Below are 115,343 nucleotides of genomic sequence, written 5' to 3'. Positions count from 1 at the left end.
TTATTTATATATATAATGTACGAAAAACCCAGCCAGTAATATTCAAGGAACAAATATAGCATACCTCCAATACCGCCAAAGCCAGATCAGGCATCTTAAAGATACCAAATAAGCTTAATACATTCAAAAATCAGAAAATTAATCATCCCGATGATTTAAAAAAAAGATCGGGATGATTTTATTATTTCATCGGGATGATTGGAATAAACAGCTTATTGCATTAACTCCGTAACAGCCGAAAGCATTTCAATCCTCTTTCTGCGACATAAACTCCACTTAAAATAAATACAGATCCAAATAAACCGACTATCGTAATTATCTCGTCTATCACAATAGCAGATGTTATCAATGTAACCAAAGGTACTATATAAATATAATTCGTCGTACGGACTACTCCTAATTGCTTGACTGCCGTATTCCACATAATATAACAAAGCATAGATGCTACCAAGCCTAAAAACAACAAATTCAAACCAACCACAGGTTTCACTAAAACGTGCCAATCCGTCTGAATAGGTCTAAACAAAAACATCGGAAACAGGGTAATAATTCCATAAAAGAAAACTTTACGCGTAATAAACAACACAGGATACCGGGCTCCCATTCTCTTCAGGATCAAGCCATAGAAAGCCCACATCAGTGCAGCAATCAAGGTCAGAACATCTCCTACAGGATTGATTTTAAGAATAAAACTTCCATTAAAGACCACCAAGGCTACCCCCACAAAGGCGATCAGTGATCCCCATATCAATTTACGATCCAGCTTCTCTCCTTTCGTAAAAAGAAAAGTAAGAAATGCCGTAAGAATGGGAGCTGTACATAATATTAATGAAACATTCGAGGCCAACGTAATCCCCAATGCCGTATTTTCTGATACGAAATATAAAGAACCGCCACACAATCCAGCCATCACAAATAACAATTCATCCTTATAGTTTCTTGCCAAAATTTTACGCGGAGCAACAAACCACATAGCCACATAGGCCAATGCAAAACGATATAACAATATTTCCATTGGTGATAATCCATAAGAAAGCAATATTTTAGTAGAAACGAAAGTGGTTCCCCAAACAATTACCGTAACAATAGCTATCAAATGATAGAACCACATTCCTCTGACCTCTCCCATAATAATTCATTTTTTCGTCGCAAAGATATAACTTAAACATTCCCGGACAGGAGATAAGCCCGGAAATTAAAACAGAAAAAAGAAACTTATTTTCCCCGGTTATTGTTTTATAAATAAAATATCCAGAATATGAGTTTCAACATCCCTCAAACAGATAAAAAACGTATTGTAATTATTGGCGGAGGATTTGGCGGATTGCAACTAGCAAATAAATTAAAAAATACGAATTTCCAGATTGTACTTATCGATAAAAACAACTATCACCAATTTCCTCCTCTATTATATCAGGTAGCGTCATCCGGATTAGAATACAACTCGATCTCTTTTCCTTTCCGGAAAATCTTTTATAACAGAAAAAATTTCTATTTCCGCCTGGCTGAAGTAAATAGTGTTATTGCGGAAAAAATCTGATTATAACCTCTATAGGAGAACTCACATACGACCGGTCTATGCGCTTCATCCTGTTTATAGGCAAACGAAAACAGGATGAATAGCATAAACTATCAGTAAATCTATAAATTATAAGTCAAGGTAAGCCATGCAACCCGGGCATCGCGGTTACGCTTTTGCGTCATCTGCAGATTTTCTGTATCAATAACCATAATCTCTTCCAACGTATCAAAAATATTGTTGATACTTAAGTTTGCACGTAATTTACGATGTATAAAATAATGCGACAACCCTGCATTTACACTATAATGGCTTTTAATTTTACCTTGCGGAGTAAGCTGGTCTGATATAAAAAAGCCATCAACCTGAAATTCCGTATTCCGCGTAATATTTACATTTACATTCCCTTTTATATCCCAACAAGTAAGAGACTTCTTTACATTGTCATACCCTATCATCCGGCCATCTATTTCATCGCGATAAACATCACCGGACAGGCCTACAGATACATTTTTAAACGGGCTCCAATTCATCGAAATATCAAACCCAACAGTCTGGCTGTTACCGGCATTATCTTTCATCCAGATAGTCTCGTCGTTTACCTGAGAGGCAACCTCCATTATACGGTTCGTCCTGTTTCGATAATAAAGAGCCGGTGACAGACGAAAATTTAACACAGTCAACTGATAACCCAGCTCCAGTGTATGAATAAACTCATCCTTCAAATCAGGATTTCCTTGTGATATATGTGTCACATCACTATTATCCAGGAATGAACTTAAATCCGATCCATCAGGACGAATCACACGTTGCTGATAACTAAAAATCAATTGATTGTTCTTTCCCATCTGATAAGAAAAACGAGCGCGCGGATATAAATGAAAATAAGTATTGTCCGTTTTCAGACCTACATTCACAGAATTTGAGGAATTTACCCAAAACGGGCTAAACTGTTCCATAGTTTGTTTATTTACTTCGACATGCAATCCAACCTCAGCTTCAAAATCATTCCACTTTCTCTCCAGAGAGGCATATAGCAGATTTAAGGAACGGTGAAACCGGTAATTATATATTTTCTGATCGTTTGAAACCCAATTACCATTGATTTTATTATTTGCATCCGTATCATAATTTTCCACTTTAGACCGGCCTATATATCCAACGTTGAATATCCAGTTTTCAGAAAACGGAAGGCTATATCCGGCACTCCAGTAATAGTTATGCTTCTTCCGGTTAAAAAACTGATTATCTTCGGCTACTATTTTCCCGCTTTCGGGGTTTTCATTCTTGAAATCATTATCTTCATTATATATAAAGTTATTATAATTGAATACAGTATAAAGATTACTGTTATTAGAAAAGCGATGGTTCCAGTAAGCCTCGACAGCATAAGCTTCCTGTTTTTGATCATTATAACGATTACGTATTACATATTTCAATTGCTCTCCCTGTGGATTGAATACGCGATTATTAATACGTCCGTAACGGCTATAATCCATTAAATAATATAAACCGTGAATAGTGATTTGGTCTTTGGATGAAAGATCATAACCAACTTTTAAATCAGCTAAATGAACATCCGGACGTGCAACTGCATTGTTATTCATTTCCGTACGATTCTTTAAAGTTGCTGTAGATTTACTAAATGTACGTTCGCGATACTCCTTGCGGTAATTATATTTCGCCGTTATATGAAATTTGGCCGGATGGAGATTTAATATGGCTCCGGCATTATATCTTTCATTCCAACCTGCGCCCAATGTCACAATCAAAGGAGAATCGTTCTTTCCAAACATGGCAGATGACAAATTCAGGACTCCCGCATCACCATCAGGTACCAAATTTACAAGAGGAAACTGACCCAGCGATATCTTGTTAAAAAACAGAGCCGGTAATTGAATTAAGACATCACCGCTATATTCTTCCAACATTCCATAAGGTATACCATCTATTAACATTCCCGGTTTATCCGCCCCACGAAAGGTTACTCCTCCTTCCATATCCGTTATTAATGAGGGTATTTGTCGAAATGCTTCAGCAGTAGTGCCCGTCATGCTAGTCAAATTATCCTCAACCTGCAACTTTTTTATTTCTCCACCACTAATACCGGCAAAACGTTTGCCTTGTACGTCAATGTTTTGTATAAACAACGTTGTATCTATGAGTGTCTGGGAAAACAATTGTTGGCCTAATAAGATCATAGCCGGAAGTAGTAATTCTTTTTTCATATTCTTTATTCCGATAGGTATATAAACAAAAAAAGTCTGTATGCAAAACATACAGACTGTCCTTTCTTAAACTGATACTGAAATTATTCAGCAGGAGCAGCTTCAACAGCAGCAGTAGAATCTGCAGGAGCAACTTCTTCAGCTACAACTGATTCTTCTACAACAGGAGCAGCTTCAACTGTTTCAGTTTCTGCCACAGTTTCTTCTGTAGTTTCTGCAGATTTGTTACCACAAGATGTGAATGATACAGCTGCAATAACAGCAGCAAATGCAACTAACTTTTTCATTTTGTCTTTAATTTAAACGGTCTATAATATCTCTTTGTTGTAAAACGATGCAAATGTATGTATTAATCATATATGTTGTACAACATAAGTCACTTTTTTTCAAAATATTTTAAGCCACACTTATAAACTATTGACAATCAATATTAGCTAATTTATTAATAGTTACTATACAGATATCTTTTAATACTTTTCTTCGGAGTTTTTTCAAATTCCATAGGATAAAGTTGTAGCTCGGATACCGCTTCATAAGGGGCTAGCAGCTTGTTTAACTCTATCCTGTTTTGTTCCATAATAACAGGCAGGTCTTCATGTGAAATACCAGTACTGTCAACCGTATCATAATCAGGATAAACCAAGCCCACCAATTTTCCGTTTTTCTCGATCACAATACTTTCCATTACAAACGGAAGGTTATTCAATTTAGACTCTATCTCTTCCGGATATATATTCTGACCACTGGAACCTAGAATCATCGTTTTGCAACGCCCACGTATATATATACGGTTATCATGGTCGATTGTTCCCAAGTCTCCGGTTTTCAACCAACCGTCTTCGGTAAATATCTGATCTGTTGCCTCCTCGTTTTTATAATATCCTTTCATCACATTTTCACCACGCACCTGTATCTCTCCTACCTTATTATAGGGATCATCTGAGTCAATACGCACTTCCATAATTCCCTTCAGTACCTGCCCACATGAACCCGGCACATACTCGTTATTATGATCATAGCTGATAAGCGGAGCGCATTCGGTCATCCCATAGCCAATCGTAAACGGAAATTTGATTTTATATAAAAATTCCGTTACTTCCTGGTTCATGGCTGCCCCACCAACAATAACTTCCCGGAAACGTCCTCCCATGGCATCCACCAAATGTTTACGAATCTGAGCATAAATCCTTCCATCCAACAAAGGAATACTCAAAGCAACCTTCATTGTTGTTTTACTCAATTGCGGAAGAATCATCTTTTTATAAATCTTTTCCAATATGAGCGGGACTGTCAAAATTAAGTTCGGCTTTACCTCTTCGAAAGCCTTCAGTAAAATTTTAGGTGAGGGAACTTTTCCTAATAGATAAACATGCGCACCTACCGCCATCGGTACCAAAAAGTTAAAGGCACAACTATAAGCGTGTGCCAGTGGAAGAAAACATAATTCGCGATCGCCGCGGAACAATAAATCCAACGTTTTAGCATAAGTTACATTTCCGGCCAGATTGTTTCCTGTTAGCATGACCCCCTTGCTAAAGCCGGTTGTACCGGAAGTATAATTCAGCAACACTACCTTATCATTATCCAGTTCGGCATATTTAATATCTTCCTTTTTAAAACCTTCCGGATATTTTTCAGCCATTTTTTCATCTATACATTTCAGTAACTTCTGAATAGATTCCCCGTCACGCTGATGCAAACAACGGAAATCTGATAATGAAAATACCCCCCGAATCTCTTCTATTTTTTCCTCTTCCAATGTATCCCAAATACGGTCACTTACAAACAGAAATATTGATTCGGAATGATTTATTATATGATGTACGTCATTCGGATTGAAGTCCTGCAAAATAGGAACAATAATAGCTCCATACGTAACAGCTGCCATATAGACTATACACCAGCGTGCACTATCTTTACCTATCAAAGCAATTTTATCACCACGGCGTACCTGGCAATTTTCAAACAGAAGATGTATTTTAGCTATTTCCGTAGCCACATCACCAAACGTAAAACTAGTTCCTTTACCATAATCGGTTAATGCCGGCAACGCCCAGTTCTCTCTAAAACTCTCTTCGTAAATCTTGATGAAATTTTTTTTTATCATAGCACACACTCGTGAATTTTGCGCAAAAATAAAGACAATCAAAGAAATACACAAATGAAAAAGAAAATATCTGATAGACTATGAAACACAAGAAAATGACAAAAACCGGTCATCATCCCGATAGAACGATAGCATGCAAAGCGCCTGTTTTCCTAATATTTTCATTATATTTGCCGAATAATTCCACAAGGATGATAGACAAAAGTGTTTTCGAAAATAAAATAGCAGCTTATTACACTTTAGGATGTAAACTTAATTTTGCAGAAACCTCTACGATCGGCAAAATGCTGGCTGAACAAGGAGTACGAAAAGTACGCTCAGGAGAGAAAGCTGACATTTGTGTTGTTAATACTTGCTCCGTAACCGAATTGGCAGATAAAAAATGCCGTCAGGCTATCCGTAAGATCAGTAAACAACATCCCGGAGCTTTCATTGTCGTAACAGGATGTTATGCCCAGCTAAAGCCGGAAGAGGTAGCACATATTGAAGGAGTAGACCTTGTTCTAGGTGCAGAACAAAAACTGGACATCCTCCAGTATTTAGATAACCTGAAGAAGAAAGAAGAAGGAGCCATTATCGCTTCCCAATCCAAAGACATACGAGTATTTTCTCCATCTTGCTCCGCAGATGACCGTACCCGTCATTTTCTGAAAGTTCAGGACGGATGCGACTACTATTGTTCTTACTGCACAATACCGTTTGCACGGGGACGAAGCCGTAACGGAACTATTGAAAGCATGGTTGCACAAGCTAAAGAGGTTGCGCAAAAAGGAGGAAAGGAAATTGTACTTACCGGTGTAAATATCGGAGATTTCGGAAAAAGTACAGGAGAAACATTTATCGACCTAATTAAGGCTTTAGATGATATAGATGGTATTGCCAGATACCGGATTTCTTCAATCGAGCCTAATCTGATCACAGACGAGGCTATCGAATTTGTAGCTTCCAGTAAACGTTTCGCCCCACATTTTCATATACCTTTGCAAAGTGGCAGCGATAATGTTTTACAGTTAATGCGGCGGCGATACGACACAGCGCTTTTCCGTCATAAAATAGAAAAGATAAAAGAAATTATGCCGCATGCATTCATTGGTGTAGACGTAATTGTTGGAACCAGAGGAGAAACTGACGAGTATTTTGAAGAAGCCCGTATGTTCATAGAAAATCTGGATATATCTCAGTTGCATGTATTCAGCTACTCGGAACGACCAGGTACACAAGCTCTCAAAATAGACTATGTAGTAGATCCGAAAACCAAGCATGCGCGTAGCCAAAAGCTTCTGGATATATCAGAAAACAAACTCCACTCCTTTTATGAAAAACATATAGGAAAAGAAGCTAATGTTTTATTCGAACATACCCGAAAAGGAGGTATGATGTACGGATTTACAGAAAACTACATTAAAATAGAGATACCATACAACATATCTCTAGTAAACAAAACAAACCAAGTCATACTGGGCAATTGGAATAAAGAAAAGACAGCTCTGACTTGTCGGTTAATATAAGCAACAAACAACAAATAGTTATGTTAACTAAACTACTATACACTATTATATACATACTGGTAAAGCTATTGGCCATTTTTCCGATGTGCTTGCTTTATCTATTATCAGACATCCTGTATTTACTTATTTACAAAGTTATAAAATACAGGCTCAAAATCGTACGAGGAAACATGAAAGCCTCTTTTCCTGAAAAATCTGAAGAAGAACTCCTTCAACTGGAAAAGAAATTCTACCACCACTTCGCAGATTACATCGTGGAAACTATCAAACTTGCAGATATTCCTCTGGAAGAATTACAACGTCGCGCATATATTAAAAATCCGGAACTAATCGACCAGTTAATGAAAGAAGGATTCACATGTGTCATTATGCTTATGGGACATTACGGAAACTGGGAATGGTTTTCAGGATCAACCTCCCGCTTCGACAGTGTATCTCTTTATCAAATATACCGCCCGTTGAATAATGTTGCGGTAGACCGGTTATTTATTAAATTACGTACGCGTTTCGGTTCTTTCGGCATAAAAAAAAGAGATGCCGTACGCGACATTATTAAATTGAAACAAGATATGACCCGCAGTCTGGTCATTTTCATTGCAGACCAAACTCCTAGCGAAGCAAATCTTCATTATTGGACAAACTTCCTGAACCAGGATACTCCTATGCTAACCGGTCCCGAACGAATTGCGCAAAAATTGAATCTTCCTGTTGTGTTCTTAGATGTGGAACAGGTAAAACGAGGCTACTACACAGTAAACTTCACACTTCTGACAAAAATACCCAAAAAGACTCCCGAATTCTGGATTACCGAAGAATATGCCCGCCTAATGGAAAAATCAATCTTAAGAAATCCGGCTTATTGGTTATGGACACATAAACGTTGGAAATACAAACGACATACAGAGCAACAAATAAACGAGAATGGCAAACAAGCAACAGAACAATGAAAAATAATTCGCACGTTAAAAAAGTTTCTGTCGTAATACTGAATTGGAATGGAGCAAAGTTAATGGAAAAATTCCTGCCATCCGTTATCACCCATACTCCACCGGAAATAGCAGAAATAGTAGTTGCCGACAACGGATCCACCGATAATTCGTTAGAAATGCTGGCAGACCGGTTTCCATCAGTCAGAGTTATCCCTTTTACTACAAATTACGGATTTGCAGAAGGTTACAACCAGGCTCTCAGATATATTGACAGCGAATATGCCGTGCTACTGAACAGTGATGTAGAAGTAACCCCCAATTGGCTGGATGCACCTGTTTCCACCCTCGATTCCGACAATAATATAGCTTGTGTACAGCCAAAGATCAGAGCTCAACTTAATAAAGAATATTTTGAATATGCCGGTGCTGCCGGAGGCTATCTAGATATATACGGTTATCCATTTTGCAGAGGACGCATGCTACACTTGGTAGAAAAGGATTCCGGGCAATATGATACACCGGCCGATATACTTTGGGCTACCGGAGCATGCTTATTTATAAGAACCAGCATATACAAAGAAGAAGGCGGATTGGATGCAAAATTCTTTGCTCATCAAGAAGAGGTCGATATGTGCTGGAGACTCCGTTGCCGTGGCTATCGTCTTGTATGTAATCCCCAATCTGTTGTATACCATGTAGGAGGAGCTACTCTCAGTGTGGAAAGTCCCAGAAAAACATTTCTCAATTTCCGTAACAACTTACTGATGTTATATAAAAATCTGCCGGAAAATAAATTAAGACACGTTATGCGTATCCGTTTCTGGTTAGATTACATTGCAGCAACCAAGTTCCTGTTAAGCGGACATCCGAAAAATGCACATGCAGTGTACAAAGCACGAAAAGAATTTTATCAGTTAAAAGCATCCTACTTGCCTGTTCGCAATGAGAACCTGGCTAAAACGACATTGAAGGAAATTCCGGAACTGATGCGTAAAAGCCTGATCGTGCAATTCTACCTAAAAGGTAAAAAGGCCTATAGTGACTTAAAGTTATATCAGCGTTAAAAAAGCACTTTTAGGCAAACGACTCTTTCATTATATCTACAAGGATAGGACGAATGCCGCTAACGAAACATTCTACTGCAATAACCATCAGTATAAGTCCCATAAGACGCATCATCACGTTATTGCCTGTTTCCCCTATCATCTTCACTAAACGGGTAGAAGCTCTAAGAATAAGAAAAGTTATAAAATACACCAGAGCTATAACGCCTATTAATATACCCTTCAACATATATGTATTGGCATCATCCATCAGCATAATTCCGTTTGCTATAGCTCCCGGGCCACAAAGCATCGGAATAGCCAAAGGAGTAATGGAAATATCATTTGCATACGTCCTGACTTCCTCTTCCTTCAACTTGGCATTGGAATAACGTGCCTGCAGCATATCATAGCCGATTTTAAAAATAATAAACCCTCCGGCTATACGAAAACCATTTGTAGAGATACCGAAGAACTTAAAAAGAAACTGGCCGGAAAAAGTAAATACCAGCAAAGTAATAAAAGAAACGATAGTTGCCCTTCTCACAATGTCCTGGCGTTCCTGATTATTCATGCCATGCGTCATTGTCAGAAAAACAGGCATAGTACCCAATGGATTCGTCAATGTAAAAAAGGAAGTAAAGCACAATAAAGCAAAAGGCAACAAAGTTTCCATAATAAATTACATTTCAATAATGTTAATAAACAAAGCATCAATGACGCAATATACAAACGCCTTACAAACATACATATTTATCGGTACATATATTGCGTCATTAATTATATAATCGGATTATTCGCCCCAAACAAGATAAGAAGATACCAACCAATGGTGAAGCCAAACGTTTTTTTAACCCAACACCTGTTGCCGGATTAAAACGCCTAAAAGAAGCACAGTCCTCCATGATCGGTAACAATATACATGAACCGGACTTATCCCAGCGATCACCATTAGAAGCAACCGTAACACGGAGAGTAATATCTACATTCCGTTTATAATCGGGCAATAAAATCTTTTTCAAAATAATACGTCCGTTAACCAGATGGTAGACACCGTCGCACCCGGAGCGTTATAAGCACCCGGATACTTGTTCGGATCAAAACAAACAGAAGCCCCGTTAAAGAAATAGCAAAGGCAATTTTCTTAATTATCATTATTATGTTTAGAATTTAGTAAGCTCTTTTATTAATTGCTTTTGGCCTATACTTTTATCGGCATGCGTACAAGGCCCTGTTACACAACCACCTTCACAAGCCATTACCTCTATGAATTGTGCCGGAGCTTTACCCGTTTTAGCATAAGCACGCAAAAGGGCGACGTTTTTCTTATTCAGATCCGAAACTTGTACGGCGTTTACATTTCCGCCTTGCAAATATACTTTGACAGCGTTAATAACTCCGCCACTCTGGGCAAACCCATGTGCCTCGCGAACCGAATTGTATAAAACGGAAAAAGGCTTAGCCTCCTCTATCTTAATATCCAGCCCTGTCAGTACAGAACCGACTTCTTCGAAGGTCATTATAAAATCCACACACGCGTCCATCTTGACCTCTTTACGTTTAGCTACACAAGGACCGATAAAAACAATCTTTGCGTTCGGATATTTCTTTTTCACAAGACGCGCCGTATAATACATAGGCGAACCTGTAGAAGAAATATATTTCTTCAAATCGGGGATATGTTTTTCAGCCAACTGGACATATGAAGGACAACAACTGGTGGTCATAAAAGGTTGCCCTTCTTTTAACTTCTCAACCAATTCTTCCGCCTCATGGCGGGTTGTCTCCATGGCCCCTTGCGCAACTTCTACAACTTCGGCAAAACCTAATGCCTTAATTGCACCATATACGTTTTCTATAGGAGCACTAAACTGAGCAAGAATAGAGGGTGCTACTATAGCAATCATTTCTTCTTTGTTCCGCAAGCGTTGTAATATATCGAATACCTGGGATATCTCAAATATAGCACCAAACGGGCACGCATTCACACATTTCCCACAATAGATACATTTGGTTTCATCTATATGCTCCACTCCATATTCGTCTTTGTTTATGGCCTTCACCGGACAAACTTCTTCGCATGGAATAGGAATGTAAACAATGGCATGATAAGGACAACTTTGATGACATTTGCCACAACTTATACAAGTATCATGATCAATCTCGGCCTGCCCGTTTTTCTTAAAACGAATTGCATCTTTAGGGCAATTCATATAACAACTACGGGCCACACATCCACGGCAAAGATTCGTTATCTCGTAATTAACAGAGACACAGGAGGAGCATGCTTCGTCTACCACACACATGATATTTTCTTTCAGGTTCTCCGAACGTAGTAAAGCCCGCTTCGCATACTCGGAAAGAGGAGTCAGTTCGTCCACTTCATCCTTCATGTCAAAGCCAAGGAGAGGAAGCGTCTTGTATTTCCAAACCGCCCGCTCTTTATGTACACAGCAACGCCCCATAATCTTTGACTTACGGGGAGATAATTCAATAGGTAAACGATCTATTTCGTCCAATAGACGGTTTTCTTTCCAGAGCTTCACTAACTTCGCCAATAACCCGTGGCGAACAATCATTACATTGTTGGTAAATGCCATAATCTATATCATTTGTGCTTTTGAAATGCAAAGATAATGTTAACCGTCCAGACTTACCTAAATTCTGTCGAACAAAAAACAAACTCATAGTTATGGCTTTTCAAAATCATTACTATGAACCCGGAAAATCATAACTATGAGTCCATTCAGAATCCGGCACGTAACATTATATTGGAAAAGTAAAGCAGATTACGCAATCAGAAAGTTTCTTTCAGAATGATAGATGCACTATGCAAGTTTCCGCCGAACGGAGGATTTAATTTCGACAACTTTAATCTAATTTCCTGCAATTGAGGAAATTTCACTTTCAAGGCATTCATTATACGCCCCGCCACATGCTCTAATAACTTTGAAGGAATATCCATTTCCTGCTTAACAGCTCCAAATATCTCTGCATAATTAATTGTATCATGCAAATCGTCGCTTATAACAGCTTTCTCCAAAGGAGCCGTCAAAATCAGGTTCACAACGAATGTATTACCTACCTTTGTTTCCTGGGGGGAAACACCATGATAGGCATAAAATTTCATATCTTTCAGCTCTATTTGAGATACCATATTATATCAATTTATATGTAAATGTATATAAAATAGAGCCTATCTGCAAAAAAAATAGTTTATATTTGCGTGAAGCAATAAAGTACATATGATGGGAATTAAACAAAAAGAGGAAAGTTCCGGTAGCGGCTTACACAACACTCTGGCTGCAGGAACGACCGTAAAAGGCAATATTATAACAGAAACAGACTTCCGGCTTGACGGAAAAGTGGAAGGAGATGTTAATTGTAGTGGAAAAATAGTGGTAGGTCCAAAAGGAAGCGTAACCGGAAATATTAATTCCGTCAATGCGGAAATACTTGGTGAAGTAGAAGGCTCAATAAAAGTTAATGCCAAATTGATACTAAAAGGGTCTGCCATTATAAAAGGAGACATTTATGCTCAGGTATTAGAAATTGAACCAAATGCCAGATTCAACGGGGCTTGTTCCATGTCCGGAGAAAACAAAGAAAATATATCAAAGAAGTAATAACAATAAAAGGATATGCTAAAATTAGAATAGCATATCCTTTTATTGTTATTATCCTCAAAAATCCTACCTTCGAAAACTTATCATTTCCTACCGGAGTTTCTTATCAAAGAAATTATTTTCTGATTTAGTCCGTCCGCCTGCATAAGTTTTTCTAAAGAAATATGCATACGATAACGCCAATAATGGAATGGATTTGCAGGTATATTTATCCGCTCAGCCTCATAATCCGGACGTTTGACTGCGTCATCCATTGCAAACCAATCTTGCAACGGGATAATAGCCAACATAGAACGTGTCCCTAAATGGTTTGCCACAATTTGAGACGCTAACTCAGAAGTCAGTTCTTCAGGAGCATTCCCTTCGCGCAACAATACATTATTATAATAGCGCTGTGTCTTTTTCCGATCTTCTTTCCACCAACTACGAAGCGGCGACATATCATGAGTTGAAGTAGTGCATACCGAGTGATACGGAAGATTATACATATCCGTAAATTCTCTTTGTGGAGACTTTGGCATACGTTCTATCTCCAGACTTAATATTTGCAATTTATTCATCACGTCGGGAACAGATTCAGGAATCATTCCCAGATCCTCACCACAAACGAGCATTTCAGTACTATTCACTAGTGGGGTAAGACGTTTAAATGCCTGGGCTTTCCAAAAATCATTATGGCGATGATAATAGAAGTCCCAATATAGTTGGTCGAAAGCATACCGGTCTTCTACACTCAACTCTTTGTAAATATAAGATTGGCCAGCAGATATGCGGGGATGAAATTTACCTTTCTCACGAGGATCTTCTAGAAACAACACTTCATTAGCTATAGCAAACAGACCGTTTTTTATACACAATGACACTTCGTCATTCTTTCCGTCAAATAATTGCTCTATTTTTCTCTGAGTATTACAGAAAGGTTTCAATACAAAATGATGAGATGATGACTGAGCTAAGTATGTGCTTTTCATCTCTTCAGCCAACTGTCCGAATAATTCCGGCAAAAACTCTTCATTGATATGCGGTGTAGTAAAACGAGCTTCATTAAAATGAAGTCCGAACTGTTCTATTTCTATTTTAGTAAAAGGCAAAGCCGGATTAAAATGTCCACACAATCCTTGCACATAGCTTAGAGGAATTTCCCAAATTCGGAAAAAACCTAATATATGATCTATGCGGAAACAGTCAAAATAATCGCTCAACTTATGAAAGCGTTTCTTCCACCAAGAGAAATTATCTTTTTCCATTATATCCCAATTATAAGTTGGGAACGACCAGTTTTGTCCATTGGCGGAAAAATCGTCAGGAGGTGCACCAGCCTGGCCATTCATGTTAAAATACTTAGGCTCCGTCCAAGCCTCTACGCTCGTACGATTCACACCTATAGGCAAATCCCCCTTCAACACAATACCATTCTTCCGGGCATAATCGGATACAGCTTTAAATTGAGCATCCAATATATACTGTAAGAAATAAGTAAACGATATTTCGGAATACGCGTCACTGTTTTTAGCACATAAGTGCTTTATAACAGATTCGTTATAAGTTGCATTTGTCCCCCATTTTGTAAAATCGGATGTATTATATAAATCACGAAAATAGCAATAGGCGGCATAAGGCATCAGCCACGATTCATTCCGAAATACAAATTCTTTAAACTCAATATTTTTAAGAATATTCTCCCGTTCCTGTTCAAAATAAGCACGGCAAAACTCCACTTTATACTTTACGGCATTCTCATAGTCCACAGAGTCTTTCGCATTCAACTCTTTCTGTTTATCTGCAAAAAAAGCGGCTTTTGCCGTATCATTCAATTTTCCCAACCAAGGTAAACTGATATACATAGGATGTAAAGCATATATGGAAATCGCACTATATGGATAAGAATCTGCCCACGTATGCGACATGGTTGTGTCATTCATTGGTAATACCTGAATAATACGCTGATGCGTCTTCTTCACCCATTCTACCAACTTACGCAAATCCCCTAAATCTCCAACACCAAAACTACTGTCCGAGCGTAAAGAAAATACAGGAATAACAGAGCCTGCACAACGCCAGAACTCCTGATTGTCACGAAAATATAATCCTGAAACAGTTACAGTTTCTCCTTTCTCTTGTTCCGGAAGGTTTAATTGTCTATTTTCATCTGTTTCCCAGTATAAAGGCTGGTGTTTATCATTATCCCAAACCAAAAACTTATATTCCAATGGATATCTTATTTCATTTGCATCCAAATCAATATGCCATTCGGGAAAAGTATCACAACCTAGGATCAACGCTTTATCAGGATGCCAATTACCCAAACACGCCTGATTCCCGGTAATCGCAATACTCTGGTTCTTCTCAACCCCAGGTGCAGAAATTTTAATTACCAATTTCCGTCCACTTCTAACGGCTCTCTCGTATTTATCACAAGGATGGGCAAACAAGCTTTTTGTGAAAGCCGAAGAGTAAAATGCCAGATCATCCGGACGGACCTGCCAATAATCATAAAGCGTATATTTATCTGTATAACCGTCAAAAATAAGTTGATGGTTTTTCTCCCATTCTTCAAATATTTGCCGGTCGTTTACACTTAAGATATATCGGTATTCTATCATTTGCAGGTCCGAAGAAAGCTCCAGTTCAAGCTGCCAATTTCCTTCCCCCGTATAATTCATTTCTTTAGCCAATGCCGGCTCCCAAGAGCCTAACTCCGGAATTGAGCCTACCACACATAACTTCTGTCCCCAAACGGTATGGAAGTTAATATTAAAGGTGATTTTCATGGTAAATCTAAATTTAGTTTGGACACGAAGATATAAAAAATGCGGAGATTACCTCTCCGCATTTCCAATATATTTAAACATGCTGCTTATCCGCATTTGGATGCACCGCAATTGGTACAAATCAGACAGCCTTCCTGATAGATCAATGTTTCTAATCCACAATTAGGACATGTCTGCCCCTTTGCTTCAGTTCCATTCGGAAGATACTTCTTCAATGCACGCTCAACACCATTTTTCCAGGTATTAATAGATTCATTGTTAAGTTCCATCCCTTGTACCAATTTAATAACCTGATCTATAGGCATACCATAACGCAATACGCCGGAAATCAGTTTTGCATAGTTCCAATATTCAGGATCAAACTTACCATCCAATCCTTCAATTGTCATTTTATATCCACGTTTATTCTTGAACTGGAAGTCATAATGTTTATCACCGTCTTCATCATAGCTTTTTATAATGGTACCCTTCGATACATTTTTAGGCAACATAATACCTTCATCATCATCAGCAAGACCGGTAAAGATTTCATAAGGACGTCCATTCAGCAACCCCACAAATGCGATCCATTTTTCTCTATTATTCTGGAATTTCACGACATCTGCTTCCAACTCCCGGGGACGGGTAGACACAATAACCGGAGGTTGCATACAATTACAATCATCCTTCTTCTTTTTACTGTCCGTTGCCAACAAAACACCAGAACGGGAACCGTCCCTATAAACCGTACATCCTTTACAGCCACACTTCCAAGCCTCAACATACAAACTATTAACAAGATCTTCAGACACATCAGCCGGCAGGTTAATCGTTACACTAATAGAATGATCTACCCACTTCTGAATACGTCCCTGCATACGAACTTTCTGCAACCAATCCACATCATTGGAAGTAGCCTTGTAATAAGGAGATTTAGCCACCAGCTCATCCACTTCTTCCTGTGTATATTTTTTCGTTACGGAATAACCATTTGCCTGCATCCAGGTAACAAATTTATGATGGAATACAATATACTCTTCAAAAGCATCCCCCGTTTCATCAACAAAATCGACGCGTGCGTCTGTATCGTTCGGATTCACTTTACGGCGACGTTTATATACCGGTAAGAATACAGGTTCTATACCAGAAGTTGTTTGTGTCATTAAACTAGTTGTTCCGGTTGGAGCAATCGTTAAACATGCTATATTTCTACGGCCGTATTTAACCATATCCTCATACAGTGAGGGATCAGCTTCGCGCAAACGATTGATAAACGGATTCTTTTCTTCACGTTTTGCATCATATATTTCAAATGCGCCACGTTCTTTTGCGAGCATTACAGAAGAACGGTAAGCAGCCAATGCCAACATTTTCTGGATATTCTCAGCACATTCGGTAGCTTCTTCAGTTCCATAACGCAATCCAAGAGCAGCTATCATATCTCCTTCTGCTGTAATACCGACACCTGTACGACGTCCCATCAAAGTTTTTCTTTGGATCTTTTCCCACAGATGACGTTCCGATTGTTTTACCTCCAATAATTCCGGATCAGAATCTATCTTTTCTAATATTTTTTCGATCTTTTCCGATTCCAAATCGATAATATCATCCATAATCCGTTGTGCCAATCCTACATGCTTATTAAACAAATCATAATCAAAATAAGCATCTTTAGTAAACGGATTCACAACATATGAGTACAAATTAATAGCCAGCAATCGGCAGCTGTCATAAGGACACAAAGGTATTTCACCACAAGGATTGGTTGAAACAGTGCGGAACCCGAGATCAGCATACGAATCAGGAACAGATTCTTTTAAAATAGTATCCCAAAACAAAACACCCGGTTCTGCAGATTTCCATGCATTATGTATAATTTTCTGCCATAAAGCAGAAGCATCTATCTCCTTAACTGTAACAGGGTTTGGAGAATCGACCGGATATTGCTGTTTGTAAACAGAACCGTTTACGACAGCATTCATAAAATCATCATCGATTTTTACAGAAACATTTGCACCTGTCACCTTCCCCTCTACCATTTTTGCATCTATGAAAGATTCCGAGTCCGGATGCTTAATTGAAACACTCAGCATCAATGCGCCACGACGTCCATCCTGGGCAACTTCACGCGTAGAATTGGAATATCGTTCCATAAACGGAACAAGGCCGGTAGATGTTAAAGCCGAGTTTTTCACAGGAGAACCTTTTGGGCGAACATGAGATAAATCATGCCCTACACCTCCACGGCGTTTCATTAACTGTACTTGTTCTTCATCAATGCGGATAATTGCCCCATAAGAATCCGCCTGACCATCCAGTCCAATCACGAAACAATTAGAGAGAGAAGCTATTTGATAGTCATTTCCAATTCCTGTCATCGGGCTCCCTTGCGGAACAATATAACGAAAATGGTCAAAAAGATCGAATAGTTCCTTTTCAGACAATGGATTCGGATATTTTTTTTCCACACGGGCAATTTCCCGTGCTAAACGATGATGCATGTCTACCGGAGACTGCTCATAAATATTACCAAAAGCATCCTTTAAGGCATACTTGTTCACCCATACTTTAGCGGCCAACTCATCACCGGTAAAATAGGCTAGCGAAGCTTTAAATGCTTCATCAAATGTATAAATTTTCTGATCCACGGTGTTTTAATTATTAAAGATTGCAAGTTTATAAATACTTTAGCTACTATCCAAATTATTATATATTAAAAAACAAATATGTTGAAAAGTTTTCCAAAACCACAAAAATATACACATAAAATCAACATGTTATATTTTCATATGCATCCAAAAGTTTTCCCAAAAAGAAAACTCAAAATATTTCATGTTTTCCCAAAAGAAAAAAAAGGACACTTCCTTTCGGAAGTATCCTTTCCACCATATATAAAATTCTTATTAATTTTTCAAGAGCACCTCAATCTCCTCTACCGATGAACAAAAAGACTTATTTGTCTCTATTTGGTCTTTAATTGTTTTGCAAGCATGCAATACAGTCGCATGGTCTTTTTTACCCACTATTTTACCAATATGAGAGAAAGAGCAATCGGTATATTTCTTAGCCAGATACATTGTAATTTGTCTGGCCTGTACAATTTCACGTTTTCTGGAATTAGTTTGGATTGTTGACTGATCCAAATTAAAATATTTACAAACAATTTCCTGAATAGATTGCACGGACATTTGTTTCTTTTCCAAACGAACCGCCTGACTTACCACTCGCTTCGTCAACGACAAATCTATTTCTTTATTATTAATAACAGCATTCGCCATTAATGAAACAAGAATTCCTTCAAGATCACGAACATTCTCCGTAACATTATTTGCTATGAAATTAAATACTTCATCAGGAATAACAATACCGTCGTGATTAATTTTATTCTTCAATATCTTCTTGCGTAAATCAAGATCCGGGCGGAACAGTTCTGCAGTCAATCCCCATTTCAAACGCGTAATCAAACGCTCTTCCATTCCCTGCAAATCAACAGGAGCTTTATCCGAAGTCAGGATTAATTGTTTACCCAATTGGTGTAAATGGTTAAATATATGGAAGAATGTATTTTGCGTTTTATCCATCCCTATCAATTCCTGTATATCATCCAACAAAAGGACATCTATATTCTGATAGAAATTCAAAAAGTCATTTGTCGTGTTTTTACGAATAGCATCTGTAAACTGGACACGGAAAAGATGTGAAGATACATAAAGCACTTTCTTTTCTGGATGCAATTCACGTATACGGGCTCCTATAGCATGACATAAATGGGTTTTGCCTACACCGGAAGGACCAAAAATAAACAATGGATTATAAGTGGTTTTACCAGGATTCTGGGCAATAGCTTCACCTGCAGCACGCACCAAACGATTACTGGTTCCTTCAAAATAATTATCAAAGCTATATTTAGGATTTAATTGTGAATCCAAATCCTGAGGTGCAGCCTGAATAAATGGATTCGGAGCCTTATTTGCATCTTTGGGAGTTATCTTTTTTACGGCAATCGATCCGTTTTCGGCAGGATAATCAACCGTACCTCCAGTCGTCTTATCCACCATAATACGGTAGTTAAGAATTGTTCCTTGTCCAAAAACACGATACAACGTTACTTTCAGAACATTCACATATTTTTCTTCCAAATATTCATAGAAGAACTGACTAGGAACCTGAATAGTAAACTTGTTATCCTCATACGATAAAGGAACAATAGGCATAAACCATGTGTTAAAAGCGGCCTCAGGCACAATATCTCTAATAACTGTGAGGCATTTATTCCACAATGTTTGATAATCAGTCTGCATTTTTATTTTATCTCCCAACTATAACTTTTATTCTTTATGACTACAAAGTTTAGAAATTAATTCTGAAAAAAAAAGTATTAATTTACTTGCTTATTTTGATTGTTTAATATTACATTTAATCTCAGGCAGTTAGTAATATCTGTCTGACAATTAGGTCATTAAAGCCATACCCTTTTCAAAAAGCCTTTATTCTAGCATGTTTACCGAATAATCAGAACACCTCCGATTTCGATAAAAAAAGACCTTCAAATACAATTATATGTGTTTATTTGAAGGCCTTACAGCCAATTTTAAGAAGTAAATTTATTGTCTCTTATTAATTAGAATGATTCTAAATAATTCTTCAATGTATAAGATTTTCAATACTTCTTAAAATACTGAGAAATGAACATAGCGTTTCGGGTTCTGACGCAAATCCAATAACAGCTTAGAAGCATTCTCCATCGCGCCATTTAAATTTTCGTACAAAGCTTTATCATTAAGCAATAGTCCCATAGTATTATCACTCGAATTCAGTTTCTCTGTAGTCAGCTTCAAGTTATTCAATGTCGCATTAATAGAATTAACAGTAGTTGCCAAGTCCAGTTCTTTCAAATTTGCACTTACCTGAGAGAAATTGTCGGTCATTGTTTTCAAATTACCAACAATGACTGGAACGTCTTTGTCCAATAACGAATTCAATTTACGCGTAGAGACCTCCAAATTTCCCGTTGTTCTCTCAATATGATCAAATGATTGCGAAAGAGCCGGATGATTAACAAGCGTCTGTAAACCGGCTAAAATAGAATCCACCTTTGGAAGCATTTGTTCTATCTGGGGAAGAATATTTTCCTGTACCGCTTGCATCATATCTTCTCCCATGCGTCCTTCTATCGTTGATCCCGGTTTCAGATAATCATCAACATATGTATTCAGATGAATCTGCAACTCCGCACCACCCAAAAAGCTCTTGGTTATTACGATATAACTACCTTTATTAATTTTCATATTTTCTTCCAGATTAATTTCTACGGTTATCTTTCCGGTAGTATTATAATCATATATGATGTCTCTAACCAAACCAACTTTAAATCCATCCACAAAGACCGGGCTCGAAATTGTAACATCTTTTACATTATTGAATGTCACAAAATAATGATTAACCGGTTGAAATAAATTTATCCCTTTCAGATAATTAATCCCGAAATACAGCAATGCCAGACTTACTATTGTTACCAATCCGATTTTTGCCTCTTTAGTGAATACACTTTTCATTTTTTTAATTTATAAAATATATAATCTTGTTTCTTTACTACATTATCAATAATCTACCTTTATGCCATCTTTAAATGCAACAATGAAAGCATCCTTAAAATCTTTAGCCACATTTCTGCGCATCTTCCGTATTGCATTAAAGTCTGTCGTCTCCCCATAAGTATATTTATATATACCTTTCTCTTTATAAAAACCCACATTTTTATACCCTTTAAACTGTTTTGAATTTCCGGGTAACTTTTTATCTGAGGTGAAGATTTGAATTTTATATATAACCTTCCCGGAGGTATCAGAGTTCACACGGCCTGTTGAAGATACAGATGCAGCCTGTGCCTGTTTTGTTGATTTATTTGACTGAGAAGTTTTTTGAGACTGAGATTCCCGCCTGTGTTTACGACGAATATCCTCTTCACTCCCCGGCGGAGGCAACTGATTTGTTTGTGATTCAATAACAGCTTGCGGTTCAGAAGAAGAACTCGTTGTTGACATCGCCACACTTCTTCCGGCTAACGCTCCTCTTCTTTTATCATAATCACGTTTATACTGATTAAATGCAATATAAATTGCCATCGCCAATTTATTCTGTCCATCAGCTGACCTCAAAAAGCGTTCTTCTTCCCGATTAGATATATACCCTAATTCAATGAGCACACTAGGCATACTCGTTTTACGAAGTACCAGAAAGCCTGCTTGTCTGACTCCTCTATTTGTACGCTTGGCAGTCACAAAGGCTTTTTGTATTTCCGATGCCAAACTAATACTCTGCTCCATATGTTTATTTTGCATAAACTCAAAAATAATATATGACTCAGAAGAATTGGGATCAAAACCTTCATACTTTTGCAGATAATTATCTTCCAAAAGAATAGCCGAATTTTCGCGCATCGCAACTTCAAGATTTTCATCACTCCGGGCTAATCCCAAAGTATAAGTTTCGGTTCCGGCTGCAGAAGTGCCCTTTTTAACAGAATTCGTATGAATAGAAATAAACAAATCGGCTTTATTTCGATTGGCTATGTTAGCACGCTCATCCAGTTCAATGAAACGATCGGTCTTTCTTGTATAAACAACACGAACATCATTATTATTATCCTCAACCAGCTGTCCCAACTTAAGGGCTACTGCCAGATTGATTTCCTTTTCATTTATAACAGCTCCTCTCGCACCCGGATCTTTTCCTCCATGACCGGCGTCTATAACAAGAGTAAATGTTTTCTCTTTTGCTTGCAATGAAGGCAAAAAACAAAACAAAACGATCAGTAAATTTACATATAGAAGATATTTCCTATCCACACCAAAAAATCTCTTACAAATTGGTGACAAATGTAATATTTTTTACCGATTAACAGGAGCCTTTTACGATAATTAAGTTAGTCCGTTTTAACCATAATGTGGTTATTTTCCCTGCTATACACATAAAAAAAGGACAGCCTTTTAAAACTGTCCTCTTCCTTATATAAGATATTCTTATATTATTCAGAAACTACTTCGAAAGGAATTTCTACAGAAACCTCCTTGTGAAGTTTAGCAATAGCTTTGTATTGTCCAACTTCCTTAACGGCTTCCTTGATATAGATAATTTTACGATCCACATCGTAACCAGCCTTTGCCAAAGCTTCTGCAACCTGAATATTTGTTACAGAACCAAAGATAGTACCTGTTGAACTGGTCTTAGCACCGATAGTCAAAGATACCCCCTCCAACTTAGCTGCCAAAGCCAGAGCATCGTCTTTAATTTTAGCTAATTTATGAGCGCGCTGTCTCATATTTTCAGCCAATACTTTCCTGGCAGATTCAGAAGCGATCACTGCCTTACCCTGGGGGATTAGAAAGTTACGTCCGTAACCGTCTTTTACTGTTACGATATCGTCTTTGTAACCTAAATTGATTACATCTTCTTTCAAAATAACTTGCATATTCTGTCTCCTCTTTTTTTATTATTTCATTAAATCGGTTACGTAAGGAAGCAAAGCCAAATGACGAGCACGCTTTACAGCCTGAGCCACACGACGCTGGAACTTCAACGAAGTACCTGTGATACGGCGTGGAAGAATCTTTCCTTGTTCATTCAGGAATTTCTTCAAGAATTCTGGATCTTTGTAATCGATATACTTAATACCGTTCTTTTTGAAACGGCAATACTTTTTCTTTTTAACGTCTACTGAAGGCGGAGTCAAATATCTGATTTCTGATTGAGTTGCTGCCATGATTAATTCTCCTTTACTGTTTCTTTAGATGATTTCAAATTTCTTCTCTTAGCTGCATATTCTGCTGCATATTTATCCTGACGGAAAGTCAAGAAACGGATAATACGTTCGTCACGACGGAAGTTTACTTCCAAAGTTGCGATTGTTTCCGGATTTGCTTTGAATTCAACCAACTGGTAGAAGCCTGTTGTCTTCTTGTCAATAGGATAAGCTAACTTGCGCAAGCCCCAATTTTCTTCATTCACAATTTCAGCGCCTTCTGCTTTCAGAAGAGATGTGAATTTCTCTACCGCTTCCTTCATCTGTGCATCAGACAAAACGGGAGTCAAAATGAAAACGGTTTCGTAATTGTTCATAAAATTTACGTTATATGATTAATAAAATTTTGCGGTGCAAAGGTAACGATAATATCTTAAACCGCAAACATTTCGACAATTATATTTTTCAGGCACAGAATGATCCATTAATTCATACAAGAAGAAAACAACTGCTTAAAGAAAATGATCTACTTTTGCAACCAACATTTATCAGCCACTTTTGTTTTTCATAAAGATAAGATCATCCATTAATCAAAATATAAAATAAGATGAAGCAACGTTTATTCTTTACCCTTTTGTTTACCTTATTCATTATAAGCATACATGCTCAATACGTTCCTGACGTATTGGGAGACGATTACTTGCGCCGTACTTTCCAAATGCCGGACGATTACGAAGGAAAAGTTGTATGCACATTAGTAAAAAAGCCGCAACTATCCGACGTAAAGCAAGCCGTACTATATATACACGGTTACAACGACTACTTTTTTCAGAAACAACTGGGAGACAGCGTAAATGCACATGGTTATAATTTCTATGCAATGGATCTTAGAAAATACGGGCGTTCTATCCTCCCCAACCAGAATCCTTTTTTCTGTAAAAGCCTGAAAGAATATTTTGCAGATATCGACACAGCATTAGCAACCATCCGCGCCGAAGGGAACAATCGGATTTTATTAATGGCGCATTCCACCGGAGGGCTTATCACCCCTTATTATCTAAATAGCAAAAAAGGGAGCTTGGCAGTAGACGGGTTAATACTGAACAGTCCTTTTTTGGACTGGAATTTTGGTTGGTTTATGGAGAAGATTGTCATCCCTGCTGTTTCATTTATCGGAAAGTTTTTTCCAAATCTGACAGTGCAGGGATACGGCGATCCTAATTATTCATATAGTTTATTGAAGCAGTATAAAGGAGAATGGGAATATGACACAAATTGGAAGATGATTTTCGGACATCCTAAAAAGGCCGGATGGATCTGCGCGATCCAAGAAGCACAACAAACAGTACAAAAAGGGCTGAAACTGGATTGTCCAATTCTGGTAATGTCTTCCAATAAATCTTTTCCGGAAAGCAAAGAATGGCATAACGAATATATGACATCCGATATAGTATTGAATGTACACGACATACAACAATATGGAAGTAAACTCGGGAACTATGTCACACGCGATACGATCCAAAACGGCATTCACGATTTAATTCTTTCGGAAAAGCCATACAGAGATCATGTTTACCATATTGTATTCAACTGGATAAAAGGATTATAAAATAATCTTTTCCTGTTACCCTCTCACTGCAGCCAAATGCTGACGCGCCAGATTATTCATGTCTTCAAGGATAAGACGATTAACATAACTAAAACTAAACCGGAAAAAGTAATCTCTCAAAGTTCCGATATTAGCAGGGAATGTCAAACTGTGCAACTGGTTCAATGCTATGAAAATATATCCTTCACGCGGTGCACGGTTAAACAATTCTATCTTAGTCTTATCCAGAGGTATAATATCGCCCTCTATCTCAGCATAACCATTCATGGCTTCCGGCCATGAAATCAACATTTTTTTATCATAAACAGCCCATTTATAAGAATCTTTGCCGTTCACTTTTTCCGGCAATGTATTGGAATGATGTACTAAAATATAATCATTCTGCATCGTGTCATCGCAATGGATCCAAATATCCAGCACCTTAAACTCTGTGGAGTTATCAAATTTATAGAAGCCATTCTTTCCCACATGTGGAGAAAACACATTACGTTCCACATCGGTAAAATAAACAATGTGATTCCCGAAGAAATCCATCTTCGATATGAAATCCGACATCAGTTTACTTATTTTTTTATGATCCGTACAATGTACAAATTCAGGCAGTTCCTTCGGAAAGTTCTTTCTGCAAATCAAACTAAATTCCTGCATCAACTCTTTCGGATTTCGCTCTTTCTGGATTTCCACATAAGCCAGGATTTCATCCACAGTATGAAAACAGTCTTTTAAATCGGACGACAAACAACGTCTGACTACCTCGTCATACATTTTCAATCCGGGAAAAACACTGCTAACCGATGCGTCCACGTTCACTTCTCCCAAAGCATACCATTTCAAAACAGACCCGATAGTGTAAATATCATTGTTGGTTTGTGTTCTGCTATCGCCAAAAGCGATATCTGTCAGCACAAACTCATTATGGTTATCTATTAATATATTCTGAGGTTTTATATTCCGGTGCTCCACTCCCATACTATGCAAAAACTGAACCGTATCAGTCAGGAAATGAAACAACTTCACAAATATTTCAGGAGACAACGACGAACGGTATTCTTTCAAAGAACATTTATACAATTTCATCACCAATACCGGAATTTCTTCACTATTTACAGGCAGTAAGTCAAAATCAATGTATTGAACAATATTCCGGCGCGTTTCTAATAATGATATATTGATATATTCTTTTCTAAAATCATTCAGATAAGCTTTCCGATTTGCCTCATCATCGCCAATAAAAAACTTTAAAGCAACCACCGTATCATTAATCCTGGCTTTATAAACAATGCCGTTCTCACCACGTCCAAGAGGCATCGGCTCTAATATACAATCGCCCAAACCCAATGATAATCTATACCTTTCAGCTTTCACAAATTCCTCAAAAGTGTACTTATCAAGCATACTATACTCTATTTTAAATCAAGCCTTTAAGACAAAGATACAACTAATATTTTGTATTTTTATAAAGGTTAATACTCTTTTTTAAAACGCATGACAGCGAAAATAGATAAATACGTATCTTTGCAAAACAATAAAATGAAGACAATGAAATTAATGCGATTGATATTCATAGGTTTTGCTTTTTCCAGACTAACAACCGCCACTTTCGCCCAAAGCGAGAACAATACAGAAGATGCTACAACATATAAGGCCGAAGCCTTCGGATCTGTTGGCAGTGGAGACAATACGCCTTTCTGGATGCTTAGCAACCGATATGGAATAGTACCTCTGGATGCGAACAATGGCTTTCTAAATGCAGGTGTTTATCACAACCAACGATTCGGTAAAGGATTTCGCTGGGGTGCCGGACTGGAGGTAGTGGCAACCGCTCCGCGTTATCATAACATATTCATACAGCAAGCTTTCGCCGAAATAGGATACAAAAGCCTGTTATTAAGCATTGGAAGTAAAGAGGATTATTCATCTTTATGGGACAAAAATTTAAGTTCCGGTGATTTGGTACATTCTTCCAATGCGCGCCCTATACCGGAAATAAAATTAAGCATGCCTCAATTCACCGTTGTTCCGGGAACAAAAGGATGGATGCAGGTAAAAGGAGATTTTGCCGCTGGCCGTTCCTTTGACACGGATTATCTAGCAAATTTCACAAATAAACAGCAAGAAACAGGCACAACAAAAAAGCAAGTATACATCAAGAATGTATTATGGCATCATAAATCATTTTATGTACAAATAAAAGATACCCGGAATGATTTTCCCCTATCTGGAACAATCGGCGTACAGGATTATGCACAATGGGGCGGAACATCCACCGATCCTAAAATAGGCGCCCAACCTCATTCTTTCAAAGATTTTATCCGTGTTGTATGTGGCAGTAAAGGAGGGGATAACGCCACTGTGTCGGATCAGATAAATGTACTGGGCAGCCATTACGGTTCTTACGATTTCAAGCTTAGCTTCACCAAAAAGGATTGGGCCGTACATGCCTATCACCAGCATTATTTCAACGACAAATCCGGCATGATATTCAATAACGGCACAGACGGATTATATGGCATACAAGTAGATCTCCCTAAACTTCCCTGGCTACGCAAAGTTGTTACCGAATATGTTCTGACCCGTAATCAAACAGGTCCAATGCACTTTATTGATTTCGATCACGACAAACATCCGGGAATAGGAGGTGGTAATGACGACTATTACAACAACTTGGAATATAAGACCGGACTCTCCTACTTCAACAGAGGATTAGGTTCTCCATTAATCATTTCACCCGAATATAATCAGAACGGAAAACTGGGGTTTACAAATAATCGCATCAAAGACTGGCACATAGGAGCAGAAGGTGATATTTCTCCACAAATATCTTACCGGGTTCTTTTTACAAAGATGAATGGTTGGGGAACATCCTATCATCCTTTCCGCAACAAGAAAGAAGGGACATCCAGCCTTATTGACATAACTTACACCCATCCCCGTCTGAACGGATGGACATTTACCGGATCTGTTGCAGCCGATACAGGAACAATGGTCGGCAAAAATGCCGGTTTCAGCCTACGTGTAGCCAAAAGGGGAATAATAAAAGCATGGAAATAAAATCCATGCTTTATTTATATTTATCCCAAAGAGAAGAAGCTATAATAGCTTGCGTCTTATCTGCCATTTCCTGTAATCCTTTATGGGAAATATCCATCCCGTCAGTAAATAGTGCCGGATGAATAACCATCTCCATCCGGTGCCGACAAACATTAATTGATCCGATCGGCAACACGTCAAACGGCCCATTCAATGTAATAGGGACAATAGGCAAATGCTGATCGGCCGCCATTTGGTAAGCACCTTTTTTAAAACGTATCATCTTTCCGGTATAAGTACGGGAACCTTCTGGAAAGACAACTACAGAAGCCCCGTTTTTTAAACATCGTTCAGCTTCTAAAACACTACGTGCAGCCGCTTTAGGTGTAGAGTTATCTACAAAAATAAAACCTGCAGCACGGCAAGCTGCGCCCACAAACGGAATTTTAGCTATACCAGCTTTCATTACCCATTTGACAGGAACTCCCAGAAAACCATAAACCAAGAATATATCAAAAGCCCCCTGGTGATTAGAAACAAACACATAAGATTGTTTGTGGTTAATATTTTCACGCCCTCTCACTTTTACCGGACAAAGAGCCAGATAACAGGTAAGCCTGGACCAAATCATGCCGGGATAATAAGCAAAGATTTTCTCGCCTCCGAGCAGGCACCCTATAATTACCGTCAAAGCTGTAAGTATTGTCAGTACCAAAAATACAGGTACAAAAAACAACCATAAATAAATCATGTAAAGAATCCGTACCATACGTATACTTATTATTCTACAAATATAAAAGCTAAATTGAAAGGAATTGTTATTTTTATTCCAAAATATTTTTGCAATCGGGTTATTATTACTTTATTTGCGGTAGAAAAGAAAATAATTATAAAATATCTATAACCATGAACGAGTTAATTAAAAATCTTGGGGTTATCGTACTCCTAATCGGTGTGATCATTCTGGCTGTACCTGCATTAACCGGAGGTATTTCAAACAGTATTCTTCTTACAGGCCTTGGAGTTATTATCCTGGGCTATATCGGTCATATCGTTATCAACAAAAGAATAGGATAAGACACACAAACTCCGAGAGATTAAAAATAAAAAAGAACGGCTCTATAAGACCGTCCTTTTTTATTTATTGTTGTTCCAACCATTCTTTCATGGCATTTACAAGTTCCTGGTTTTCGTCGGATTTCTGCGTAGACAGGCGAATGTAAGTTTCATCCAGCCCGCGGAAGTTTGAAGCATCCCGGATTAATATTCCATATTTACTCAGCAAATACTGTTTCAGATCGGCTGCCGTACCTTTCTTCAAGCGTACCAAAAAGAAAGTCGTAGCAGTAGGTATGACTTCCAGGCCATCCAATTTACTGAGCTGATAAATGAATTCGGCCGTTTCACGCTGCCATTTACGAATAGGCAAAGTAAACTGAGCCGGATGTATCAGGATATACTTGCTGGCCTCTATAGCCACCGCATTAACCGACCAGGGGATAATATACTTATTAACCTCTTCAATAATAGCAGGAGATGCAATCAAATAGCCAATACGCAATCCCGGTATATTATAAGCTTTGGATATAGACTGAACAATAATCAGATTTTCATGATTATAGATATCCGTCGGCTTCAACATGTCCTCCGTTGTAAACGCAACATAAGCCTGATCCACAATAAACTTAGTCTGACGGTTTGCAGCAATCAGAGACAATAATTCAGTACGGTGAATCAGTCTGCCATCCGGATTATTCGGATTACATATCCAACAGAAATCCTGTCCTTCCAACGATAATTCGGCCAAGTCATCAGAAGTAGAAAAGAAACTTACCTCATGCCCATGCAAACGGCAGGCATCTTCATATTCAGCAAAAGAAGGAACCGCAATCATCGACTTAGCCCCTTTCCATGCCTGAGCCAGCAAATAAAATGCAGTAATGGAACCATTCGTTACTACCAAGTTATTTTCTTTTATTTCATATCGGCGGGCCAGAAGACGCTTCAGTTGGGCTGCATCCGGTTCCGGATAGCGTGTCAACTTATCGAATTGCTCAATCAGGTTTACTTTCAGTTTGTCCAAATTGGCTCCGTGCCATACATTTGAACTAAAATTTATCTTTATTTCACTCTGAGAATTGTAGAAATCATCACCGTGTCCGAATAGCATACTCCAGTAGTTTTTATAGTAATTAATCATTCATTTAAAGATTCGCAAATATACTAATTATTTCGTGTTTACTCTACGTTAAACAAACAGACACTTTACTTTATCGCTTTATATATAGCGTCCTGTATTCTTGTGCGAATATCTAATGAACTCAATTTATTATTTGCCCGCGAAGGATTCACCCTATTACTCAGAAATATATAAATCATCTGATTATCAGGATCCACCCAAAAACAAGTTCCTGTAAATCCGGTATGTCCATATACCGAAACCGGCGTTTGAGGAGAGCAGGGAGATGCTTTCACATTACCAACCACCGGTTTATCAAATCCTAATCCTCTGCGGCATGTAGGGCTTTTGCTTTGCGTAAACAAACGGCATGTCTCTTCCGACAAATACCGTTCGCCTCCGTATATACCCTGGTTCAAAAAGAGTTGCATCACTTTGGCCAAGTCGTTTGCGTTAGAAAACAAGCCTGCATTACCGGAAACACCACCTTGAAATGCCGCCGCCTCATCATGTACATAACCTCTCAGTAACTGCCGGCGCACAAACTGATCGTCCTCCGTTGGCACTATTTGTAATGTATCCATCACCCTTAACGGATTATAAGTTGTATGCCATGCTCCTAACCCTGCATAAAAATCGTCATGAAGCAAACGATCCATCGGTTTCTTCATCTGATTTTCAACCATCATCTTCAGCAAAATAAAGTTAATGCAACTATAGACATATTTGCCACGCGTTCCTAAACGGGAACTCTTTATATCCTGAATTATAGTGTCTTTAAACGAATCGCTGATATAGAAATTACGGGCAACTTCGGTTGTAAATCCCGGCTTTTTCTTATCCGAAACCAAATCCGGATAATATCTAAAGTCATTGCGTACATACGTATTGGAATCAAACCGTACAGGATGGCTTGTATTCTTTGTGTTACTGTACAGACTTCCTTTATAGCTATTCCTATCGATTGCGTCAAGATAAAAATTGATGGAAGGAGTTAGTCCCGATTGGTGATAAAGTAAATCTTTAACCGGCAAATTCTGTTTATTGGAACCTTTCAACTCCGGGACAAAATCGCCTATCTTACTATTTAATGTAAACTTTTTTTCATCATAAGCTTTCATCACGGCCAACAATGTACCGGCGGCCTTCGATGCAGAAGCCAAATCATAAACCGAGTTATCAACCACATCCTGGGTCCCGCTAAACTCATAACGGCCAAACGATTTATCATAAATCACCATACCATCCTTAGCAACCAATACCTGACAACCGGGAAAAGCCTTTTTCGACAATCCTTCCGATACTATCAGGTCTATCTCATCCAAACGACCGGCATCCGCTCCCACTTCTTCCGGTTCATGGTAGCCAAGACGTGTCTTTTCCGTAAATATACCTGTCCCCGAATAATACAAACCCGGAATGGAAACCGGCAGCTTACCTTTAGCTCCTATACCTCCAAATATAACTTGGGCGGCATATTCCTGTGCCAAAGGTGTATTTTCATATCCTATTACCAACGCTTTGGCCTTCGTCGCAGAGTTTTTATAATCTTTACAAAAATAAGGAAGCGTAAAGAACGCATAGATCAGTTCTTTCTTTGCAGCCAATTGCCTCAAAGCAAGGCTTTCCGGAATACGAACCGTATGTACACTACAGATAATTATATCATAACCGGCAAGCCGGTTATATACGTTTTGTATATATGCAGCCGTAGAATTGCGTCCGATACTAAAACAAGCCACAGTATCATAACGGTTCAACATCGCTTGGAACTCATTCCCAACCTCCCCGCCAATAGCCAAAGCAGCAATCTTCTTCTTTCCCAGCTGTTTCAGAGGAAGAACGTCCGATTCATTTTTCAATACCGTAATTGCCTCGGCATTAAGTTTAGCCGCCAGCCAGGCAGCATGCGGAGAATTAAGCCGTTTGGATAGTCCCTGTACTTTTACCGGACTATATTGATTCAATCCCGTAATATATTTATACCGTAATATCTTAAGACATTTGGCTTCTACCTCTTCAAGAGACAGAATACCTTCGTCTATAGCTTCTTTTACAGCCGAAAAATCATTTATAGGAGTTGCCGGTGCCAGCAAGATGTCATTACCAGCCAGAAGCGCTTTTACGGAAGGATTATCGGCCTTTTTAGTCGTAGCGCCTTTCATAGCTAATGCGTCGGTAAAGCACAATCCCTTAAATCCCCACTTATCCTTCAGTAACCCCGTTATTATCTTATATGATAACGACGCCGGCAGATTCGGAGTATTATCAAGCGAAGGTACATATAAATGCCCGGTCATTACGCCCGCAAATCCATTATCGACATATCTTTTAAAAGGCAGCAGTTCCACACTGTCCAAGCGGGCTTGCGAATGAAAAACAGAAGGTAATGTTTTATGTGAATCATCCGACGTATCTCCGTGCCCGGGAAAATGTTTCGAAACAGAAATCACTCCCATTCCCTCCAGTCCTTTAGCATAAGCAATGCCCTTGTCTGCTACCGCATTTGGATCTTCGCCGAAAGAACGGAGCCCTATTACCGGGTTTTCCACATTACTATTTACATCCACATCGGGTGCAAAGTTAATCTGAATACCCAGTTCTTTACATTGACGGGCAACTTCCTTCCCATACTCTGTAATCAGATTATTGTCTTCTATTGCTCCCAGCATCATATTTTTCGGGAAACGGGTAGTACCGTTCAGGCGCATAGACAAGCCCCATTCTCCATCCAAAGATATAAACAAAGGTACGCGAGACGCTTTTTGTGCACGATTGCAAACTTCCGCCTGTGTAACCGGATTACCTTTTTGAAATAAAATACCGCCAATATGTATTTCATTTATGTAGCGCATCATCTTCTGTATATTCCTCGCATCAGACTTTGGATCCACCACAACCATGAACAGCTGTCCGATGCGCTCTTCATAACTCATTGCATCAAAAACAGAATCCACCCATTGGTTCATTTTCACTTTATCAACTTTCGCCATCAAATCAGGCTCTGCCTGCGCAAAACAACTTATTGCAAACCAACACAAACAGGCTGTATATATAACTTTCCTCATCACTCTTCGATACACATTAACCCTTCAAACATACAAAATAAATTCGACTTTTCGATTACGCATCCTGTATTTAGTGGTATTTGGTCTAACAACTTAACAGAACAAGGAAGGCTATCAAACCTGAAAAGGTAAGCAGCCAAACCGGTTCTAATATCATAAAAAATCATCGGGATGTTTTTCTAAAACCATCGGGATCATTTTTCAAAAACATCCCGATGATTTTAAAACGTATAGCGATAGCCCTATCCGGATGTCTTTTCTAAAAAACATCAATAATTTATTGCGTATCAAATAAATCTTTCGTTACTTTGCATCCGCTTTGCGTAATCTCTGTCGGGACATAGTAGCCCGTTATATTGCGTTTCATTCATAAATTACAATTAAAAAGCTATAAAACAATGGATTTAATTAAAATTGCAGAAGAAGCGTTTGCTACCAAGAAGGAGCTTCCTTCATTCAAAAGTGGCGACACTATTACAGTAGCTTACCGTATCAAAGAAGGTAACAAAGAACGTATTCAGCAGTACAGAGGCGTTGTAATCCGTATCTCAGGACACGGAGACAAAAAACGTTTCACTGTTCGTAAGATGTCTGAAAATGTAGGTGTAGAAAGAATCTTCCCGATCGAATCACCGTTCATCGAAAGCATCACTGTAAACAAAGTTGGTAAAGTTCGCCGCGCTAAATTGTATTATTTGCGTGCCCTTACCGGTAAGAAAGCAAGAATCAAAGAAAAGAGAGTTTAATACCCTCCGGTTCTATTGCATACAAAAGGCCGTCCGAATAAAATCGAACGGCCTTTTTGTTATAAAACAGGTGATTCACCGACACTTTTTGCCATTTCATCGATTCTCCTTCCTGCAAGCAAACAGATTATTTATCTTTGTTTCCCGTAAACAAAGAGACTGCCATGCAACAATCCAAAAAGAATGATCTGCTTATCGGATTTACTGTTTCTGTTTTGATCTCGCTATTTGTAAATTTCTCGATGTTAATGCGTAGCTACAACAAAGAGAATGAATTGGCAAATATGCCTAACATATTCCCCATACCTCCACAGGATAATTATTTTTTATACTTCTCCCTGATCTGGTTTTTTAGTTACGCCTTCCTGTTATTCATTGTAAACGATCAGTTATACCAGTTAGGTGACAAACTGTTCAAAAAGACCGAATATAAGACAATACTGCTAGTAATAGCTGTTAGTTTCGTCACGGCTTTCGTTATATTCAATCTATACCCTATCATCAACGATTTCATAATGATAGACATACTGGATAAAAAAAGCACTTTCTTCAATGCAACTACCGTACAAGCCACACAAACTACCATACATTCTTTCAGCATAGATGACATATTAGGCCCCCACTATGAGTTCAAAACAGAGGCACCGGACATAACTCCTATAAAACCATTTCCACACCCGTTGGTGACAGAACACCTGTTTGTATTGCTAACCATTATGCTGACAGCATTGCTATTCCGGCTACTTAACAGCCGGCAAGAGATGATGCTGGAATATGAGAAACTTAAAACCGAAAAGCTACAGAATACCTATAATGCCTTAATGGGACAAATCAACCCTCACTTCTTTTTCAATTCCCTGAATGGGTTAAATTCCCTCATCCAAAGCGAAGAGAAAGAGAAGACCCTAACCTATCTTGGTGAATTATCGAATGTATTCCGTTATATTCTGCAAAGCAACAAGAAAGGGCTGGTTACCCTGGCGGAAGAACTCCAATTTGTCAAAGCTTATACTTATCTGCTTAGTGTGCGGTACGAAGGGAAGCTCTTTTTCTCTTTTCAAACCGATACGCCTCTTCTACTATGGTATCTGCCTATACTGAGCATTCTGCCTTTAATAGAGAATGCTGTAAAGCACAACATAATAAGCAAGCAATATCCTTTGCAGATAGATATATACACAACATCTGATAATTTATTAGTTATCTCCAACAAGATACAACCCAAAGCCGAAGAAAGCTCGGGCAGCGGCATCGGACTTAAAAACCTGTGGGGGCGTTATCGCATGCTGACAGGCAAAGACATCCAAATCTCAAACCGGAAAGAATATTTTAAAGTATCACTCCCTTTACTTAACTCACCCGTACGATCATGAATGCAATTATCATAGAAGACGAAACGGCTGCCGTAAGCAGTCTGAAAGCCATACTGGAACACAACAACGTGATCGATATTAGCGTTATAGCAGAGCTCGAAAGTATCGAAGAAAGCGTCAGTTGGTTCAAGTCGCACCCTCATCCGGACATCATCTTCATGGACATACACCTGGCGGACGGATCAGCTTTTAAGATATTCGAGCAGGTGGAAATAGGTTCGCCGGTTGTATTTACTACGGCATACGACGAATATGCACTGCAAGCCTTCCAGGTAAGCAGTATCGACTATTTGCTGAAACCCGTTACGCAGACATCTTTGGAGCGTGCATTAAACAAACTCCGCCTTTTTGATCCCGAAGAGCGGAAAGCCCACATACAAAACACAAACAGTACAATCCAGAACCGCCATACGGTAAAAAGCCTTCTCATTATGCTGGCCGATAAATTCTATCCGTTACCGGTGGAAGACATTCTTTATTTCTACACTTCCAATGAAAAAGTAACGGCTTATACTTCCGACGGAAAGACTCATCCTGTAGACCGCACCCTGGATACCTTGAATGAACAACTGGACGAAAAGATATTCTTCCGGGCCAACCGCCAGTTCATCATCTCGCGTAAAGCAATAAAAGACATCGATCTATGGTTTGGCAGCCGTTTGTCTGTCAACCTGACCCTTCCCGTACCGGAACGCATTATCATCAGCAAAACCAAGACGCCGGTATTTAAGAAATGGATTCTTCTGGAAGAAGGATAGAAGCGGAAGTCTTTTCACCCCTCCAGGGCGGGCGTTTCACCGCCAAAGTTATACCACTTATCCGGCCTTAACCTTTGTTCACCGAAGTTTCAGGTTAATTTGCCGGTGATAAAACAAGAAAGGAAGAAACGCTATGTTGAAATGTATAACCTTTGATGGAGATGCCTCCACATTAAACACCCTGATGGGCTATTTCGAGAAGTTGGACAAAGCTCTGGCCGATGTACACGAAGTACTGAACAAAGAGCAAACCGAGCAACCAATCTTTGTGCGCGAAGGCAGCCGGATCATTCGTCTGCACCGTGACGAGATTCTTTTTCTGGAAGGATATGGCGACTACGTCAAGGTTCACCGCACAACAGGCAAGCCTCTGCTCTCGCAAGTCAGTCTGAAACGTTTTGAAGAATATCTCGACACGCAAAGTTTCTGCCGCGTACACCGTTCCTATATCATTGCCCTTGCCCAAATAAACTATATCGAACGGAAACGGATCCGTATCGGACAAGAGCTGATCCCGATCAGCGATTCTTACCTGCCGGAACTGATGAACAGGCTGGCTCTGCTAACCTGCTAATGGTGGAAGTCTATCACCTTATGCCGTGAGAGTCTATCACCTTATGCCGTGAGAGTCTATCACCTTATGCCGTGGGAGTCTGTCACCTTATGCCGTGGGAGTCTGTCACCTTATAGGGTGATACACTATCACGAAAAACAGTCTTTCTTTCAGAGCTTCACTTTATACAAACGCTCGCCTAATGTGTAGGTCACCGTAGCACCTATAATTCTTCTATCCAGCATATTACCCTTCCACAAAGACCGTTCATAGAAGAGCGCTGCATTTACCTGTCCGCCCAGTACCGGCATTCCCAAACCGGCACTTACACGATAAGCATTTCCCGATTTTCCGCGAATCTGCATATACGGAGTAGAAAGATTTATTCCGGCTTTATAAGAGAAACGCCTCCATACGCTTTCGGACAGAAAGCCATTCGGAGAATAACAGACTCCGGCACGCAATTCGTGTGTATCCTTAAATTTCACCAAATTATCGTCCGATACCAGAGAGCTATATTCCCGGAACGTATAATCGAGCGCATACGTCATCTTTTTATATTGCCATGCGCCGCCCAAACCGATAAACTGAGGAAGATATTGTTTTTGCTTCTTCTGCTTCTGTTCGGTTACAGCTTCGCCATTTGTAATGGTAATAGAGTTACTCATACTGATTCGCTGACGGTACCCGTAAACAGCACCCAGCGTCAGGGCACTTTCCTTCCCTATGGAACGATGATACTGAAGTCCGAAATCGGCCAGGAAAGCCTGTGCAAACGAGGTTTGGCCTATCGACATCGTACTCTGTTTTTCCGTCTGCGTAATATTGCCGAATAAATAGTTCAGGTTTACGCCAATCGACAAATTCCGCGTCAGCATAAAAGCCTGCGTAAGATGCGCTTTAGAAAGCCCTCCATCACCCTCAAAAGTACTCTGGTAATACGTATTGGCAGAACCTTCCAGCGGTCGCGAACTCTGGAAATAATACCCCACAAAGCTATAGGGAGTAACTCCTGCAGCCATATACCATCGCGGCATAATCCGTCCGCCTAGCAAGAAGGCCGACATATTGCCCGATACGGCATGGTTAGAATTGCCGCCCGATTTATAAGATTCACTTTTCAGGAATACAGATGCTTCGGCCATCAAGGAACAACTATCCAGAGCGGTCAAACCCGCCGGATTATCACTGTTAATAAGAAAAGAACCACGCATGCCATACGCTACATTTCCCATACCCACATTCTGTCCGTACAATCCGGAGGCAATCTCGCCCACTCCAAACATAGAATATGGCGATGAAGTCATTACATTCTGGGCAACGGCCGAAGTTGCCATCATCAGGAAAACAAATGCAGTGCTTCGCTTAATAGCTTTCATAAATCTTATAGGTTAGTTGTAATACAATAGGAGAACGGCCATTCTGGTCGCTGAAAGTAAGATTTCGGAAAGTGCCTGTATAATCGTCGGAACTGAATACAAATTGCAGGTTGTGTTTATACATGCCTATTGTACCCAGTTCTTCCTGCATAAAATCGCTTACATCGAAATAGTAATACGTATTCCCCTTATCCGCATCATTCCGTTCCAGCACACCGCTTTGCACCTCAGAGCCAAGATAGTCTTTTACGGCATCGGTCACCACATTATTCTCGTCCGCAATATAAAGATAGATACTGTCCGGCAGCGGATTAAAGTCGGAATAGGTTGACGGATCAGGATAGATTTTCAACAAAGCCTGATCTATATGTACCTGTTCGCCATGCTGCATAATATTATTCAGAAAAGGAAACTCCAAACGTGTGTACCAACCCAATCCACAGAAAAGGAATCCCTTATCATCGAGTAACGACGAAGATATCTCTACTTGCTTAGACGGATAACCCTCCAGCAAAGTTCCTGTACGGTCATGGTCTATATGGTTAAACTGAGTGTCTGTATTAGGTTGTATAGACAGCGTCCTTTCCGTTCCTATCTCTCCTATAACATGATAATGCAGGTTCAGCAAAGCCGAAGAATCGGATACACTGAACGAAAGGAGAGATTGGCTTTCCGTTTTCTCAGGAATAATAACGATCCCCTTGAAATAATCTTCAAAACGGTCGTCCGATACCAAATCGTCCCGATTATGCAGCCGGGTGAGCAAGTCTTGTCCGATAGCATCCGAAAGGCGCACTTCCAACCGGTCGCCACTGCCCGGCTTTGGCTTGAAAGAAACAACAGCCAGCGGATCGGTATCATACTGCACCGAGGAGTTATTATACAGGTAATCGTTATCGTTCAGTACGATTTTCTCTGTCAGCTTATGGATACTGAATCGTTGTACCAGTGCGGTATCGCCTATAAAGTGGCCATTGTACGACAAAGACAACATCAAAGAATCCAAGACTACAGACTCTGCTATATCCGTCTCATAGCTTGGATGCTTGTATGCAATAAAAGAAGAAGAAGAGACAGTTCCCCAAAACGGATGCGTATACTGTCCTATCAGTGCAACCTCTTTACCGGAAGTCTCCAAAGAGTCGATCAGCACGGAAGTTATATTTACCGTGCAAGTATCTATTACCACATTCCTGAAAGAAGATTCTACCAATCCGCTCCCAAATGTATTTGCATCATCATAGCATGACGAGGCTCCCAGCAGAAAGAGCAAAGGGATAAAAAACAGCGATTGTCTATACATAGAGTTATACTTATTTAATTTGCCTTCGGACTATTATTCCTGATTTTTCTGCAAAGGACATGTTAATGCACCTCTCATACAAGAATAATCGACGAACACGCTCTATTATTCTGTCAAATGGTTTATCTCCTTTCTCTGCCCGTTCACCGAACGGATATGGCTATTGGTCGATTTTAGTTGTATAACCCGCAAAAGCCTCGTTCATTTGCGTCTGTAAAAGAAATCGTAACATGTTTATAGAATGACACACAAAAGATTATTCACACTCTTACTCATTATGCTGCCAGCCATTTTTACGGCTTGCTCAAGCGACGATGATGATGATTTAATAGGTAAATGGTATCGCGTCTCCGACTTTGACGGATTAGCACGCAGCGATGCCTCGTCTTTTACTATAGGTAATAAAGGCTATCTGGTTTGCGGGTGGACGGGAAAGAAATGTCTCTCCGACTTATGGGCCTACGATATGGAAACAGATAGTTGGACACAAAAAGCCAGCTTTCCCGGAACTGCCCGCTACCTCGCCACAGCTTTTAATATTGGCAACAAAGGTTACCTGGGAACCGGTTTCGACAACGAAAGCTACTACAACGACTTCTGGGAATATGATTCTACAAACAATACGTGGGAACAGAAAGCTCCTTTTCCCGGATCAGCCCGCCGTGGAGCTATAAGTTTTGGTTTAGGCGGTAAAGGATATATTGGTAGTGGCTTTGACGGCAACTACTTGAAAGACTTCTACAGCTTCAATCCCTTGTCTAACAGTTGGGAGCAGATAATCAGTATCGGAGGAAGCAAGCGTACCGGCGCAACCTGCTTCGTTATTAATGATGAAGCCTATGTTTGCTGTGGGCAAAATAATGGAGACTATGTAAAAGATTTCTGGAAGTTCAATCCATCCAGCGGTACATGGTCACAGTTACGCGACATTGCCGACACCTCGGATGATGATTATGATGACGACTATAACATTGTACGCACCAACGGAGTTTCTTTCGTAATAGATGGCTCTGCCTATATAAGCTGTGGAGAAAGCGGAAGTTTACGTAGCGACACGTGGAAATATAATCCTCAGACCGACTTGTGGGAAAACGTTGCCAAGTTTAAAGGAACACCCCGGACAGCAACAGCTTCTTTCTCGTCAGGTGAACGGGGATTCATAGTATCGGGCAAAAGCAGCACTCTTCAATTTGATGATATTTGGGAACTTCACCCTTATGAATATGATGATGAAGATTATTAGAAGTAGGAAAACACGGCTGCTTACAGCCTGCATGTTGCTTTTGCCGATACTGTTCACTCTTTATTATTTCCGTGCCGGAGAAATGGGGTCTCCGGACAAACGGCAACTGGAGTTGCAAACTTTTCAATTGAGGGATGGATGGGGTTACCGGATTATGATGAACCGGAAGATGTTGATATACCAACCCACCATCCCTGCAATTGATACATTGATGCCTTTTCCCGATCAGGCCAGCGCACATGCAATCGGTTCGATTGTTTTAGAGAGGCTTAATGCCAACCGGGATTTTTCAATTACAAAAGGAGATATAAAAGCGCGCTCTCATAAACATTAACATAGGTAAAACACACTCATGAAAAAGGCCGGCTATTACTAGCCGGCCTTTTTCTTTAACAATAGTTATCGTAATTACAAAATCAGCAATTTTTGCACTTCTTATATGTTTTATATCCATAAGTGGCAAGGCTGCCCAATTCTTCTTCAATGCGAAGCAACTGATTATACTTAGCCATACGGTCAGAACGGCTTAAAGAACCGGTCTTAATCTGCCCGGCATTGGTAGCTACTGAAATATCAGCAATTGTAGCATCTTCCGTCTCACCTGAACGATGTGAAGTAACAGATGTATAGCCATTGCGGTGAGCCATCTCGATAGCATCCAAAGTTTCAGTCAGAGTACCAATCTGGTTTACTTTAATCAAGATGGAATTAGCACAACCATTTTCAATACCTTTCTTCAGGAATTCCACATTAGTAACAAATAAATCGTCTCCTACCAGCTGGCATCTTGAACCCAGTGTAGAAGTAAGCATCTGCCAACCGTTCCAATCATTTTCATCCATACCATCTTCGATAGAATCAATCGGGTATTTGCTTACTAATTCAGCAAGGTAAGTAACCTGCTGCTGAGCGGTACGCTTTGCACCTTTAGTTCCTTCAAATTTAGTATAGTCATAAACACCGTCATGATAAAATTCAGACGATGCACAGTCCATTGCAATAGTGACATCCTTGCCCGGTTCATAACCTGCAGCTTTGATAGCAGCCATAATAGAATTCAGGGCGTCTTCCGTTCCTTCCAATGCGGGAGCAAAACCACCTTCATCACCTACAGCAGTACTCAATCCACGATCATGCAGCACTTTCTTCAAAGCGTGAAAGACTTCAGCCCCCATACGCAAGCCTTCGCGGAAACTGCTTGCACCTACCGGACGTATCATAAATTCCTGGAAAGCGATAGGAGCATCAGAATGTGAACCTCCGTTAATGATATTCATCATCGGAACAGGCATCACATAAGCATTTGTACCCCCTATATATCGATAAAGCGGTAAATCCAGATAATTTGCAGCAGCTTTAGCTACAGCAAGCGAAACACCAAGCATTGCATTAGCACCCAAATTGGATTTGGTTTTCGTGCCATCAAGCTCTAACAATTTCTTATCTATTTCTCTTTGGTTTAAAGCGCTCATGCCGAGAATAGCAGGAGCAATTACTTTGTTTACGTTCTCTATGGCACGCAATACACCTTTGCCACCATAACGTTTTTTATCACCATCACGCAATTCAATCGCCTCGTTTTCACCCGTAGAAGCGCCGGAAGGAACAGCCGCACGGCCAAAAGCGCCGGAAGCCAAATGTACATCTACCTCTACTGTTGGGTTACCACGGGAATCCAAAATCTCTCTACCTACTACTTTTATAATTTCCATATTTACTAATTATTAATAGTTCTATTTTTCATGTCCTGTACAAATATAACAAAAGGAAGGTGCAGATTGTTGACAAATCCCCATCGAGTTTCTTTATCTTTTAATAGATACACATTTATTGATCTGTTAATTCCCTAACCCCTGTTGATTATACATCAATATCTACAACAAATACCAGTATTCTCATTACCTTACGTAACAGCCAGAATTCAAATGACGGTAATGAGCGTTTTGTCAAGATGGCAAGCAGATTACTTGAGCTATGCCTGTTAAAAGAAAGCAATACACTTCAACATATTTCCGAAAATGTAACCGCTTCCCATCTTTTAAACTACTATTCGCTTCGTAATCGTGCAGGTTATTTGGTGTACGCTTTACGAAAACTCCTTATTTGATTGAAAATAAATAGAATGAACCCTTACCGTAGATCACGGAGAGAAGGGATAGGACTATGTATGCCTTTGGCACACATAACGCTTTCATCTATTTAATAATCAATCAAATAAACATCGCCATGGATACAAATAATAAATTAATAAAAAACCGCCAACAGAGTTTCTGCAAGTATCGTCATATTATCCTGTTTAATCATAGCCATCTGCTTTTATAAGTTTGTATTAGGTAATCCGGCTAACTTCATGGACAATAACCCGGGCAACTATTTCGGAACAATCTATAAAGGCGGATTTATTGTTCCTATAGTTATTACCTTATTCCTTACTGTCCTTACGTTAAGTGTCGAACGACTCATTGCTATAAGTAAATCCAAAGGGAAAGGTAACTTGTTTTGGTTTCGTCCAGACTATAAAAAAGCAATTGGAAGAAGGCAATATCGAAGAAGCATGCCAACTGTGTAATACTCAAAAAGGTTTTATAGCCAATGTTGTAAATGCAGCCCTACTTCGTATAGCAAAAAAGACAAAACAGTTACCGGATTATACTCGTAATAGAGGTTTGGATAAAGCGAAACTCCAACAAATGATTTTACAGTATCTTCAGAATGCTGGTTCGGCAGGAGCTAAACGAGATGCAATATTTGATTATCTCAAAGATGTGCTTCCTAAAACCAAGACTTCTGAACAACAGGAATGGATGGTAGGAAATATTCTCGTGGAGATGAAAGATGCAGGGATAATCATTCTGAAAGGCAGAATATGGTATATGAAGTAGTTGTAATACCAATGTTTTCGACTAAACCAAATGAATTACGACTATTTACGACTAAATAGAGCCAATTACGACTAAAAGTAGTCAATCTCTTTGCCTGTTCAAGGATTTTGACTACTTTTACCTACAGAGTTATTTGACAGTAAAACACCGCAAATCGCTGAAAATCGCACGGTTTCCAACTCGTTACCGTTGTTTCTCAAATACTCCGTTAAATATTTATTCCTCAAACGGTTGTATCAGACTGTTGAAAATCTAAAATAAAATATTAACGCTGCTTATTTATAAAGGTCATAGAGTGCGGCGTTCCACAAATAGGGACTTTAAATAGACCCACACTTTGTCACCTTCTGTCACCATCTTCGGGGCTTATCCCCAAATTGCAAAACGATCTAAATTCGGTTATATATTATTGTTTTACATATCATTACACCATTATCTCGAAATCATACCTGTAACGCTTTAGTGCTTCCGGCGAACACTTTTTTATTACTTTTGGCTTGACCCAAAAGTAACCAAAAGGTCAAGGCTGCACCGTCCGGGCTACTTCGGCAAAAGACTTCGCTTAACCGGCGGAACTCGCTACGTTCAGATAACCGCTGGTTTCGTCGCTGCATCTTTTACCTGCGTTTAACGCCCTGCCGCTGATGCCGCTAACGAGAAAACTGCGCTCTTTCTCTGTTATGGCTTTAGCCTGATTTCAATTGCCGTCTGCTTCAGCGGACGGATTAAGAGGGGATATATCTGTGTATTGACTTTAGCCAAACCCTTTTCTGGAAATTCTATATTGTCTGTATGCAATAAATTGCTTATTCAGGCATTAGGAAAAGTGTTCGCGGAAATGTTAAAATAAAATCCGCATTGACCGTTTTTAGGAGTTTAAAAACTGCGTTAGTATGATGTAATATTGCCTATAATAGCATGTTGTTTTACTCATAATCTGAGCGTAGTATTTTTACAAGTTATATCTGCCCAATTTACAAAAAAAAGAGACTATCTAACCTTTTATTGTTAGACAGTCCCTTTTCGTATTTTACTTCAAAAGAATAATTTTCTTATTCTGCAGCTTTTTCTTCTGTTTCAGCTGTAGGAGCAGCCACTTCTGTTTCAACAGCAGCAGTTGACTTTTTACGAGAACGTCTTGTTTTAGGCGCTTTCTTAGCAGCAGAATCCTTCAACATGTTTTCGTTATAATCTACAAATTCAATGAAGCACATAGCCGCATTATCACCTAAACGATTACCTGTCTTGATAATTCTGGTGTAACCACCTGGGCGATCTCCGATCTTCTGTGCAATTTCTTTGAACAATTCCGTTACAGCATATTTATCCTGCAAAGTACTAAATACCATACGTCTTGAGTGAGTTGTATCCTCCTTAGACTTGGTAATAAGTGGTTCTACAAACTTACGAAGCGCTTTTGCTTTTGCTGTTGTCGTAAAGATTCTCTTATGCTTAATCAAAGAAGAAGCCATATTCGAAAGCATCGCGTCACGGTGAGTGTTTGTACGACCTAAATGATTTATTTTTTTATTATGTCTCATCGCTTTACTTACTCTTTATCTAATTTATATTTTGTGATATCCATACCGAATGAAAGGTTCAAGCTCTCAAGCAGTTCATCAAGTTCAGTGAGTGACTTCTTTCCAAAGTTACGGAACTTCAGTAAATCATTCTTATTGAATTTCACTAACTCACCTAATGTTTCAACATCTGCAGCTTTTAAGCAATTCAATGCACGAACAGAAAGATCCATATCTGCCAATTTGCTCTTCAACAACTGACGCATATGAAGTACTTCTTCATCGAATTCTTCATTACCATCAGTATCTACGGTCTCAATTGCAATCTTTTCATCTGAGAACAACATAAAATGATGAATCAGAATCTTAGCAGCTTCTTTCAATGCTTCTTTCGGATGAATAGAACCATCTGTGGCTATTTCAAGAACCAATTTTTCGTAGTCCGTCTTTTGCTCAACGCGGAAGTTCTCAATTGAATACTTAACGTTACGGATAGGTGTATAAATAGAGTCGATTGCTATAACATGAATGTCGGCATTCGGATCTCTGTTTTCATCAGCCGGAACGTAGCCACGACCTTTATTGATCGTCAGTTCAATTTGAAAACTTGCGTTCGGATCTAAGTGGCAAATAACCAAATCCGGATTCAAAACTTCAAATCCTGTCAGTTGCTTACTTATATCACCAGCTTTGAACACTTCCGAACCCGAAACAGTAATACTTACTTTCTCACTCTCAATATCGTCTACGATATGCTTGAATCGAACTTGCTTCAGATTCAAGATAATGTTAGTTACATCCTCTATTACACCCGGTATCGTCGCAAATTCATGATCAACACCGTCGATTTTTATGGATGTAATAGCAAAACCTTCAAGTGACGATAGGAGAATGCGGCGCAAGGCATTACCAATAGTAATACCATAGCCGGGTTCCAACGGACGAAATTCAAACTTTCCGAAGAAATTGTCCGCTTCCAACATTAATACTTTATCGGGTTTTTGAAATGCTAATATCGCCATGGAATCAATTATTATTTAGAATACAATTCTACGATCAACTGCTCTTTAATGTTTTCAGGAATATCAGTTCTTTCAGGCAGATGCAGTAATTTTCCGCTTAAAGATGACTGATCCCACTCAATCCATGGGTATTTGCTGTGATTGAAACCAGATAAAGCATCAACTACAACTTCCATAGATTTAGATTTTTCTCTAACACCAATAACCTGACCGGCTTTAAGAGTATAAGAAGGGATATTTACAACCTTACCATCCACTGTAATGTGGCGGTGAGAAACTAACTGGCGTGCAGCAGCTCTTGTCGGTGCAATACCCAAACGATAAACAACATTATCCAAACGAGCTTCCAATAATTGAAGTAACACTTCACCGGTAATACCCTTTGAACGAGAAGCCTTATCAAACAGGTTTCTAAATTGTTTTTCCAATACACCATAAGTGTATTTTGCTTTTTGTTTCTCACGAAGCTGAATGCCGTACTCAGAAGTTTTTCTTTTTCTCAAATTTCCGTGCTGTCCCGGAGGATAATTCTTCTTAGAAAGAACTTTATCCGGTCCGAATATAGCCTCACCAAATTTACGGGCAATTCTTGTTTTTGGTCCAGTATATCTTGCCATTTTTTTATTGTTTTAAATGTTCTGTGTGAATCTGGAACCGTGCAGCCGCGATTACAGAGAGGATAAGGTCAATATGCAATCTATTCACAATTCCGGATTCAATGTTCAAGAAACTAATTAATTATACTCTTCTCTTTTTAGGAGGACGACAACCATTGTGAGGAAGCGGAGTAACATCAACAATTTCAGTTACTTCAATACCTGCACCATGAATAGTTCTGATAGCAGACTCACGTCCGTTACCCGGTCCTTTCACGAATACTTTCACCTTTCTCAAACCAAGATCATAAGCTACTTTAGCACAATCTTGTGCTGCCATCTGAGCGGCATAAGGGGTATTCTTTTTAGAACTTCTGAATCCCATCTTACCTGCAGAAGACCAGCTGATAACCTGACCTTCGCTATTGGCAAGAGACACAATAATGTTATTAAAAGAAGAATGAATATGAGCTTGACCGTAAGCGTCAACTTTTACGTTTCTCTTCTTTGCTGCGACTGTTTTTTTTGCCATATTAACTCTTATTATTTAGTAGCTTTTTTCTTATTTGCAACAGTTTTCTTCTTACCCTTACGAGTACGAGCATTATTCTTTGTACTCTGTCCTCTCAAAGGCAAACCAATACGGTGACGTACACCTCTGTAGCAACCTATATCCATTAAACGCTTAATGTTCAATTGAACTTCAGAACGAAGATCACCTTCCACCTTATATTCAGCACCAATGATTTCACGTACTTTTGCAGCCTGATCATCTGTCCAGTCTTTAACTTTGATATCACGATCAATTTCTGCTTTTGTCAAAATTGAGTTTGCTGCACTACGACCAATACCATAGATATAAGTCAAGGCAATTTCTCCTCTTTTATTTTGTGGCAAGTCTACACCAACTATTCTTATAGCCATATTACTTACTAATATTTACTTTGCAAAAATAATAAATTATCCTTGACGTTGTTTATACTTAGGATTTTTCTTGTTAATTACGTACAAGCGTCCCTTCCTTCTTACTATTTTACATTCAGGAGTACGCTTTTTTAAAGATGCTCTTACTTTCATATCTTATTATTTTTTATTTATATCTAAAAGCAATTCTACCTTTCGATAGATCATACGGAGACATCTCAACTCTTACTTTATCTCCAGGAAGAATTTTGATATAATGCATACGCATCTTCCCCGAGATATGAGCAGTAATTTCATGTCCGTTCTCTAATTCTACACGAAACATTGCATTTGACAATGCTTCTACAATAACTCCATCTTGTTCAATTGCTGACTGTTTAGCCATATAAAATCAATTCAAATTAAATTGCGTTATTACCTAAAACTTCTTCTAAAAACTCAAATGAGGATAAAATCTGAGGTCCATCAGGACGAATTGCAATACAATGTTCAAAATGAGCAGAACACTTGCGATCCTTTGTCCGGACTGTCCAGCCATCTTTTTCAAAAACGACATTTTTGCTTCCCATATTGATCATAGGTTCAATGCAAATACACATTCCACTACGTAACAATGGGCCACAACCCGGACGACCATAATTAGGAACTTCAGGTTCTTCATGCATCTTACGTCCACAACCATGACCTACAAGCTCTCTGACAACAGAGTAACCCTTCGACTCACAATAAGATTGTACTGCATGGCTTATATCACCTAAACGCCGACCTTCAATAGCATGTTGAATACCTAAATACAGTGATTCTTTAGTTGCTTTCAACAGAGCTTTTACCTCGGGAGCAACTTCTCCTACACAAAAAGTATATGCAGAATCACCAACAAACCCGTTCAAAAAAGTTCCACAATCTACAGAAATCACATCACCTTCTTTTAAAATCGCTTTTGCAGAAGGGATTCCATGCACCACCTGTTCGTTTACAGAAGCACATATAGAAGCAGGAAATCCTCCATATCCTAAAAATGCCGGAACTGCACCATTATCTCTAATGAACTCTTCAGCAACTTTATCAAGATGAAGCGTACTTACACCAGGAGCTATATGTTTGGCCAATTCGCCAAGCGTCTTACCCACCAGTTGATTTGCAGCACGCATCAACTCTATCTCTTCATCTGTTTTTAAATAGATCATTCTATTAATACGCGGCTACAGAGCCTGAACGTCCTTTAATTCTTCCTGATTTCAACAAACCGTCGTAATGACGCATCAACAAATGACTTTCTACTTGTTGTAATGTATCTAACACTACACCAACCAAAATTAACAAAGATGTACCACCAAAGAATTGGGAGAACGCCATACTTACACCGGCAATTCTGGCAAAAGCTGGCATAATAGCCACTAATGCTAAGAAAAATGCACCTGGTAAAGTAATACGATCCATTATAGTATCCAAATAATCTTTGGTATGTTTGCCAGGCTTAACACCCGGAATAAATCCATTGTTTCTCTTCAAGTCATCAGACATCTGAGTCGGATTGATTGTAATTGCCGTATAGAAATAAGTAAACAAGATAATTAGTACTGCAAATACAAAATTGTACCAAAATCCTGAATTATCCATAAAGGCAGCCCAAAAACCACTACTTTCGCCAGTATGAGAAAAACCAACGATTGAAATAGGAATAAACATAATTGCCTGAGCAAAAATGATAGGCATAACATTAGCAGCATTAACCTTTAGAGGGATATACTGTCTTGCACCGCCATACTGTTTATTTCCAATTATTCTTTTTGCATATTGAACCGGAACTTTACGAGTACCTTGTACTAACAAAATAGCTCCAGCAATAACAAGTAATAAGAACAACATTTCAAACAAGAACATAACCAAACCACCTGTTTTTTCACTTGTTCTTGAAATAAATTCCTGGAACAAAGAATGTGGTAGACGAGCTATAATACCAACCAAGATGATAAATGAAATACCATTTCCAACACCTTTATCCGTAATTCTTTCACCTAGCCATAAGATAAACATACTGCCTGCAGCTAAAATAACCGTAGAAGAAAGTGTAAACCATATACCCGGAGGCAAAGCTGCACCTGCAGCTCTCAATTGCACACTTAAATTCACAAGATACGTAGGACCTTGGAATAATAAAATAGCAACTGTCAAATAACGAGTCCACTGATTAATTTTTCTACGACCACTCTCACCTTCTCTCTGTAATTTCTGGAAAGAAGGAACTGCAATAGCTAACAACTGCATAACAATTGATGCGGAAATATACGGCATAATTCCCAATGCAAAGATAGATGCATTAGAAAAAGCACCTCCTGAAAACATATCCAACAGTGCAAGCAATCCGCCCTGTGTCTGCTCTTGTAAAGCAGTCAACGCTTTAGGATCAATACCGGGAAGCACCACATATGTTCCGAAGCGATATATAGCTACTAATAAAAGAGTGGTGAGGATCCGATTTCTCAGATCCTCAATCTTCCAGATATTTTTTATTGTTTCAACTGCTCTCATGACTTAGAGTTTAACAACAGTTCCACCTGCGGCTTGAATAGCAGCTTCAGCATTCTTAGAAAAAGCATGAGCCTCAACTTCCAATTTTGCAGTTAAGCTTCCATTACCAAGAATTTTAACTAATTGAGATGTAGAAATAAAACCAGCTTCGATCAATTCATTAACACCAATCTTAGTCAACTGCTGAGTTTCAGCCATCTGTTGCAGTGTTGAAATATTGATAGCTTTATATTCTACACGATTAATATTCTTGAAACCGAATTTAGGCAAACGTCTTTGAATAGGCATCTGACCTCCTTCAAAACCGATCTTCTTTTTATAACCAGATCTAGACTTTGCTCCTTTATGACCTCTTGTAGAAGTTCCTCCTAATCCTGAACCCGGACCACGGCCGATTCTTTTTCTGGTCTTAGTAGATCCTTCAGCAGGTTTTAAATTTGATAAATTCATATCGTATAATTTATTTTTTCAATCAATTATTACTTTTCTACTGAAACCAAGTGTTTCACTTTTTCAACCATACCCAGAATAGATGGAGTAGCTTCATGTTCTACTACCTGATTCATCTTTCTTAAACCAAGAGCATCTAGTGTTCTCTTTTGGTCTTTAGGGCATTTAATTCTACTCTTTGTCTGTTTAACTTTAATAGTTGCCATAACTTGTATCCTCCCTAATTAACCTCTAAACACTTTTTCTACTGAAATACCTCTGTTCTGTGCAACAGCCAACGGACTTCTCAACTCATTCAAGGCAGCAATTGTTGCTTTCACCAAGTTATGAGGATTTGAAGAACCTTTAGACTTTGCTAAAACGTCAGTTATACCTACACTCTCCAATACAGCACGCATAGCACCACCAGCTTTAACTCCAGTACCATGTGAAGCTGGCTTGATAAGAACCTGAGCACCACCAAACTTTGCTAATTGTTCATGAGGTATGGTACCTTTATGAACCGGAACCTTAATCAAGTTCTTTTTAGCAGCTTCAACACCTTTAGCGATAGCTGTTGTTACTTCACCGGCCTTACCTAAGCCCCAACCAACAATACCATCTTCGTTTCCTACTACAACAATAGCAGCAAAACTAAAGGTACGTCCACCTTTGGTAACTTTAGTTACACGGTTGATTGCAACCAATCTGTCCTTCAACTCTAAGTCGTTGGTTGATTTAACTCTATTATTAACTCCTGCCATCTTCATTAAAATTTAAGGCCGCCGTTACGTGCAGCATCTGCTAATTCTTTAATTCTCCCATGATACAGGTAACCGTTACGGTCAAAAACGACAGTCTGAACACCAGCTTCCAAAGCACTCTTTGCTATCATTTCACCAACTTTCGCTGCCACTTCTTTTTTCGGAGCCTTTAAATCCATTTTCAAAGATGAAGCTGCCACAATTGTTTTACCTGTAGTATCATCTATAACCTGTGCGTAGATTTGCTTATTGCTTCTAAACACAGTCAAGCGTGGACGTTCAGTAGTACCTGAAATCTTACCGCGTACGCCTTTTTTTATCTTTAGTCTTCTTTCTTCCTTCGTTGTCATGATAATTTCAGTTTACGTAGATTACTTACCTGCTGACTTACCAGACTTTCTGCGAATTTCTTCACCCACGAATTTAATACCCTTACCTTTATAAGGTTCTGGCATTCTGAATGAGCGAATCTTAGCACAAATCTGACCTATCAATTGTTTGTCAGCTGATTCAAGGATAATAAGAGGGTTCTTATTTCTCTCTGATTTAGTCTCAACTTTTACTTCTTTCGGCAACAACAAATAAATATTATGTGTATAACCTAAAGAAAGGTCCAGTAACTGACCTGTATTTGCAACACGATAACCAACACCGACTAATTCAAGTTCTTTCTTGTAACCTTCTGATACACCAACAACCATATTGTGAACTAAAGAACGGTATAAACCGTGAAGTGCACGATGGTTTTTCTCATCTGTCGGTCGGGTTAAGTGGATTACACCATCTTCCAAAGAAACTTTAATATCAGGATTTACTTCCTGTGCAAGTTCTCCCTTTGGACCTTTTACTGTTACTACATTACCCTTGATTGTAACCGTAACACCGGCTGGTACCTGAATTGGTAATTTTCCTATTCTTGACATTCTTCTTTCCTCCTAATTAATAAACATAACATAATACTTCACCGCCGATCTTTAAATCGCGGGCTTCTTTGTCTGTCATCACACCTTTAGAAGTAGAAAGAACAGCAATACCTAGACCATTCAATACTCTCGGCATTTCTTTGTAACCAGTGTACTTACGCAAACCTGGAGTAGAAACTCTCTCAAGTTTCTTGATTGCATTTACTTTGTTTACGAGGTCATACTTCAAGGCAATTTTAATTGTTCCTTGAGGACCATCTTCTACAAACTTAAAATTAAGAATGTAACCCTTGTCGAAAAGGATCTTAGTGATCTCTTTCTTTAAATTTGACGCCGGCACTTCAACAACTCTGTGCTTCGCTTTAATTGCATTACGCAATCTTGTCAAATAATCTGCTATAGGATCTGTCATATATAAAATAATTAAATTGATCCGGCCACCCGGACAATATTTAAACTAAAAAACTCTTACCAACTTGCTTTCTTTACCCCCGGGATTAAACCATGAGATGCCATTTCACGCAGTTGAATACGAGAAATTCCGAACTGGCGTACATAACCTTTCGGACGACCTGTAATTTTGCAACGATTGTGCAAACGTACAGGAGAAGCATTCTTTGGTAAAGCCTGTAAAGCTTCATAGTCTCCAGCTGCTTTCAATTCTGCTCTTTTAGCAGCATATTTAGCTACAAGCTTTGCTCTTTTCACCTCGCGGGCTTTCATTGATTCCTTTGCCATAACTACTTAGTCTTTTTTTGCATTTTTAAAAGGCAATCCAAATTCTCTCAAGAGAGCATAACCTTCTTCATCTGTTTTCGCAGAGGTCACAAAGGTAATATTCATTCCCAATATTTTAGTAATATTGTCAATATTTATTTCAGGGAAAATGATTTGTTCTTCAATTCCGAGAGTATAATTGCCTCTTCCGTCCAATTTACTTTCAATCCCCTTAAAGTCTCGAATACGTGGAAGAGCCACGCGAACGAGTCTTTCCAAGAATTCATACATCTGCTCACGACGTAATGTCACCATTACACCAATCGGCATTTTCTTACGCAACTTAAAGTTTGAGATATCCTTCTTAGAAACCGTTGCTACGGCTTTCTGACCAGTAATAGCACTCAATTCGCTAATTGCGATGTCAATGATTTTTTTATCAGCAGCAGCGAGACCTAAGCCCTGATTAATAACTATTTTCTTTAATACAGGAACCTGCATCACTGTTTTGTATCCAAACTCTTTTGTCAAAGCAGGAACAATTCTGTCCTGATATTCTTTCTTAAGACTGGCAGTATTGCTCATTACTTAATTTCCTCCCCTGATTTTTTTGAATAACGCACTAAAGCACCTTCAGCATTCAACTTACGACCAATACGAGTTGGCTTACCTGATTTAGGGTCAACTACATTAAGGTTAGAAATATGAACAGGAGCTTCTTTCTTTTCGATTCCTCCCTGAGGATTCTTTGCATTAGGCTTGGTATGCTTTGATACCATATTAATACCTTCAACAATTGCACGATTGTCCTTTACAAGCACTTGTAAAACACGTCCAGTTTTACCTTTGTCCTCGCCGGTATTAACAAATACTATATCGCCTTTTTTGATATGTAATTTACTCATTACTTTAAACTTTACAATATTAAAGCACTTCAGGTGCAAGTGATACAATTTTCATGTTAGTTGCACGAAGTTCTCTGGCAACCGGACCAAAAATACGGCTTCCACGGATATCCCCACCAGCATTCAGCAATACACATGCATTATCATCAAAACGGATGTAAGATCCATCTGGACGGCGGATTTCTTTTTTAGTGCGAACAATAATAGCTTTAGAAACAGCACCCTTCTTAACATCAGAAGCAGGTATTACACTCTTAATTGCTACTACAATCACATCACCTACAGTGGCATAACGCTTTCTTGTTCCACCTAAAACGCGGATACATAAAGCTTCTTTTGCACCACTATTGTCAGCTACTACTAATCTAGATTCTTGTTGTATCATGTTACTTAGCCCTTTCGATTATTTGAACTAATCTCCATCTTTTTGTTTTGCTCAAAGGACGAGTTTCCATAATTTTTACAGTATCGCCAATGTTGCATTCATTCTTTTCGTCGTGAGCATGATATTTCTTCGTTTTGTTAACGAACTTACCATAAATGGGGTGTTTTTCCTTCCATTTAATAGCAACAGTGATACTCTTATCCATTTTGTTGCTAGTAACCACGCCCGTTCTTTCTTTTCTTAAATTTCTAGTTTCCATCAGGCTCAATTATTTGTTGTTAAGTTCTCTCTGGCGCAATTCTGTTTTCATGCGCGCAATCATCCTGCGTTGCTGTTTAATCTGAGCAGGGTTATCCATAGGAGAAATGCTATGGTTAATTACCTTTTGATCATAGGCTGCAACCTCGGCATCTACTCTTTCAAGCAATTCTTTTGTGCTTAATTCTCTAATTTCTGCAATCTTCATAACAATTACGCATTTTGATTTTGCATGTCATAATCACGTCTCACAACAAACTTCGTTGTCACCGGAAGCTTTTGTGCAGCTAAGCGCAAAGCTTCTTTAGCGATATCAAAAGGAACACCTTCGATCTCGAAAATCAAACGACCTGGAGTAACAGGCGCAACGAACCCTTCAGGATTACCTTTACCTTTACCCATACGTACTTCGGCAGGCTTCTTAGTGATCGGTTTATCCGGGAAGATACGAACCCAAACCTGACCCTGACGTTGCATATAACGAGTTACAGCAATACGGGCAGCTTCGATCTGACGACCGGTAATCCATTTATTTTCTAATGACTTTATACCAAAAGAACCAAAAGCCAACTGATTACCGCGCTGAGCTTCGCCCTTCATGCGGCCTTTCTGCTGTCTTCTGAACTTTGTCTTTTTCGGTTGTAACATCTCTATTAAATTCTAACGTTTAACGATTAGCTTTCTTTCTCTTGAAGTTTTTCTCTCTGCTGCCTCCGGCATTTTCGTTTCTGCGACCTGAGTCTTTTGATGCAGTGAATGAAGGAGCCAAATCTCTCTTTCCATAAACTTCACCACGACAGATCCAAACCTTAACACCGATCAACCCTACTTTTGTCAACGCTTCAGCCAAAGCATAATCAATATCAGCTCTGAATGTGTGCAACGGAGTTCTTCCTTCTTTATACATTTCAGAACGTGCCATTTCAGCACCGTTCAAACGACCAGAGACTTGCACTTTAATACCTTCGGCACCCATTCTCATGGTAGAGGCTATTGCCATCTTAATAGCACGACGGTAAGCAATTTTTCCTTCAAGCTGACGAGCAATATTGTTTGCAACAATAACAGCGTCCAATTCAGGTCTTTTCACCTCAAAGATGTTTATTTGAACCTCTTTGTCTGTGATCTTCTTCAACTCTTCTTTCAACTTATCAACTTCCTGACCACCTTTACCGATGATAATACCAGGACGTGATGTGCAAACTGTAATTGTAATCAACTTAAGCGTACGTTCAATAACGATACGAGATACACTAGCTTTTGCAAGACGGGCATTCAAATACTTACGGATCTTGCTATCTTCTAACAAAGTATCTCCGTAATTTTTGCCGCCATACCAATTGGAATCCCAACCACGGATGATTCCTAAACGATTACTAACCGGATTAACTTTTTGTCCCATCTACAATTAATTTTGACTATCGTTTTTACTAAGTGTATCAACAAACAGAGTTACATGATTCGAACGTTTACGAATTCTATAACCTCTTCCCTGAGGAGCAGGACGCATTCTCTTCAATGTAGTAGCGCAATCTACGCTAATAGAAGAAACACACAACTCTCCAGTTTCTGCTTTACGTTCATTCTTCTGTTCCCAATTGGCAATAGCTGAACGAAGCAATTTTTCTACTCTTGCTGCAGCTTCCTTATTAGAAAACTTCAAAACACCAAGTGCACGGAATACTTCCATACCGCGGATCATGTCTACAACGAGACGCATCTTGCGGGGAGAAGTCGGCACATTACGCAATTTTGCGAAGTACATGGTCTTCTGGGCTTCTTTTCTTGCTTCAGCTGATATTCTTTTTCTAGCACCCATTTTATTCGATTCTTTTTATTTTCAGATTCCTGAATTCCTGTTACTACCGATATTATTTCTTCTTGTTACCGGCGTGACCACGGAAAGTACGCGTAGGAGAAAATTCTCCCAACTTATGACCTACCATATTTTCGGTTACAAAAACAGGAATAAATTTATTTCCATTGTGAACTGCAATAGTATGGCCTACAAAATCAGGCGAAATCATTGAAGCTCTTGCCCACGTCTTAACGACAGCTTTCTTACCGGACTCATTCATAGCCAGCACTTTCTTTTCAAGCTTTACATTAATATACGGGCCTTTTTTTAGCGAACGACTCATAGTTTACTTAATTAATCAGATTATTTCTTTCTTCTTTCAATAATATATTTTGAAGAATGTTTCTTCGGAGCTCTTGTCTTCAAGCCCTTAGCATATAAGCCATTACGAGATCTAGGATGACCTCCGGAAGCACGACCTTCTCCACCTCCCATTGGGTGATCAACCGGGTTCATAACAACACCACGGTTACGAGGACGACGACCTAACCATCTAGAACGACCGGCTTTACCTGATTTTTCAAGACCATGGTCTGAATTGCCTACCGCACCAATTGTAGCTTTACAAGCTGCAAGAATCTTTCTTGTTTCACCAGAAGGCATCTTTATGATTGCATAAGCACCTTCTTTAGATGTCAGCTGAGCAAATGCACCTGCAGAACGTACCATTTTAGCACCCTGTCCAGGACGAAGCTCAATGTTGTGAATAATAGTACCAACGGGAATATTTGCCATAGGCAAAGTATTACCTACCTCAGGAGCGGCATCGCTACCTGAAACCACTGTTTGGCCAACTTCCAAGCCGTTCGGAGCGATAATATAGCTCTTTGCTCCGTCAGCATAATACAATAAAGCAATACGTGAAGTACGGTTTGGATCGTACTCGATAGACTTTACTGTTGCAGGAATGCCATCTTTGTTTCTCTTGAAATCGATAAATCTGTACTTCTGTTTGTGGCCACCACCAAGATAACGCATTGTCATCTTACCTGTGTTGTTACGACCACCTGAACTCTTCTTACCTGTTACAAGAGACTTCTCTGGTGTACTTGCAGTGATTTTATCAAATGCACCAATAACTTTGTGTCTCTGCCCCGGTGTTGTGGGCTTTAATTTACGTATTCCCATTTCTTTTTTTAGATATTACTAAAGAAATCAATTGTTTCTCCTTCTTTCAACGTTACGATCGCTTTTTTGAAAGCAGCCTGCTTGCCATTAATCACACCAGACTTTGTATAACGACTTTTTAATTTACCAGAGTAGTTGATGGTGTTAACATCAACTACGGTAACATTATACATATCTTCTACAGCTTTCTTAATCTCTAACTTGTTGGCATCAGGAGAAACACGAAAACCATAGCGATTAGCCATCTTTTCTGTAATCGCTGTTTGCTTCTCTGTTACTATAGGTTTAATAATAATTCCCATCTCTTCACTCCTTATGCGTTAAAAAGTTTTTCTATAGCAGCAACTGAACTCTCGGTAACAACCATATTCGCAGCATTCAATACTCCGTATGTATTTAGCTCAGAAGCTGTTATAACATTTGCCTTTTCTAAATTACGAGCCGACAAATATACAAAATTATTCTTCTCCGGTAAAACCATAAGCAACTTTTCACCAGCCACTTTCAGGTTTTTAGCAATTGTTACAAATTCTTTAGTTTTAGGAGCTTCCATTACGAAGTCTTCAACAACTACAATTGCGTTATTCTTTACTTTATAAGCCAATGCAGACTTACGAGCCAAAGATTTCACTTTCTTGTTCAACTTAAACTCATAATCACGAGGCCTAGGACCGAATACACGGCCACCACCTACTAATACCGGAGAGTTTATATCACCACGACGTGCACCACCTCCACCTTTCTGGCGGATCAGCTTACGTGTACTACCTGATACTTCGCTTCTCTCTTTTGACTTATGCGTTCCCTGACGTTGATTAGCCAAATACTGCTTTACATCCAAATAGATAGCATGATCATTGGGTTCAATGCCGAAAATTGCATCGTTCAAAGTTACCTTTCTTCCGGTATCTTCACCTTTAATATTAAATACGCTCAGTTCCATTACTTTTCAATTAATAAGATTGAACCTTTTGCTCCTGGAACAGATCCTTTTACCAATAAAAGATTATGTTCCGGCATTACCTTGATCACCTGCAGGTTCTGAACTGTTACACGTTCGTTACCCATCTGGCCGCCCATTCGCATACCTTTGAATACTTTCGCAGGGTAAGAACAAGCACCAATAGAACCCGGTTTACGAGCACGATTATGCTGACCGTGAGTAGTCTGGCCTACACCACCAAAACCATGGCGTTTTACTACACCCTGGAATCCCTTACCTTTAGATGTACCAATTACATCTACGAAACCTGCATTATCCAAGTAATCTACAGTGATTACATCACCCAACTTGTATTCAGTTTCAAAATTCTTGAACTCGGCCAAGTATCTCTTGGGAGCTACACCTGCTTTTTGAAAGTGACCCATTTCCGGCTTAGTTGTGTGTTTCTCTTTTTTGTCTTCGAAACCTAACTGTACTGCCTGATAGCCATCTTTTTCCAAAGTCTTAACCTGTGTAACTACACAAGGACCCACTTCGATAACAGTGCATGGAAGATTTTTTCCCTCGGCACTGAAAACGGATGTCATTCCGATTTTTTTTCCTAATAATCCTGGCATTTCACTAATTGTTAATTAACTTACACTTTAATTTCTACTTCAACACCACTGGGTAATTCCAGCTTCATCAATGCGTCAACTGTTTTAGCAGTTGAGCTGTAGATATCGATTAATCTCTTATATGAAGAGAGTTCGAACTGCTCACGAGATTTCTTGTTAACGAAAGTTGAGCGGTTCACAGTAAAGATACGTTTGTGTGTAGGCAGAGGTATAGGACCGCTTACTACAGCACCGGTAGCCTTTACAGTCTTTACGATCTTCTCTGCAGACTTGTCTACCAGAGAATAATCATAAGACTTTAATTTAATTCTGATCTTTTGGCTCATATTATTATATATGTTTCTAAATTATTTGATCAAATCAGCACGACCTTGAACTTCTGTCAACACTTGTTTAGCGATAGAAGAAGATACCTGAGCATAATGTGAGAACTGCATAGAAGAAGTTGCACGACCCGAAGTAATAGTACGCAAAGCTGTTACATAACCAAATGTTTCAGCCAATGGAACTTTAGCTTTTACAATACGGGCACCTGTACGGCTAGACTCCATACCTTCTACCTGGCCACGACGTTTATTCAAGTCGCCAATCACATCACCCATGCTTTCTTCTGGAGTCACAACTTCCATCTGCATAATCGGTTCCATCAAAGCAGGACCGGCCTTTTCTGAAGCATTCTTGAATGCCTGAATAGCTGCAATTTCAAATGACAACTGATCAGAGTCAACCGGGTGGAAAGAACCATCAATCAAAGTAACCTTCAATTTATCCAGCGGATAACCAGCAAGAATACCGTTCTTCATAGCCTTTTCGAAACCTTTCTGAACAGAAGGGATAAACTCTTTAGGAATGTTACCACCTTTTACTTCATCAACAAACTGCAAAGTTCCTTCAAAGTCGGCAGGAGCCGGTTCAACACGAACAATAATATCAGCGAACTTACCACGACCACCGGATTGCTTCTTGTAAACTTCACGAAGTTCAACAGATTTTGTGATAGCTTCTTTATAAGTAACCTGAGGTTTACCTTGATTACATTCAACTTTAAATTCACGACGCAAACGGTCGATAATGATATCCAAGTGAAGCTCACCCATACCACTAATTACAGTTTGGCCTGTTTCTTCGTTAGTCTGAACACGGAATGTAGGATCCTCTTCAGCCAACTTACCTAAGCCTATGCCCAACTTATCTAAGTCTTTCTGAGTTTTAGGCTCTACAGCAACACCGATAACCGGATCCGGGAATTCCATAGATTCCAGTGTAATCGGATGTGCTTCATCACACAGTGTATCACCAGTACGGATATCTTTGAAACCAACACCTGCACCTATATCACCACAACCGATAGCTTCCATCGGATTCTGTTTATTTGAATGCATCTGGAACAAGCGGGAAATACGTTCCTTCTTATCTGAACGAGAGTTGTAAACATAAGAACCAGCCTGCAAAGAACCTGAGTAAACACGGAAGAAACACAAACGACCTACATACGGGTCTGTTGCGATCTTAAATGCAAGAGCTGTCATCGGTTCTTCAAACAGAGGTTTGCGAACGATCACTTTCTCGGGATCTTTAGGATCTGTACCTTCAATAGCTTCTGTATCTGCAGGGCTAGGCAAGTATGCACAAACAGCATTCAGCAATGTCTGAACACCCTTATTCTTAAATGAAGAACCACAAATCATCGGATTGATCTGCATAGCGATTGTACCTTTACGGATAGCTTTTTTAATTTCCTCTTCAGTAATTGTAGAAGGATCATCAAAATATTTTTCCATCAAAGCATCATCGCATTCCGCCAAAGTTTCAAGCATTTTTTCTCTCCACTCCTCCGCTTCTGCCATTAAATTTGCAGGTATTTCTTCTGTTGTATATTCAGCACCCATAGTTTCATCGTGCCAGAAAATAGCCTTCATTGTGATAAGATCCACAACACCCTGGAATTTTTCTTCTGATCCGATAGGAATCTGAATAGGACAAGGATTTGCACCTAATACATCTTTTACCTGACGAACAACTTCAAAGAAGTTTGCGCCGGAACGGTCCATTTTATTAACGTAACCAATTCTAGGTACATTATATTTATCAGCTTGACGCCATACAGTTTCAGACTGAGGTTCAACACCACCTACAGCACAGAAAGCAGCAACGGCACCATCCAGAATACGTAATGAACGCTCTACTTCAACAGTAAAGTCTACGTGCCCCGGAGTGTCAATCAAGTTAATTTTATACTTGTCATTATTGTAATTCCAGAAAGTAGTAGTAGCAGCAGAAGTAATGGTAATACCACGTTCCTGCTCCTGCTCCATCCAGTCCATAGTAGCAGCACCGTCATGAACCTCACCAATTTTGTGAGTCAGACCTGTGTAGAAAAGAATACGCTCTGAAGTCGTAGTCTTTCCCGCATCGATGTGCGCCATGATACCGATGTTTCTGGTATATTTTAATTGTTCGTCAGCTTTTGTTGCCATCTTTTTTATTGTCTCCTTAAATTGCTAATTAAAATCTGAAGTGAGCGAATGCACGGTTAGCTTCAGCCATACGATGCATATCTTCTTTTCTTTTGAATGCGCCACCCTGGTTATTGAAAGCATCTACAATCTCTGCAGACAACTTATCAGACATCGTCTTACCACCACGCTTACGAGCGAACAGGATAAGATTTTTCATTGAAATGGATTCTTTACGATCCGGGCGGATTTCTGTAGGCACCTGGAATGTTGCACCACCGACACGGCGAGATTTAACCTCTACCTGGGGAGTAATATTATCGAGCGCAGCTTTCCAAATCTCGAGAGAGGATTTTTCTTCGTTAGGCAATTTGGCCTTTACGTTTTCCAACGCAGAATAAAAAATTTCGAAGGCAGTATTCTTCTTGCCATCATACATCAAATGGTTTACGAATCTCGTAACCTTTACATCACCGAAAACAGGATCCGGCAGGATCTGTCTTTTCTTTGGTTTTGCTTTTCTCATTTTGTTTCAAAAATTTCGATCTTGTTTTTGGTTGCCTCTTTTATCGTCTTCAACGGTTCCGCTGAACCATTTACTCAACCTAGCCTATCCAAATAACTAAAACCAGCTTTAATACTTAATTTAATTTCTCAGTCTGGAAGGTTATTAATTACTTCTTCCCTTTTGCTGCTGCCTGACCTGGTTTAGGACGTTTAGCTCCGTATTTAGAACGACGCTGAGTACGGCCATTCACGCCAGCTGTATCCAAAGTACCGCGAACAATATGGTAACGTACACCAGGAAGGTCTTTTACACGACCGCCACGAACCAACACGATTGAGTGTTCCTGCAAGTTATGTCCTTCTCCCGGAATGTAAGAGTTTACTTCTTTACCATTTGTCAAACGTACTCTCGCTACTTTACGCATTGCAGAGTTAGGTTTTTTAGGGGTTGTAGTATACACACGTACACATACGCCACGTCTCTGAGGACATGAATCCAATGCGGGTGATTTACCTTTAACCACCAAAGTTTCCCTTCCTTTTCTAACTAATTGCTGAATTGTAGGCATTTCTTTTCTTTTTTTAAACTTTGAATGTGTTATTATTTAATTATCTCTTTTTTCAAATTTTGAGCTGCAAAGATATACATTTTAATTCGGACTATCAATTAGTTGCCACACTTTTTGCATATAATCTGCGCTAAAAACGGTGCAAAGTTACGTATTTGTTCCCGTTCTACAAGTTAAGGCCTTTAAGTATTTATACATAATTAACAATTAAAACAGAATTTATTCAGTATTACAGAACATTATAGCAGCAATTTTATTTGTACCGGCCTTTTTTAATCGCCTACCCTTTGTCGTTTAATTGTCTACCTTATTCAATTTAGTAGCTTACCTAAAAAGTATCAGATCATAGTCTCAATAAAGGGATGTTTAAGGGTTCACTTTGTCTCCTTCTGTCACTTTCTTCAGAGGAGGGGGTATTCCAAAATGTGAAAAATTATCTATAGACATTCCACACAAGTATACAATTTACTAATATAGAAATATTACAACACACAAACGCGTTTTTCAAACTCCTAAAACAGTCAATGCGGATTTCATTTTAACACTTCCGCAAACACTTTCCCTGATGCCTGAATAAGCTGTTTATTGCATGTATATGGCGTAGAAATTCCAGAAAGAGATTTGGCTAAAGCCATAAAAGAACAGGCTCTATCGGCCATCCATAGAGGGAGCGTTGCTCCCTTGTTAGCGGCATCAGCGGCCGGGCGTTAAACGCAGGTAAAAGACGCAGCGACGAAACCAGCGGCTGTCTGAGCGAAGCGAGTTCCGCTGGTTCAGCGAAGTCTTTTGCCGAAGTAGCCCGAACGGTGTAGCCTTGACCTTTTTATTACTTTTGGGTCAAGCCAAAAGTAATAAAAAAGTGTTCGCGGGAAGCACTAAAGCGTCATAGGTGTGATTTCGAGACAATGGTGTAATGATATGTGAAACAATAATATATAACCAAATTTAGATCGTTTTGCAATTTGGGGATAAGCCCCGAAGATGGTGACAAAAGGTGACAAAGTGGAGTCGGCAAACATGCGCAAGACAAACACCTATACCAACTACAATAGAGTAAAACAAACTTATTTAAAACGTTTCTCTAATTCATCATCTGTAAGCATTGATATGATCGTCTTGCCATCTGGTGTAAGATTAGACTCCGGAGAAGAAAAAAGTGTGGCAATCAAATGATCCATTTCTTCATTTGAAAGCGACTTACCCGGACGGATAGCAGCTGCTTTAGCCAAAGACAATGCTATTGTCTTACGGATCTCTTCTTTTATCTCCGAACCGACTTCTATAGCACGGTCTACAATATCCCGTAATAGAGTCAATGGGGCTACATTCTCCAATCCGGAAGGAAGCCCATTAATGGCATAACTATCGTTTCCCAAATTACTCAGATCAAACCCTATCGAATGAAGATCATCTAATAAAGTAGGCAATATTGCAGCCTCGGCTACTGAAAATTCAATAATTTCCGGAAATAGCACCTGCTGAGACGCCCCTTTTTGTTGACGTAAATTATCCAAATACCGATCAAACAGAATACGTACATGCGCCCTATGCTGGTCAATTAATGCTAAGCCAGATTTCAAAGAAGTTATAATATACCTTCCCTTGTATTGGTAACAAGGATTGGATGTTTCGGCAAACATCTTATCCGAAACGTTTGTTTCAATTAACTCCTCTTGTGGAAATTCATTAAGAGAGGTCTGTTCGAGTTGTACTGAAGCCCGGTCTTCTTCAAAACCTTTATACAATTTAGCCCAATCAAATTCCGGCCTCTTATATGAGGACGAAGATGTTTCAAAAGGATTATAACTGGAGTTTACCTGAATTTGAGGAGCTTTAAAATTTGTGTTTTCCTGTACCGGATTATATACGGGAATATCTATTGCATCTTCCACATCAAAATCAATTGAAGGAATAGCACTTGATTTAGCCAAAGACTCACGTGTAGCTGCCATCAGGATTTGCCAAATAGGCTGCTCATTCTCAAATTTTATTTCTGTTTTAGTAGGATGTATATTTACGTCTATAGTAGCCGGATCTAAAGTGAAATAAACAAAATAATTCGGCATTTCTCCTACCGGAATCAACTGGTCATAAGCTTGCATTATCGCTTTATGAAAATAAGGATGTTTCATAAAGCGCCCGTTCACAAAGAAATATTGAAGCGCGCCTCGTTTTTTGGCAGAATCCGGTCGTCCCACAAAACCCGAAATTGTAACCAATGAACTATCTGCTTCCAGGGTAAGCAACTTCTGGTTCAACGCTTTTCCGTATATATTAATAATACGTTGACGAAGACCCGAAACTGGTAAATTATATATTTCGGTATCATTATGATGCAATGATAAAGACACTTGCGGATTAACCAATGCTATACGTTCAAATTCCGTAATGATATTACGAAATTCCGTTTCATTGGACTTTAAGAACTTCCTGCGCGCCGGGACATTAAAGAACAGGTTTTTTACAGAAAAGATACAACCTTCATTACAAGCGTCGGCCTCGGATTCCTGCACGACGGACCCAGCTAAAACCAAACGTGTACCTAATTCAGAGCCACGCATTCTTGTCCGTAATTCTACATGGGAAACAGCTGCTATAGAGGCAAGAGCCTCACCGCGGAATCCCATAGTATGGAGCGAAAAAAGATCATCTGCCGTAGTTATTTTGGAAGTGGCATGCCGCTCAAAAGCCATTCTGGCATCTGTTTCCGACATCCCTTTCCCATCATCTACAACTTGTATCAGGGTTCTACCTGCATCCTTTATGTTTACCTGGACATTAGCAGCTCCGGCATCTATCGCATTTTCAACCAATTCTTTAACAACAGAAGCCGGACGTTGGATAACTTCGCCGGCTGCTATCTGATTTGCAATGCTATCGGGGAGCAAATGTATTATATCACTCATTGCCAAAACAAAAACCAAAACAAGGCAGCCAATACAGCTAAGGCTACCAGCAGTTTTACATTCCTATATTTCAAACTCCGAGAATCGACTCCTTTGTCCATGCTCTTTTTCAAATGGGAAGTGCCTTCAACAAAACTGCCCTTTATCTGCGGCTTATATTCCTCAAGAGGTTCTTCCATTCCCATTTCACGTTTGATTTTACTCACACGTTCTTGCATAGCCTCTCTGTGAGGATCCCAATAAATAGGCTTATGTTCAAACTGACGCGGTTTACGCACATTATAAAATGAGAAAAGTGCCATGTTTAATTGAATTACATTGTGAAAACTTCGCTAATGTACAAATTTATTATTTCTTCTGGGTGCTTCATTAACTTTTCTTTTCACCACCTGATAAATATCATCCTTGTTTTTAGGGCGGATATAATCAAACCAATAGAAATCTTTTAATGTTTTTTGATCAGGTTTCAGGTCCGGAATCGGGGTAAGCGTACCCTGAGATGCTGGTGTTAATTTCAACCTTTCCAATTTATTATCTTTTACCCATATAGTTATAAAGCCGCTTTGGGTCTGGTTCATTCCCACCATAGCTCCATCACTCTCCAGAGGATAAAAAATAGATTCCGCATTCCCTGCAACATCTATTTGCCGGACAGCCTGCCCTTCAAAATAAGCTTTCAGGTCATTCCCTTTCAATTGGTTATAATAAGAAGAATCGACATATTGAACCGCAAACGCAAATTGTCTCACGTGTGCATAGTCAATTGTACTGTCGTTCATATAAATCAGAATCGTATCTCCGTATATCTGGTACTGCTCATTCCACAAAATCGGATCATTATACATATATAATACAGAATCACGCGTATTAAACTGCATGGAATCACAGACACCCTGCATATCGGTACGGTAAAAACGAACACCGTAATATGCTTTAATCTCACGGTAGACGGAATCTATTGTTGCCATTTGCAACGTATCGGCATGTAAATATAATGTATCACCCTGCGAATATTCCAGCATCCGAGCACTATCTGTAGCGAAAGCATATCCGGTCGTTTCATTATAATAACCATATTGGCCTTCCAGAGTAATCTTCTTTATCGTATCCTGCAAACTCATATTTCCGAAAACTTCACCAAAGCCGATTTCGCGATTATAAGCAATTGAATCTCCCGTTAAAATCCGGTCACCTGAAACAACCTGGGAATTATCCAACAGCAAAGAGGTGTTATTTACCGTATCATACCAACCAAGGGAAGAATAAATAGTACCACTATCCGATACTATAACAGACGGGCCTAATATTGTAGCAATTTTAGACATTGTATTATAATGCAGCGTATCCGAATAAAGTGTAAACTGAGGGTTTTCCAGACGTACACTATCATTAAAAACGGCAAGTTTCGTAGCCGGTGAATATTGTCCGTAAAAAGAGGATAATTGATTCAGGGAATCTACAATCATCCCTCCCTCAAAGTAATAGCCTATATCCGGAATACGTTCATAATTAAGACTGTCGGTAAACAACGTGACCTGCCCGTTTTCCATACGGACATTATCGCGCAGATAAGCAATTTCCGTATTTCCATTATAGAACAGATAATCTCCATAGACAAACAGGGTATCTCCCTGTTCCATTCTAACGTTGCTAAATGCTTCCAGCGAATTAGTTGATTCAAAGAAGTAAGCACTATCGCAATACATATACGAACTATCATGGCGGAAGCATACATCACCAACCAGCACCTGAGCATCGGCATTCACCTCTTTATCATACGATAAAGTATTAGTATGCTCCAAAAAAACCTTGGTCGTTTTAGGAGGAATACTATCACTTGCCTGTGCAAAAACACAGACAGTGAACATACATAGCAAATGTATTAATAATAACTTAGTAAATAGTTTCATTCTTTAATCCATCCCGGATAGCGGAAATCGCAATTCCTCCATCCGTCGCTAATACGGATATAAGTTGTTTTTTGTTTCTTCGCAATCCAGTCATTCAAAAGTTCTTCACGTTTCCGTCCTTCCACGATTGCTTTTAATGCCTGGTAGTCATCCGACAAGTTTGCTTTGTGGCCTTCCACACGGGCTTTCAGTTTTACAATAGCAACAACATCTTTTTGCTTATTTGTAATCATCGTAAACGGTTTTGATATATCACCCACCTTCATATTATATACAATCTTACCTATTTCCTGCGGCAATTCCTGCATCTCGAATTTAGGCGTACTGACATGATCACTTTCATAATTCTGATTTACCATCAATCCCTTATTATTCCGGGTATCCTTATCATAAGATACAAACGTTGCAGCATCTTCAAACGAGAATTTATTATCCTGTAAATCATTATATAAAGAATCCATACGAGCCATTGTTTCATTCAATTCTTTATCCGACACTTTTGGTTTTAACAAAATATGGCGGCAATTAATACGGTCTCCGCGTTTTTCAATCAATTGGATAATATGATAACCATATTCTGTCTGCACAATCTGAGATACACGTTTCGGATCTGTCAGGTTAAATGCCACATTTGCAAATTCTGGGGCTAACATACCTTTTCCCATAAAACCTAATTCACCACCACGTTTTGCCGATTCCGGATCTTCAGAATATAAACGTGCTAATGTAGAAAACTCCATTTTTCCGCTTGTCACCTGTTCTGTAAAATCACGCAAACGGGCTTTGATAGCATCCGTCTCTTCAAAAGGAATTTTAGGTTCCATTGTAATTATCTGTACTTCTACCGTCGTAGGGATATTTGGCAGGCTATCTTTCGACAACTGGTTATAATACTTACGAACTTCAGAGGGTGTCAACTTAATTTCACCAACTAATTGATGTTGCATCTGCTGCACGATCTGCTGCTCACGAACCATTTCTTTACGTTCGTCTTTAATCTGCGAATATTTTTTATTAAAATATTCTTCCAGTTTTTCCCTTGATCCAATCTGATTTACAGCAAAATTCATCCATTGGTCTACTTGCTGAATAATTTGTGATTCGCTAACTTCTATACTATCTATTTTTGCCTGATTCAAGTATAGTTTATCAATAGCCATCCTTTCCGGAATCACACAATAGGGATCACCGTCCAGACGCTGTCCTTCATTTGCCAAATACAAACGCTGGGCTTCGACGTCAGAACGTAAAATCGCATCATCTCCTACCACCCACACAATTTCATCAATAACATTGTCTTGCGCCATCGCTGCACAAGTCCAACAGGCAAGAAAAAATACTACTAAAAACTTTTTCATCATGTCTACCGTTTTATAATCATTTATTAGAGCCGTCATAAAATTTGACATCGCCGCCTCTGATAGCATCGTTATATAATTCGTCTTCAAATTTTTTCAAAAAATCTACTTTTCGTCGATTAATCAACATCTCGGTAATCTGAGGGGTTGCATAATCATAAGGAGCCACACTTCCCACTGAAAGGTATTCCTTAATATTCAACAGATAACAATAGCTACTATCAGAAACCTCCACGAACTTATTTACTTTCAAATAATCAGCCGAGTTAGCCACATGAACAGGTATATTATCCATCACTTCATCAAAGTCGACCCATTTGTCGTAAAAGTAATCATAAATTACAGCATTCTGCACACTATACTTCTCTATTTTTTCCAATGAAGCCTCAGAAGTTGATTTATACCAGCTTTTCACATCGGATATTCCCGGCGCATCTTGTGGTATTTTCAGGAACAGACCTTTAATAAGGCTCTTATCCAAAATAAATTTCTGTTGGTTCTCCTCGTAATAACTTAACTTATCTGTTTCGGGAATATTTGCAGATAAGCGTTCATTCACCAACTGTTCCAAATAACGATAACGAACCAAAGAACTACGATACTCATCCACCAATTTATCTACAGCATCTTTATCATCACCCAAATTACGTAGAGCCACATCATAAACCAAGGCATCTTTTACCCATTTTTTTATATAACTCTCCGCCAACAACAAACTATCTTCCGACGTCGCACTTTTGGGAATAAGACTCGTTACTTCCGAACGTTTCAGCATACGATCCTTCACTCTTACCAATACATCCGTATCATCCATCGGCTGTGTTCCCTTACATGCACACAGCAAAGATACAAACGCTATAAAAATGAAGCTATATTTCATCGATTTATATTTTATTTCTTGACCTTATTTATCAATTTCCAGTTAATTACAACCGGATATTTCTCATTCAGGCTTTTTATCCACTGTTTTTCCAACATTTTCTGTTCGTTAACAGGCTTTGTCCAAATCTCCCGGTTACTTACATCAAATAATAATATACCATCTCTATATTCCTGCATCAAATGATCAAACTCAGGATGTTTTAGCGACAAATTCCCGCGCTCTGCCGTTGTCACAATATCACGAACAAAAAGATTATAAACATCTTGCATAAAGTCGCCGGCATAGATTTTTGTAGAAAAAGGACAACGTTGGATATAATAAGCAAATTCACTTTGCGGAAAATCAATACCGTTTACGTGGAACAAGGTCTTATTCATCTGCTTCGCCTTTTCATAAAAGGAGGCATCTGTAGGGAAATGATCATTGCATAATGCCTGCAACTCTGCATAAGCTTCAGGGTAAAAAACATAACCATATTCTTTTTTCATACGGTCATCAAAAACCTTATATAATTCAAAATTACGCTCTCCTTGTCCCATAGCACGCACCAACTTTTTCTTTTCGGCTTCAAACGGAGATCTGTCTAGCTTTTCTATCAGTTTTATTATATGATAACCAAAAGGCGTTTTCACCAAACCGGACAATTGTCCCGGGGTGGTTAAGGCAAACGCAGCATCCTCGAAAGAATCAACCATCTCACCGGGCCCGGTTATTGGTAATTCTCCTCCTTTCTGCGCAGAAGCAGTATCATCCGAATACTGTTTTGCAAGCTCTGCAAAGTCTGCTCCGTTCTTTGCTTTTTGATAAACCTCCTGTGCCCTTTCCAATACCTCAGATTGACTATTAGCAACCGTGTCTTTTGGAAAAGCGATCAATATGTGTGCTATATGAATTCTTCCCCGGTTTGCCCTACGGTTATGTATTTTAATCAAATGAAATCCCATATTCGTACGGACAGGTCTGGAAATTGCACCAACCGGCATTGAATAAGCTACATTTTCAAACGCTTTCAATGTTTGCATCGGCAATAAACAATGCACATATTCATAATGAATATTATCGTTCTCCTGTCCATTTATTTCTTTGCCGACAACATCAAAATCTTCTCCTTTACTAATCCGGTTATATACCTGCAAGGCTTTATTATAAACATCAACCGTATCTTTAGAAACAATATTACCTTTCAAACGAAATAGTATATGACTCAACTCAAGCTCTTCATTTCCGCGATTATAGACTTCACGGGCAACAGCTTCTTCTGCATCTTTGTCTGATAAATAACTTGCAATAAGCTGTGTACGATAACCGTCAAGCTCTTCTTTAAAAGCATCTGTTTTATCTAACTCCAAATCTTCCGCTTCTGCTACTTTTAATTTGAAGTTTTTAAATAATTCAACATACGCCTTTACAGATTTGCTGTCTGATAAATCGACCTCCTTATTCTTCTCTGCTATAAAAACAAATTCCGATAAAGGTATTTGTTTGCCGGCTATGGTCATTACCACAGAATCCGGAAGAGTCTGTGCTTTTCCCGTGTAGCAAGCAAATATCAAAGATAATACAAGTAACTTTTTCATCAAAAACTCTTTTACCATACTGCTATTATACATTACAAAAATAACACTAATCTAACGGTTGCCGGCTAAGAAAAGTATGCTATACCATTAAATTAGTGTTTTTTATAAAATACAAGGCATGAATTTACTATTCTCCGCGACTATAATTCGGAGCTTCCCGGGTAATCGCAACATCGTGCGGATGACTTTCCAACACTCCCGCATTTGTAATACGGGTGAATTTTGCATGATGCAATTCTTCTATATTATGAGCTCCGCAATATCCCATTCCGGCACGCAAACCACCTACCATCTGATAGATAACTTCATAAAGCAATCCCTTATAAGGGACACGGGCTGCAATACCTTCGGGCACTAATTTCTTTACATCATCTTCCACATCCTGGAAATAACGATCTTTCGAACCTTTTTGCATAGCTTCCAACGATCCCATTCCACGATAAGATTTAAACTTACGCCCGTTAAACAAAATAGTTTCTCCCGGAGACTCTTCTACGCCAGCCAACAAAGATCCCATCATTACAGAAGACCCTCCGGCTGCAATTGCCTTCACAATATCTCCGGAATAACGCAAGCCACCATCTGCAATTAAGGGCACGTCTGTTCCTTGCAACACTTTAGCCACATCATAAATAGCGGATAATTGCGGCACGCCCACTCCCGCTATCACGCGTGTCGTACAAATAGAACCAGGGCCGATACCAACTTTCACCGCATCAGCTCCCGCATCTACCAAATACTTGGCAGCTTCGCCTGTTGCGATATTACCAACCACACAATCAATATTGGAATAACGCGCCTTTATCTGCCTCAAAACATCTACCACGCCTTTTGAATGTCCATGCGCCGTATCAATTACTAAAGCATCAGCACCAGCTTCAACCAAAGCTTCCACACGTTCAAATGTATTGAAAGTAACCCCAACCCCGGCAGCAACACGAAGACGGCCTTTAGCATCTTTACATGCTTGCGGTTTGTTTTTTGCACGTGTAATATCTTTATACGTAATCAGACCTATCAATTTATTATGATTGTCAACAACCGGTAGTTTTTCAATCTTATGTTGCTGAAGTATCTGAGCTGCCGTTTCCAAATTAGTCGATTGATCAGCCACCACTAAATTATCTTTAGTCATCACCTCTTCAATCGAACGATCCATGTCTTTTTCAAAACGCAAATCACGGTTTGTTACAATACCTACCAAATAACCGCTTTCGTCAACAACAGGTATTCCTCCAATCTTATATTCTGCCATTATTGCCAATGCATCGGCAACATGCTTTCCTTTGGTTATGGTAACAGGATCATAAATCATACCATTCTCTGCGCGTTTCACACTCTGAATCTGCTTTGCCTGCTCTGCAATAGTCATATTCTTATGAATCACACCAATACCTCCCTCGCGGGCTATAGCAATAGCCATCTTAGCTTCGGTTACCGTATCCATCGCCGCCGAAACCATTGGTATATTCAATACAATATTACGTGAAAACTTTGTCGTGAGATCGACATTCCGTGGAAGAACTTCCGAATAAGCAGGGATTAACAACACATCGTCAAACGTTAATCCATCCATAACAACCCTGTCTGCAATAAATGACATAGAATTTATGCTTTAAAAAATTATTGCGTGCAAATATACAAACTTTTGGCGGATCAAAAAAACATTCCTTTCGGAAGAAATCAAAAATTCATCCGAAAGGAATTCCAAACTATCTTTTCAAACAGGTATTTAATTTGCCATCTCCGAAAGGAATTTAATACGAACCAAGCGTATTTCTTCTTCCGTATAATCACCGCCCAATTCTTCTATAGCATCTTCCAGAGCATCAGTTTCCGAGTCTTTGAAGTATTCATAAATATCTTCAATATGATCTTCGTCCATAACGTCATTCAAGAAATAATCTATATTAATACGTGTCCCCGAATAGACTATAGCTTCTATTTCATCCAGCAATTCACTAAATTCCAAACCATTAGTCATTGCAATTTCATCCAGGGCAACTTTACGATCTATACGTTGAATAATAGAAACCTTTAATTTGGACTTATTGGCCACCGTGCGTACACGTAAATCTTCAGGTCTTTCTATCTCATTTTCCTCTACATGTTTCTTAATTAATTCGACAAACTCTTTACCATAACGTTTTGCCTTGCCAGCTCCTACACCCGGGATATTCTGCAACTCATCCAACGTAACCGGATAGGTCGTAGCCATTGCTTCCAACGACGGGTCCTGAAAAATAACAAAAGGAGGAACTTCCAGTTTTTTAGAAAGTTTTTTTCGCAAATCTTTCATCATCGAATAAAGAACAGGGTCTACAGCACAAGATGCACCGCCACGTACGGGAACTTCTTCCTCTTCTTCTTCAAATTCATTATCTTTTGTAATCTTAAACGAAACCGGTTTTTCTACAAATCCCTTCCCCTTATCGGATATTTTCAACAGACCGTAGTTTTCAATATCTTTTATCAGATAACCAGCTATTAATGCCTGGCGTATTACAGCATTCCACGTTTTTTCATCTTCATCCTGACCGGAGCCGAAAACATCCAATTCATTATGTTTATACGACTGAATTTCAGACGTCTCGTTTCCTACCAACATGTTTACAATATATTCTGTCTTAAACTTTTCTTTTAATGTACTAACTACTTCCAGCACAGCACTCAACAATTCCTTCGCTTCCACTTGTTTCTTAGGATTCAAACAATTATCACAACTACCACAATTATCTTCCAAAAACTCTTCCCCGAAATAATGTAATAATACTTTTCTACGACATACCGATGTTTCCGCATAAGCTGCAGTTTCAAGTAATAGCTGGCGTCCTATTTCTTGTTCGGCAACAGGCTTACCCTGCATAAACTTTTCAAGTTTTTGCAAATCTTTATATGCATAAAAAGCTATACAATGGCCTTCACCGCCATCACGGCCTGCACGCCCGGTTTCCTGATAATAACCTTCAAGACTTTTAGGTATGTCGTAATGAATTACATAACGCACATCCGGCTTATCTATTCCCATACCGAAGGCTATGGTTGCCACAATAACATCTACTTTTTCCATAAGGAATGCATCCTGATTAGTAGAACGCAATTGCGAATCCATTCCGGCATGATAAGGAAGAGCCTTAACTCCATTTGCTTTCAATATATCGGCAAATTCTTCTACTTTCTTACGGCTTAAACAATATACAATACCGGATTTACCTTCGTTGGATTTTATATATTTAATAATGTCACGGTCTATATTCGTACCTTTAGGACGAATTTCATAATACAAGTTAGGACGATTAAATGATGATTTAAATACTGTAGCATCAATCATACCCAGATTTTTCTGAATATCATGTTGCACTTTTGGCGTAGCTGTAGCAGTAAGAGCTATAAGCGGACGTTTACCAATTTCATTTATGATAGGACGTATCCGCCTGTATTCCGGACGGAAATCGTGCCCCCATTCAGAAATACAGTGTGCCTCGTCTACTGCATAAAATGATATTTTAACCTGCCGTAAAAATTCTACATTTTCATCTTTTGTCAAAGATTCCGGGGCAACATACAACAGCTTTGTACGTCCCGACAAAATATCATTTTTAACCTGGTCAATCGAAGATTTATTTAAAGAGGAATTGATGAAATGCGCAACCCCGTCTTCTTCGCTAAAGTTACGCATAGCATCTACCTGATTTTTCATCAGTGCTATCAAAGGTGAAATTACAATTGCCGTTCCATCCATTAATAAAGAAGGCAATTGGTAACATAAAGATTTTCCACCTCCGGTCGGCATTAGTACAAACGTATCATTTCCAGCCAGTACATTTTCAATAATAGCTTTCTGGTTTCCTTTAAAGGTATCAAACCCAAAGTATTTTTTCAGTTCTTCAGTTAAATTATCCTTCTTCGCCATACCTTGTAATATTTTAAACAGACCGTTCTAAATCATGCAACCTGTAAACGGTTTACATCCGATTTCTCAAATTTTTCTTTTGCATACTCAAGAGTTACATGCAATTCTTTTTTATTTTCAGATGGCATACTGTACATGGCATCCATCATGACGGCCTCTACAATTGAACGTAATCCACGAGCTCCCAATTTAAACTCTAAAGCTTTATCCACGATATACTCATAAACGGACTCATCAAAGGTAAGCTTTATATCATCCATTTCAAACAATTTAATATATTGTTTTATTATAGAATTTTTAGGCTCTGTAAGAATATTCCGTAGCGTATTTCGGTCCAAAGGATTCAAATAAGTCAAAATAGGCAAACGCCCGATTATTTCGGGTATTAAGCCAAATGACTTCAAATCTGTAGGAGTAATGTATTTCAGCAGATTATTCTTATCTACTGCCGCAGTATCTTTACTTGCAGCATAACCAACCACACGAGTATTTAAACGCTGTGCGATCTTCTTTTCTATGCCATCAAAAGCTCCGCCACAAATAAATAAAATATTTTTTGTATCAACAGCAATCATCTTCTGTTCCGGGTGTTTACGCCCACCCTGAGGAGGAACATTTACAATAGAACCTTCCAATAATTTCAATAAACCTTGCTGCACTCCTTCCCCGCTAACATCGCGCGTAATTGAAGGATTGTCCCCTTTACGGGCAATTTTATCTATTTCATCAATAAATACAATTCCTCTCTGAGCAGCTTCTACGTCATAATCGGCAGCTTGCAAAAGACGGGTTAAAATACTTTCTATATCTTCTCCAACATAACCCGCTTCGGTAAGCACCGTTGCATCTACTATAGAAAACGGAACGTGAAGTAATTTGGCAATAGTGCGTGCCAACAGTGTTTTCCCAGTACCCGTTGCACCCACCATTATTATATTAGATTTTTCAATCTCTACATCGTCCGGATTTATTTTCTGCAACAAACGCTTATAATGATTATATACAGATACTGACAAATAGCGTTTAGCTTCATCCTGGCCTATTACATATTGGTCAAGAAAAGTCTTTATATCTTCCGGTTTCGGCAAATCTTTCTGGTTCAATCCAAAAGAGGTTTTACTAGCCGGCATCTGTTCTTTCACAATTTCATAAGCTTGTTTTACGCAATTATCGCATATAGCACCCGATATACCATTTATTAACAAATCTACTTCCCGGGAACTACGCCCGCAAAACGTACAAGTATCGCCTGTTGGTTTGGCCATATATATTCCTTTCTTATAATATGAAGACAAGGCCTGCTTCCAAGCCTTGTCTTTTTAGTTTATTATTTACGAACAAGAATTTCATCAATCATACCATATTCCTTTGCCTCGGCAGCAGTCATCCAAAAGTCGCGATCACCATCACGTTCAACTTCTTCGAATGACTTACCCGAATGCTCAGAAATGATTGTATACAATTCATTCTTCACTTTCAAGATTTCGCGAGCCGTTATTTCTATATCAGATGCCTGCCCCTGAACACCTCCTAACGGTTGATGGATCATCACACGAGAATGTTTCAAAGCAAAACGTTTTCCTTTCTTTCCCGCAACCAGCAACACAGAGGCCATAGATGCTGCTATTCCCGTGCAGATAGTAGAAACATCTGAACTGATAAACTGCATTGTATCATAAATTCCGTATCCCGCATAAACAGAACCACCAGGAGAATTAATATAAATAGATATATCCTTTCCCGGATCACTGGAATCAAGATACAATAGTTGTGCCTGAATCACATTAGCTGTATAATCGTCGACCTGTGTACCTAAAAAGATAATACGATCCATCATCAAACGTGAAAAAACATCCATCTGAGCAACATTTAGCTGACGTTCTTCAATAATTGTCGGCGAAATATAACTACTGGAGATATTCATATAGCTATCAAGAGCCGTACCGCTCATTCCCAAATGCTTCGTAGCATATTTTCTAAAATCTTCCATATTTCTCTATTGTATAATTATTTCCGAGAAGACATAAAAAGGGATTCCTCTCAAGACTTAACGGAAAAACAAAGTTATAAATAAATTTCTGAAAGAAACAACTTATTTGTTGTCCGCTAAGATATTTTTAGAGAGAAATCCCCTTTTTTCAAGAAACAGGCTAATTTGCAAAAGCCCTTATTTTTCCTTTTTTATTCAAAAAGTTTATTGAATTCGTCAGCCGAAATTTCTTTAATTTCCAGATCGACCTGTTCTTTCAAGCATGCAGCCAGCTTTTCTTCCATAGCACGTTCTGCAATATTCTGCATAGTCTGCTGATTTTTCAACATATCCTTCGCATAATTGTCCAGCATTTCTTCAGGAACAGAAAGCATGCCATATTGAGCGAACTGGGCTTTCGCTACACGTTTAGCAAAGTTTTCAATATCCTCACGCTCTACATTCAGGTTATACTTTTTCACTAAAGCATCTTTGATAAAGTGATATTTCAAATCCTCTTTAATTTTCGGATAATCTTCTTCAATAGCTTCCGGTGTATTCTTTTCGTTTGCAACAAGCAACCAACGTTTTACCAAATCATCCGCAATTTCCATTTCACCTGCTTTTGCAGACAACAACTCGCGGGCGTCTGTCAGGAATTTAAAGTTGCTCTGAGGATCAAACTGTTCGGCCAAGGCTTCTTTAATTTTATTTTTAAACTCTTCTTCGTTAGTAACAGCACCTTCACCGAAGACTTTATCGAATAACTCCTGATTCAGTTCTGCATTTTTATGACGTGTCACTTCCTTAATTTCAAAGCTGAAATCACCGGTATGGTTAGCAACATCTTCTTTTCCAATCTTCAGGAACGAAGAGATTTCGGCTTCCGCACCTTCATAAGCCTTATTAGGGTTAAATACAACTACCGAATTAACCTTTGAACCAATAAATTTAGCCTTTTCTGCTTCATCTTTCATATATGATGGCATCAAAACTGCATCTTCCACAACGATACCGCCTTCTTTCGGAGCCCCGTTTTCCAGTTCCGCAACAGTACCCTTCACCAAATCTCTTTCTTCAACTTCTTCGGCCTGGTCATAAGAACCGAAATGAGAAGTATAAGATTCTACCTGCTTATTCAGCATATCATCATCAATAGCAACCTGATAGTATACTAATTTATCATTTTTGTCTAATTCAATATTAAATGCAGGAGCAAAAGCAACATCAAAGCAGAACTCGAAATCTTCATCCTTATCAAAATCAATATCTTTTTGTTCCGTCATGCTTGATAATGGTTCTCCCAGAACAGCCAAATTATTTTCACGGATATATTTGAAAAGATTCTCAGATACAATTTTGTTAATCTCTTCTATTAAAACGTGTTTACCATACATTTTTTTTACCATACCGACCGGAACCATACCTTTGCGGAATCCTGGTACATTAGCTTTCTGACGGAGCTTACGCAAATTTCCTTCAACCTGACTTTCGTAGTCAGCTTTCACTATTTCTAATTTTATAATACCACTCAGGGCATCATTGTTTTTCAGCGAAATGTTCATTCTGGATTATTTATTTAATTAATATACTGTATCAAAAATTTAGGGTGCAAAATTAGATTTATTCTTTCAATATCGCAAATAGTTAACCTAATTTGTTTCAGCACAATTAAAAAAGTATCTATTTCCACATTTTATTTTCAAATAAATAGTTGTTTATCTAAAATATTTGTATTCCTTTGTAGCGTGAAAGGAAATTTACCTTGAACGTACATAACATTGTTTTTTATTTCTGCATCTACTTGTTGATTTTTCCGCATTTACTTGTCGAATAAATTATCTCATTGTTACGAAATTCCGGTTTAATAACACTTTCATTTAAGTAACAATTTTATTTTTTTTAATTTTCTATTTTTATGAACATTTACATTGGAAACCTGAACTATCGTGTTCGGGAAGATGATTTGAAACAAGTAATGGAAGAATACGGTGCAGTTGATTCTGTAAAGATTATCAAGGACCGTGAAACTGGCAAGTCTAAAGGTTTTGCTTTTGTTGAAATGCCGGATGATTCTGCAGCAAAAAAAGCTATCGAAGAATTAAACGAAGCTGAATTCGAAGGTCGCCAGATGGTTGTTAAAGAAGCCAGACCCAGAATGTAATCAGTTCTTCCTAAAAAAATAAAAACTTCTGTCTATCTTTGGGCAGAAGTTTTTTTATGCCCGAAAATATGAATTTAAAAGGTTTTTACGCCGACAAACCGGCCTTGTTCCAAATTTTCTTACTATTGCTTTTTATGCTGGCCGGAGGATTTATATCTTCTGTTTTAGGTATGGGAGTCTTATTCCTTACCCATGGAGTAAAGGCTGATATATACCAGTATCCCGGTATAATGCGAACATTGCAATTTCTTTCTTCCATCGGAATGTTCCTTTTTCCGGCAATTGCCGTAGCCTGGACGTGCAGTAACAGACCTTCCTGGTATTTGTCAATAAAAAAGACACCGAACGTTCGAATCATGCTATTGATACTTATCAGCATGTATCTGTTTTCACCCACGATTACGCTCACAGGCGTATTAAACAAACAAATGGAATTGCCTTCTATTTTGGCTCCCATAGAAAATTGGATGAGAACACAAGAGGATGCAGCCGAACACATGACAGAGTTATTATTATCAGAAGGAGGAATACTTACTTTGCTTTCCAATCTGATTGTTATAGCAGTAACAGCAGCCATAACAGAAGAGTTCCTTTTTCGCGGAACCATACAGAGAATAATCGGCAAATGGAGCCCCAACCACCACATAATAATATGGAGTGCCGCATTTATTTTCAGCGCATTCCATATGCAGTTCTTCGGATTCATACCACGTCTGTTATTAGGTGCCTATTTCGGTTACTTGCTTTATTGGAGTAAATGTATCTGGATACCTGTTTTTGCCCATTTTGTAAACAATGCAACAGCAGTTATAGGCATGTCGAACAGCCGGTGGAAAAATCTGGAATTGGTTTCCGGTGATATTTCAGATGCTCATTTATTATCTTTCGCAAGCATGGCTTTTGTCACGCTGATATCCTTTATCATATTAAATAAATATATCCGGAAAGAATTAATAAAAGGCAATTGATTCAATACAAAAACATCCCGATGATTTGATTAAATCATCGGGATGTTTTTGCAAAATGATCAGGATCAAATTCTCCTACTATTCATAAGTCCTTTTTCCGCAAAACAAAATCTTTACCCAGGTATTTTTCACGGACAATTTCGTTTTCGGCCAACTGTTCCGCACTCCCCTGGAACAACACCTTACCCTCAAACAACAAATAAGCCCGGTCGCAAATACTCAGTGTTTCATATACATTATGGTCTGTAATCAAAATACCGATATTCTTATGCTTTAATTTTGCTACAATAGTTTGAATATCCTGTACAGCAATAGGGTCTACACCTGCAAAAGGTTCATCCAACATAATAAACTTCGGATTAATGGCAAGACAGCGCGCTATCTCTGCACGGCGGCGTTCTCCTCCCGAAAGTTGGTCTCCCAAATTCTTCCGTACCTTATTCAAACCAAATTCGGCAATCAAACTTTCAAGTTTTTCTTTCTGGTATTCGGCAGTCGTGTCTGTCATCTCTAGTACGGAACGAATATTATCTTCAACCGTCATTTTCCGGAAGATAGAAGCTTCCTGGGCTAAATAGCCAATCCCATTGCGGGCACGCTTATAAACCGGGAATTTCGTTATCTCCATATCATTCAAAAAGATTTTGCCTTCATTAGGAGTAACCAATCCTACTGTCATATAAAACGTAGTTGTCTTGCCTGCCCCATTAGGCCCTAACAAACCAACAATCTCTCCCTGTTTCACATTAATGGAAACATGGTTTACTACCGTACGTGTCCTATATTTTTTCACCAAATCCTCCGTCCGGAGAATCATTTGTTCTTCTTCTGACATACCTTAAATCTTTGGCACAAAGAAACAGAATAAATCAGTTACAAGCAAGAAAGAGACAGACAATTCATATTCTGCAAAAAGCTTAGCTCCGATTTATATTTAATTCAAACCAGAAGTATCAAGTAAGAAATGAACCGTTGTTGCCATATTTGCGTTATATTTGCAGACTGTAATTGAATAGCAATCAGATAATGAATAAAGCATTACATAGAGTGGGTGAATACACCCAATTAATGATGAAAAGTATTACCATACCTGACAGGTGGAGTATGTTTTTCAAACAGTTGATAAAAGAGGTTTACAAGCTGGGAGTTGATTCGCTATGGATTGTAATTATTATATCCATTTTTATCGGCACCGTTATAGCCATTCAGATATCATTAAATATCAGCTCGCCATTAATTCCTAAATTTACCATTGGTTATACAACACGTGAAATCATATTACTGGAGTTTTCTTCCTCCATCATGTGTTTGATTCTGGCAGGCAAAGTAGGTAGTAATATCGCATCGGAAATAGGGACAATGCGTGTCACCGAACAAATCGATGCTATGGAAATTATGGGGGTTAACTCTGCAAACTTCCTGATTCTTCCTAAAATGATTGGTCTAATGATCTTCATCCCCGTTTTAGTTATCTTCAGTATGTTTACCGGTATCCTGGGAGGTATTGCTGCCAGCTACTCAACAGGGACAGGGATGACTCCCGCATCTTTCGAATATGGATTGCAATTTTATTTCAACGAATTTTATATTTGGTATTCTATTATCAAATCCGTAGTTTACGCTTTCATCATTTCATCCATAGCTGCTTACTTCGGTTATTATGTGAAAGGCGGAGCACTGGAAGTCGGTAAAGCCAGCACAAATGCAGTAGTAATGAGTAGTATTATGATCCTGCTTGCCGACGTAATATTAACCCATTTAATGCTAACATAAGATGATTGAAGTAAAAAATATAACAAAGTCTTTTGACGGGCGTGTTGTACTCCATGATATTAATACGGTCTTTGAAGACGGCAAAACGAACCTGATTATAGGTCGGAGCGGCTCGGGAAAGACTGTTCTTATCAAAAACATCATCGGACTGATGAAACCGGATAAGGGAGAAATATTGTATGACGGACGCAACCTGCTTACAATGAATAAGCACGAACTGAATATGCTCCGCCGCGAAATGGGTATGCTCTTTCAGGGTTCCGCATTGTTTGACAGCATGACCGTCCTGGAAAATGTTATGTTTCCACTCGATATGTTTTCCAATGATTCTGCAAAAGAGCGCCAAAAACGAGCTCAATTTTGTTTGGATCGCGTAAATCTGTCGGAAGCCGGGCATCTGTTCCCATCCGAAATTAGTGGAGGTATGATGAAACGTGCCGCCATAGCACGTGCCATAGCCCTGAACCCTAAATATTTGTTTTGTGACGAACCAAACTCAGGTCTGGACCCAAAGACATCATTGATTATTGATGATCTGATTCACGACATTACAGTTGAATATAAGATGACAACTATCATTAATACTCATGATATGAACTCCGTAATGAATATTGGAGAAAATATTATTTTCATAAAAGAAGGAGTAAAAGAATGGCAGGGAACGAAAGAACAAGTAATCACGTCCAGTAATAAAGCTCTGAATGATTTTATTTTCGCATCCGATTTATTCCGGAAAGTAAAGGAAATAGAAATGCAGCACGAAGAAGGATGACAAACAGATTGCCATATTATTAGGTACATACCAAGTCTTATAATACAAGTTAAAGCATTTATTTCCCTATTTTTCAAAAGAAAAGCCGTTATCGCATACATAAAGCATACGAAAACGGCTTTTCATGAATTAAACAGGAAATATTCTTATTTCAAGCTAAATGCCTTCTTTACTTTGTCAACATAGTCTAGCTTTTCCCAAGTAAAAAGCTCAACTTCACAAGTAGTAGGCTTCGTGTTGTAACGAGACACAAATGTTTTCTTTACAACTTCAGGCTTACGTCCCATATGTCCATAAGATGCAGTTTCCAAATAAATCGGATTACGTAATTTCAAACGTTCCTCAATTGCCTTCGGACGCATATCAAATAAATCCCATATCTTAGCAGCGATCTCGCCATCAGTCATATTCACTTTGGCACGGCCAAATGTATTTACAAAGATATTCATAGGTTTTGCAACACCGATAGCATAAGATACCTGTACCAACATTTCATCGGCAACACCAGCTGCAACCATATTCTTTGCAATATGACGTGCTGCATAAGCAGCCGAACGGTCTACCTTCGAAGGGTCTTTTCCAGAGAAAGCACCACCACCGTGAGCACCTTTTCCACCATAAGTATCTACAATAATCTTACGGCCGGTTAAACCTGTATCGCCATGAGGACCACCAATCACAAACTTTCCAGTTGGATTTACGTGGTAGATAATTTCATCACTAAACAAAGACTGGACATGAGCCGGATATTGAGCTTTAACACGTGGTACAAGAATATTTTTCACGTCGGCAGCAATCTTCTTTTGCATAGCAATATCGGCTTCTTCCTGTGAAATACCTTTAGGGCTGATGAACTCATCATGTTGCGTAGAAACTACAATTGTATCAATACGCAAAGGTTTGCCATTGTCGTCGTATTCAATTGTAACCTGGCTCTTTGCATCCGGACGAAGATAAGGCATCAGATCCGGTTCATTTTTACGAATAGAAGCTAATTCCCACAACAGGCTGTGAGAAAGGTCTAATGCAAGAGGCATATAGTTTTCGGTTTCGTTTGTGGCATAACCAAACATCATACCTTGGTCTCCGGCGCCCTGATTATACGGATCTTCACGTTCCACGCCACGGTTAATATCACCGCTTTGTTCATGGATAGAAGAAAATACACCGCATGATTTAGCTTCAAACTGGTATTCGCTTTTCGTATAGCCGATCTTTTCAATCACGCCACGCGCTACTTCCTGCACATCTACATATGCACTTGATTTAACTTCTCCAGCCAAGACAACCTGCCCGGTTGTAACAAGGGTTTCGCAAGCAACTTTCGAGTTTTTGTCATAAGCCAAAAACTCATCAAGCAAAGCATCCGATATTTGATCGGCTACTTTATCGGGGTGTCCTTCAGACACCGATTCGGAGGTGAATAAATAACTCATTACTTCAATGATTAAATATGTATATTAGTAATGAATTGATTTAGGAGGAATTGTTTGCCGAACGGCTTAGAAAAGAGGTTTGTTTTTAGCATTTTTTCCTGTGGTTGCAAGCAATACAAATCTATCCACATCAATTCGGTTGCAAATATATACAAAATTTGTCAAACCTGGATATTTTAAGTTTTATTCTTTTGTTAAAATATAATGTTCGGCCAACGGACCTGTAATTTCTTTCTTATCACTGTCTAAACGGAACAGTTTATTTTCACCAACTTTATAATATTGATCACTATCACCATCGACTTTAAGGGTAAGCAGGTTTTTATCAAGTGTATATGTTCCTTTATCATCAAAAGTCCCATCTTTCCGGTCAATATATACAGAATGCAAAGTAAAGGTGTTATCCTTATTCAGCGTCAGAGTCGTCTCTATACCCGGACAATCCGCAGCAGGAAACGTACCGGTATAAACACCATCAACATCCAACGAATTCTCGGCATTATGCATATCTGCAACCGTTTCACTTTTCTTTTCTTCCTTATTTGTCTTTGAGCTGTTTACACAAGCCGTCATAAGAAAACAAGAACATAACAAAACAACAATCTTTTTCATACTCGATTCAATAATTAAACATTCACTTCTATTATTAAGAACACTATTTATATAAGTAAATGTTTTGGCAAACACACATTTACTTTCAGCCTATCCTCTGTTCTTTTTATTACGCATAGCTCTTTTATACTTATATTCCGCCTTCTTTTTTGCAGAGTCTGAGCCATGTGTACCCTTCAGGAAGTCCGAAAACTTAATCTTCTTACCATCTTTTGATGGTTCTTGTTTGGCCTTTTTAAAGACCATACCTTCTGTCAGTATTTTATTTATATCCATATTTATCTGTATTTACGGGTAAAATTATTTATACTTAAAACCGGCAAGTTCGGCAATTGTTTTATGAAAAACCGGATGAACCACATCCGGAGCTATCTCTGCCAACGGTTCCATCACAAAAGAACGTTTGTGCATTAGAGGATGAGGAATAGTAAGTTGCAAAGTCTGCATCACAATGTCGTCGTACATTAATATATCTATATCGATAATACGATCCTGATATGTACCATTACTTTTTTCCACACGCCCCATTTCAATCTCTATCAAGCGGGTTGCATCAAGCAGCTCTAATGGTGAAAGTAAGGAACGAAGCGCTAAAGCCGCATTCAAAAATGTATTTTCCGATTCAAAGCCCCAAGGTTCTGTTTCATATATATCAGAAAGGGCGAGAATATCTCCCACCCTTTCGGCTAACAACGCTGCCGCTGTTATTAAATTTCTTCGTTTATTTCCTATATTCGTTCCTAAACTAAGGTATGCTGTTGCCATTCGTAATATATTTACAGAATTAACATTGCATCACCATAGGCTCCAAAGCGATAGCCTTCTTTCAGAGCAACTTCATAAGCGTCCATTATCAGGTCGTAACCACCAAAAGAAGCAGTCATCATCAACAATGTAGACAATGGCATATGCAAGTTTGTCACCATGCTTGTAGCAACACTGAAATCATAAGGCGGGAAGATAAACTTATTCGTCCATCCCTCAAATTCCTTCAAATGGCCATCTGTGCTTACAGCTGTCTCAACAGCACGCATAACCGATGTCCCTACCGCACAAATCTGATGTCCGTTGTCTTTTGCCGTATTCACAATATTCACAACATCCGTATCAACAACCATTTGTTCCGAATCCATCTTATGTTTAGTCAGGTCTTCTACGTCTATTTCACGGAAGTTACCCAAACCCGAATGCAATGTAAGAAAAGCAAAACGGCAATCTTTTATCTCCAGGCGTTTCATTAACTCACGGCTAAAATGCAAAGCGGCTGCCGGAGCAACAACAGCGCCTTCTTCTGTTGCAAAAATATTCTGATAACGATCTTCATCATCTGCTTCTACCGGACGGTCTATATACTTTGGAAGCGGAGTTTCGCCCAAAGCGTATAAAGCTTTCTTGAATTCGTCATGATTACCATCATATAAGAAACGAAGCGTACGGCCGCGTGAAGTAGTATTATCTATCACCTCTGCCACCATAGAATCGTCTTCACCGAAATACAATTTATTACCGATACGAATCTTACGGGCCGGATCCACCAGCACATCCCACAAACGTAATTCTTCATTCAGTTCACGTAATAAAAAGACTTCAATGCGTGCCCCCGTCTTTTCCTTGTTCCCATATAAACGTGCGGGAAATACTTTTGTATTATTGAAGATAAATACATCTTTTTCTCCGAAATAATTCAGTATATCTTTGAAAACATGATGTTCAATCTCTCCGGTCTTACGGTTTACGACCATCATTCTCGATTCATCTCTGTTATTTGTCGGATGCAATGCTATCTGTTCCGACGGCAAATTAAATTTGAATTTCGACAGCTTCATAATGCTATTCTATTTATTTTCTTTTATTTCTATATCTACATTCTTTTCCAGAAAATCATCTATATCTTCCGGCGACATGCACATATCCAAAGTAACATCACCAATTCGCGTACGCTCTAATGCAACCAGATGGGCACCCGAGTGTAATGCAACCCCGATATCACGGGCTAAAGCACGAATATATGTGCCTTTACTACACACAACCCGTATTTTTACTATCGGCAAATTACATTCCAGCAATTCCATTTCATCTATCACCAATGTTTTTGCTTTCAACTCTACCTTTTCCCCTTTACGGGCCAGTTCATACGCTCGCTTTCCCTCAATCTTGCAAGCAGAAAAGACCGGCGGTATCTGTTGTATCGTTCCCACAAACGATTGCAAAACATCTTCCACCATCTTACAAGTAATATGCTCTGTCGGATAAACCCCGTCTACCTCTTTTTCCAGATCAAAAGAAGGAGTGGTTTCACCCAATTTCAGGGTTGCCACATACTCTTTCGTCTGATATTGAAGTTCATCAATTCTTTTAGTAGCCCTACCCGTACACACGATCATCACACCTGTTGCCAACGGATCAAGCGTACCGGCATGTCCCACCTTTATTTTCTTCACCTTAAGTTTACGCGATAATTTATAGCGAAACTTATTTACCAAATCAAAAGAAGTCCACCGCAGTGGCTTATTAAAACAAAGAACCTCTCCTGCAATAAAATCCATTAAACAAGCGAATATATAATCGTAAATAATCCGGCAACCACACAGTAATAAGCAAAATAAATAAGCTTTCCATTCTTCACCAGATTAATCATCCATCTACAAGCGATCGCTCCCGATACGAAAGCTGCTATAAAACCAGTGATCAAAGCAACTGACGATATTCCTGACTCTTCAGGAGAAAAACCACCTTTCATCAGATCCAGAAAGGCTTCTCCTAAAATCGGAATAATCACCATCAGAAAAGAAAACTTAGCAACCTGCTCTTTCTTATCGCCTAACAAAAGTCCGGTCGCAATAGTTGAACCCGAACGCGATAAGCCCGGCAATACTGCACAAGCCTGTGCTATACCGATAATAAATGCATCTTTAAAAGATATTTCTTCTTTCTGGCGCGGTTTTGCATAATAAGAAAATGCCAGCAACGCAGCCGTAACAAGAAGCATGCAGCCTACTATCAACAATCCGCTGCCAAATATTTCTTCCACATAATCTTTAAAGAAAACGCCCACAATTCCAACCGGAATCATAGACAATAATATTTTACAGACTGTCTTTGTTCCTTCATTCCATTTAAAGGAGAAAAAGGACTTGAACAAGAAGGACACTTCGCTCCACAAAACCACAATGGTGCTCAACACTGTAGCAGCATGCACCGCTACGGCAAATGTCAGATTCTCTTCTCCCTGAATACCAAACAGAGCGCTACCTATGGCCAGATGTCCGCTACTGCTAACCGGCAAAAACTCAGTAAGACCTTGTATTATACCCAAGATTAATGCTTCAAACCAGCTCATTCGGCTACTTCTTTACTTTTCTTCAGTATGCCGAAAATCATAATTACAAAGCCCAATACAGTCACAATCGGAGCGACAACAATACGGCGGGTACTAAATATTTCCGGGTTAAAAGAAACTCCGTCTACAGAGCCACCACCACTCATCAACATAAAGCCCACAACAATAAATACGATTGCAATTGCAATCAGTATAAAATTTTCTTTACCAAATGCAAAATCTCTCTTTGCCATCTTTCTATCTCTCTAATATTATATATAATACAATTTATCAACGCCCATTCTGAGATATTTGTTCACCGCAAATATTGTTGCTACGACAGATAATAAAATCCCTAATCCCAACACGGCAGCATATACAATAAGCAACGATTGAACATCCAATATCTGAATGAAACCTTTCAATTCATTCTGTAGATAGTATAACGCACCGGTCAACATCAATATTGCAAGTATAGATGCAAAAATACCACTTATCACATTATACCTTACAAAAGGTCTGCGAATAAAGCCGGGCGTAGCACCAACCAACTTCATTGTATGGATAAGGAAACGCTTCGAATAAATAAGTAAACGAATCGTATTACTGATAAGGACAAAGGATATGCACATCAGTACAACCGCCAATGTCAGCAATATTATTCCAACCCGCTTCATATTATTATGAACCATTTCCATCATATCCTTACGATAAAGCAAATCTGTAACAGAAGTATAGGTTCTTATTTGTTTCTCTATCAGTTTGAGGCTATCTGGATTAGCATATTCCGAATGCAGTTTTACCTCCATAGATGCTTGCAGCGGGTTAAAACCAAGAAAAGTCTCGGGATTTTCGCCAAGCTCTTCTTCCAATTCCTTTGCAGCTTGTTCTTTCGAAATATATTCTGTTGATTTAATAAAAGGCAATGCATCCAGACTTTTTTGCATTCGCTTAATATCGGCTTCCTTCTGGTTATCTTTTAACAATATGGAAAATGCTATATTTTCTTTTACATAAACAGAAAGCTTATTACTTAATAATCCCATCAAGAGAATCAGTCCTAACAAGAAAAGCACCAATGCTATACTGATTACAGAAGTAAGACGAGAATTAAAGAAAGATACAGTACTAACCTTTTTATTTTCAGCCATCAGACACGCTCTTAATTGAATTAAATAAATTGGGGAGATGCGTAAAGAGAACACACCTCCCAATTTTTCTGCAAAAGAACGAATTATTTGCGTAACGCCATACGTATTTACAAATCTTTAACCATAGAGAATTACTTCTTACATAAGAATCAATACCGTTTTTTTAATATTGGAATCCTCTACTTTTAGGCTGAAGTACGGGAAGAATTATTCTTTTGAGCCGCCCAAAATCAATTTTGACCTAGCTAAAAATTAATTTCGACCTGGGTCAAAATCAAATTCCACCCAGGTCAAAAACAAAAAACATCCTATACTTTTGATTAATTATCTACGGGTTCCCCGAATAAAGTAGCCGAAGATGCACGTAATATCCTCACTTTGATAAATTGTCCAACGTGATAGTTCCTCTTATCAAAGATTACCACTTTATTCTGGCTTGTACGGCCAAACAACTGTTCTCTTGAGCGTTTAGAGAAACCTTCAATCAAAACTTCGAATTCTTTACCTATATCACGCAGATTACTTTCTTCGGAAAGTTTATTTTGCAAATCGATCATACCTTGCAAGCGGCGTACCTTTTCTTCTTCAGGAACATCGTCAGCCAAATGCTTTGAAGCATAAGTACCCGGACGTTCAGAGTATTTGAAAAGAAATGCACTGTCATATCCCACTTCTCGCATTAAAGACAATGTTTCCTGGTAATCTTCCTCTGTCTCCGAATGGAAACCACAAAACAAATCGGTAGAGATTGCACAATCAGGAAGGATACGGCGGATAGCCGCAATACGATCCAAATACCATTCGCGCGTATATTTACGGTTCATAACCTTCAGCATACGCGAACTTCCGGACTGAGCCGGCAAATGAATATACCTACATATATTAGTATGAGCAGCTATCACGCGCAATGTATCATCACTCATATCTTTTGGGTGGGAGGTGACAAAACGAATACGCATATCAGGAGCAGCCAGGGCTACTTGCTCCAACAGAACAGGAAATGTTATCTGCTGCCCGTCTTTTTCAAACAAATAGGAGTTCACATTTTGTCCCAGCAATGTTACTTCCTTAAAACCTTTCTGACGCATATCCTGTATTTCATTCAATATACTTTCAACATCACGGCTTCTTTCACGTCCACGCGTATAAGGAACGATACAATAGGAACAAAAGTTATTACACCCGCGCATAATGGAAACAAATCCGCCGATATTCACACCACCCAACTTTAAAGGAATTACATCCTTATATGTTTCCTGTGTCGACAATTCCACATTAATTGCTTTTTCTCCATGCTCTACGGCACCAATCAGATTTGGTAAATCCATATAAGAGTCCGGGCCAGCAACCAAATCTACGCGATGTTCATTTATCAACTCCTCCTTAACCCGCTCAGCCATACAACCCAATACACCAACAATAAGCGACTTCTTCTTACGCTTTAACGATTGAAAATACTGCAAACGTCCATAAATACGTTGTTCGGCATTATCACGCACAGAACAGGTATTTACAAAAATTGCATCTGCTTCTTCAATATTTTCCGTCATGGAATAACCATCCATCTGCATGATAGAAGCCACAACCTCACTGTCAGCAACATTCATCTGACATCCGTAAGTCTCAATAAACAATTTCTTTTCTTCATTTACGACAGCAGATTTTAAGTCTGCGCCATTTTCTTGTTCAATCATCTTAATTACTAATAAAGTTTAAATAATAATTTCTCTAAAAAATAAACGAGAGAATATTTGCATGATTCAAATTACACGCTTATATTTGCATACGAAAAACGTAAATTTTTTCATAGTTAAGGTTTTGGTTAAATCAAATAAGGGTGGCTGTGAAGTTACCCTTATTTACTTTTATACCAGTCTGTTGATTTACTTTTCAATAATTATTCCTACATCTAAAGTGCAAAAACAATAAATGCTATTTAATCGAGTGATCTTCAAACCTTTTGACAGTCTAATATCTTCCTTCTGAAATTTTGGTAAAGATACTGGCAAACTTCCATTCCACAAAACGATAAACAAATAAAAAAACATAGCTCTCTATTCCGTTCAAAACTTGTTGTAAAATAGCAATATGATAAAAAGCGTCTAGATATTACTATCCAGACGCTCCTAAACTTAACTATGAAAAATTTATATTTTTACAGGATAAACATACGACTTATCTCAATTTGTTATTCATAAGATCATATATTACTCAGCATAATGTTTACATCTTCAATAATTAATATGTAGAAGCCCGGTTCTATCAGCTCATAAAACCGGGCTTCTCGCCAATAACCTACTTTACTTCTTCGCCTTTTTCATGATTCCTAAATTTTTAATTAAACAATCTATTCATACCAATTCGTTGATAAATATAGTACAAGGGAAAACCAAACTACCATACCGTCACAGGAAGGGCGGTCAATCGGCAACTTTATAAACTAAGACCATGAAAATTAACAAGACCGGGAAACGACCAGTGAAGACCGTAATTTTCCTACAAACGTCATTACCGGAACTTACGAACAGGTGTATGTAGATGTCAAATTTAGTGATGGCGAAGAAAGAGAAGTAATAATGCTAATACAACTCAACTTCAGTAAATAACGTAATAAAAGAGTGAATCACACTTCCAAAAGTCGTAACCTTCGGAACTCCGGATATAACCACTTTTTATTATGGCAAAGGTAAATAATTTAAAATAAGCGGAGGAACATATTGTAAAAGCGTAGAAAAAAAGAATCAAGGGATCTGTTTTATGCCAATGTCCAACATATTAAAAAATTGCAAAGCATTGAAGTTCAGAAAAAAGTTGTATTTTTGTCTAACTCTATTAGCAAAAACATAGTGTTTTAGCGTACGAAGTAAAAAATAATCAAAGTTATGGATAACGCAGGTGATTGGATATATATTGTTTTCCTAATCATTGCCGGAGTTAGCGGTTTGCTTAGCTCCGGAAAGGGGAAAAAACAGTCAAAGAATATACTTGGACGGCCGGGCAACGATATACCGGAAGACTCAGAACCGTCCCAGGAAAAAGGATTCTGGGAGATATTACAAGAAATGCAGGAGGAAAAACCTCAACCAGCCGCCCCCGATCAACCCCAAACAGTGATTAAGAACAGGCCAAACAAACAACAACAATTTTCTCAACCGGCAAAAACAGCAGTCCATCCCCCCTTTTTATCCGGAGAAAATATTCCGGAATCTAGTAAGGCTGCACCAATCTCAATACTACAACAGGAAGAAGAAAACGGCATTATACCGGAACAAACATTTACAGATATGGCAGAATTACGAAAAGCAATTATTTGCTCCGAGATTCTTAACCGTAAATATTAGTTACATCGTATTTTATATGTAATTTTGCGCCCGGATTTTAAACCGAAAGATTCACTACAAAATAAAAACAAATTATCATGGCATTAAAATTTATCACAGCTGAAGAAGCTGCTGCATTTGTTCATCACGATGATAATGTAGGCTTCAGCGGTTTTACACCAGCCGGCTGCCCGAAAGTCGTTCCAGGTGCTATCGCTAAAAAAGCTGCAGAAGAACACGCAAAAGGCAACCCTTTCCAAATCGGAATGTTTACAGGAGCCTCAACAGGAGACAAGCTTGACGGACAACTGGCACGTGCAAACGCAATCAAATTCCGTACTCCTTACCAGTCAAACAAAGACTTGCGCAACCTTCTAAACTCACACGGTGCCCAATACTTTGATATGCACTTATCGGAATTGGCACAAAACATGCGTTATGGCTTCCTGGGAAAAGTAGACGTTGCCATTGTTGAAGCTGCAGATGTAACAGAAAACGGCGAAATCGTTCCCACTTGTGGTGTTGGTATTTTACCTACTATCTGCCGCATGGCCGACCGCATCATTGTAGAATTAAACAGCCGTCATCCAAAAGAAATTCGCGGTATGCACGACATCTACGAACCGGCAGATCCTCCTTATCGTCGTGAAATCCCTATTTATACTCCATCCGACCGTATCGGTAGTGATTGTGTAAAGGTTGATCCGGCAAAGATCGTCGGCATTGTTAAAACAGACGAACCGAACGAAGGTGGTGCTTTCGCTCCGCTGGATGATGTTACAATGGCTATTGGTAAGAATGTTGCCAACTTCTTAGTAAGTGAAATTAAAGCGGGACGTTTACCAAAAGAATTTGTCCCCCTCCAGAGCGGCGTAGGAAATGTTGCCAATGCAGTATTAGGCTGTATGGGTGAAAACAAAGATATTCCGGCATTCAACGTATATACCGAAGTTATCCAGGATGCTGTTATCGGTCTGATGAAACAAGGCCGCGTTAAGTTTGCCAGCGGTTGTTCTTTGTCTGTAAGCAACGAAGTGATCCGCGAAATTTATGCCAACCTGGATTTCTTCAAAGACAAACTATTGCTTCGCCCACAAGAGATTTCAAACAATCCGGAAGTTGCCCGCCGCTTAGGCCTAATTGCTATCAACACGGCTCTGGAAGCGGATATTTTCGGAAATATCAACTCTACACACGTATCAGGCACCAAGATGATGAATGGTATCGGTGGCTCGGGAGACTTTACCCGTTCGGCCATGTTATCCATTTTCACAACACCTTCTACAGCAAAAGAAGGCAAGATCAGTGCATTTGTACCTATGGTTTCCCACCTCGATCACAGCGAACATTCTGTAAAGATCATCATCACAGAATACGGTGTAGCCGACTTGCGTGGCAAATCGCCAATCCAACGTGCAAATTGTATTATCGACAATTGTGTTCATCCGGATTACAAGCCATTATTGAAAGAGTATCTGGCAATGGGAATAAAAGGGCATACGCCTCAAAACCTGAAATGCTGTTTTGCTTTCCACGAAGAACTGGCAGCAAGCGGAGACATGCACAATGTAGATTGGAGTAAATATAATAAATAAGGACTCAACACAGACGGGCGTAAAACTGCACCCGTCTGTGTAATCCGAATGTAACATTCTTGAAATACATCTTTCAAACCCATTTAATACCGTCTTAACATCCGTACCGTTCCTTTGCGCTAGAATAAAGAGCAAAGAATGTGAGAAAGTTTATAGAAAAACTAGTTGAAGGAGGGTTACTGATAAGCGGCAGCATAAGCAGCCTCGCTATTTTACTTATAATTGTCTTCCTTTTCAAAGAAGCCGGGGGATTATTCAATAGCCCGGTCGTAGAAGAAGGTTATGTACTTGCCCTTAATAAAGACAATCCTGTAAAGCATTTATCGCCGGAAAAGATCATGGACGTTTTCGATGCCGAAATAACCAATTGGAAAGAATTGGGCGGTAAAGATGAAGATATTCTTGTATTCCGCTTCTCCGACCTTACCAACTACTATCCGGAAGAAGAACTTGGCGATGAATTCCAATACGTTCCTGATAAAATAAGCGAACTGGTCAATAAAGAACCCGGCATTATTGCATTCTTCCCCCAACAATATCTGGCTAAAGACTTTCAAGGCACAGTAATCTCGGGTGACAAAATTACACCTGCCGATTTCTTTGCCGGAACCGAATGGTATCCTACCTCAACCCCTGCGCCGATTTTCGGATTGATTCCGCTTTTGCTCGGTACATTATTAGTCAGTATCGGAGCTATTATAATAGCCCTTCCTTTCGGACTGGCCGTTGCCATTTACCTGGCCGAGATAGCCAATATCAAGACACGTTCTTTCCTGAAACCGGTAATTGAATTGCTTGCAGGCATTCCCTCGGTTGTATATGGTTTCTTCGGACTGGTAGTCATCGTGCCTCTCATACAAAAAATATTAGACCTGCCCGTAGGAGAAACCGCCTTTGCTGGTAGCGTGGTATTAGCAATCATGGCATTACCTACCATTATCACTGTAGCAGAAGATGCCATGCGTACCACTCCACGGGCTATGAAAGAAGCAAGTCTGGCTCTGGGGGCAACTCAATGGCAGACTATTTATAAGGTAATCATACCTTACTCCATATCCGGTATTACTTCGGCCGTAGTATTAGGTATAGGACGCGCGATAGGCGAAACAATGGCCGTATTGATGGTAACAGGTAATGCGGCTATCATTCCAACCTCATTCTTTGAGCCGGTACGTACCATTCCCGCTACAATTGCGGCAGAGTTAGGAGAAGCTCCGGCAGGAGGCGCCCATTACGAAGCCCTTTTCTTACTGGGAGCCGTGTTGTTTATCATCACACTGGTACTAAGTATTACCGTAGAATATATCTCATCAAAACGTAAAATCAAATAAAAGATATGACACCTATACAGCATTTGGGAAATATAGACCGCAAGAAACGTTTGTCGCAAAAGACAGCTTTCGGTTCCTTCACCTTCCTCAGTTATTCTGTAGTTGCGATTTTGTTTGTGATTCTTGGCTTCATCATTATTAAAGGAGCCAGTGTTATCAGTTGGGATTTCCTCACTACCGCACCGGAAGAAGGCATGACTGCCGGAGGAATCTACCCGGCTATTGCAGGTACACTCTATCTGGTATTAGGCAGCAGCCTTATCAGTTTCCCTATTGGCATTATGAGTGGTATCTATATGAACGAATATGCAACCAACGGCAAGATCGTACGTTTTATCCGTATTATGACAAATAACCTGAGCGGTGTGCCTTCGGTAGTATTCGGCTTGTTTGGCATGGCATTGTTTGTGAACACGCTGGGGTGGGGCGACTCCATTATAGCCGGTTCATTCACATTGGCGTTGATGTCTCTGCCGCTCATTATCCGCACCACGGAGGAAGCTCTTAAAAGCATTGACGATTCCTTCCGTCACGGAAGCCTGGCTCTGGGAGCAACCAAATTACAGACAATCCGCCGTGTGGTTCTTCCTATGGCTTTCCCTAATATCATCACCGGGCTGATACTCTCAATCGGACGTGTGTCGGGCGAAACGGCTCCTATCCTTTTCACGGTAGCTGCTTACTTCCTGCCCCATCTTCCCAAGAGTATATTCGACCAGTGTATGGCTTTGCCCTACCATTTGTATGTGATCTCAACCAGCGGAACCGATATCGAAGCTTCGCGCGGAATGGCATACGGAACGGCTTTGGTACTGATTGCGATTGTATTGGTTGTAAACCTGCTGGCAAATGCCTTACGCAACTATTTTGCCAAGAAAGTAAAAATGAATTAAGAACAAGATTATGATAAAGATTGATGCTCAAAACGTAGACTTTTATTATGGCGACTTTCATGCACTGAAACATATCTCGATGCAGATTGAAGCACACACATCGGTAGCCTTTATCGGCCCGTCGGGTTGCGGCAAGTCTACCTTCCTCCGCCTGTTTAACCGGATGAACGATTTGATACCCAATACGCACCTCACCGGAAATGTTTTCATAGACGGACGGAACATCTACGATAAGAGTGAAAAAGTAGACCAACTGCGAAAAAACGTAGGTATGGTATTCCAGAAACCCAACCCTTTCCCAAAGACTATTTATGAAAACGTGGCATACGGTCTTCGTGTAAATGGCATCAATGATGAATCGTACATCGAGGAAACTGTTGTAAAGACCATCAAACAGGTAGCCCTTTGGGATGAAGTAAAAGATAAACTGCGCGAATCGGCATTCGCACTTTCGGGAGGCCAGCAACAGCGCCTTTGTATTGCGCGCGCCCTGGCCATTTCGCCATCCATTCTGCTGATGGACGAACCGACTTCGGCACTCGACCCTATTTCGACCGGCAAGATCGAAGACCTGATACATGAATTGAAAGAGCAATATACCATCGTAATTGTTACCCACAACATGCAACAGGCAGCCCGTGTAAGCGATAAAACCGGCTACTTCTACCTGGGGGAATTAATCGAATATGGCGATACGCGTAAAATATTCACCAATCCGGAAAAGGAATCGACACAGAACTATATAACCGGACGTTTCGGGTAACCGGCGGCTGAGGAGTCTGAGGAGTTTAGCAGTCAGAGAGTAGTTAAGTAATAATTAAATGGGATATGAAAGTAATAGAACATGAAATAGTATCATTAAAGAATAGCGTCAGCGAAATGTGGAGCCTTGTTCATCAACAGATTTACAATGCAGGCGAAGCCATGCTGACCGGCGACAAAGAACTGGCCTACAAAGTAATCAGCCGCGAACGCCGCGTAAATGCCTTCGAACTGAAGATAGACAGCGATTGCGAAGACATCATTGCCCTTTATGCACCGGTAGCTATAGATCTACGTTTTGTGCTTGCCATGTACAAGATCAATACAAACCTGGAGCGCCTGGGCGACTTTGCCGAAAGCATTGCCCGCTTTACCTGCAACCTGCCCGAGAGTGAGCCTATCGATCCGCAACTTATCAAAGAGACACGCGTACAAGAAATGCTCGACCAACTTCTCGAAATGATCTCCCTGGCACAAGAAGCATTCGACAAGGAAAGCTCCGAAATCGCTTCACGCATCTTCATAAAAGATAATCTGATAGACGAAATCAACCACCATTCCACTACAACCATTGCCAAATATATCGAACAACATCCCGGCAGTGCATTGGCAGGACTATATATGGCCGGCGTCATCCGCAAAATGGAACGCTTCGGAGACCATTGTACAAACATTGCCGAAGAACTCATCTTCTATCTGGATGCAAAGGTGATGAAACACATGGGAAAGACAGAGAAAGAGACCGAAAAATAGTCGCACCGCAAAGCAGAAACAAGACTATTTTTGGTGGGACACTGTCACGCGGTAAGGTGAGACACTGTCACGCGGTAAGGTGAGACACTGCCACGCGGTAAGGTGAGACACTGCCACGCGGTAAGGTGGGACACTGTCACCTTATAAGCAGGAAGAGTTCCCACATTATTTAGTACCTTTGCCCCCGTAAACAAAACAAGAAAACAAGGTAAAGGTACAATGATACGACTATCCGTCCTTCTTCTCCCGGTCCTTTTAGCAGGCATGGGAGTAATGCCGGCAAAGGCACAAGCTCCAATTCCGGAAAGAGATTCCACAACTGTTTCTCTTTTCGAGTATGCGACGAAAATACCAAAACGCAACAACGCATTCAACCTCGACCTTGAAATACACGCCGGGTTCAATGCAGACTTCTTGTCCGGCAAGCCGGACGAAGCCGCTTTCGGCATGAAAGATATTAAAGTGGATATAAACGGTGAGGTAAACGACCGTCTTTTTTACTGGTACCGCCAGAAGTTAAACGCCGGATATGAAAACCAACCACTCGAAAACCTGAACGAATCTATCGAATATGCATTAATCGGTTACAAGCTATCCGATAAGTTCACGTTGATAGCCGGCAAGCAGGAAATATTCTTCGGAGGCTACGAATATGACGAAAACCCTTTACTGATTTATGAATACAGCGACATAAACGAATACCTGCCTTGCTACTTTACGGGCTTAAGCCTGGGGTACGAAGCCAGCCGGTCGCAAGAAATCAGGCTGCAGGTAACCAATAGCCGCCTGGGATCAATGGAAGACGACTTTGGCCGCCTGCCCGATGGAATAAAGAAACCGAAAGTCCCCTTGTATTATACATTGAACTGGAACAGCAGTTATCTGGATGAACTAATCAACCTCCGCTATTCCGTTTCGGCAGCCCAGCAGGCACAAGGCAAATACATGTACAACTTCTTTGCCGGGCAGAATATAGATGCAGAGCCTTTCTATGCCTACTTTGACGTAATGTATTCACGTGGAGCATTAGATCCCTTAGGATTAATTACGGAGCTGACGCCAACGGATGAAGAAGATGAAATCCCCATAAGAGCTAAGAATTGCGACTATCTCTCGCTGGTAGCCGAAGTGCAATGCCGTCTCCATCCGAAGTGGAAGCTATTTGCCAAGGGGATGTATGAAACAGGTTCGGTCTACAAATCCAGCGAAGGGCTTGAAAAAGGGAAATACCGTACCGCATGGGGGTATCAGGGAGGAATCGAGTTTTATCCGATGGCAGACGACAACTTGCATATTTTCCTTACCGCAACAGGACGGGCTTACAATCTGACGGAAAAAGCAAAGGCGCTTAGTGCCTCTCCCGAAAACACCGCACGCCTTTCTATAGGTTTTATTTACCGCCTGCCTCTGTATTAAAAGGCCAAGAGCAAATTATCACCTGCCTGCAAATCGACAGACAGCATGCCATCGACAACAGGAAGCGAAACCGCTTTTTGATTCTTCTTTATGCTCAGGTTTGACGAATCGGCAGGCAGCTTAATACGGAATATTCCTGCAACATCGGCTTTCAGGCTTGCTTCTGCCAACCGGTTCTCAACCCATCTAGCCGAAACTTCACCGCCACCGAGTACTTTCAGACCTTTAAAGCTGCCATTCTTCCAGACAGACGGCAAAGCCGGGAGCAATTCTATATAGCCGTTTTGGCTCTGTACCAGCATTTCTGCAATTCCGGCACAACCACCCAGATTACCATCGATCTGAAAAGGAGGATGGGCACAGAACAAATTAGGATACGTACCTCCGCCATTCACCATATTGGTTCCCTGGTCTACACAAGGATGAAGCAAATCGCCCAGCAGTTTATAAGCATGATCGCCATCATGCAGCCGCGCCCAGAAATTGATCTTCCACGCCATCGACCAGCCGGTGCTTTGGTCGCCCCGGGCAGCCAAACTCTTACGGGCGGCTTCCGCCAGTTGCGGAGTCTTTGTTACTGAAATCTCATTGGCCGGATATAGCCCGTAAAGGTGGGAAACATGACGGTGGTGCGGTTCCGATTCTTCATAAGGTTCGAGCCATTCCATGATACGACCGTCGGCACCAATCGTCGTCGGCATCAGCCGGGCACGCTTTTCGGCCAGTTCCTGTACGAATGCAGTATCTATGTTCAAGATTGTTGCAGCATCCATTGTATTGGTAAACAACTCACGCAATATCTGATTGTCCATTGTAGAACCGGCACAAACGCTTACGACATTTCCATTCGGTAACTTATAGCCATTCTCCGGAGAAGTAGTAGGGGCGGTTACCAGATATTTGGAACGCGGGTCTTGCACCAGCATATCGACAAAGAAAAGAGCCGCTCCCTTCATTACAGGATAAACTTCACGCAGATAGGCGGTATCTTTCGTATAGAGATAATGTGTATATAAATGCTCGCACAACCAGGCTGCAGAAGTATTCGTAGCTCCCCAGGAAGGATGTTCGCCCGGTGCGGTAAACTCCCAGAGATTGCCTAAAATATGTGTCACCCAACCACGGGCATTGTAAAAAGACTTTGCCGTACGTTCGCCGCTGGCAACCTGCTGTTTTGTCCATTCTATCAAGGGAAGGTGCAACTCTGACAAATTCGTCACTTCAGCCGGCCAGTGATTCATCTGAAAGTTTATGTTTAAATGATAATCGCCGTTCCAGGGAGTATCTATCGTATTAGCCCATAGCCCCTGCAAATTAGGAGGTAAAGACCCGGGACGCGTAGATGATATCAGCAAATAACGCCCGAACTGGAAATACAAAGCGGCAAGTGCCGTATCCTTCGTCTTGCCCGTATCTGCGGCAAATGCCTGCAAACGTTCGTTCATTGGCAGTTTCTCATTCACAGAATTACCCAAATCCAACTCCACACGTTCGAACAATTTACGGTAAGAAGCCAAATGTTCCTTCTTCAATAACGAATAGTCTTTCTTTTCTGCATTTGCCAACAAAGTCGATATCTGGTTCCGATAGCCTTTATCAAAATAGTCGGTTGCCATACTTACCAGAATAATCGCTTCCGATGCATTCTGCACTGTTACTGTAGAATCTCCCGCCACAATCCGGCCACCTTTAGGTAAAACAACTCTGGCGCGTGATTCATATTGTGTTCCACGCATGACGGCAGTATCTATTCCGTCCGGCAACTGGCCACGCATAACCAGATCATTGCCTTCCGTTGAAACACTATAATGTTCGGGGCGCGACATAGCCAGTGTAAAATTCAATGCCTTATCAACGTCTGCAACCAAATGGACAACCCCTATATCTCCGGCAAAAGAAGTAAAAGCTTCGCGCAAATAATTGACACCGCCCCGTTGAAACGAAACGGAAGCTATCGCATCGTTCAAATTCAATTCTCTCCTATAAACCGAAACTGTATCATTGTTAGCATAATTGTAATTCAAATAAAGATTCCCAAGTAACTGGTAAGTCCCGTAAGGAGAGTCAGCACCTTTACCATAATTACTTCCCGTACCTTTACAAACAAATGATTTGTACATCAATTCTTGCGCATCATCATTCCGGCCTTCAAACAACGCCTTACGAATACCGGCCAAAGACGAATATGCATCCGGGTTATCCGTATCTTGCTTACTTCCGGACCACATCGAAATCTCATTCAATATAATATTCTCCTTATCTATCCCGCCATCCGGCATCATACCTAACCGGCCATTGCCCAACGGAAAAGTTTCTTCCCATATACAGGCCGGTTGATCAAAATGATAAGACAAAGATTTATTCTTGCTTACCTCGGGAAGCCGGTCGCAAGACAAAAGCAAAAAGATTGTGATCAATGCCAGGAAGTAGTTTGTTTTCATGCGTTTTTATTTTAAGTTGGATTTTAAGTTAGAAGCTTTGCATATCACACAGGCGCTTATAATAACCATCCAGTTCCAAAAGTTCTTCGTGTCGTCCACGTTCCACAATCTGTCCTTCATGCATCACACAAATTTCGTCTGCATTGCGTATTGTCGAGAGACGGTGGGCTATGACAATAGTAGTACGGTTTTTCATCAGTTTTTCCAAAGCATCCTGCACCAGACGTTCAGATTCAGTGTCTAAAGCTGAAGTAGCTTCATCCAGGATCAATATAGAAGGATTTTTCAATATGGCACGGGCAATACTGATACGCTGACGCTGGCCTCCCGACAATTTGCCTCCCCGGTCACCAATATTCGTATCATATCCATTCTCGCTTGCCATAATGAAATCGTGTGCATTGGCAATTCTGGCAGCCTCTTCCACCTGTGCCAGAGTGGCATTGGCAACACCAAAAGCAATATTATTGAAGAAAGTATCATTAAAAAGAATAGCTTCTTGATTTACATTTCCCATCAAAGCTCTCAAATCATATAATGTGGCTTCACGTATATCGACACCGTCAATCTCAATACCTCCTTTGTTTACATCATAAAAGCGAGGCAACAGATCTACCAATGTGCTTTTACCCGAACCGGACTGCCCAACTAAGGCAACCGTCTTTCCTTTCGCTATTGTCAGATCAATGCCTTTTAGTACCCATTCATTCTGGTATTTGAACCAAACATCATTATAAGAAATACGCTCATTCAGTTTTATAGGTTTCGGATTTTCAGGATCATGGATATCTGTCTCAGCTTTGAGGATCTTATCCACGCGTTCCATAGAGGCCAATCCTTTTTGTATAGAATAAACAGATTTGCTCAAATCCTTGGCTGGGTTTATAATACTGTAAAATATAACCAGATAATAAATAAAGGTAGGCGCATCTATCGGACTATTGGCACTCAATATCAATGTACCTCCATACCATAAAACAATAGCAATTGTTACAGTACCCAAAAACTCACTCATCGGATGTGCCATTTGCTGGCGACGATATATTTTATTGGTAGTACGGCGAAAGATATCATTGCTTTTCTCGAAACGTTCCTGAATTTTCTTTTCAGCATTAAAAGCCTTTATGATACGAAGTCCGCTCAATGTTTCCTCTATCTGGCTCATCAAAAATCCCCATTGCTGTTGGCCTTCCAACGACTTCCGTTTCAGCTTTTTACCTACCAGCCCCATCACATAGCCGGCTAACGGAAGCAATATCAGTACAAATAAAGTAAGCTGCCAGCTAATCATAACCATACCGACAAGGTATATCAGAATCAGGATCGGATTCTTAAACAACATATCAAGCGAACTCATTATAGAGGCCTCTATCTCGTTTACATCACCTGACACACGGGAGATAATATCCCCCTTGCGTTCTTCCGAAAAGAAACCTAAAGGCAATTGGGTAATTTTCCGGTTTATCTGGTTACGTATATCACGAACTACCCCCGTACGAATGGGAATCATGGTATAGAACGCCAGACACATTGTTGCCACTTTGAAGAAAGTCATCAAAATTAGAAAAAGCCCGAGGATAACCAACGCAAATGACCCTCCATGCACTTCTATAATATCAGAAACAAACCAAAAGAAATTATTCTTCAATATTTCCGGCATTGCTTTCCACGATTCCAGAGACGCTGGATTAAATGTCCATTCCATGTATGCATAGGTATCTTTGTTGATCTTAAAAAGAATCTGCAAGATCGGAATAATCAGAGCAAAAGAAAACAAATTCAAAATAGCAGATAAGAAGTTGAACAGGATATTCATTACCATAAACTTCTTGTAAGGAGGCACAAAACGCCTTAATACGCGCAGAAAATCTCTCATAAAATTTAAACTGGATAATTGAGGGCGCAAGTTACGTATTTTAAGGGATAAAAATATCAGAAAAAAAGAAGATTTGTATGCAGTATTTAATCTACATTTGTATTTATCATTATATACTAATTATAATGAAAGGAGAAATCATGAAAAATTTCCAACACACATGGCTGATAAAAATCGGTAATTTGCTAGCTTTGTTGTTAACATTAATGGGAATTAACTCTTGTAACAACAACGTAGTAGAATATGGAGCACCCTATGCTCACTTCCAAATAAAAGGAAAAGTCATGGACAGTAAAGGTAAACCGGTATCAGGAATAAGAGTCGATTGCACAATCAACTATCCCTACGGAGAAGGAAGTTACACTGATACATTAGCCACAGGATTAACTAACGAATCGGGAAAATTTGACACAAATTTCAGTTATGAATCCATCTCCGGCCTTACTGTAATTGCTACCGATACAGATGGCATAAACAATGGTTCTTTTGAGAAAGATTCCGTAGATATGAAAATAACAAATGATGACTACAAAGGCAGTAAGGGCTGGTTTGAAGGCACTGTTACAAAAGACATCACGATTACAATGAAAGAGAAATAGACATCTTAAAAACACAACAACATGAAAAATCTATCCTATATCATATTAAAGACGTTCAATAGCATATTAATCGGACTCCTTACCATACTCGGATTCTCTTGCTCTAATGAGGATGATCAGAATATTATAATTTGCGAATACGGAAGCCCTTATGCTCATTTCTACATCAAAGGAAAAGTAACAGATGAACAAAATAATCCTGTATCTAACGCCCAGATTTTGGTAAAATCTCCTGATACAAACCATGAATGGCTACAGTGTGATACTCTTTATACAAACCAACAAGGTGCGTTTGAACTGAAAAAAAGTGATTTTCCGGTCAGCAAATACCGTTTTATCACTTCTGCTGAAGAAGGCAAAGAACGCCTTCTTGCTAATGATACAACACTGGTATCATTCAGCCGCGAAGATTTCAAAGACGGAGAACGCTGGTTTGAAGGGAATGTCGAGAAAGATATAAAAATAACACTGAAAAAATATGTTGACACACATACTTCACCGTATACTTTATATACAGTTTATGGCAGAGTAACAGACAAGAACGGATACCCATTAGCAGGTATATTGATTACAAGCTTGCCATCATACACATTCAATAATCCGGATGATCCGTATTCATACCCTGCCATAACCGACTACAACGGTAATTATAGTCTCACATACGACAAAGCAACTGCTACAGAACATACGATCTATGCATCTTTATATATGGGTTGGTGGAATAGGGAAGCCCATTACGGCGATTCGGTTACCATCAATTTTGCAGATATTCCATTATCGGGAGGCAAAGATTTACTGATAGGGAAAGGAAAAAAAGAACTTAATTTTGTACTTAGAGACAAAGCTTATAAATAATAATAAAATGGATAAACGTCCCGGATTTCGAAAACGTATAGCACTGGAATTATTCAGAAGTTTAAAGCGGAACCGAGCAAAACTACACGAATTGCGTACACTTTTTTGGGAGTGTACGCTTCGTTGTAATGTAGCTTGCCGGCACTGCGGAAGTGATTGCCATGTATCAGCAAAACAAGCAGATATGCCGGTAAAAGATTTTTTAAAAGTAATAGACGACATCACCCCTTATGTAGAACCAAACAAAGTACTGGTTATCTTTACCGGAGGAGAAGCACTCGTTCGCAAAGATATAGAAGAATGCGGACTGGAACTATACCGGCGTGGATACCCCTGGGGAATTGTTTCCAACGGACTGCTACTTACCCGTAAACGGTTGGATTCGTTACTGGCTTCCGGCCTCCATTCTATTACAATCAGCCTGGACGGTTTTGAGGAAGCTCACAATTGGCTGCGCCAACATCCGAAAAGTTTTGAAAACGCGCTGAATGCCATATGTATGTTAGCCGAAGAAAAAGATATTGTCTGGGACGTAGTGACCTGCGTGAACCAGCACAATTTTAAAGACCTGAAATTATTTAAAGACTTCTTAGTTGAAATCGGTGTGAAAAATTGGCGTATATTTACAGTCTTTCCTGTAGGAAGAGCAGCCAACATACCGGAATTGCAGTTAAGCAACGAACAATTTTCATGGGTACTTAACTTTATCCGCTACTGTCGCCAGGAAGGAAAGATACATACAAGCTACGGATGCGAAGGTTTCTTAGGAAACTATGAAGCCGAAGTACGGGATCATTTATTCCAATGTTCGGCAGGTATCAACACCGCATCTGTATTAGCCGACGGTTCCATATCAGGATGTCCGAGTATAAGGGCCAATTATCACCAGGGCAATATCTACAAAGATAAATTTATAGATGTATGGAATAACAAGTTCAAGCCTTACAGAGACCGTAAATGGGCAAAGCAAGGCGAATGCGCAGACTGCAATATGTTTCGTTATTGCGAAGGAAACGGAATGCATCTGCATGATGACGACGGAAAGCTATTAGTTTGTCACTATAAAAGAATAATATAAATTTAAACATTCCGCACATGAAAAACTTAATGATCCTTTGTGCCATGCTGACGCTCAGCAGTTCCATAGCGGCGCAAAACAACCAGTTTCCTACTACTACCGATTTCACGGAGTTAACTGACACAAAGCCTCATGACAACGAAGCTGTTTGGAATAAACTACCGGCTACTCTCCAATTTAGCTGGGGGAATACAAACGTTCGTTATCCCAAATTAAGCATCCCTGATGTAACAAAAAGCATCCGTTGGCAAACAGATGCATGGAAAGGTGAAAGAATAAATGCGCAAGCTGTTCTGTGGACAAAAACAAACATTGAAGACGTAACAGTAAACGTCAGCGATCTGAAAAACGGTTCAACTGTAATTCCTTCATCAGCCATCACTACAAATTTTGTACGTTATGTAATGACTGATGAATTGAATAAAGACCGTAAAGGAGCTTGCGGCGGACGTGCTAACAAAGCAGAATGGGACTCGTCCATTGTTGCGGATATGTTGGACATAATAAAAGTACGTGATATCAAAGCCCGCACTACACAGCCTGTCTGGGTCAATATCTGGGTGCCTCAGGATGCAAAAGCAGGCAAATACAAAGGAACCCTTACTGTTTCCGGAAAAGATATTGCTCCCGTAAATCTGCAGATTGAAGTTAACGTATTAAACCGCACTCTGCCTGCCCCTAAAGACTGGGCCTTTCATCTCGACCTGTGGCAAAACCCTTATGCGGTAGCCCGTTTCTATAATGTACCGTTGTGGAGCAAAGAGCATTTCGATGCTATGCGTCCGGTAATGAAGATGCTGGCTGATGCAGGACAAAAAATCATCACCACCTCTATCATGCACAAGCCATGGGCAGGACAAACCGAAGACCATTTTGACAGCATGGTTTTCCGTATGAAAAACCTGGACGGCAGCTGGACATTCGATTATACAATATTCGACAAATGGGTGGAATATATGATGAACGAAATCGGTATCGACCAGCAGATCAACTGTTATACAATGATCCCGTGGGCACTTAAATTCGACTATTTCGATCAGGCAACCAACCGTATTCAATTTGTAGAGGCCAAACCTGGCGAGGCCGATTATGAAGATTACTGGGGCAGTTTCCTGAAAGACTTCTCACGCCACCTACGCCAGAAAGGCTGGTTTGATAAAACAACTATCGCTATGGACGAACGTGGGCTGGAAGCTATGCAGGAAGCTATCAAAGTTATTCGTAACGCAGACCCCGAATTCAAAATATCTTTAGCCGGCAACTATCATAAAGAAATAGAACCGGAACTGTATGATTACTGCCTCGGTTATGGAAACAATTTCCCCGCCGATATAAAAGCAACCCGCGAAAAAGCAGGAAAAATCAGTACAGTTTATACCTGTTGTGCCGAACCGTTCCCTAACACCTTTACGTTTTCGGCACCAGCCGAAGCAACCTGGATTGGCTGGCACGCTATGGCAGGCAATTATGATGGTTACCTTCGCTGGGCTTATAACAGCTGGACAGCCGATCCGTTACGCGATTCACGCTTCCGTACTTGGGCTGCCGGAGATTGCTACATTGTTTATCCCGAACGTAGCAGCATTCGTATGGAACATCTTATCGAAGGCATTCAGGATTACGAAAAGATCCGTATTTTACGCGAAGAGCTAGCCGCTAAAAATAATAAAAGCAAACTGGACAAACTCAACAAACTGGTTTCACAGTTTACTCCGGAAGGTCTTGCCGAAACACAGAAAGACCCCACAGCAATGGTTGAAGAAGCCCGAAAAGAATTGAATAAGTTCTGATAAAAACTTTACATTATATAAAACAACGGTTTCAAATTCTCTGCAACAATAGAATTTGAAACCGTTATCATTCTTATTTTATATCATTTTGGACTTTCTTTTTAAAAAGATCTCTATAAAAAAACTCTACAGCTATTATTGTCAATATTAGATTCAACATACACCAGTCAGCAGCGTCCATTCGAGAAAATCCCCCTATAATTAAAGAAATAGGAAAAAATATAAAAAACACAGGAATAGAACCTATCAAAAAACAAATAATTCTCAAGAATATTTTTCTAGAAGACGTCAAATCTTTATGCCCCAATAAATATTTAATACCTACTCTAAATCCCCAATAAAACAATGGAGCGATGAAAGTACATATTTGATATATATTAAATCCATATTGATCAAAAACATAATCTCGTTTATTTCCAATCAACAAATAAAGTAAACTATTAAACAAAAACCACATACCAAATATAAATAACTCTTTAGTTCTTAATTTCAGAAAAGTTATTATCACATCCATGTTTATATTCACAGACTCACCTTTTACTTTATTTCCACAAAATTCACAGTAAAAACTATTTCCTGGAATTTCCTTGCCACATTTCTTACAATACATATTATTATGATTTAAAATAGTAATTAGATAAAAAACACACAGATAGTCCTAATAGAAATCTTAAGCCTCCTAAAAAGGCAACCCATATATCTCCAACTATTAAATAATGGACTCCCCACATCGCTTGATATGAGCCGTAAAAGGTTAAAATCAAAAAAATCAAGAACAAGCTTATTTGCAAAATAGACAAAAAGAATTGCCACAAAATTAGAGAGTCATCAGATGTTTTAAATAGTAACCTCAATTTAAGAAATAATTTTTCAAGGCATTTTACTCTCAGTACTTTTCCTTTGTAAAATACAACAAAAGCATTTATGGTAGCAACAGGTAAAGCCATCCACACTACGGCACTCGCTACTGGAGATGCCCCTTCCTCTATAAGAGATTTTTTAGCTGTAGATAAGGCTGCACAAGCTAAAATCCATGAAAGCAAAATAAAAATGACCTTTAGCAAAACTATAAAAATAGATTTTAAGCGAGTTATAACAGACTCCATAAGTATTATCTTTATTCCTCCCTGTCCCCGCCGTTCGGTGTTAACAAATGAAAGAAGCGTGAGAACCATCGTCTATCACTGTTCTGAGGCTCTCGACTGCCCACCAATCAATAATAGTACAATGATCCCACGCTTTATGCAAGTATATAATCCACCCGTCACCGAGTAGGTATATATAACAAACATAAGCGTAGGAGCCATTTGCCTATTATCTTGATTGGTTGAAATTGTCGAGATTTCAGAACAAGATAATATCGAAACGCTTCTACGTTATTTTTTCAATACGGCGTAAAGTTCGTGATTTTAAATTACCAAACAAAATAATATTTGATTTTATTTTTTAACAATTACTTTATAAATAACTAAACTATCCAAAATAAAATACAGCAACTCATCTAATCTATACAGCAAAGTTTGCTTCTTAAAAGAGCTATCTTTTATATTTAAAAGTCCCGTCTTAACACATACAAAAGAGCATACTTTTTGAATGTTAAGACGGGACTTCTGTCTTCAAAAGACATATCTTTTGAAACACAAGCACAAATCATCAATATGGCATTAATAATTGTATATGTTTTTTCACTAAATCACCCTGGATTCCTTCTTAAATTAACATTAAAAAAACACATGTAGCTATTATCCAATAAAAAAGGCTCATTCTGCTATGACAGATAAATGAGCCTTCCGTATTATATTATTTTGCTATTTTTCCCTAATAAATATATTGATCGGCGTACCGGTAAAGTCCCAGTTTTCACGTATCTTATTTTCCAGAAAACGTTTATACGGTTCTTTAATCCATTGCGGCAAATTACAGAAGAATACAAACGATGGTATACTTCCTGCAGGCAACTGGGTAATATATTTAATTTTGATATACTTTCCTTTCCATGCCGGAGGCGGGTAATTCTCGATGATAGGCAACATAACTTCATTCAACTTGGCTGTCGAAATACGTTTCTTACGATTATTATATACCTCTTTGGCTGTTTCCAGTACCTTTAAAATACGTTGCTTGGTAAGAGCTGAAATAAACAAAATAGGAAAGTCGGTAAACGGCGCCAGACGTTCACGGATTGCATTGGTATATGAGGTAATTACCTTCTGGCTCTTATCTTCCACCAAATCCCACTTATTTACACAGACAACCAAACCTTTCTTATTTTTCTGTACCAAAGAAAAGATATTCATATCCTGGCTTTCGATACCACGGGTTGCATCCAGCATCAAAATACATACATCCGAATTTTCAATAGCACGGATAGAACGGATCACAGAATAATATTCCAGATCTTCGTTTACTTTCCCTTTTTTACGGATTCCGGCCGTATCGACCAGATAAAAGTTCAAACCGAATTTATTATACTTGGTATAAATAGAATCCCTGGTTGTTCCGGCTATATCAGTCACGATATGGCGATCTTCTCCGATAAAAGCATTTATAAGTGACGATTTTCCGGCATTCGGGCGTCCTATTACAGCAAGACGGGGTAAATCTTCTTCTAAAACATCAGGGGTATCCTGAGGCAAAGAAGCAATAATCTTGTCTAGTAAATCTCCGGTACCGGATCCGTTGATAGCAGAAATACAGTAAGGGTCACCTAATCCGAAAGAATAAAATTCGGCCGCCGCCGCATGTATTTCAAAGTTATCAGCCTTGTTTGATACAACAATAACAGGCTTTTTACAACGACGAAGTATTTCTGCAACTTCCACATCCAAGTCTGTGATACCATTTAATACATCTACCACAAACAAGATAAGGTCTGCTTCTTCAATTGCAATGCCTACCTGTTTATTTATTTCTTCTTCAAAAACATCTTCCGAATTAACTACCCATCCGCCCGTGTCAACAAGCGAAAACTCTCTACCTCCCCACTCCACTTTACCGTATTGACGGTCGCGGGTTGTACCTGCTTCCTCGTTTACAATGGCTTGTCGTGTGCCTATTAAACGATTAAACAGAGTGGATTTTCCTACGTTGGGCCTACCAACTATTGCTACTATATTTCCCATAATCAAAATTTTCCTAGTCTAACTGATAACCAAAATTCTTCAGTATGTTATCACGGTTACGCCAGTCTTTCTCTACCTTAACAAACATTTCCAGGAAAACTTTCTTCCCGAAGAAGCGTTCGATATCCTTCCGGGCCATAGCTCCTACTTTTTTCAATGCTTGTCCTTTATGCCCTATGATAATTCCCTTCTGGGAATCACGCTCCACAATGATAAGAGCTTTGATATGGATCATTTCATCATCTTCTTTAAACAGCTCCACTACGGCTTCCACCGAATAAGGAATCTCTTTCTGATAGTAAAGAAGTATCTTCTCACGAATAATCTCCGTTACAAAGAAACGGGCAGGCTTATCGGTCAGCGCGTCTTTTTCGAAATAAGGGGGAGAGTCGGGCATCAAATCCTCCACCCGTTGTTTCACGTAATCTATATTAAATTTCGAAAGCGCAGATATAGGTATAATCTCGGCTTTCGGAAGCAATTCCTTCCACTGGGCAACCAGTTTTTCCAGGTCTGCCTGATTTGTCTGGTCTATCTTATTTATCAATAAAAGAACAGGACAATCCACTTTCTGAACCTTCAGAAGGAATTCTTCATTCTTATCTACTGTTTCAATAACGTCTGTCACATACAACAGAACATCGGCATCTCCCAACGCCGATTCGGAAAAATTAAGCATAGACTCCTGCAACTTATAATTCGGATGCAGAACTCCCGGGGTGTCTGAATAGACTATTTGCATATCCTCGGTATTCACAATTCCCATGATACGGTGGCGCGTAGTCTGCGCTTTCGACGTAATAATAGAAATACGTTCGCCCACAAGCCGGTTCATTAAAGTTGACTTACCGACATTCGGGTTACCGACAATATTCACAAATCCGGATTTATGCTTTCTTTCCATCATATCCCCATTTTAAATAAATAGCTCCCCAGGTAAAACCGGCTCCAAAAGCCGCAAGAATAAGGTTATCGCCTTTCTTTAACTGATCTTCCCATTCCCATAAACAAATAGGGATTGTTCCGGCACTGGTATTACCATATTTCTGGATATTGATCATTACTTTGTCCATATCCACGCCCAAACGTTTTGCCGTAGCATCAATGATACGCAAATTAGCCTGATGGGGTACAATCCAAGAAATATCGTCATGTGTCAGATGATTGCGTTCTGCTATCTCTGCTGCAACATCAGCCATATATGATACGGCATACTTAAATACAACCTTGCCATCCTGATAAACAAAATGCTCCCGGTTATCCACCGTCTCATGGGAAGGAGGATAAGCCGAACCACCCGATTTCATAATCAGATGAGGATATCCAACTCCGTCTGTACGAAGAATCGTATCCATCACCCCTATTTCTTCGGTTGTAGGTTCCAGTAAAACAGCACCACATGCATCTCCAAACAGAGGGCAAGTAGTACGGTCCTGATAATTGGTTATTGACGTCATTTTATCTCCGGCAATTACAATCACTTTCGAATAACGTCCTGAACGTATATAATTAGCTCCTGTTTCAAGAGCATATAAAAATCCGGCACAAGCTCCTTGCAAATCAAATGTCATAGCATTCTTACAACCTGTATGGTAAGCTATAATAGAAGAAGTTGTAGGGAAATGATGATCCGGCGTAGTAGTAGCCGTTAAAATCACTTCGATTTCTTCCGGGTTTACATTTGTTTTTTCAAGCAATTGCTTCACAGCACCTATCCCCATATAAGAAGTACCTACCCCTTCTCCTTTTAATATGCGACGCTCTTTAATACCGACACGCGTCATTATCCATTCGTCATTTGTATCAACCATTCTGGAAATATCCTCATTTGTCAATACATCTTCCGGAACGAATCCTCCAACACCTGTTATTACTGCATTCATATTATCCATTATTTTCAAGCATAAAACAAAGACAACACGTCTTCTGATTAAAAAAAAGCCCTAAAAATACTTTTAGGGCTATTTCTTTAGTTTATCAAAAACCGCTCAAGTCCCGACAAACGTTTAAACGGCAGCTTCTTTTTCGATAGCTAACTTACCTCTGTAATAGCCGCATTCGCCGCATACAGTATGATAAAGATGCCATGCGCCGCAGTTTGGGCAAATAGCCATTGTTGGGGTTACAGCCTTGTCGTGAGTTCTTCTCTTGGCTGTTCTTGTCTTACCTTGTCTTCTTTTAGGATGTGCCATGTTTTTATTTATTTAATTGTTATCATTTTCGATTAAGCCTTTCAGAGCATCCCAGCGAGGATCGGAAGTGTCAACATTAACTTCATCTTCCATAGTGATGTCTTCATCACCAACTTCCTCTTCAAACTCTTCTTCCGAGTCATCCGCACTTCTGGCGGTATGTTTCTTTAATTTCGATGACATGGCTTTATTACATTTACCCGGAGCATGTACATGCTTCATAGGAATTGCTAAAGCAATAAACTCATATAGAAACCAAGCTAAATTAATAGCTCCTTCTTCCTCCGGTATCACTACCACTTCATCACTTTCTTCGGCATATTCTTTGCCAAATTTCACAACCAGACGATTGTGGGTATCAATAGGCAATTCCATATCATCCAGACAACGATCACACGGAACCATAACTACCCCTTCCATCTGGAAATTCATTTCAAACATCACAGAAGACCTCTTCACTGTCAGATGAACCTTTACTTTGCCCTTCTGAACCTGATCCCCATCAATGTCCACAAAAAACTTATTCTCCAACAAGTACTCAAATTCATGTACTCCCGGAGTGAGATTCTTCAAATCTACATTATATAAATTAAACTTTCCCAAAGCCTTTTAGTGTAAAAACCTTGCAAAGGTACGAAAAAACAAAATACAAATGCAACACCTTTGTAGTTATTTTTTATAATAAGCAAAATTAGCCTTTGTATTTTCTAAGTTCTATACGAAAAGTCGTACCTTTTCCCAGCTCCGAATTTTTCACAAATATCTTTCCGCCATGATATGATTCAATTATACGTTTTACCAGGGAAAGACCTAATCCCCACCCCCGCTTCTTAGTTGTATAGCCTGGATTAAATACGGTCTTGAATTTAGACTTGGGTATACCTTTTCCCGTATCCGTCACATCTATCCGTACCACCTTGTCTTTTTCTTCTACCTGAAAAGAAATCTCGCCCTGTCCTTCCATTGCATCCACGGCATTCTTGGTCAGATTTTCTATTACCCAGGCAAAAAGTGAGTCACTCATCAGTACCAAAACCGGAGTATCTAAAAGATATGTATGTATCTTTACCTTGGAAGAAATACGCGTACCCATATAGCTCAAAGCAGAACGGATCGAATTATTTATATCTACAGGTACAGGATCAGGGTTAGAACCTATTTTAGAAAAACGCTCCGCTATTGTCTCCAGACGTTTTACATCTTTCTCCATTTCACTTAATAAAGAGGGATCGATATCTTTTGTCCGGAGATACTCAACCCATGCGATTAAAGATGATATAGGGGTTCCTAACTGATGTGCAGTTTCTTTAGAGAGCCCCACCCATACTTTATTCTGTTCAGCCCGCTTTGTACTTGCCAAGGCAAGAAAAGCAATCAAAATAAAAACAAAAACAACTGTAAGCTGCGCATAGGGATAAATAAGCAAACGTTTCAATATAATAGAATCATCATAATATAAATACTGGTATGTTCCATCTTCCAAGTCTATAGGGATAGGTTGATTCTTTCCTTTCAGTTCGTGAAGTTTGTTTTTTAAAAAAGTGTCAACATCTTTCTCTGGCAGATCAATATTTTTATTAGCAATAACACTATCCTTTTCGTTACATAAAAGAACCGGTATAGACGTATTACCTTGAATAATCCGCAATATCAGCTTCATATTCAAACTGGGATTCTCACTTGTCACGACACGGGTAGCCTCCGCCCATACTTCTATATTTTGACGTTCTTCCTGTGCCAGATTTTTAATCAACATATCCGACACAACAACAGAAGCTATAGCAATCAGGATAGCAGCAAAAATAAAAACGAATTTAAGCCGTTGACGAGAATCATAGATACTGCTCATAACACATTCTTTTTCGAAATATACTGAACTATTAAAACGGCAAAATAACAAGAATATTATAACATTGGGCTTTCTCCAATAAAAAAAGGAGTCCACTCAGATGAATGGACTCCTTCTCTCCTTTAAAACGGCG

General features: G+C 39.4%; 116 protein-coding genes, 1 rRNA gene and 2 pseudogenes (1 of these 119 cut by a window edge). 30 read left to right on the top strand and 89 right to left on the bottom strand.

What is annotated here, in order from left to right; translation table 11 throughout:
- Window positions 1-220: 220 nt before the first annotated feature.
- Window positions 221-1,129 carry a DMT family transporter gene (locus ACYIB7_RS02615; RefSeq protein WP_103983846.1) on the bottom strand — a complete coding sequence of 303 codons (909 nt, stop codon included), beginning with the start codon at window positions 1,127-1,129 and terminating at the stop codon, window positions 221-223.
- Between the two features lie 129 nt (window positions 1,130-1,258).
- On the opposite strand from ACYIB7_RS02615, the pseudogene ACYIB7_RS02610 reads away from it, so the two are divergent.
- Window positions 1,259-1,572, top strand: a pseudogene (locus ACYIB7_RS02610) (FAD-dependent oxidoreductase); the annotation flags it as partial.
- Window positions 1,573-1,641: 69 nt separating this feature from the next.
- On the opposite strand, the gene ACYIB7_RS02605 reads toward ACYIB7_RS02610, so the two are convergent.
- The 3 genes from ACYIB7_RS02605 to ACYIB7_RS02595 form a co-directional block, all read right to left on the bottom strand.
- Window positions 1,642-3,747, bottom strand: a complete 2,106-nt coding sequence (locus ACYIB7_RS02605; RefSeq protein ID WP_480338006.1) for a TonB-dependent receptor domain-containing protein — start codon at window positions 3,745-3,747, stop codon at window positions 1,642-1,644.
- Between the two features lie 83 nt (window positions 3,748-3,830).
- Window positions 3,831-4,034 (bottom strand): hypothetical protein, encoded by a 204-nt coding sequence (locus tag ACYIB7_RS02600; protein WP_103983847.1) that lies wholly within the window; start codon window positions 4,032-4,034, stop codon window positions 3,831-3,833.
- A gap of 155 nt (window positions 4,035-4,189) precedes the next feature.
- Entirely contained in the window at window positions 4,190-5,854 is a 1,665-nt protein-coding gene (locus tag ACYIB7_RS02595; RefSeq protein WP_103983848.1) for an AMP-binding protein, read from the bottom strand.
- Between the two features lie 191 nt (window positions 5,855-6,045).
- Between ACYIB7_RS02595 and mtaB the strand changes: the two genes are divergently transcribed.
- From mtaB to ACYIB7_RS02580, 3 genes are read left to right on the top strand one after another with little or no spacing between them, the layout of a single operon-like run.
- Complete coding sequence (gene mtaB / locus ACYIB7_RS02590; protein WP_480338004.1) at window positions 6,046-7,362, top strand: tRNA (N(6)-L-threonylcarbamoyladenosine(37)-C(2))-methylthiotransferase MtaB; 1,317 nt, start codon at window positions 6,046-6,048, stop codon at window positions 7,360-7,362.
- Window positions 7,363-7,382: 20 nt separating this feature from the next.
- On the top strand, window positions 7,383-8,309 hold the full coding sequence (locus ACYIB7_RS02585; RefSeq protein ID WP_103983849.1) for a lysophospholipid acyltransferase family protein: 927 nt from the start codon (window positions 7,383-7,385) through the stop codon (window positions 8,307-8,309).
- Entirely contained in the window at window positions 8,306-9,355 is a 1,050-nt protein-coding gene (locus ACYIB7_RS02580) for a glycosyltransferase family 2 protein (RefSeq protein WP_480338002.1), read from the top strand. Before ACYIB7_RS02585 ends, ACYIB7_RS02580 begins: the two co-directional genes overlap by 4 nt.
- A 10-nt stretch (window positions 9,356-9,365) precedes the next feature.
- Here ACYIB7_RS02580 and ACYIB7_RS02575 read toward each other — a convergent pair whose 3' ends face one another.
- The 4 genes and pseudogenes from ACYIB7_RS02575 to folB all read right to left on the bottom strand — a co-directional run bounded on the left by ACYIB7_RS02575 (window position 9,366) and on the right by folB (window position 12,491).
- On the bottom strand, window positions 9,366-10,010 hold the full coding sequence (locus ACYIB7_RS02575) for a MarC family protein (RefSeq protein ID WP_099463530.1): 645 nt from the start codon (window positions 10,008-10,010) through the stop codon (window positions 9,366-9,368).
- A gap of 232 nt (window positions 10,011-10,242) precedes the next feature.
- Window positions 10,243-10,442 (bottom strand): annotated as a pseudogene (locus ACYIB7_RS02570) (PNGase F N-terminal domain-containing protein); the annotation flags it as partial.
- Between the two features lie 55 nt (window positions 10,443-10,497).
- Window positions 10,498-11,934 (bottom strand): monomeric [FeFe] hydrogenase, encoded by a 1,437-nt coding sequence (locus tag ACYIB7_RS02565; protein WP_103983851.1) that lies wholly within the window; start codon window positions 11,932-11,934, stop codon window positions 10,498-10,500.
- Window positions 11,935-12,131: 197 nt separating this feature from the next.
- Window positions 12,132-12,491, bottom strand: coding sequence for a dihydroneopterin aldolase (folB, locus tag ACYIB7_RS02560; protein WP_103983852.1), 360 nt, complete (start codon window positions 12,489-12,491; stop codon window positions 12,132-12,134).
- Between the two features lie 91 nt (window positions 12,492-12,582).
- Here folB and ACYIB7_RS02555 point away from each other — a divergent pair, with 91 nt between their 5' ends.
- Window positions 12,583-12,960 carry a bactofilin family protein gene (locus ACYIB7_RS02555; protein WP_099464062.1) on the top strand — a complete coding sequence of 126 codons (378 nt, stop codon included), beginning with the start codon at window positions 12,583-12,585 and terminating at the stop codon, window positions 12,958-12,960.
- 83 nt (window positions 12,961-13,043) lie between these two features.
- Here the strand turns inward: ACYIB7_RS02555 and ACYIB7_RS02550 are convergent, their stop codons facing one another.
- The 8 genes from ACYIB7_RS02550 to rpsF form a co-directional block, all read right to left on the bottom strand.
- Window positions 13,044-15,731, bottom strand: a complete 2,688-nt coding sequence (locus tag ACYIB7_RS02550) for a 4-alpha-glucanotransferase (protein ID WP_480337998.1) — start codon at window positions 15,729-15,731, stop codon at window positions 13,044-13,046.
- An 86-nt stretch (window positions 15,732-15,817) separates the two neighbouring features.
- Window positions 15,818-18,358: an adenosylcobalamin-dependent ribonucleoside-diphosphate reductase gene (locus tag ACYIB7_RS02545; protein ID WP_099463534.1), complete on the bottom strand. Its 2,541-nt coding sequence runs from the start codon at window positions 18,356-18,358 to the stop codon at window positions 15,818-15,820.
- Between the two features lie 255 nt (window positions 18,359-18,613).
- Window positions 18,614-20,011 (bottom strand): chromosomal replication initiator protein DnaA, encoded by a 1,398-nt coding sequence (dnaA, locus tag ACYIB7_RS02540; RefSeq protein ID WP_099464063.1) that lies wholly within the window; start codon window positions 20,009-20,011, stop codon window positions 18,614-18,616.
- 369 nt (window positions 20,012-20,380) lie between these two features.
- Window positions 20,381-21,265: an MlaD family protein gene (locus ACYIB7_RS02535; RefSeq protein WP_480337996.1), complete on the bottom strand. Its 885-nt coding sequence runs from the start codon at window positions 21,263-21,265 to the stop codon at window positions 20,381-20,383.
- A 45-nt stretch (window positions 21,266-21,310) separates the two neighbouring features.
- On the bottom strand, window positions 21,311-22,558 hold the full coding sequence (locus ACYIB7_RS02530; RefSeq protein ID WP_480337995.1) for an N-acetylmuramoyl-L-alanine amidase family protein: 1,248 nt from the start codon (window positions 22,556-22,558) through the stop codon (window positions 21,311-21,313).
- Window positions 22,559-22,737: 179 nt separating this feature from the next.
- Window positions 22,738-23,181 carry a 50S ribosomal protein L9 gene (gene rplI, locus ACYIB7_RS02525; RefSeq protein WP_099463537.1) on the bottom strand — a complete coding sequence of 148 codons (444 nt, stop codon included), beginning with the start codon at window positions 23,179-23,181 and terminating at the stop codon, window positions 22,738-22,740.
- Between the two features lie 21 nt (window positions 23,182-23,202).
- The gene (gene rpsR / locus ACYIB7_RS02520; RefSeq protein WP_005637107.1) at window positions 23,203-23,472 is read right to left on the bottom strand and encodes a 30S ribosomal protein S18; all 270 of its coding nucleotides are present in this window, start codon (window positions 23,470-23,472) and stop codon (window positions 23,203-23,205) included.
- A 2-nt stretch (window positions 23,473-23,474) separates the two neighbouring features.
- The gene (gene rpsF / locus ACYIB7_RS02515) at window positions 23,475-23,828 is read right to left on the bottom strand and encodes a 30S ribosomal protein S6 (RefSeq protein WP_099463538.1); all 354 of its coding nucleotides are present in this window, start codon (window positions 23,826-23,828) and stop codon (window positions 23,475-23,477) included.
- A 230-nt stretch (window positions 23,829-24,058) separates the two neighbouring features.
- On the opposite strand from rpsF, the gene ACYIB7_RS02510 reads away from it, so the two are divergent.
- Window positions 24,059-25,060, top strand: a complete 1,002-nt coding sequence (locus ACYIB7_RS02510) for an alpha/beta hydrolase (protein ID WP_103983856.1) — start codon at window positions 24,059-24,061, stop codon at window positions 25,058-25,060.
- 15 nt (window positions 25,061-25,075) lie between these two features.
- Here ACYIB7_RS02510 and ACYIB7_RS02505 read toward each other — a convergent pair whose 3' ends face one another.
- Complete coding sequence (locus ACYIB7_RS02505) at window positions 25,076-26,455, bottom strand: protein kinase domain-containing protein (RefSeq protein ID WP_103983857.1); 1,380 nt, start codon at window positions 26,453-26,455, stop codon at window positions 25,076-25,078.
- Window positions 26,456-26,599: 144 nt separating this feature from the next.
- Here ACYIB7_RS02505 and ACYIB7_RS02500 point away from each other — a divergent pair, with 144 nt between their 5' ends.
- Window positions 26,600-28,111: a capsule assembly Wzi family protein gene (locus tag ACYIB7_RS02500; RefSeq protein ID WP_480338438.1), complete on the top strand. Its 1,512-nt coding sequence runs from the start codon at window positions 26,600-26,602 to the stop codon at window positions 28,109-28,111.
- A 10-nt stretch (window positions 28,112-28,121) separates the two neighbouring features.
- On the opposite strand, the gene ACYIB7_RS02495 is transcribed toward ACYIB7_RS02500, so the two are convergent.
- The gene (locus ACYIB7_RS02495) at window positions 28,122-28,859 is read right to left on the bottom strand and encodes a lysophospholipid acyltransferase family protein (protein WP_103983858.1); all 738 of its coding nucleotides are present in this window, start codon (window positions 28,857-28,859) and stop codon (window positions 28,122-28,124) included.
- 137 nt (window positions 28,860-28,996) lie between these two features.
- Between ACYIB7_RS02495 and ACYIB7_RS02490 the strand changes: the two genes are divergently transcribed.
- Window positions 28,997-29,167 carry a hypothetical protein gene (locus ACYIB7_RS02490; protein WP_200817969.1) on the top strand — a complete coding sequence of 57 codons (171 nt, stop codon included), beginning with the start codon at window positions 28,997-28,999 and terminating at the stop codon, window positions 29,165-29,167.
- A gap of 64 nt (window positions 29,168-29,231) precedes the next feature.
- Here ACYIB7_RS02490 and ACYIB7_RS02485 read toward each other — a convergent pair whose 3' ends face one another.
- A complete protein-coding gene (locus tag ACYIB7_RS02485; protein WP_103983902.1) occupies window positions 29,232-30,260 on the bottom strand; it encodes a threonine-phosphate decarboxylase in 1,029 nt (342 codons plus the stop codon).
- Between the two features lie 95 nt (window positions 30,261-30,355).
- Window positions 30,356-33,337, bottom strand: a complete 2,982-nt coding sequence (locus ACYIB7_RS02480; RefSeq protein ID WP_480337991.1) for a serine hydrolase domain-containing protein — start codon at window positions 33,335-33,337, stop codon at window positions 30,356-30,358.
- 398 nt (window positions 33,338-33,735) lie between these two features.
- Between ACYIB7_RS02480 and rplS the strand changes: the two genes are divergently transcribed.
- From rplS to ACYIB7_RS02460, 4 genes are all read left to right on the top strand, one after another.
- Window positions 33,736-34,083, top strand: coding sequence for a 50S ribosomal protein L19 (gene rplS, locus ACYIB7_RS02475; RefSeq protein ID WP_005854040.1), 348 nt, complete (start codon window positions 33,736-33,738; stop codon window positions 34,081-34,083).
- 164 nt (window positions 34,084-34,247) lie between these two features.
- Window positions 34,248-35,456 carry a sensor histidine kinase gene (locus ACYIB7_RS02470; protein WP_103983860.1) on the top strand — a complete coding sequence of 403 codons (1,209 nt, stop codon included), beginning with the start codon at window positions 34,248-34,250 and terminating at the stop codon, window positions 35,454-35,456.
- The gene (locus ACYIB7_RS02465) at window positions 35,453-36,214 is read left to right on the top strand and encodes a LytR/AlgR family response regulator transcription factor (protein ID WP_099463542.1); all 762 of its coding nucleotides are present in this window, start codon (window positions 35,453-35,455) and stop codon (window positions 36,212-36,214) included. Before ACYIB7_RS02470 ends, ACYIB7_RS02465 begins: the two co-directional genes overlap by 4 nt.
- 133 nt (window positions 36,215-36,347) lie before the next feature.
- Window positions 36,348-36,788 (top strand): LytR/AlgR family response regulator transcription factor, encoded by a 441-nt coding sequence (locus ACYIB7_RS02460; protein ID WP_099463543.1) that lies wholly within the window; start codon window positions 36,348-36,350, stop codon window positions 36,786-36,788.
- Between the two features lie 149 nt (window positions 36,789-36,937).
- Here ACYIB7_RS02460 and bamG read toward each other — a convergent pair whose 3' ends face one another.
- Window positions 36,938-38,146 (bottom strand): BamG family beta-barrel-assembly machinery protein, encoded by a 1,209-nt coding sequence (bamG, locus tag ACYIB7_RS02455; protein WP_480337988.1) that lies wholly within the window; start codon window positions 38,144-38,146, stop codon window positions 36,938-36,940.
- Window positions 38,133-39,449: a DUF4270 family protein gene (locus tag ACYIB7_RS02450; RefSeq protein WP_480337987.1), complete on the bottom strand. Its 1,317-nt coding sequence runs from the start codon at window positions 39,447-39,449 to the stop codon at window positions 38,133-38,135. The genes bamG and ACYIB7_RS02450 overlap by 14 nt, the downstream gene beginning before the upstream one ends.
- Before the next feature lie 241 nt (window positions 39,450-39,690).
- Here ACYIB7_RS02450 and ACYIB7_RS02445 point away from each other — a divergent pair, with 241 nt between their 5' ends.
- Window positions 39,691-40,692 (top strand): Kelch repeat-containing protein, encoded by a 1,002-nt coding sequence (locus ACYIB7_RS02445; protein WP_099463545.1) that lies wholly within the window; start codon window positions 39,691-39,693, stop codon window positions 40,690-40,692.
- Window positions 40,673-41,026: a DUF4907 domain-containing protein gene (locus ACYIB7_RS02440; RefSeq protein ID WP_480337986.1), complete on the top strand. Its 354-nt coding sequence runs from the start codon at window positions 40,673-40,675 to the stop codon at window positions 41,024-41,026. The genes ACYIB7_RS02445 and ACYIB7_RS02440 overlap by 20 nt, the downstream gene beginning before the upstream one ends.
- Before the next feature lie 82 nt (window positions 41,027-41,108).
- Here ACYIB7_RS02440 and eno read toward each other — a convergent pair whose 3' ends face one another.
- A complete protein-coding gene (gene eno / locus ACYIB7_RS02435; protein ID WP_103983864.1) occupies window positions 41,109-42,404 on the bottom strand; it encodes a phosphopyruvate hydratase in 1,296 nt (431 codons plus the stop codon).
- An 816-nt stretch (window positions 42,405-43,220) separates the two neighbouring features.
- Between eno and ACYIB7_RS02430 the strand changes: the two genes are divergently transcribed.
- Window positions 43,221-43,574, top strand: coding sequence for a hypothetical protein (locus tag ACYIB7_RS02430; protein ID WP_480337985.1), 354 nt, complete (start codon window positions 43,221-43,223; stop codon window positions 43,572-43,574).
- A gap of 1,052 nt (window positions 43,575-44,626) precedes the next feature.
- On the opposite strand, the gene rplQ is transcribed toward ACYIB7_RS02430, so the two are convergent.
- From rplQ to tig, 44 genes are all read right to left on the bottom strand, one after another.
- Window positions 44,627-45,115, bottom strand: a complete 489-nt coding sequence (rplQ, locus tag ACYIB7_RS02425; protein WP_099463553.1) for a 50S ribosomal protein L17 — start codon at window positions 45,113-45,115, stop codon at window positions 44,627-44,629.
- Between the two features lie 8 nt (window positions 45,116-45,123).
- Complete coding sequence (locus tag ACYIB7_RS02420; RefSeq protein WP_099463554.1) at window positions 45,124-46,116, bottom strand: DNA-directed RNA polymerase subunit alpha; 993 nt, start codon at window positions 46,114-46,116, stop codon at window positions 45,124-45,126.
- An 11-nt stretch (window positions 46,117-46,127) separates the two neighbouring features.
- Complete coding sequence (gene rpsD, locus ACYIB7_RS02415; RefSeq protein ID WP_099463555.1) at window positions 46,128-46,733, bottom strand: 30S ribosomal protein S4; 606 nt, start codon at window positions 46,731-46,733, stop codon at window positions 46,128-46,130.
- Between the two features lie 121 nt (window positions 46,734-46,854).
- Window positions 46,855-47,244, bottom strand: coding sequence for a 30S ribosomal protein S11 (gene rpsK, locus ACYIB7_RS02410; protein WP_005634781.1), 390 nt, complete (start codon window positions 47,242-47,244; stop codon window positions 46,855-46,857).
- 11 nt (window positions 47,245-47,255) lie between these two features.
- A complete protein-coding gene (rpsM, locus tag ACYIB7_RS02405; protein WP_099463556.1) occupies window positions 47,256-47,636 on the bottom strand; it encodes a 30S ribosomal protein S13 in 381 nt (126 codons plus the stop codon).
- Between the two features lie 36 nt (window positions 47,637-47,672).
- Window positions 47,673-47,789: a type B 50S ribosomal protein L36 gene (gene ykgO / locus ACYIB7_RS02400; RefSeq protein WP_005645768.1), complete on the bottom strand. Its 117-nt coding sequence runs from the start codon at window positions 47,787-47,789 to the stop codon at window positions 47,673-47,675.
- Between the two features lie 13 nt (window positions 47,790-47,802).
- Entirely contained in the window at window positions 47,803-48,021 is a 219-nt protein-coding gene (gene infA, locus ACYIB7_RS02395) for a translation initiation factor IF-1 (protein WP_005634776.1), read from the bottom strand.
- Between the two features lie 16 nt (window positions 48,022-48,037).
- Entirely contained in the window at window positions 48,038-48,823 is a 786-nt protein-coding gene (map, locus tag ACYIB7_RS02390) for a type I methionyl aminopeptidase (protein ID WP_099463557.1), read from the bottom strand.
- A gap of 4 nt (window positions 48,824-48,827) precedes the next feature.
- The gene (gene secY / locus ACYIB7_RS02385; RefSeq protein ID WP_099463558.1) at window positions 48,828-50,168 is read right to left on the bottom strand and encodes a preprotein translocase subunit SecY; all 1,341 of its coding nucleotides are present in this window, start codon (window positions 50,166-50,168) and stop codon (window positions 48,828-48,830) included.
- A gap of 3 nt (window positions 50,169-50,171) precedes the next feature.
- Window positions 50,172-50,618, bottom strand: coding sequence for a 50S ribosomal protein L15 (gene rplO, locus ACYIB7_RS02380; protein ID WP_099463559.1), 447 nt, complete (start codon window positions 50,616-50,618; stop codon window positions 50,172-50,174).
- A 29-nt stretch (window positions 50,619-50,647) separates the two neighbouring features.
- Window positions 50,648-50,824, bottom strand: a complete 177-nt coding sequence (rpmD, locus tag ACYIB7_RS02375; RefSeq protein WP_099463560.1) for a 50S ribosomal protein L30 — start codon at window positions 50,822-50,824, stop codon at window positions 50,648-50,650.
- An 18-nt stretch (window positions 50,825-50,842) separates the two neighbouring features.
- Window positions 50,843-51,361 carry a 30S ribosomal protein S5 gene (gene rpsE / locus ACYIB7_RS02370; RefSeq protein ID WP_099464072.1) on the bottom strand — a complete coding sequence of 173 codons (519 nt, stop codon included), beginning with the start codon at window positions 51,359-51,361 and terminating at the stop codon, window positions 50,843-50,845.
- 5 nt (window positions 51,362-51,366) lie between these two features.
- Window positions 51,367-51,711 (bottom strand): 50S ribosomal protein L18, encoded by a 345-nt coding sequence (gene rplR / locus ACYIB7_RS02365; protein WP_099463561.1) that lies wholly within the window; start codon window positions 51,709-51,711, stop codon window positions 51,367-51,369.
- Window positions 51,712-51,732: 21 nt separating this feature from the next.
- A complete protein-coding gene (rplF, locus tag ACYIB7_RS02360) occupies window positions 51,733-52,284 on the bottom strand; it encodes a 50S ribosomal protein L6 (protein WP_103983865.1) in 552 nt (183 codons plus the stop codon).
- Between the two features lie 16 nt (window positions 52,285-52,300).
- Window positions 52,301-52,696, bottom strand: coding sequence for a 30S ribosomal protein S8 (gene rpsH / locus ACYIB7_RS02355; protein ID WP_005634758.1), 396 nt, complete (start codon window positions 52,694-52,696; stop codon window positions 52,301-52,303).
- Window positions 52,697-52,752: 56 nt separating this feature from the next.
- Complete coding sequence (rpsN, locus tag ACYIB7_RS02350; RefSeq protein WP_005634756.1) at window positions 52,753-53,022, bottom strand: 30S ribosomal protein S14; 270 nt, start codon at window positions 53,020-53,022, stop codon at window positions 52,753-52,755.
- A gap of 6 nt (window positions 53,023-53,028) precedes the next feature.
- Window positions 53,029-53,586: a 50S ribosomal protein L5 gene (gene rplE, locus ACYIB7_RS02345; protein ID WP_099463563.1), complete on the bottom strand. Its 558-nt coding sequence runs from the start codon at window positions 53,584-53,586 to the stop codon at window positions 53,029-53,031.
- A complete protein-coding gene (gene rplX / locus ACYIB7_RS02340; RefSeq protein WP_099463564.1) occupies window positions 53,586-53,906 on the bottom strand; it encodes a 50S ribosomal protein L24 in 321 nt (106 codons plus the stop codon). Before rplX ends, rplE begins: the two co-directional genes overlap by 1 nt.
- Window positions 53,907-53,925: 19 nt before the next feature.
- Complete coding sequence (rplN, locus tag ACYIB7_RS02335) at window positions 53,926-54,291, bottom strand: 50S ribosomal protein L14 (protein ID WP_005853982.1); 366 nt, start codon at window positions 54,289-54,291, stop codon at window positions 53,926-53,928.
- Window position 54,292: 1 nt separating this feature from the next.
- Window positions 54,293-54,550: a 30S ribosomal protein S17 gene (gene rpsQ / locus ACYIB7_RS02330; protein WP_009859539.1), complete on the bottom strand. Its 258-nt coding sequence runs from the start codon at window positions 54,548-54,550 to the stop codon at window positions 54,293-54,295.
- A gap of 9 nt (window positions 54,551-54,559) precedes the next feature.
- Window positions 54,560-54,757: a 50S ribosomal protein L29 gene (gene rpmC / locus ACYIB7_RS02325; protein WP_099463565.1), complete on the bottom strand. Its 198-nt coding sequence runs from the start codon at window positions 54,755-54,757 to the stop codon at window positions 54,560-54,562.
- 5 nt (window positions 54,758-54,762) lie between these two features.
- Window positions 54,763-55,197 (bottom strand): 50S ribosomal protein L16, encoded by a 435-nt coding sequence (rplP, locus tag ACYIB7_RS02320; RefSeq protein WP_005853976.1) that lies wholly within the window; start codon window positions 55,195-55,197, stop codon window positions 54,763-54,765.
- Between the two features lie 19 nt (window positions 55,198-55,216).
- Complete coding sequence (gene rpsC, locus ACYIB7_RS02315) at window positions 55,217-55,951, bottom strand: 30S ribosomal protein S3 (RefSeq protein ID WP_099463566.1); 735 nt, start codon at window positions 55,949-55,951, stop codon at window positions 55,217-55,219.
- 6 nt (window positions 55,952-55,957) lie between these two features.
- Entirely contained in the window at window positions 55,958-56,368 is a 411-nt protein-coding gene (gene rplV / locus ACYIB7_RS02310; protein ID WP_099463567.1) for a 50S ribosomal protein L22, read from the bottom strand.
- Window positions 56,369-56,420: 52 nt separating this feature from the next.
- Entirely contained in the window at window positions 56,421-56,690 is a 270-nt protein-coding gene (rpsS, locus tag ACYIB7_RS02305) for a 30S ribosomal protein S19 (RefSeq protein ID WP_005634738.1), read from the bottom strand.
- Window positions 56,691-56,710: 20 nt separating this feature from the next.
- Window positions 56,711-57,535, bottom strand: a complete 825-nt coding sequence (rplB, locus tag ACYIB7_RS02300; protein WP_099463568.1) for a 50S ribosomal protein L2 — start codon at window positions 57,533-57,535, stop codon at window positions 56,711-56,713.
- A gap of 8 nt (window positions 57,536-57,543) precedes the next feature.
- Window positions 57,544-57,837 carry a 50S ribosomal protein L23 gene (gene rplW, locus ACYIB7_RS02295; RefSeq protein WP_099463569.1) on the bottom strand — a complete coding sequence of 98 codons (294 nt, stop codon included), beginning with the start codon at window positions 57,835-57,837 and terminating at the stop codon, window positions 57,544-57,546.
- A gap of 11 nt (window positions 57,838-57,848) precedes the next feature.
- Window positions 57,849-58,478: a 50S ribosomal protein L4 gene (rplD, locus tag ACYIB7_RS02290; protein ID WP_103983866.1), complete on the bottom strand. Its 630-nt coding sequence runs from the start codon at window positions 58,476-58,478 to the stop codon at window positions 57,849-57,851.
- On the bottom strand, window positions 58,478-59,095 hold the full coding sequence (gene rplC / locus ACYIB7_RS02285) for a 50S ribosomal protein L3 (protein WP_099463571.1): 618 nt from the start codon (window positions 59,093-59,095) through the stop codon (window positions 58,478-58,480). The genes rplD and rplC overlap by 1 nt, the downstream gene beginning before the upstream one ends.
- 20 nt (window positions 59,096-59,115) lie before the next feature.
- The gene (rpsJ, locus tag ACYIB7_RS02280; RefSeq protein WP_005634728.1) at window positions 59,116-59,421 is read right to left on the bottom strand and encodes a 30S ribosomal protein S10; all 306 of its coding nucleotides are present in this window, start codon (window positions 59,419-59,421) and stop codon (window positions 59,116-59,118) included.
- A 21-nt stretch (window positions 59,422-59,442) separates the two neighbouring features.
- The gene (fusA, locus tag ACYIB7_RS02275) at window positions 59,443-61,572 is read right to left on the bottom strand and encodes an elongation factor G (protein WP_103983867.1); all 2,130 of its coding nucleotides are present in this window, start codon (window positions 61,570-61,572) and stop codon (window positions 59,443-59,445) included.
- A gap of 28 nt (window positions 61,573-61,600) precedes the next feature.
- Window positions 61,601-62,077, bottom strand: coding sequence for a 30S ribosomal protein S7 (gene rpsG / locus ACYIB7_RS02270; protein WP_099463573.1), 477 nt, complete (start codon window positions 62,075-62,077; stop codon window positions 61,601-61,603).
- A gap of 148 nt (window positions 62,078-62,225) precedes the next feature.
- Window positions 62,226-62,627, bottom strand: a complete 402-nt coding sequence (gene rpsL, locus ACYIB7_RS02265) for a 30S ribosomal protein S12 (protein ID WP_099463574.1) — start codon at window positions 62,625-62,627, stop codon at window positions 62,226-62,228.
- A gap of 1,064 nt (window positions 62,628-63,691) precedes the next feature.
- The gene (gene mutL, locus ACYIB7_RS02260; protein WP_480337984.1) at window positions 63,692-65,533 is read right to left on the bottom strand and encodes a DNA mismatch repair endonuclease MutL; all 1,842 of its coding nucleotides are present in this window, start codon (window positions 65,531-65,533) and stop codon (window positions 63,692-63,694) included.
- On the bottom strand, window positions 65,530-65,835 hold the full coding sequence (locus ACYIB7_RS02255) for a hypothetical protein (RefSeq protein ID WP_099463578.1): 306 nt from the start codon (window positions 65,833-65,835) through the stop codon (window positions 65,530-65,532). The genes mutL and ACYIB7_RS02255 overlap by 4 nt, the downstream gene beginning before the upstream one ends.
- 30 nt (window positions 65,836-65,865) lie before the next feature.
- Complete coding sequence (locus ACYIB7_RS02250; protein ID WP_480338437.1) at window positions 65,866-67,401, bottom strand: OstA-like protein; 1,536 nt, start codon at window positions 67,399-67,401, stop codon at window positions 65,866-65,868.
- A 38-nt stretch (window positions 67,402-67,439) separates the two neighbouring features.
- The gene (locus tag ACYIB7_RS02245; RefSeq protein ID WP_103983905.1) at window positions 67,440-68,804 is read right to left on the bottom strand and encodes a peptidylprolyl isomerase; all 1,365 of its coding nucleotides are present in this window, start codon (window positions 68,802-68,804) and stop codon (window positions 67,440-67,442) included.
- 16 nt (window positions 68,805-68,820) lie between these two features.
- Window positions 68,821-69,681, bottom strand: a complete 861-nt coding sequence (locus ACYIB7_RS02240; RefSeq protein WP_480337983.1) for a peptidyl-prolyl cis-trans isomerase — start codon at window positions 69,679-69,681, stop codon at window positions 68,821-68,823.
- 11 nt (window positions 69,682-69,692) lie between these two features.
- Entirely contained in the window at window positions 69,693-71,279 is a 1,587-nt protein-coding gene (locus ACYIB7_RS02235; RefSeq protein WP_480337982.1) for a peptidylprolyl isomerase, read from the bottom strand.
- A 109-nt stretch (window positions 71,280-71,388) separates the two neighbouring features.
- A complete protein-coding gene (gene guaB, locus ACYIB7_RS02230; protein ID WP_103983870.1) occupies window positions 71,389-72,864 on the bottom strand; it encodes an IMP dehydrogenase in 1,476 nt (491 codons plus the stop codon).
- A gap of 129 nt (window positions 72,865-72,993) precedes the next feature.
- Window positions 72,994-75,174, bottom strand: a complete 2,181-nt coding sequence (gene recQ / locus ACYIB7_RS02225; protein ID WP_103983871.1) for a DNA helicase RecQ — start codon at window positions 75,172-75,174, stop codon at window positions 72,994-72,996.
- Between the two features lie 32 nt (window positions 75,175-75,206).
- Window positions 75,207-76,439: an ATP-dependent Clp protease ATP-binding subunit ClpX gene (clpX, locus tag ACYIB7_RS02220; protein ID WP_103983906.1), complete on the bottom strand. Its 1,233-nt coding sequence runs from the start codon at window positions 76,437-76,439 to the stop codon at window positions 75,207-75,209.
- Between the two features lie 62 nt (window positions 76,440-76,501).
- Entirely contained in the window at window positions 76,502-77,164 is a 663-nt protein-coding gene (gene clpP, locus ACYIB7_RS02215) for an ATP-dependent Clp endopeptidase proteolytic subunit ClpP (protein WP_103983872.1), read from the bottom strand.
- A 191-nt stretch (window positions 77,165-77,355) separates the two neighbouring features.
- Window positions 77,356-78,708, bottom strand: a complete 1,353-nt coding sequence (tig, locus tag ACYIB7_RS02210) for a trigger factor (protein WP_103983873.1) — start codon at window positions 78,706-78,708, stop codon at window positions 77,356-77,358.
- Between the two features lie 353 nt (window positions 78,709-79,061).
- On the opposite strand from tig, the gene ACYIB7_RS02205 reads away from it, so the two are divergent.
- Both ACYIB7_RS02205 and ACYIB7_RS02200 read left to right on the top strand, forming a co-directional pair.
- Window positions 79,062-79,307: an RNA recognition motif domain-containing protein gene (locus ACYIB7_RS02205; RefSeq protein ID WP_099463587.1), complete on the top strand. Its 246-nt coding sequence runs from the start codon at window positions 79,062-79,064 to the stop codon at window positions 79,305-79,307.
- 68 nt (window positions 79,308-79,375) lie between these two features.
- Entirely contained in the window at window positions 79,376-80,275 is a 900-nt protein-coding gene (locus ACYIB7_RS02200) for a CPBP family intramembrane glutamic endopeptidase (RefSeq protein WP_480337980.1), read from the top strand.
- An 82-nt stretch (window positions 80,276-80,357) separates the two neighbouring features.
- Here ACYIB7_RS02200 and lptB read toward each other — a convergent pair whose 3' ends face one another.
- On the bottom strand, window positions 80,358-81,110 hold the full coding sequence (gene lptB, locus ACYIB7_RS02195) for an LPS export ABC transporter ATP-binding protein (protein WP_099463588.1): 753 nt from the start codon (window positions 81,108-81,110) through the stop codon (window positions 80,358-80,360).
- Between the two features lie 191 nt (window positions 81,111-81,301).
- Between lptB and ACYIB7_RS02190 the strand changes: the two genes are divergently transcribed.
- Both ACYIB7_RS02190 and ACYIB7_RS02185 read left to right on the top strand, forming a co-directional pair.
- Window positions 81,302-82,048 carry an MlaE family ABC transporter permease gene (locus ACYIB7_RS02190; RefSeq protein ID WP_099463589.1) on the top strand — a complete coding sequence of 249 codons (747 nt, stop codon included), beginning with the start codon at window positions 81,302-81,304 and terminating at the stop codon, window positions 82,046-82,048.
- Window position 82,049: 1 nt separating this feature from the next.
- Window positions 82,050-82,820: an ABC transporter ATP-binding protein gene (locus ACYIB7_RS02185; RefSeq protein ID WP_103983874.1), complete on the top strand. Its 771-nt coding sequence runs from the start codon at window positions 82,050-82,052 to the stop codon at window positions 82,818-82,820.
- A gap of 146 nt (window positions 82,821-82,966) precedes the next feature.
- Here ACYIB7_RS02185 and metK read toward each other — a convergent pair whose 3' ends face one another.
- From metK to miaB, 10 genes are all read right to left on the bottom strand, one after another.
- Window positions 82,967-84,256, bottom strand: a complete 1,290-nt coding sequence (metK, locus tag ACYIB7_RS02180) for a methionine adenosyltransferase (protein ID WP_103983875.1) — start codon at window positions 84,254-84,256, stop codon at window positions 82,967-82,969.
- Window positions 84,257-84,439: 183 nt separating this feature from the next.
- On the bottom strand, window positions 84,440-84,868 hold the full coding sequence (locus ACYIB7_RS02175) for a copper resistance protein NlpE (RefSeq protein WP_099463592.1): 429 nt from the start codon (window positions 84,866-84,868) through the stop codon (window positions 84,440-84,442).
- A 90-nt stretch (window positions 84,869-84,958) separates the two neighbouring features.
- Window positions 84,959-85,144, bottom strand: coding sequence for a hypothetical protein (locus ACYIB7_RS02170; protein ID WP_099463593.1), 186 nt, complete (start codon window positions 85,142-85,144; stop codon window positions 84,959-84,961).
- 24 nt (window positions 85,145-85,168) lie between these two features.
- Window positions 85,169-85,633: a 2-amino-4-hydroxy-6-hydroxymethyldihydropteridine diphosphokinase gene (gene folK / locus ACYIB7_RS02165; RefSeq protein ID WP_480337977.1), complete on the bottom strand. Its 465-nt coding sequence runs from the start codon at window positions 85,631-85,633 to the stop codon at window positions 85,169-85,171.
- Window positions 85,634-85,644: 11 nt separating this feature from the next.
- Complete coding sequence (queA, locus tag ACYIB7_RS02160) at window positions 85,645-86,694, bottom strand: tRNA preQ1(34) S-adenosylmethionine ribosyltransferase-isomerase QueA (protein WP_480337976.1); 1,050 nt, start codon at window positions 86,692-86,694, stop codon at window positions 85,645-85,647.
- Between the two features lie 9 nt (window positions 86,695-86,703).
- Window positions 86,704-87,414, bottom strand: a complete 711-nt coding sequence (gene truB / locus ACYIB7_RS02155) for a tRNA pseudouridine(55) synthase TruB (RefSeq protein WP_103983877.1) — start codon at window positions 87,412-87,414, stop codon at window positions 86,704-86,706.
- Window positions 87,414-88,208 carry an undecaprenyl-diphosphate phosphatase gene (locus ACYIB7_RS02150; protein WP_103983878.1) on the bottom strand — a complete coding sequence of 265 codons (795 nt, stop codon included), beginning with the start codon at window positions 88,206-88,208 and terminating at the stop codon, window positions 87,414-87,416. The genes truB and ACYIB7_RS02150 overlap by 1 nt, the downstream gene beginning before the upstream one ends.
- Window positions 88,205-88,441, bottom strand: coding sequence for a DUF3098 domain-containing protein (locus tag ACYIB7_RS02145; protein ID WP_103983879.1), 237 nt, complete (start codon window positions 88,439-88,441; stop codon window positions 88,205-88,207). Before ACYIB7_RS02145 ends, ACYIB7_RS02150 begins: the two co-directional genes overlap by 4 nt.
- An 18-nt stretch (window positions 88,442-88,459) precedes the next feature.
- On the bottom strand, window positions 88,460-89,338 hold the full coding sequence (locus ACYIB7_RS02140) for a cell division protein FtsX (RefSeq protein ID WP_103983880.1): 879 nt from the start codon (window positions 89,336-89,338) through the stop codon (window positions 88,460-88,462).
- Window positions 89,339-89,658: 320 nt separating this feature from the next.
- Window positions 89,659-91,032: a tRNA (N6-isopentenyl adenosine(37)-C2)-methylthiotransferase MiaB gene (gene miaB, locus ACYIB7_RS02135; protein ID WP_103983881.1), complete on the bottom strand. Its 1,374-nt coding sequence runs from the start codon at window positions 91,030-91,032 to the stop codon at window positions 89,659-89,661.
- Window positions 91,033-92,220: 1,188 nt separating this feature from the next.
- On the opposite strand from miaB, the gene ACYIB7_RS02130 reads away from it, so the two are divergent.
- The 7 genes from ACYIB7_RS02130 to ACYIB7_RS02100 all read left to right on the top strand — a co-directional run bounded on the left by ACYIB7_RS02130 (window position 92,221) and on the right by ACYIB7_RS02100 (window position 99,408).
- On the top strand, window positions 92,221-92,679 hold the full coding sequence (locus ACYIB7_RS02130) for a hypothetical protein (RefSeq protein ID WP_480337974.1): 459 nt from the start codon (window positions 92,221-92,223) through the stop codon (window positions 92,677-92,679).
- A 77-nt stretch (window positions 92,680-92,756) separates the two neighbouring features.
- Complete coding sequence (locus tag ACYIB7_RS02125) at window positions 92,757-94,253, top strand: butyryl-CoA:acetate CoA transferase (RefSeq protein ID WP_103983883.1); 1,497 nt, start codon at window positions 92,757-92,759, stop codon at window positions 94,251-94,253.
- A gap of 140 nt (window positions 94,254-94,393) precedes the next feature.
- On the top strand, window positions 94,394-95,584 hold the full coding sequence (gene pstC, locus ACYIB7_RS02120; RefSeq protein ID WP_103983884.1) for a phosphate ABC transporter permease subunit PstC: 1,191 nt from the start codon (window positions 94,394-94,396) through the stop codon (window positions 95,582-95,584).
- Between the two features lie 5 nt (window positions 95,585-95,589).
- On the top strand, window positions 95,590-96,477 hold the full coding sequence (gene pstA / locus ACYIB7_RS02115) for a phosphate ABC transporter permease PstA (RefSeq protein WP_103983885.1): 888 nt from the start codon (window positions 95,590-95,592) through the stop codon (window positions 96,475-96,477).
- Window positions 96,478-96,487: 10 nt separating this feature from the next.
- Window positions 96,488-97,240 (top strand): phosphate ABC transporter ATP-binding protein PstB, encoded by a 753-nt coding sequence (pstB, locus tag ACYIB7_RS02110; RefSeq protein WP_480337973.1) that lies wholly within the window; start codon window positions 96,488-96,490, stop codon window positions 97,238-97,240.
- 65 nt (window positions 97,241-97,305) lie between these two features.
- Entirely contained in the window at window positions 97,306-97,992 is a 687-nt protein-coding gene (phoU, locus tag ACYIB7_RS02105; protein WP_099463607.1) for a phosphate signaling complex protein PhoU, read from the top strand.
- 219 nt (window positions 97,993-98,211) lie between these two features.
- Window positions 98,212-99,408: a porin gene (locus ACYIB7_RS02100; protein WP_480337971.1), complete on the top strand. Its 1,197-nt coding sequence runs from the start codon at window positions 98,212-98,214 to the stop codon at window positions 99,406-99,408.
- Here ACYIB7_RS02100 and ACYIB7_RS02095 read toward each other — a convergent pair.
- Window positions 99,405-101,849: a glycoside hydrolase family 95 protein gene (locus tag ACYIB7_RS02095; RefSeq protein ID WP_103983886.1), complete on the bottom strand. Its 2,445-nt coding sequence runs from the start codon at window positions 101,847-101,849 to the stop codon at window positions 99,405-99,407. The two genes, ACYIB7_RS02100 and ACYIB7_RS02095, sit on opposite strands and share 4 nt — an antisense overlap.
- A 28-nt stretch (window positions 101,850-101,877) precedes the next feature.
- A complete protein-coding gene (locus tag ACYIB7_RS02090; protein WP_099463610.1) occupies window positions 101,878-103,725 on the bottom strand; it encodes an ABC transporter ATP-binding protein in 1,848 nt (615 codons plus the stop codon).
- Window positions 103,726-103,865: 140 nt separating this feature from the next.
- Here ACYIB7_RS02090 and ACYIB7_RS02085 point away from each other — a divergent pair, with 140 nt between their 5' ends.
- From ACYIB7_RS02085 to ACYIB7_RS02070, 4 genes are read left to right on the top strand one after another with little or no spacing between them, the layout of a single operon-like run.
- A complete protein-coding gene (locus ACYIB7_RS02085) occupies window positions 103,866-104,324 on the top strand; it encodes a radical SAM-associated putative lipoprotein (protein WP_480337970.1) in 459 nt (152 codons plus the stop codon).
- A 21-nt stretch (window positions 104,325-104,345) separates the two neighbouring features.
- Entirely contained in the window at window positions 104,346-105,179 is an 834-nt protein-coding gene (locus ACYIB7_RS02080; RefSeq protein ID WP_103983888.1) for a radical SAM-associated putative lipoprotein, read from the top strand.
- Window positions 105,180-105,186: 7 nt separating this feature from the next.
- Complete coding sequence (locus ACYIB7_RS02075) at window positions 105,187-106,257, top strand: TIGR04133 family radical SAM/SPASM protein (protein WP_103983889.1); 1,071 nt, start codon at window positions 105,187-105,189, stop codon at window positions 106,255-106,257.
- A 17-nt stretch (window positions 106,258-106,274) separates the two neighbouring features.
- Window positions 106,275-108,047 (top strand): DUF4091 domain-containing protein, encoded by a 1,773-nt coding sequence (locus ACYIB7_RS02070; protein WP_480337968.1) that lies wholly within the window; start codon window positions 106,275-106,277, stop codon window positions 108,045-108,047.
- Window positions 108,048-108,120: 73 nt separating this feature from the next.
- Here the strand turns inward: ACYIB7_RS02070 and ACYIB7_RS02065 are convergent, their stop codons facing one another.
- The 9 genes from ACYIB7_RS02065 to rrf all read right to left on the bottom strand — a co-directional run.
- A complete protein-coding gene (locus tag ACYIB7_RS02065; RefSeq protein ID WP_480337967.1) occupies window positions 108,121-108,657 on the bottom strand; it encodes a hypothetical protein in 537 nt (178 codons plus the stop codon).
- A gap of 4 nt (window positions 108,658-108,661) precedes the next feature.
- On the bottom strand, window positions 108,662-109,153 hold the full coding sequence (locus ACYIB7_RS02060; RefSeq protein WP_480337966.1) for a hypothetical protein: 492 nt from the start codon (window positions 109,151-109,153) through the stop codon (window positions 108,662-108,664).
- Between the two features lie 702 nt (window positions 109,154-109,855).
- Window positions 109,856-111,169 carry a ribosome biogenesis GTPase Der gene (gene der / locus ACYIB7_RS02055; protein ID WP_480337964.1) on the bottom strand — a complete coding sequence of 438 codons (1,314 nt, stop codon included), beginning with the start codon at window positions 111,167-111,169 and terminating at the stop codon, window positions 109,856-109,858.
- A 13-nt stretch (window positions 111,170-111,182) separates the two neighbouring features.
- Window positions 111,183-112,073, bottom strand: a complete 891-nt coding sequence (gene era, locus ACYIB7_RS02050) for a GTPase Era (RefSeq protein WP_103983896.1) — start codon at window positions 112,071-112,073, stop codon at window positions 111,183-111,185.
- The gene (locus ACYIB7_RS02045) at window positions 112,057-113,061 is read right to left on the bottom strand and encodes a beta-ketoacyl-ACP synthase III (RefSeq protein ID WP_099463618.1); all 1,005 of its coding nucleotides are present in this window, start codon (window positions 113,059-113,061) and stop codon (window positions 112,057-112,059) included. Before ACYIB7_RS02045 ends, era begins: the two co-directional genes overlap by 17 nt.
- Before the next feature lie 114 nt (window positions 113,062-113,175).
- Complete coding sequence (gene rpmF, locus ACYIB7_RS02040; RefSeq protein ID WP_099463619.1) at window positions 113,176-113,361, bottom strand: 50S ribosomal protein L32; 186 nt, start codon at window positions 113,359-113,361, stop codon at window positions 113,176-113,178.
- Between the two features lie 12 nt (window positions 113,362-113,373).
- Window positions 113,374-113,964 carry a YceD family protein gene (locus ACYIB7_RS02035; protein ID WP_103983897.1) on the bottom strand — a complete coding sequence of 197 codons (591 nt, stop codon included), beginning with the start codon at window positions 113,962-113,964 and terminating at the stop codon, window positions 113,374-113,376.
- A gap of 88 nt (window positions 113,965-114,052) precedes the next feature.
- Window positions 114,053-115,210 carry a sensor histidine kinase gene (locus ACYIB7_RS02030; RefSeq protein ID WP_103983898.1) on the bottom strand — a complete coding sequence of 386 codons (1,158 nt, stop codon included), beginning with the start codon at window positions 115,208-115,210 and terminating at the stop codon, window positions 114,053-114,055.
- A 125-nt stretch (window positions 115,211-115,335) separates the two neighbouring features.
- A 5S ribosomal RNA gene (gene rrf / locus ACYIB7_RS02025) occupies window positions 115,336-115,343 on the bottom strand; it runs 103 nt beyond the window's last position.

Source organism: Parabacteroides sp. KHUB-03 (genome assembly GCF_056640975.1).
The sequence above is the reverse complement of the archived record's forward strand: the minus strand, read 5'-3'. Positions and strand labels throughout refer to the sequence as shown.

Bases quoted from the DNA above. Each gene is read 5' to 3' on its own strand.
- ACYIB7_RS02615 (WP_103983846.1), bottom strand. From the start codon at position 1,129: ATGGGAGAGGTCAGAGGAATGTGGTTCTATCATTTGATAGCTATTGTT.
- ACYIB7_RS02605 (WP_480338006.1), bottom strand. From the start codon at position 3,747: ATGAAAAAAGAATTACTACTTCCGGCTATGATCTTATTAGGCCAACAA.
- ACYIB7_RS02600 (WP_103983847.1), bottom strand. From the start codon at position 4,034: ATGAAAAAGTTAGTTGCATTTGCTGCTGTTATTGCAGCTGTATCATTC.
- ACYIB7_RS02595 (WP_103983848.1), bottom strand. From the start codon at position 5,854: ATGATAAAAAAAAATTTCATCAAGATTTACGAAGAGAGTTTTAGAGAG.
- mtaB (WP_480338004.1), top strand. From the start codon at position 6,046: ATGATAGACAAAAGTGTTTTCGAAAATAAAATAGCAGCTTATTACACT.
- ACYIB7_RS02585 (WP_103983849.1), top strand. From the start codon at position 7,383: ATGTTAACTAAACTACTATACACTATTATATACATACTGGTAAAGCTA.
- ACYIB7_RS02580 (WP_480338002.1), top strand. From the start codon at position 8,306: ATGAAAAATAATTCGCACGTTAAAAAAGTTTCTGTCGTAATACTGAAT.
- ACYIB7_RS02575 (WP_099463530.1), bottom strand. From the start codon at position 10,010: ATGGAAACTTTGTTGCCTTTTGCTTTATTGTGCTTTACTTCCTTTTTT.
- ACYIB7_RS02565 (WP_103983851.1), bottom strand. From the start codon at position 11,934: ATGGCATTTACCAACAATGTAATGATTGTTCGCCACGGGTTATTGGCG.
- folB (WP_103983852.1), bottom strand. From the start codon at position 12,491: ATGGTATCTCAAATAGAGCTGAAAGATATGAAATTTTATGCCTATCAT.
- ACYIB7_RS02555 (WP_099464062.1), top strand. From the start codon at position 12,583: ATGGGAATTAAACAAAAAGAGGAAAGTTCCGGTAGCGGCTTACACAAC.
- ACYIB7_RS02550 (WP_480337998.1), bottom strand. From the start codon at position 15,731: ATGAAAATCACCTTTAATATTAACTTCCATACCGTTTGGGGACAGAAG.
- dnaA (WP_099464063.1), bottom strand. From the start codon at position 20,011: ATGCAGACTGATTATCAAACATTGTGGAATAAATGCCTCACAGTTATT.
- ACYIB7_RS02535 (WP_480337996.1), bottom strand. From the start codon at position 21,265: ATGAAAAGTGTATTCACTAAAGAGGCAAAAATCGGATTGGTAACAATA.
- rplI (WP_099463537.1), bottom strand. From the start codon at position 23,181: ATGCAAGTTATTTTGAAAGAAGATGTAATCAATTTAGGTTACAAAGAC.
- rpsR (WP_005637107.1), bottom strand. From the start codon at position 23,472: ATGGCAGCAACTCAATCAGAAATCAGATATTTGACTCCGCCTTCAGTA.
- rpsF (WP_099463538.1), bottom strand. From the start codon at position 23,828: ATGAACAATTACGAAACCGTTTTCATTTTGACTCCCGTTTTGTCTGAT.
- ACYIB7_RS02510 (WP_103983856.1), top strand. From the start codon at position 24,059: ATGAAGCAACGTTTATTCTTTACCCTTTTGTTTACCTTATTCATTATA.
- ACYIB7_RS02505 (WP_103983857.1), bottom strand. From the start codon at position 26,455: ATGCTTGATAAGTACACTTTTGAGGAATTTGTGAAAGCTGAAAGGTAT.
- ACYIB7_RS02500 (WP_480338438.1), top strand. From the start codon at position 26,600: ATGAAATTAATGCGATTGATATTCATAGGTTTTGCTTTTTCCAGACTA.
- ACYIB7_RS02495 (WP_103983858.1), bottom strand. From the start codon at position 28,859: ATGGTACGGATTCTTTACATGATTTATTTATGGTTGTTTTTTGTACCT.
- ACYIB7_RS02490 (WP_200817969.1), top strand. From the start codon at position 28,997: ATGAACGAGTTAATTAAAAATCTTGGGGTTATCGTACTCCTAATCGGT.
- ACYIB7_RS02485 (WP_103983902.1), bottom strand. From the start codon at position 30,260: ATGCTATTCGGACACGGTGATGATTTCTACAATTCTCAGAGTGAAATA.
- ACYIB7_RS02480 (WP_480337991.1), bottom strand. From the start codon at position 33,337: ATGAGGAAAGTTATATATACAGCCTGTTTGTGTTGGTTTGCAATAAGT.
- rplS (WP_005854040.1), top strand. From the start codon at position 33,736: ATGGATTTAATTAAAATTGCAGAAGAAGCGTTTGCTACCAAGAAGGAG.
- ACYIB7_RS02470 (WP_103983860.1), top strand. From the start codon at position 34,248: ATGCAACAATCCAAAAAGAATGATCTGCTTATCGGATTTACTGTTTCT.
- ACYIB7_RS02465 (WP_099463542.1), top strand. From the start codon at position 35,453: ATGAATGCAATTATCATAGAAGACGAAACGGCTGCCGTAAGCAGTCTG.
- ACYIB7_RS02460 (WP_099463543.1), top strand. From the start codon at position 36,348: ATGTTGAAATGTATAACCTTTGATGGAGATGCCTCCACATTAAACACC.
- bamG (WP_480337988.1), bottom strand. From the start codon at position 38,146: ATGAAAGCTATTAAGCGAAGCACTGCATTTGTTTTCCTGATGATGGCA.
- ACYIB7_RS02450 (WP_480337987.1), bottom strand. From the start codon at position 39,449: ATGTATAGACAATCGCTGTTTTTTATCCCTTTGCTCTTTCTGCTGGGA.
- ACYIB7_RS02445 (WP_099463545.1), top strand. From the start codon at position 39,691: ATGACACACAAAAGATTATTCACACTCTTACTCATTATGCTGCCAGCC.
- ACYIB7_RS02440 (WP_480337986.1), top strand. From the start codon at position 40,673: ATGATGATGAAGATTATTAGAAGTAGGAAAACACGGCTGCTTACAGCC.
- eno (WP_103983864.1), bottom strand. From the start codon at position 42,404: ATGGAAATTATAAAAGTAGTAGGTAGAGAGATTTTGGATTCCCGTGGT.
- rplQ (WP_099463553.1), bottom strand. From the start codon at position 45,115: ATGAGACATAATAAAAAAATAAATCATTTAGGTCGTACAAACACTCAC.
- ACYIB7_RS02420 (WP_099463554.1), bottom strand. From the start codon at position 46,116: ATGGCGATATTAGCATTTCAAAAACCCGATAAAGTATTAATGTTGGAA.
- rpsD (WP_099463555.1), bottom strand. From the start codon at position 46,733: ATGGCAAGATATACTGGACCAAAAACAAGAATTGCCCGTAAATTTGGT.
- rpsK (WP_005634781.1), bottom strand. From the start codon at position 47,244: ATGGCAAAAAAAACAGTCGCAGCAAAGAAGAGAAACGTAAAAGTTGAC.
- rpsM (WP_099463556.1), bottom strand. From the start codon at position 47,636: ATGGCTATAAGAATAGTTGGTGTAGACTTGCCACAAAATAAAAGAGGA.
- ykgO (WP_005645768.1), bottom strand. From the start codon at position 47,789: ATGAAAGTAAGAGCATCTTTAAAAAAGCGTACTCCTGAATGTAAAATA.
- infA (WP_005634776.1), bottom strand. From the start codon at position 48,021: ATGGCTAAACAGTCAGCAATTGAACAAGATGGAGTTATTGTAGAAGCA.
- map (WP_099463557.1), bottom strand. From the start codon at position 48,823: ATGATCTATTTAAAAACAGATGAAGAGATAGAGTTGATGCGTGCTGCA.
- secY (WP_099463558.1), bottom strand. From the start codon at position 50,168: ATGAGAGCAGTTGAAACAATAAAAAATATCTGGAAGATTGAGGATCTG.
- rplO (WP_099463559.1), bottom strand. From the start codon at position 50,618: ATGAATTTATCAAATTTAAAACCTGCTGAAGGATCTACTAAGACCAGA.
- rpmD (WP_099463560.1), bottom strand. From the start codon at position 50,824: ATGGCAACTATTAAAGTTAAACAGACAAAGAGTAGAATTAAATGCCCT.
- rpsE (WP_099464072.1), bottom strand. From the start codon at position 51,361: ATGGCAGGAGTTAATAATAGAGTTAAATCAACCAACGACTTAGAGTTG.
- rplR (WP_099463561.1), bottom strand. From the start codon at position 51,711: ATGACAACGAAGGAAGAAAGAAGACTAAAGATAAAAAAAGGCGTACGC.
- rplF (WP_103983865.1), bottom strand. From the start codon at position 52,284: ATGTCAAGAATAGGAAAATTACCAATTCAGGTACCAGCCGGTGTTACG.
- rpsH (WP_005634758.1), bottom strand. From the start codon at position 52,696: ATGACAGATCCTATAGCAGATTATTTGACAAGATTGCGTAATGCAATT.
- rpsN (WP_005634756.1), bottom strand. From the start codon at position 53,022: ATGGCAAAGGAATCAATGAAAGCCCGCGAGGTGAAAAGAGCAAAGCTT.
- rplE (WP_099463563.1), bottom strand. From the start codon at position 53,586: ATGAGCAATACTGCCAGTCTTAAGAAAGAATATCAGGACAGAATTGTT.
- rplX (WP_099463564.1), bottom strand. From the start codon at position 53,906: ATGAGTAAATTACATATCAAAAAAGGCGATATAGTATTTGTTAATACC.
- rplN (WP_005853982.1), bottom strand. From the start codon at position 54,291: ATGATACAACAAGAATCTAGATTAGTAGTAGCTGACAATAGTGGTGCA.
- rpsQ (WP_009859539.1), bottom strand. From the start codon at position 54,550: ATGGAAACTAGAAATTTAAGAAAAGAAAGAACGGGCGTGGTTACTAGC.
- rpmC (WP_099463565.1), bottom strand. From the start codon at position 54,757: ATGAAGATTGCAGAAATTAGAGAATTAAGCACAAAAGAATTGCTTGAA.
- rplP (WP_005853976.1), bottom strand. From the start codon at position 55,197: ATGTTACAACCGAAAAAGACAAAGTTCAGAAGACAGCAGAAAGGCCGC.
- rpsC (WP_099463566.1), bottom strand. From the start codon at position 55,951: ATGGGACAAAAAGTTAATCCGGTTAGTAATCGTTTAGGAATCATCCGT.
- rplV (WP_099463567.1), bottom strand. From the start codon at position 56,368: ATGGGTGCTAGAAAAAGAATATCAGCTGAAGCAAGAAAAGAAGCCCAG.
- rpsS (WP_005634738.1), bottom strand. From the start codon at position 56,690: ATGAGTCGTTCGCTAAAAAAAGGCCCGTATATTAATGTAAAGCTTGAA.
- rplB (WP_099463568.1), bottom strand. From the start codon at position 57,535: ATGGGAATACGTAAATTAAAGCCCACAACACCGGGGCAGAGACACAAA.
- rplW (WP_099463569.1), bottom strand. From the start codon at position 57,837: ATGGGAATTATTATTAAACCTATAGTAACAGAGAAGCAAACAGCGATT.
- rplD (WP_103983866.1), bottom strand. From the start codon at position 58,478: ATGGAACTGAGCGTATTTAATATTAAAGGTGAAGATACCGGAAGAAAG.
- rplC (WP_099463571.1), bottom strand. From the start codon at position 59,095: ATGCCAGGATTATTAGGAAAAAAAATCGGAATGACATCCGTTTTCAGT.
- rpsJ (WP_005634728.1), bottom strand. From the start codon at position 59,421: ATGAGCCAAAAGATCAGAATTAAATTAAAGTCTTATGATTATTCTCTG.
- fusA (WP_103983867.1), bottom strand. From the start codon at position 61,572: ATGGCAACAAAAGCTGACGAACAATTAAAATATACCAGAAACATCGGT.
- rpsG (WP_099463573.1), bottom strand. From the start codon at position 62,077: ATGAGAAAAGCAAAACCAAAGAAAAGACAGATCCTGCCGGATCCTGTT.
- rpsL (WP_099463574.1), bottom strand. From the start codon at position 62,627: ATGCCTACAATTCAGCAATTAGTTAGAAAAGGAAGGGAAACTTTGGTG.
- mutL (WP_480337984.1), bottom strand. From the start codon at position 65,533: ATGAGTGATATAATACATTTGCTCCCCGATAGCATTGCAAATCAGATA.
- ACYIB7_RS02255 (WP_099463578.1), bottom strand. From the start codon at position 65,835: ATGGCACTTTTCTCATTTTATAATGTGCGTAAACCGCGTCAGTTTGAA.
- ACYIB7_RS02250 (WP_480338437.1), bottom strand. From the start codon at position 67,401: ATGTTCACTGTCTGTGTTTTTGCACAGGCAAGTGATAGTATTCCTCCT.
- ACYIB7_RS02245 (WP_103983905.1), bottom strand. From the start codon at position 68,804: ATGATGAAAAAGTTTTTAGTAGTATTTTTTCTTGCCTGTTGGACTTGT.
- ACYIB7_RS02240 (WP_480337983.1), bottom strand. From the start codon at position 69,681: ATGAAATATAGCTTCATTTTTATAGCGTTTGTATCTTTGCTGTGTGCA.
- ACYIB7_RS02235 (WP_480337982.1), bottom strand. From the start codon at position 71,279: ATGGTAAAAGAGTTTTTGATGAAAAAGTTACTTGTATTATCTTTGATA.
- guaB (WP_103983870.1), bottom strand. From the start codon at position 72,864: ATGTCATTTATTGCAGACAGGGTTGTTATGGATGGATTAACGTTTGAC.
- recQ (WP_103983871.1), bottom strand. From the start codon at position 75,174: ATGGCGAAGAAGGATAATTTAACTGAAGAACTGAAAAAATACTTTGGG.
- clpX (WP_103983906.1), bottom strand. From the start codon at position 76,439: ATGGCCAAACCAACAGGCGATACTTGTACGTTTTGCGGGCGTAGTTCC.
- clpP (WP_103983872.1), bottom strand. From the start codon at position 77,164: ATGGAAGATTTTAGAAAATATGCTACGAAGCATTTGGGAATGAGCGGT.
- tig (WP_103983873.1), bottom strand. From the start codon at position 78,708: ATGAACATTTCGCTGAAAAACAATGATGCCCTGAGTGGTATTATAAAA.
- ACYIB7_RS02205 (WP_099463587.1), top strand. From the start codon at position 79,062: ATGAACATTTACATTGGAAACCTGAACTATCGTGTTCGGGAAGATGAT.
- ACYIB7_RS02200 (WP_480337980.1), top strand. From the start codon at position 79,376: ATGAATTTAAAAGGTTTTTACGCCGACAAACCGGCCTTGTTCCAAATT.
- lptB (WP_099463588.1), bottom strand. From the start codon at position 81,110: ATGTCAGAAGAAGAACAAATGATTCTCCGGACGGAGGATTTGGTGAAA.
- ACYIB7_RS02190 (WP_099463589.1), top strand. From the start codon at position 81,302: ATGAATAAAGCATTACATAGAGTGGGTGAATACACCCAATTAATGATG.
- ACYIB7_RS02185 (WP_103983874.1), top strand. From the start codon at position 82,050: ATGATTGAAGTAAAAAATATAACAAAGTCTTTTGACGGGCGTGTTGTA.
- metK (WP_103983875.1), bottom strand. From the start codon at position 84,256: ATGAGTTATTTATTCACCTCCGAATCGGTGTCTGAAGGACACCCCGAT.
- ACYIB7_RS02175 (WP_099463592.1), bottom strand. From the start codon at position 84,868: ATGAAAAAGATTGTTGTTTTGTTATGTTCTTGTTTTCTTATGACGGCT.
- ACYIB7_RS02170 (WP_099463593.1), bottom strand. From the start codon at position 85,144: ATGGATATAAATAAAATACTGACAGAAGGTATGGTCTTTAAAAAGGCC.
- folK (WP_480337977.1), bottom strand. From the start codon at position 85,633: ATGGCAACAGCATACCTTAGTTTAGGAACGAATATAGGAAATAAACGA.
- queA (WP_480337976.1), bottom strand. From the start codon at position 86,694: ATGAAGCTGTCGAAATTCAAATTTAATTTGCCGTCGGAACAGATAGCA.
- truB (WP_103983877.1), bottom strand. From the start codon at position 87,414: ATGGATTTTATTGCAGGAGAGGTTCTTTGTTTTAATAAGCCACTGCGG.
- ACYIB7_RS02150 (WP_103983878.1), bottom strand. From the start codon at position 88,208: ATGAGCTGGTTTGAAGCATTAATCTTGGGTATAATACAAGGTCTTACT.
- ACYIB7_RS02145 (WP_103983879.1), bottom strand. From the start codon at position 88,441: ATGGCAAAGAGAGATTTTGCATTTGGTAAAGAAAATTTTATACTGATT.
- ACYIB7_RS02140 (WP_103983880.1), bottom strand. From the start codon at position 89,338: ATGGCTGAAAATAAAAAGGTTAGTACTGTATCTTTCTTTAATTCTCGT.
- miaB (WP_103983881.1), bottom strand. From the start codon at position 91,032: ATGATTGAACAAGAAAATGGCGCAGACTTAAAATCTGCTGTCGTAAAT.
- ACYIB7_RS02130 (WP_480337974.1), top strand. From the start codon at position 92,221: ATGGATAACGCAGGTGATTGGATATATATTGTTTTCCTAATCATTGCC.
- ACYIB7_RS02125 (WP_103983883.1), top strand. From the start codon at position 92,757: ATGGCATTAAAATTTATCACAGCTGAAGAAGCTGCTGCATTTGTTCAT.
- pstA (WP_103983885.1), top strand. From the start codon at position 95,590: ATGACACCTATACAGCATTTGGGAAATATAGACCGCAAGAAACGTTTG.
- pstB (WP_480337973.1), top strand. From the start codon at position 96,488: ATGATAAAGATTGATGCTCAAAACGTAGACTTTTATTATGGCGACTTT.
- phoU (WP_099463607.1), top strand. From the start codon at position 97,306: ATGAAAGTAATAGAACATGAAATAGTATCATTAAAGAATAGCGTCAGC.
- ACYIB7_RS02100 (WP_480337971.1), top strand. From the start codon at position 98,212: ATGATACGACTATCCGTCCTTCTTCTCCCGGTCCTTTTAGCAGGCATG.
- ACYIB7_RS02095 (WP_103983886.1), bottom strand. From the start codon at position 101,849: ATGAAAACAAACTACTTCCTGGCATTGATCACAATCTTTTTGCTTTTG.
- ACYIB7_RS02090 (WP_099463610.1), bottom strand. From the start codon at position 103,725: ATGAGAGATTTTCTGCGCGTATTAAGGCGTTTTGTGCCTCCTTACAAG.
- ACYIB7_RS02085 (WP_480337970.1), top strand. From the start codon at position 103,866: ATGAAAAATTTCCAACACACATGGCTGATAAAAATCGGTAATTTGCTA.
- ACYIB7_RS02080 (WP_103983888.1), top strand. From the start codon at position 104,346: ATGAAAAATCTATCCTATATCATATTAAAGACGTTCAATAGCATATTA.
- ACYIB7_RS02075 (WP_103983889.1), top strand. From the start codon at position 105,187: ATGGATAAACGTCCCGGATTTCGAAAACGTATAGCACTGGAATTATTC.
- ACYIB7_RS02070 (WP_480337968.1), top strand. From the start codon at position 106,275: ATGAAAAACTTAATGATCCTTTGTGCCATGCTGACGCTCAGCAGTTCC.
- ACYIB7_RS02065 (WP_480337967.1), bottom strand. From the start codon at position 108,657: ATGTATTGTAAGAAATGTGGCAAGGAAATTCCAGGAAATAGTTTTTAC.
- ACYIB7_RS02060 (WP_480337966.1), bottom strand. From the start codon at position 109,153: ATGGAGTCTGTTATAACTCGCTTAAAATCTATTTTTATAGTTTTGCTA.
- der (WP_480337964.1), bottom strand. From the start codon at position 111,169: ATGGGAAATATAGTAGCAATAGTTGGTAGGCCCAACGTAGGAAAATCC.
- era (WP_103983896.1), bottom strand. From the start codon at position 112,073: ATGGAAAGAAAGCATAAATCCGGATTTGTGAATATTGTCGGTAACCCG.
- ACYIB7_RS02045 (WP_099463618.1), bottom strand. From the start codon at position 113,061: ATGGATAATATGAATGCAGTAATAACAGGTGTTGGAGGATTCGTTCCG.
- rpmF (WP_099463619.1), bottom strand. From the start codon at position 113,361: ATGGCACATCCTAAAAGAAGACAAGGTAAGACAAGAACAGCCAAGAGA.
- ACYIB7_RS02030 (WP_103983898.1), bottom strand. From the start codon at position 115,210: ATGAGCAGTATCTATGATTCTCGTCAACGGCTTAAATTCGTTTTTATT.